The sequence below is a fragment of the Sphingomonas sp. JUb134 genome (genome assembly GCF_004341505.2).
In the GTDB taxonomy this organism is placed as follows: Bacteria; Pseudomonadota; Alphaproteobacteria; order Sphingomonadales; family Sphingomonadaceae; genus Sphingomonas.
In genome coordinates, this window is record NZ_SLYP02000001.1 from 1,206,306 (window position 1) to 1,316,707 (window position 110,402).

The following is a 110,402-nucleotide window of genomic DNA, read 5'->3' on the forward strand; positions in this document are numbered from 1 at the left end:
CGTCGTGTGGCGCGTTGCCGACACTGCGCAGGCGCTGTTCGACGTCGACGACTATAAGGCGTTCGTGATGGTGCAGATCGAGAGCGCGGTGCGCGCGATCGGATCGCGCTATCCGTATGACGACTTCACCCATGAGGAGATGACGCTGCGCGGCAACGCCGATGTGGTGAGCGAGGAACTGCGCGTCGAGCTGCAGGAGCGCGTGGCGAGTGCGGGCGTGCAGGTCGACGAATGCCGGCTGACCCACCTGGCCTATGCGCAGGAGATCGCCCAGGCGATGCTCCGCCGCCAGCAGGCGGAGGCGGTGATCGCCGCCCGGCAGAAGCTGGTCGAGGGTGCCGTCTCGATGGTCGAGACCGCGCTCGCCCAGCTGTCGGAGAAGAACGTGGTCGAGCTCGACGACGAGCGGCGCGCGGCGATGGTGTCGAACCTGATGGTGGTGCTCTGTTCGGAGCGCGACACCCAGCCGGTCGTGAACGCAGGCTCGCTGTACCAGTAACGTGGCTGCGCCCCCCAAAAAGGCGTTCCCCCTGCGCCTCGATCCCGCGCTCTATGCGGCGATCGAGCGCTCGGCTGCGGGCGAACTGCGCAGCGTCAACGCGCAGGTCGAATGCCTGCTGCGCGAGGCGCTGGCGAAGCGGGGCGTGAAGCTTGCCGATCCCCAGCCGGTCCGCCGCGGTCGGCCGCCCAAGGAGAGCGATCATGGCGAATGAGAAGCCGGGCCAGGACGACATCTGGTTCGCCCCCAAGCGCTTCGGCTACGGCGCCGGTTGGCCGATCGCATGGCAGGGGTGGGTGCTGCTGGGGGGCTATCTCGCGATGCTGCTGCTGGGCTCGCACTATGTCGCGCCGGGGCATCCGATCGGCTTCGGCATCTTCGTGAGCGTCCTGACGATCGCCGTCCTCGCCCTCTCCGCCACCCATACGCGCGGCGGGTGGCGGTGGCGCTGGGGCGGCGACGACGAATAGCCGGGCTTTGCACCACCCGCGTCCGGAAGGGCTTGCCCCTGCTGCCGCCGCATTCGACAGGGATCCGAAGGCAGCGAGGGGGAAGCGCGATGTGGATCGAGGTGGTCGGCTGGTCTGGATCCTTCCTGATCCTGCTCGCCTATGCGCTGCTGTCGACCGGCCGGCTGGATGCGCGCGGCGTGCCGTATCAGCTGATGAACGTCGCCGGCGCGCTCGGCATGGCGATCAACGGCTGGGCGCATGGCGCGCTGCCGAGCGTCTTCAACAACGCGATCTGGATGGCCATCGGCCTGCTCGCGCTCGCAGGGCTGCGCGTCCGGCGGGCGTAGCCCACGTCCTCAGGCAACGCGGGTCGGGGTCGGTAGCAGCAAAGCGTCGAAGGCTTCGACCGGCATCGGGCGGCCGTAGAGATAGCCCTGGGCGACCGTGCAGCCGCACTGGGCGAGCAGGTCGCGCTGCGCCTCGGTCTCGACACCCTCGGCGATGACCTCGATTCCGAGCATGCTGCCGAGGAACGCCATGGCGGTGACCACCGCCGCATCGGCCTCGTCATCGACAAGGTCGCGAACGAAGCTGCGGTCGATCTTGATCCTGCTGATCGGATAGTGCTTCAGCACGCTCAGCGAGGCATAGCCGGTGCCGAAGTCGTCCAGCGCGACGCCCACCCCCTGGTCGCGGAGCACGCGCAGGGGGGCGAGCATGGTCTCGTCTTCCCGCAGGATGATGTTCTCGGTCACCTCCAGTTCCAGGGCGCTGGGGGGCAGCCCATGCCGGTCGAGCTCGGCGCGGACGCGCTCGGCAAGCGTGCCGTCCCGAAACTGCGCGCTGAACAGGTTGATGCCCAGCACGAAGCCGGGGGTGCCCGCATGCCAGCGGGCGGCTTGGCGGCATGCCGTCTCCAGCACCCAATGCCCCACGTCATGCGCGAGACGCCCGGATTCCAGCGCGGGCAGGAAGGCGTCGGGCGTCAGCAGCCCGCGCTCGGGATGCTGCCAGCGCAGCAGCGCTTCCGCGCCGAGCAGGGCGCCGTCGGCCAGCCGGACCTGGGGCTGGTAGAAGAGCCGGAACTGGCCCTGGTCGAGCGCGTCGCGCAACTCGCCCTCGAACGCGCGGCGGTGCAAGGCCGCGCTGCGCAGCGCAGGCGTGTAGAAGCGCTGACAGTGCCGCCCCTCGCTCTTGGCCTGGTACATGGCGAGGTCGGCAGCGGAGAGCAGGTCCTCCGCATCCGTGCCGTCGCCCGGAAAGGTGGTGACGCCCACGCTGGCGCTGACATGCACGTCCTGCCGCTCCAGCGCGATGGGGGCGGAGACCGTCTCGGTCAGCCGATCGGCGATGGTGGTGGCATGCGCGCGCGGATCCGCGCCCGGCAGCAGGATCGCGAACTCGTCGCCCCCGAGCCGGGCGACCGTGTCGAACGGCCGGACGCAGTCGAGCAGGCGAGCCGCGATCGTCTTGAGCACCGCGTCGCCGGACGAATGGCCGAGCGTGTCGTTCACGTCCTTGAACTGGTCCAGGTCCAGCATCAGCAGCGCGAACGGCTCGTCGCGCGCGACCAGGGCCGAGGTGCGGTCGAGCAGCGCGGCGCGGTTGGGAAGCTCGGTCAGGGGATCGAAATGCGCCATGTGGAACAGCCGGTCCTCGGCCGCGCGCCGCTCCGTCAGGTCGCGCATGATCGATCCGAACGCCGCATGCGGGCCTTCCGACCACATCGACAGCGAGAGTTCGATCGGAAACTCGCGGCCGTCCTTGTGCAGCGCGACCAATTCGACCTTGCGTCCGATCAGCTTGGTGGTGCCGCCGTGTGCGGCACGCATGAGGCCACCGTCGTGCAATCCCCGCGCCTTGGGCGGCACGATGATGTCGATGTCCTGACCCTCGGCCTCGTCGGCGGTGAAGCCGAACATGGCCTCGGCCCCTGCGTTCCAGAAGCTGATGCGGCCATGATGGTCGGCGACCACGATCGCGTCGGGCGTGGTCGCGGCGATGTTGTGGAAGCGCGATTGGCCGATGCTGCGCGCGATCTCCAGGCGGCGCACCTCGAGCCGGTTCATGACGATCGCGGCAAGCGCCAAGAGGTTGGCACGATCCGCGTCGGTGAAGCGGCTGCGCGGGCGCGGGTCGATCAGGCACAGCGTGCCGATGCCATAGCCCTCCCGCGTGCGCAGCGGCGCGCCGGCATAGAAGCGGATGAAGGGCGTGTCGGTCACCAGCGGATTGTCGGCGAAGCGAGCATCGGTGCTCGCATCGAGCACGACCAGCTCCGCCTCATCGGCGAGCGCATGCGCGCAGAAGGAGATCTCGCGCGGCGTCGTGGAGATGTCGGTGCCGACGGCCGCCTGGAACACCTGCCGGTCGTCGGCGACGAAGGAGACGGCGGCGCTCGCGGTGCCGAACACGCGCGATGCCAGCCGGGTGATCTCGTCCAGCCCGAGGTCCACGTCGGGCCCAAGCGCATCATATTCGGCGAGCGCCGCGAGGCGTTCTTCCTCATTCCACAGGAGCGGGGGCAGGCGCATGCGGTCTCCGGCCGACAATGAGAGACCATTATGTGATTCGAAAGGCTAAGGTTCCGTTAGCCACGCTGCATGCCCGGCCGCGCGAGACGCAGCCGGGCGGCGCATCACGCCTCGCCGAAGACGCGGGCGAAGATCGTGTCGACGTTCTTGAAGTGGTAGTCGAGGTCGAAGCGCGCCTCGATCTCTTCCGGCGAGAGTGCGGCGGTGACTTCGGGATCGGCCTTGAGCAGGTCGAGCAGCGACAGGGCGCCGTCCGATTCCCACACCTTCATCGCGTTGCGCTGGACGAGGCGATAGGCGTCCTCGCGGGACACGCCCGCTTGCGTCAGCGCCAGCAGCACGCGCTGCGAGTGGACCAGCCCGCCCATGCGGTCGAGGTTCTTCTGCATCCGCGCCGGATAGACGAGCAGCTTGTCCATCACGCCGGTGAGGCGTGCGAGCGCGAAGTCGAGGGTGATCGTCGCGTCCGGGCCGATGTAGCGCTCGACCGAGGAGTGCGAGATGTCGCGCTCGTGCCACAGCGCCACATTCTCCATCGCCGGGATGGTGGCGCTGCGGACCATGCGGGCGAGGCCGGTCAGGTTCTCGGTCAGCACCGGGTTGCGCTTGTGCGGCATCGCCGACGAGCCCTTCTGGCCCGGCGAGAAATATTCCTCGGCCTCGAGCACTTCGGTGCGCTGGAGGTGGCGGACCTCGGTCGCGAGGCGTTCGATCGAGGAAGCGATGACGCCCAGCGTCGCGAAGAACATGGCGTGGCGATCGCGCGGGATCACCTGGGTCGAGACGGGCTCTACCGAGAGGCCGAGCTTGTCGGCGACATAGGCTTCGACGCGCGGGTCGATGTTGGCGAAGGTGCCGACCGCGCCGGAGATCGCGCAGGTGGCGACGTCCGCGCGCGCCGCCACCAGGCGGGCGCGGTTGCGGGCGAACTCGGCGTAGGCCTCTGCCATCTTGAGGCCGAAGGTCACCGGCTCGGCATGGATGCCGTGGCTGCGGCCGATCGTGGGCGTGAGCTTGTGCTCATAGGCGCGGCGCTTGAGCACCTCGAGCAGCCGGTCGAGATCGGCGAGGAGGATGTCGGACGCGCGGGCGAGCTGCACCGCCAGGCAGGTGTCGAGCACGTCGGACGAGGTCATGCCCTGGTGCAGGAAGCGGGCTTCCGGCCCGGTGCGTTCCGACACATGGGTCAGGAAGGCGATGACGTCGTGCTTGGTCTCCGCCTCGATCGCATCGATGCGGGCGATGTCGAACGGGCCGGCGGCTTCGTGCGCGGCCCAGATCTTGGCGGCAGCTTCCTTGGGCACCACGCCCAGTTCGGCGAGCGCATCGGTGGCGTGCGCCTCGATCTCGAACCAGATCGCGAAGCGGGTCTCTGGCGACCAGATCGCGGTCATCTCTGGGCGGGCGTAGCGGGGAACCATGCGGGTCTGCCTGTCTGGAGTTTCGGTTGGCCGCCGAATGCCAACGCTTTGCCCCCGAGTCGAGCGGAAAAGCCGACAAGATGTCGTCTGAATAGTGGCCGCCTAGTGGTGCAAACCAAGAATTACTGCCTATATTCTTCTCACAGCCAGAAGCGCTGCGCCGACATCGTGCCGGTGCGCGCAAACATCGGAAATGGAGGCTGAAGATGTTGAAGCAAATTCTTCTGATCGGTGCGATGACGGTTGCTGCGCCTGCACTGGCGCAGACCGGCCAGACCACGCCGGGAAGTCCGTCCGCGGGAATGGGTACGCCGGGTGCGCAGCCGCAAATCTTGCCCTCGACGGCGACTACGCCGAGCGCGACGCAGGCAGCGCCGCAATCGACGCCGGATGCGCAGTCGTCCGCGGCCGCCACCCCGTCGCAGATCGCACAGGTGGTCGAGCAGGATTTCCCCAAATATTCGGGCGGCAAGGAGACGCTGACGCAGACGCAGTTCGGTGCCTGGATGGCCTCGCTGCGCTCGGCGACCGAGCCCGGCGCCACCGCCGACAGCCCGCAGATGAAGACCTGGATCACCCAGGCCTTTGCGCAGGCGGACACCGACAAGTCGAAGTCGGTGACCAAGGCGGAGCTGACGAGCTTCCTGACCAGCGCGGCGGGCTGACCCAGCAGCAGGTGACCCAAGCACCCCATTCCGGCCTCCTTCCCCTGGGCCGGTGCCGGCCGCCGGACGTCTGTCCGGCGGCCGTTTGCGTTGTCGGGGTGGGCACTTCGCCGTGGGTGTGGAGCGTCGGTATTCGGGAGGGAGCGCCAGATTTGGCAGAAGCAGGGTGAAGGGTCCGCGCCCCTGCTGAGACATCCCCACCTGGGCCCCGGCCTTCGCCGGGGTACGGGACGGTTTGCCGACCAAACGCGCCCACCTGCGCCGACTTTTTACCCTTGGGCCTTCTTCGTACCCCGGAGAAGGCCGGGGCCCAGTTGGGGTGTCCTCGCGTGGATACGCGGTGCGTATGATTTTCCCGGTGCCGCCCCTACATCAGCCCCTTGGCGCGCAGGCTGGTATGGCCTTGCGTGCCGATCACGATGTGGTCGTGGACGGCGATGTCGAGGTGCCTGGCCGCCTGCATCACGATGCGGGTGAGGTCGATGTCGGCGCGGCTGGGGGTCACGTCGCCGCTGGGGTGGTTATGGACCAGGATGATCGCCGCCGAGCCGAGCTCGATCGCGCGGCGGATCACTTCGCGCGCATAGATGGGCGCCTGGTCGATCGAGCCCTCCGCCACGAGTTCGTCGCGGATCAGCATGTTGCGGACGTTGAGGTGCAGGACGCGCACCCGCTCGATGCTGTGATAGGCCATTTCAGCCTGCAGATAGTCGAGCACGGCCTGCCAATTGGACAGCACCGGCCGCGCCGCCATCTCGCCGCGCAGCATGCGGATCGCCGACGCATGGGCGATCTTGAGCGCGGCGACGGCGGTGTCGCCCATGCCGGGCACGCGGGCGATGGCGCGGGGATCGGCCGACAGCAGCCCGCCCAGCCCGCCGAATTCGTGCAGCAGCGCCTTGGCGAGCGGCTTGGTGTCGCGGCGCGGGATCGCCAGGGCGAGCAGATACTCGATCAGCTCATGGTCGAGCAGTGCTTCCCCGCCGTCGTCGAGCAGCCGGCCGCGCAGGCGTGCGCGGTGGCCGGTGCCGTCGGTGCTGGGCCCAGGCGGGGCGGATGCGTTCATGGCGCGTTGAGGCTAGGCGGTGCAAAGCCCGGGCGCAATCGTGGCGCTTGACCCGATGGGAGGGGGCCGTAACGATCGCTGGCGATGGGAGAGTGGCAATCCGCGTGACGCCTGGGACGATCGACACGCCGGAGGACCTGCCCGGGCGGCGGCGCTGGTCGCGTCGCAGGCGCGGCGCGCTGGCCGTGGCGCTCGTCCTGCTGCTGGCGCTGGTGGCACTGTGGTTCAACCGCCGGCCGATCGCCGACAGCTTCGTGCGCCGCGCGCTCGCCGACCGGGGCGTGCCCGCCCGCTACAAGATTTCCGACCTCAGCTTCGGCCGCCAGCGGCTGACCGACGTGGTGATCGGCGACCCCCGCAACCCGGACCTCGTCGCCGACTGGGCGGAGCTGCGCACGCGCATGACGCTGCGCGGGCCCGAGGTGACGGGCGTGCGGGTGGGCCGGGTGCGGCTGCGCGGGCGGCTGGTGGACGGCAAGGTGTCGCTGGGCGCGATCGACAAGCTGATGCCGGCCCCCTCGGGAAAGCCGTTCGCGCTGCCCGAACTCGACGCGCAGATCGGCGACGCGCGCATGCGGCTGGAGACGCCGGGCGGCTTGGTGGGGCTGAAGCTCACCGGCAGCGGCCGGCTGGACGACGGGTTCTCGGGCAACCTCGCGGCGGTGTCCGATCGGCTGGGGATCGGCGATGCGTGCACGGCCGGGCAGCTGCGCGCGGCGGTGGCGATCCGGATCGCCGACGCGCGGCCGACCATCGCAGGGCCGGTGCGGGCCGGATCGCTTGCGTGCGGCGACACCCGCCTGGCGGGGCTCGCCACTCGCATCGACCTGACGCTCGGCGAGCGGCTCGACCGCTGGCAGGGGCGCGCCGAGCTTGCCGCCGCCGAAGTGGCGGGCGCCGGCGCCCGGGTGCGCGGCGTGACGGGCCGGCTCGACTTCACCGGCAGCGCGCGCGACACCCAGGGCCAGGCGGCGCTGGAGAGCGGCGCCTTCGCCGCGGCCGGCATCGGCGGCGAGGCGCTGGCGATCGACGGCCGCTACCGGATCGGGGTGGAGCAGGGCTTCCAGGGCAATGCGCAAGTGCGCGGCGCTGCGTTGCCGGCGGCGACGCTTCGGCAGGTCGCCGGGCTGGCCGAGGCCGGCGCGGGATCGCCGGTCGGGCCGCTCATGGCGGCGATCGCCAGGGCCGGCGTCGCCGCGGGCCGGCGATTCGACGCGGGCGCCGAACTGGACGCCACCAACGGCGCCAAGGGCGGGCGCGTCGTGGTGCGGCGACTGTCGGCACAGGCCGCGAGCGGCGCGCAGGTCGTGCTCTCGGGCGCCGAGGGCGTCGCCTATGGCTGGCCGGACGGCAGCGCGTCGCTCAACGGCACGCTGACGATCGGCGGCGGCGGCCTGCCCGAGGCGGCGGTCCAGCTCGCGCAGGCGCAGCCCGGCGGCGCCGTCACCGGCACCGCGATCGTGCGGCCCTATGCCGCGGGCGGCGCGCGGCTGGCGCTCACCCCCGTCCGCTTCACCCGCGCACGCGATGGCAGCACCCGCTTCGACACCCAGGCGACGCTGAGCGGACCGCTGGCGGACGGCCGCGTCGACGGGCTGGTGGTGCCGCTGTCGGGGCGCTGGGACGGGGGTGCCGCGGTGGCGGTGAACCCGGACTGCACGACCGTCGCGTGGCAGCGGCTGGCCGTGTCCTCGCTGGTGCTGAACCCTGCGCGGCTGCGGCTCTGTCCCACCGGCAGGGCGCTGGTGGCGGTGAACCGCGCCGGGTTGGGCGGCGGCGCGCGGCTGGGTGCGACGCGACTTGACGGACGGCTGGGCGGCACGCCGTTAACACTGGCGATGCGCGGCGGGCGGCTGGACCTCGCCCGCCTCGACTTCGCGCTCGACGGCGTGGAGAGCCGGCTGGGGGCGCCGGAGCGGGTGACCCGGATCGACGCGGGTCGGCTGGAGGGGCGGATCGCAGGCGGCGGCGTCGGCGGGCGCTTTGCGGACGCGGCCGGGCAGATCGCCAACGTGCCGCTGCTGCTGTCGGGTGCTGCTGGCGAGTGGCGCTTTGCCGGCGGCGTGCTGAAGCTCGCCGGCGGGCTGAAGCTGGACGACACCCAGACCGGCGAGCAGCGCCGGTTCGAGACGATGGCGAGCGACGATGTCGCGCTGACGCTGGCGGGCAACACCATCACCGCGACCGGGACGCTCAAGCACCCGGCCAAGCAGGTGATGGTGGCGACCGTCGCGATCACCCACGAGCTCGGGACGGGCGCCGGCACCGCCGACCTCAAGGTGCCGGGCATTGCCTTTGGCGACGCCTTCCAGCCCGAGGAGCTGACGCCGCTCACCTTCGGCGTGATCGCCGAGGTGAAGGGCAGCGTTTCGGGCGACGGGCACATCGCCTGGAACGCGGACGGCGTGACCAGCACCGGCACGTTCCGCACCGAAGACGCCGAGCTTGCGGCTGCGTTCGGCCCCGCGACCGGCATTTCGGGCGAGGTCCACTTCACCGATCTGCTGGGGCTGGTGACGGCGCCGAACCAGCTGCTCACCATCGGCGAGGCCAATCCGGGCATCCCGTTCAAGGACGGCCAGCTGCGCTATCGGCTGATCCCGGAGCAGCGCATCCAGATCGAGGGCGGGCGCTGGCCGCTTGCGGGCGGCGAGATGGTGCTGGAGCCGACCGTGCTCGACTTTTCGCCCCAAAAGGACCGGCGCATGACCTTCCGCGTGACGGGGGTGGATGCGGGCCTGTTCCTCCAGGAGTTCGAGTTCAAGAATCTGAGCGCCAGCGGCACCTTCGACGGGGTGCTGCCGATGATCTTCGACCAGCGCGGCGGCCGCATCGAGGGCGGGCGGCTGGTGGCGCGCGAGGGCGGGGGCAACATCGCCTATGTGGGCGAAGTGACCAAGGAGGACGTCGGCTTCTGGGGCAATCTGGCGTTCCAGGCGCTGAAGAGCCTCGATTACCGCAACCTCACGCTGGAGATGAACGGGCCGCTGGCGGGCGAGATGATCACCGCGATCCGCTTTGCCGGTGTGAGCCAGGGCGAGGGCACCAGCTCCAACTTCCTGATCCGGCGACTCGCGCGGCTGCCGCTCGTCTTCAACGTCCGGATCAAGGCGCCTTTCCGCCAGCTGATCGACTCGGTGCAGAGCTATTATGATCCGGGCCGGCTGATCGAGCGCAACCTGCCCGCGCTGATGGAAGCGCAGGAGCAGCAGGGCGGGGCGCCCGCGCAGCAGCCTTCGGCACCGACGGGGGCGACCCCGCCCGTTCAGCCCCCGGAAAGCGACGATAGACCATGAACAACACGATGAGGCGTGCAGATGCATAGGTGGATGGCGGCGGCGCTCGGCGTCGCGACGGTGGCGGCGACGAGCGCGTGCGTGAACGTGAGCGCACCGGACAAGCCGATCGAGATCAACCTGAACATCAACATCACGCAGGAAGTGGTGTATCGTCTGGATGGCGAGGCGAAGAGCCTGATCCAGCAGAACCCGGGGATTTTCTGATGCGCAAGGGAATGAAGATCGTGTTCGCGGCCGCAGCGGCGGTGGCGGTCACCGGCATGGCGGGTGCTGCCTGGGCGCAGCGCGACCCCGCCTATGAAGCCGCGCGCGAGGCCGGCAAGGTCGGCGAGCAGCCCGACGGCTATCTTGGGATCGTCGGCAATGCCACGCCAGAACTGCGCGCGCTGGTCAACAGCATCAACATCAAGCGCAAGGCCGCCTATACCCGCGGCGCCAGCAACGGCGCGACCGTGGAGCAGTTCGCTTTTGTGTCCGGCTGCAACCTGATCGCCAAGACCCGGCCGGGCGAGAAGTACAAGGGCCCGGACGGCAGCTGGAAGACCCGCGGGGCCGGCGCGCCGGAGCGCGACCCGCGCTGCGTCTGACCGCCTGAGCCGCCGTTTCCGCTGGAACGGCGGCGGACCGGCCGCGTCCGTGCGTTCGCGCCCCATTGTCGGCCGCCCTTCCGCAGCGTAGATTTCGCGCCGTGCCGCCAAGGCACCGGCCGAAACTGCGGCCGAATGGGGGGAGGGGCGAAATGGCACCGGCGCAGCTGAGTGTGATCTTCTTTTTGCAATTGTTCGCGATCGTCGCGGTCTCCCGCGGCGTGGGCTGGCTTGCCCGGCGCTACCTGGGACAGCCGCAGGTCGTGGGGGAGATGATCGCGGGGGTCATCCTGGGCCCGTCGCTGTTCGGCCTGCTCGCGCCCGATCTCCAGGAGATGCTGTTCCCCAAGGAGGCGCGCGGCATCCTCTACGCCGGCGCGCAGCTGGGCGTCGGGCTCTACATGTTCCTGGTCGGGCTGGGCTTCCGCGCCGATCACTTCCGCAGCAATGCCGGCAGTGCGGCCGCGGTGTCGCTGTCCGGCATGGCGGCCCCGTTCCTGGTGGCGGTGGCGATCACGCCCTGGCTGGTCGGCATCCCCGGCCTGTTCACGCCCAGCGTCACGCAGATGCAGGCGACGCTGTTCATGGGCGCGTGCATTGCGATCACCGCCTTTCCGATGCTGGCGCGCATCATCCACGAGCGCGGGCTTTCGGGCACCCCGCTCGGCACCCTCTCGCTGTCTGCGGGCGCGATCGACGATGCGGGTGCCTGGACGGTGCTGGCGGTGGTGCTCGCGACCTTCGGCGACGGCCCGATGGTGGCGGTGAAGGCGATCGGTGGCGCGATCCTGTTCGCGGTGGTGGTGCTCGGCCTGGGGCCGCGCCTGCTGGCGCCGCTCGGCCGCCGGGCGGAAGCGCGCGGCGGGATCGCGCAAGGCGACCTGGCGATCGCGCTGATGCTGTTCCTGGGCGCCGCCTTCGCGATGGACGCGGTGGGCATGCACGCGGTGTTCGGCGGCTTCCTGCTGGGCGTGGTCATGCCGCGCGGCGTCTTTGCCGAGGGGCTGCGCCGCCAGCTGGAGCCGGTGACGGTGGTGCTGCTGCTGCCGATGTTCTTCGCCTTCTCCGGCCTCAACACCCAGCTGACGCTGGTCGACAACCTGGGCCTGCTGGGCGTCACGCTCGCGATCCTGGCCGCGTCGGTGCTGGCCAAGGGCGGCGCCTGCTGGGCGGCGGCGCGGCTGACCGGGCAGGATAATCCGACCGCGCTCGGCATCGGCGCGCTGATGAACGCGCGCGGGCTGATGGAGCTGATCATCATCAACATCGGGCTGCAGCGCGGCATCATCGGCCCGGCGCTGTTCTCGATCCTGGTGCTGATGGCGATCCTGACGACGCTGATGGCGTCGCCGCTGTTCGAGCTGGTCTATGGCCGCCGCGCGCGCAGCACCGGCGCGCTGGGTACACTCTCGGAGGAAGAGGGCATCAGCGCGCGCGAGGCGGTCGCCGCGCGCTGATCCCGGTCACGGCCGGGGGGCGGTGGCGTCCCCCGGCCGGGCACGGGGCGCGAACTCGACAAAGGCGGTCATCGCCGTCCACACGGCCAGGGTGGGCATCAGCTTGGGCGGCAGGGTGGTGCCCGCGGGGCCGATCAGCGCCACCACCTGCGGCAGGCAGGCGATCCCGACCGCGGTGTAGACGAAATAGACGAACCGCCGCTGGCTCGACGAGATGTAGAGGATGCTGATCACGATCGCGGAGCACAGGACCAGCACCAGCGTGAAGTCGGCGGTCTCCAGCGTCTCGGTGCCCGCGAGGACGAAGCCCAGCACCGCCCCGAAGAAGATGTTGATCCCGTTCAGATTGGCCCGATATTCCTCGTCGGTCATGCGGGCGCCCTCGAACAGGCGCCTGGCGAGTTTGCGCATGGCTGGCTCCCCCAATTCCCCTTTGCAGAACATTGCCGGAAGCCGCGGGCTTGGCAACGTGCACGCCACGCGCGCGGGCCTGTTGCAGCGATGCTGCACGCGTGCCGCAGGAGGCGGTGCAGAACTGTTACAAAGGTTGACTTGAAACGCACCCCTTCCTAAACGGGCGCCGCCTTGGCGGGGTTGCTCGCCGTACATGCGTTCCTCCCCCGAACAATGCTTTAGGAGAGGATGGCGCATGGCGGAAAACGGCCCCGGGCAGGACCCTTATGGTTCCGAGGATTCGCGCCTCACGTCGCTGGAACAGCGGCTGAAGCAGGCGAATCATGCGGAGGCCGTGCGGACGGGGCGTGCGAAGGCGGGGGTCGATCGGAATTATTCGCTCGGCAACCGCGTGCTCGCGACGCTCCTCGGGTCCCTTGTCGGCGGCGCGCTGATCGGCTGGTTGCTAGACCGCTGGTTCGGAACGTCGCCCTGGCTCCTGCTCACGCTGCTTGCCCTTGGGGTAGGCGCCGGGTTCAGGAACATCATCAAGATTGCTGGCGAGCGCCCGGAATAACCGGGCGTTCGTCGTATTGGCGGTTGGAAGAAACGTGGCGCAAGGCGGATCCAAGATCGACCCGATGCATCAGTTCCTGATCGAACCCGTGTTCGGTCAGAGCTGGAACCTGTTCGGGTATAATATTGCCTTCACCAACTCCGCGCTGTGGATGGTCGCGACGCTCGTCGTCCTGTGGCTGTTCATGCTCGGCGGCATGAAGGGGCAGACCGTCCCCGGTCGCTGGCAGATGGCGGTGGAGAGCTTCACCGGCTTCATCGGGAACATGCTGACGGCGAACATCGGGCCGGAGGGCAAGCGCTTCCTGCCGTATGTCTTCTCGCTGTTCATGTTCATCCTGATCGCGAACATCCTGGGCCTGCTGCCGTTCGGCCTGGTTCCGGGTGTGCATCCGTTCACCGTCACCAGCCACCTGACCGTCACCGGCGTGCTGGCGATCATCAGCTTCGCGCTGGTGCTGATCGTGGGCTTCTCGCGTCACGGCCTGCACTTCTTCTCGCTGTTCGTGCCGCACGGAACGCCCTGGTGGCTGCTGTGGCTGATCCCGGTGGTCGAGCTGTTCTCGTTCCTGGTGCGCCCGTTCAGCCTTGGCCTGCGACTGTTCGTCGCGATGACCGCGGGCCACATCCTGCTGAAGGTGCTGGCGGGCTTCGTGATCAACGGCCTCAATGCAGAGGCCGTGTGGGTCGCGCCGCTGGTGGCCATCCCCAGCTTCATCCTGATGATCGGCATCACCCTGCTCGAGCTGCTGGTGTGCGCCATCCAGGCTTACGTGTTCGCGCTGTTGACGTCGCTCTACCTGAACGACGCCGTCAACCTGCACTGATCTTTCCAACCAACAGATACCCAACAGGAGTTTTATCATGGACGCAGAAGCCGCAAAGCTGCTCGGTGCCGGTCTCGCAGCCATCGGTGCGGGCCTTGCCGCACTCGGCGTGGGCAACGTCTTCGCCAAGTTCCTCGAAGGCGCGCTGCGCAACCCGGGTGCCGCTGATGGCCAGCAGGGCCGCCTGTTCATCGGCTTCGCCGCCGCCGAGCTTCTGGGCCTGCTCGCGTTCGTCGTCGCGGTGCTGCTGATCTTCGTCGCGTAACTCCTTTTCGTGACCGGCCGTCGCCCATCCGGGCGGGCGGCCGGTGACGGAAGCACACGCGAACGAACGGGAACCACCATGCCGCAAATCGAACAGATCGCTGCGACCTATGCCTCGCAGATCTTCTGGCTGCTGATCGTGTTCGGCCTGATCTATTTCGGGATCGGGCGGGGCATGGTGCCGAGGATCCAGGGCACGGTCGAGAAGCGCGACGCGCAGATCGCCGACGACCTCGCCGCCGCTACGCGCGCCGGCCAGGAAGCCGACGCGACCGAAGAGGCATGGCGCACCCGCATGGCGGAGGCCCGCCAGGCTGCGCTTGCCGAGACCAACGCCGCCAAGGCGAAGGCGACCGCCGACGCCGCCGAGCGTGCCAAGGCTGCCAATGCCGCCATGCAGGCGCGCCTGGATGCGGCCGAGGTCGAGGTCAACCAGGCCCGTGCGAGCGCGCTCGCCAGCCTGGAAGACGTTGCGGCTGACGCCGCGCAGGGAATCGTCACCAAGCTGGCGGGCATCGAAGTCAGCCGCGAGGCTGCCGCCGACGCCGTCCGCAAGGTGGTGACCCATGGCTAACGCAAACGGATCGAGCATCGTGGCCGAACGACTGGACCATGCCGCGGCACTGGAGCCGCTGGAAAAGCAGCCGATCCGCGAGGAAGACGGCCTGTCGCCGGAGCCGATGCACAGCACCGGCGTTGCGGACCAGCATCACGAAGTGAGCCCTACCGCCTGGGGCATGGATTCGACCGGCTGGGTGGCGGTTGCCGCCCTGCTGACGATCCTGCTGCTGGTGTGGCGGCGTGCGCACAAGGGCATCGCCGGCGTGCTGGACACGCGGATCGCCACGATCCGCACCCAGCTCGACGAAGCCAAGCGGCTGCGTGCCGAGGCCGAGGCGCTGAAGGCCGAATATGCGCTCAAGGCGCAGCAGGCCGATGCCGAGGCAGCGGCAATGCGCGAGCATGCCCATGCCGAGGCAGCGGCGATCGTCGCCAAGGCCGAGGCGGACGCGCAGGAACTGACCAGCCGTCGCGCCAAGATGGCCGAGGACCGCATCGCCGCGGCCGAGCGCCAGGCGATCGCAGAGGTTCGTGCCAAGGCGGCCGATGCGGCTTCCAAGGCGGCGGCGTCGCTGATTGCCGAGCGGCTGGGGGCCGAGGGCGACCGCGCGCTGATCGACCGTACCATCGCCGGATTGGGCACGGGGCTCGGCCGGCCGCACTGATCGGTAAGACATGGGCGGGGCGCTGAGCCCTCCCACAGCCTGACAGGGGCGCCGCTTCTCGGGTTTCCGGCGGCGCCCTTTTCCTTTTCCAGAGCCCAGGAGTGTTTCTCATGGCCTGGATCATCCTGGGCATCGCCGTCGTCACCGAGATCTGCTGGGCGCTGAGCCTGAAGTGGGCCGGCACGCAGGCGACGATCGCCGCCTCGTCGGTGCCGATCATCCTTTCCTTCGTGAACATGGGCCTGCTGGCGCTCGCGATGCGCGGCATCCCCGCGGGCACCGCCTATGCGGTGTGGACCGGACTCGGCGCGGTGGGCGTGATCATCGGCGGCTCGGTGCTGTTCGGCGACCGCATCGGGCCGATGCAGGCGTTCTTCATGGCGCTGATCGTGATCGGCGTGGTCGGCACGAAGCTGTTCGCGCGGGTTTGAGCCTGCGGGGCTAGGAGCCGTATCCCCGCGCAGGCGGGATCCAGGGCCAAATAGAACCACTGCAGGTAGCGTGCGGTACCCTGGGCTCGCGCCTTCGCGGGAGCACGAGAGAGGCGCAACATCCCGCCCCTTGTTTGTACCCCGGCGAAGGCCGGGGCCCAGTTGGGGGACAGACGGGAGGGTGCGTGATCTCGCCGAGGCCTTCCCGACTGGGCCCCGGCCTCCGCCGGGGTACGGCTGGTCGGCGCAAGGCTGAGTTGCTCGACCTCAACGCTAGCGGGGGAGGGTGAGACTCCCTAGATCGGCACGCAATGTCCGATCCCAATTCTCCCAGCCGATTCAACGAGGAAAAGGCCGCCTACACCGTGCGCGGCGGCACCGATGCGCCCGACCTGGAGGCGGGCGTCGCGGCCATCCGCAACGTGCTCGCGACGCTGCCGGTGCGGCCGGGCGTGTACCGCATGCAGGATGCGCGCGGCGACGTGCTGTACGTGGGCAAGGCGCGCGCGCTGAAGAACCGCGTGGCGAACTACACCCAGGTGTCGCGCCTGTCGAAGCGGCTCCAGCGCATGGTGTCGCAGACGCGGTCGATGACGATCGTCACGACCAACAACGAGGCCGAGGCGCTGCTGCTCGAGGCGCAGCTGATCAAGCGCTATCGCCCGCCGTACAACGTGTTGCTGCGCGACGACAAAAGCTTCCCCTTCATCCTGCTGCGCGCCGATCACGACTTCCCGCGCATCCAGAAGCATCGCGGCGCCCGGCGCGCGAAGGGCAACTATTACGGCCCGTTCGCGAGCGCGGGCTCGGTGACGCAGACGCTCAACGCGCTCCAAAAGCTGTTCCTGCTCAGAAGCTGCACCGACAGCTTCTTCAAGACGCGCGACCGCCCGTGCCTGCTCCACCAGATCAAGCGCTGTTCGGCGCCCTGCGTGGGCCGGATCGACGAGGCGGGCTATGCCGAGCTGGTGGGCGACGCGAAGGACTTTCTGGCCGGCAAGTCGACCAAGGTGCAGGCGAAGCTCGGCGAACAGATGACGGCGGCCGCCGAGAACATGGACTTCGAGCTGGCGGCGGTGCTGCGCGACCGGCTGAAGGCGCTGACCTTCATCCAGGGCAGCCAGGCGATCAACGCCGATGGCGTGGGCGATGCCGACGTGTTCGCACTGGCCTGCAAGGAAGGCACGATCGGCATCCAGGCCTTCTTCATTCGCGGCGGGCAGAACTGGGGGCATCGCAGCTTCTTCCCGCAGCACACCAGCGACGTGCCCGAGGACGAGGTGCTCGCGAGCTTCCTGATGCAGTTCTATGAGGAGGTGCCGCCGCCCCGCAATGTGTTCGTCGACCGCGAGCTTGCCGAGGGCGATCTGCTGGGCGAGGCGCTGGCCGAGCGGGCTGGGCACAAGGTGGCGCTGTCGGTGCCGCAGCGCGGGCCGCGCCGCCGGCTGCTGGAGCAGGCGACGCGCAATGCGGTCGAGGCGCTCGACCGCCGCAATGCCGAGTCGACCACCCAGGCCAAGCTGCTGCGCGAGGTCGCCGACCTGTTCGAGCTGCCCGAGCCGCCCGACCGCATCGAAGTCTACGACAACAGCCACATCCAGGGCACCGCCGCGCTGGGCGCGATGGTGGTTGCGGGGCCGGAGGGCTTCCGCAAGGGCCAGTATCGCAAGTTCAACATCCGCAACAAGGATACGGTGCCGGGCGACGACTTCGGCATGATGCGCGAGGTGTTCGCCCGCCGCTTCGGCCGTGCGCAGGCGGAGGATCCGGATCGCGATTCGGGCGAGTGGCCGGACCTGGTGCTGATCGACGGCGGGCGCGGGCAGCTCAACGCCGCGCGCGAAGTGCTGGAGGACCTGGGGATCGAGGACGTGTGCCTGGTCGGCGTCGCCAAGGGCCCGCACCACGGCCGCGAGGGTCGCGAGGTGTTCCACCTGATGGACGGGCGCGAATTCACCCTGCCGGTCAACGCGCCGGTGCTGTTCTACCTCCAGCGGCTGCGCGACGAGGTCCACCGCTTCGCGATCGGCGCGCACCGGCAGAAGCGGGCCAAGGCAATGGGCGCGAGCCCGCTGGACGAGGTGCCGGGCATCGGCCCCGCCCGCAAGAAGGGGCTGCTGATGCACTTCGGCACGGCCAAGGCGGTACGCGGCGCGAGCCTGGCGGACTTGCAGAAGGCGCCGGGCGTGTCGGCCGCGGTGGCGCAGCAGGTGTACGACTTCTACCACGCGCGCTGAGGCGCGCGTGGATCAGTCGTTGGTGAAGCCGACGCCGCCGTTCTTCGGATGGAACGCAGCGAGCGCGCGCGTGCGGTCCTTCCGTTCGCGTGTCGCCGCCCACTCCCGTTCCGTGCGGCACAGCTTGCGCGGCACGCGCGAGCCGAGCGTCGTCTGCTCGACGCAGCGCACAGTTTCGGCGGATGCGGGCGGGGGAGGCGGTGCGGCTTGGGCTTGGCCGGCGGCCAGCAGTGCGAGGGCAGAAAGGATCATGCCAGTCTCCGCATGCGATCGGCCTGCTGATTGCGGGCCAATGCCATTCTACGCTGCTCTGCGAGCAGGGTTCCAGCCCCTCAGAAGTGCGCGGTGTAGCCGCCGTCGACGGCGAGCACCTGGCCGGTGACATAGGATGCCTCCGGTGAGGTCAGGAACAGCACCGGGCCGACGATCTCCTCCGGCCGGCCCCAGCGGCCGAGCGAGGTGCGGGTGGCGAGATGCGCGGCGATCGCCGGATCGGCGACCATCGCCGCATTGGCTTCCGTTGCGAAGAAGCCGGGGGCGACCGCGTTGACGGTGATGCCGCGCGGGCCGAGCTCGGCGGCAAGCGCGCGGGTGAGCGCCTCCAGTCCGCCCTTGGACGCGGTGTAGGCGGCGTCGCCGCTGCGGGCGAGCGGCCCGGCGATCGAGGTGATGTTGAGGATCCGGCCGCCCGCCGCCATGCCGGGCGCGAGCCGGCGGGCGAGGTCGAACGGCGCGACCAGGTTCACCTCCAGCATGCGGCGGACCGCGGCACGGTCGAGGTCGGCGAGCGGCCTGCGGTCGCGGTGGCCGGCGTTGTTGATGAGGATGTCGATCGGCGGCAGCGCGTCCACGCACGCGGCGAGCGCGGCGTCGTCTTCCAGATCGACGACCAGGGGCTCGGCGGAGCCGCCATCCGCGGCAATCGTTGCGGCGAGCGCCTCCAGCGCGGCGCGGCGGCGGCCCTGGAGGCGGACGTGCACGCCCGTCTGGGCGAGGCCGCGGGCGATCGGCTGCCCCAGGCCGCCCGAAGCCCCCGTCACCAGCGCCGTGCGGCGTCCAAGCCTGTGGTCCTGTTCCATGGCGGCGCCATAGCGCGGCCGGGGCGATTGTCGAAGCGCCGGCGCGTCTGCGGGGGACGCGCCGGCGCCGGGATCAGACCAGTTCGCCGAGGGCCGAGGCTTCGAAGCCCTTCACCTTGGTGGCGTCGCCTTCGCGGATACGGGCGACCCAGTCGGGGTTGCTGATGAGCGCGCGGCCGACCGCGATCAGGTCGAACTCGTCGCGCTCCATGCGCTCGATCAGGTTCTCGATGCCGACGGTCGAGGAGCTTTCACCGCCGAACGCCGCCAGGAACTCGCCCGAAAGCCCGACCGAGCCGACGCTGATGGTGGCCGCACCGGTCAGCTTCTTCGCCCAGCCGGCGAAGTTCAGGCCCTTTTCGCCGTCCAGCTCGGGGAACTCGGGCTCCCAGAAGCGGCGCTGCGAGCAGTGGAGCACGTCGACACCGGCATCGACCAGCGGCTGCAGCCAATCGGCCATCAGCTCGGGCGTTTCGGCCAGGCGCGCGGCATAGTCCTGCTGCTTCCACTGGCTGAGGCGCAGGATGATCGGATAGTCGGGGCCAACCGCCTCGCGCACGGCCTTCACCACCTCACCCGCGAAGCGCGAGCGCTCGCGGATGGTGGCGCCGCCCCAGCGGTCGGCGCGCTCGTTGGTACCGGCCCAGAAGAACTGGTCGATCAGATAGCCGTGCGCGCCGTGCAGCTCGACCGTGTCGAAGCCGAGCCGCTTGGCGTCGGCCGCCGCGCGGGCGAAGGCGGCGATGGTGTCGGCGATCGCCTCTTCGCTCATCGTCTCGCCGCGCGGCTCGCCGGGCGCGAGCAGGCCCGAGGGGCTTTCGACCGGTGCGTCCGGCTCCCAGTCGCCCGACCGGGTTGAGCCGGTGTGCCAGATCTGCGGGCCCATCTTGCCGCCGGCGGCGTGGACGGTGTCGATCACCTGCTGCCAGCCCGCGAGCGCCTGCTCGCCGTGGAACAGCGGAATGCCGGCCATGTTGCGCGAGGCGGGACGGTCGATCACCGTGCCTTCCGACAGGATCAGGCCCACGCCGCCTTCGGCGCGGCGGCGGTAATAGGCGGCCTGGGGCTCGCCCGGGATGCCGGCGGGCGCGAACCCCCGCGTCATCGGCGCCATGACGATGCGGTTGGCAAGTTCGAGCGACTTGATGCGGAAGGGGCGAAAGAGGACGTCGGCGGAAGCGGACATGCGGAGGGGCTCCGTTTGGAAACAGGAGCTGCTCAGGTATACACCGCAAGACGAAGGTCAATACCGTACCGAGCGGTATTGAAGGCATGTCCGGGAAACCCATCGGTGCCCGGGACGATCGGTCCGCGCTCGATCCGGCCGCGATCCGGCACTTCATGCCCGGCAGGCGCCTGAAGCACCCAAGCTTCTGAACAAATGCACCAATACTGCACGAAATGCCCATTTGCGCGGTCCTCAAACCGGCCTAGGTTGGCGGCGGGGAAGAGGGGGAATTCATGCGATATCGTTGTGCGTCGGCGCTGGCGCTCCTGCTGTCATCGGTTCCTGCCTGGGCCGGGGACAAGCCGCTGTACCAGCCGGCGCCCGACTGGGTGAAGCCGGCGCCGCCGATCGACACGGGCAAGCTGGACGGCGAGTCGCCGGTGGTGATGCTGTTCGACCAGCAGCAGCGGCTGCACGACGGGCAGAGCTGGGCCTATACCGACAGCGCGACCCGGATCGCCTCTGCCCAGACGCTCAACCAGGCGGGTACCGTGCAGCTGCCGTGGCAGCCGGACGGCGGCGACCTGATCATCCACCGCGTCGAGATCCTGCGCGGCAACGAGCGCATCGACGCGCTCGCGAAGGGCGAACGCTTCACGGTGCTGCGGCGCGAGGAGCAGCTGGAGCAGCTGCAGCTGACCGGCGTGCTGACGGCGACGATGACCGTGGAGGGCCTGCGCGTCGGCGACGTGCTGCGCGTGACCTTTTCCAACACCAACAAGGATTCGGCACTGGCCGGCAACGTCCAGACGGTGATGCCGCTGGTCAGCGAGCCGCTGCGCGTCGGCTTTGCCCGCGCCCGCCTGCTGTGGGACGGCGCCACCCCGGTGAAGTGGAACGCGCATGGCAAGGGCATGCCGCCGATGCCGATGCGCGCCGGCGCCTACCAGGACCTGGAGGTCACCGTGCCGCTCGCCAAGGCGGAGGAACTGCCGGGCGACGCACCGGCTCGCTTCCGTCGCCTGGAGATCCTGGAGGCGAGCAGCTTTGCCGACTGGCAGGCGGTCTCGCGCACGATGGAGCCGCTCTATCGCACCCCGGGGCTGATCGCGCCGGGAAGCGCGCTTGCGGGCGAAGTGGCCAAGATCAAGGCGGCCCATGCCGCGCCGCTCGACCGGACGGCGGCGGCGCTGCGGCTGGTGCAGGACGAGGTGCGCTACCTGTTCAACGGCATGGCCGGCGGCAATTACCACCCGCAGTCCCCGACCGACACGTGGCAGCGCCGCTATGGCGACTGCAAGGCGAAGACGCTGCTGCTGTTGGCGCTGCTCCATGCGCTCGACGTGGAGGCGGAGCCGGTGCTCGCCAGCATCGGCATGGGCGACCTGGTCACGGAGCGGCTGCCGAGCGCCGCGGCCTTCAATCATGTGATCGTGCGGGCGACCGTCGACGGGCGCACGCTGTGGCTGGACGGGACGGACTCGGGCATCCGGCGCGAGGACCTGGGCGACACGCCGCCGTTCCGCAATGTCCTGCCGCTGCGCCCCGCGGGCGCGGGGCTGATGCCGCTGCCGATGGTGGCGCCGACCCGGCCGCAGGGCCGCTCGATGCTGGAGATCGATCAGAGCGCGGGCTTCACCCTGCCGACGCCGTTCAAGGCAAAGATCGAGGTGCGCGGCGCGATGGGGCAGGAGCTGAACCTGGCCGCGTCGCAGGCCGATCGCGAGCAGAAGGACGAGATGGTCGGCGGCATCCTGTCGCGCCTGCTGGGCGGCGCGCTGATCGTCGATCGCTCGATCCGCTGGGATGCCGCCACCGGCATCGCCACCATCGAGGCCTCGGGCGTCGCCGACAGCGCGTGGTCGCTGGAGGAACAGAAGCTCCAGCTGGGGCTGGACCAGGCGATCGGGCAGCTGAGCTTCGACCCGGACCGGTCGCGCACCGCGTGGCAGCAGCTGCCGGTGGCGACCAACGGACCCTCGCATACCGAGGTCACGATGCGCGTCCGCCTGCCGGACGGCGGCAAGGGCGTGACGCTGGAGGGCGACCGCGAGCTGGCCGGCCGCTACGCCGGCCTGACGGTTCAGCGCCAGGTGACGCAGGAAGGCGGATGGCTGGTCGCGCGCGACGTGCTGCTCGCCGACGGGGCCGAGATCGCGCCGGGCGAGATCGCGGCGCAGCGCGCACGCGTCGCCCAGGCCAAGAACCGGCTGCTGGTGGCCGTCGCGCCCGAGCAGCGGCCGGCGCATTGGGAAGAGGTGATGGCCGCCCGCCGCGACAAGCGGCTGGGTGCGCTGGAGGCGGTTTTCGCCAAGGATCTGGCCGCGAACCCCAAGTCCGCCGAGGCATTCGAGCGCCGCGCACGCTTCCGCACCGGCCTCTACGACTGGCGCGGCGCGCTGGCGGACGTGGACCAGGCGATCGCGCTCGGTGCGACGATCGACCGGTATCTGTGGCGCGCGGAGCTGCACCAGCAGGTCAACGATGACGCCAAGGCGCTGGCCGATCTGCGCGCGGCCGAAACGCTGGAGCCGGCGAGCATCCCCGTGCAGCTCGCGATCGCGCAATTCGAGGCGGAGCATGGCCAGGCGACCGCGGCGCTCGCCCGGATCGACCGGCAGAGCCCGACCGGCGGCGAGCAGCGCAGCAACCTGCAACTGGTGCGCAGCAACGTCCTGGCCGAAGGAGGGCGCGTCGATGATGCGCTCGCCTCCCTGGATTCGGCGGTGAAGACGAGCCCCGGCCAGGCGACGCTGCTCAACGGGCGGTGCTGGCTCAAGGGGACGCGCAACGTCGCGCTCGACACGGCGCTGCGCGACTGCACCAAGGCGATCGAGCTTGCGGAAAGCCCGTCCAGCATCCTGGACAGCCGCGGCATGGTCTATTTCCGGATGAACCGCCTGGACGACGCGCTGGCGGACTTCGATGCGGCGCTGGAGATGGCGCCGGGGATGCCGGCCTCGCTGTTCATGCGGGGCGTGGTGCGCAAGGCGAAGGGCGATGCGGCCGGCAGCGCCGCCGACTTCGCCGCGGCAACGCTGCAATCGCCACGCATCGCCGAGGAATATGCCCGCTACGGGATCAAGCCCTGATCCCCTGAACCGACGTTCGTCGGGCAAAAAGAAACGGGCGGCCCGGAATGTCCGGACCGCCCGTTCGCGTACCAGAAAGGTGCGCTTACTTGCTGTCGCTCGCGGCGTCCGACACGGCATCGCCTGCCGACGAGACGTCGCGGCCCGCGCCCTCGACCGTGTTGCACGCGCTGACCATCAGCGCGCCGGCGATCGCCATCAAACCAAAAACCTTGCGCATGAAATCCTCCATGAACCGTTGAATCTGCAGGATCGGAATGCCTCGCCGCGATTTTCGTTCCGCAATCGGATCGACCACGCGAAAACCGCGCGCAGCTGTTGCAGCGCTGCCGCGGTGGGATCTCGATGCTGGAAGGAATGTGGGCCCGGAAGCGTCACCGGGGGGGGGAGGGTAGACGCTTCCGGGCCCGTGTTCTGGATAGCGAGAGCGGGGGGGCATAAGGTCGCTATCCGAAGAACAAAACGTCGCTTGGGGGCGGTGGTTCCGGGGAAAAACGCTCGAAGAGATTCTTTTTTCCGCAGCGGCGTAACGACCCGCGGAAAGCCGTGGATCAGCGCGCCGAGCGCGCGCTGATCGCGATTTCATAGGCGCCCACCAGCGGATCGTGGTGGAGGGGGGAGCGCAGCTGGCGCGACAGGCCGAGCAGCACACGGCCATAGCGCGAGGCGACCAGCTCGCTCAGTTCGGCGCTTTCCACCAGCGCCGGCGAACTCACCCGCAATACCACCTGATCGGGCTGCGACACCTTGGCCGAGATGCGCGCCTGGGTGCTCGGATTGACCATCATCGCCAGCTCGATCAGCTCGGTCAGCAGGAACGAGACGGCGACGCCGACGTCCTGCGACACCAGCAGCGGCTCGACATCGATGGTGATGCCGAGGCCGGAGGCGTGTTCGGGGGCGGTCGCACGGATGTTGGAGGCGAGTTCGCCGATCACCGCGCGCAGTTCCAGCCCGCGATTCTCCTCCAGCTCGGCGAAATGGTGGCGGTGCACCACCGCCAGCGCGTCCACCCGGCGCTGGATCGAGGCATAGGCCTCGCTCGCGTCGGCGCTGGGCGCGCTGCGCGCATGGAAGTTGATCAGGCTGGCGATCACCTGGAGGTTGTTCTTGACCCGGTGATGGACCTCGCGCGTGAGCTTGGTCTGGCGCACCAGGCCTTCGGCGAGGTTGCCCTCATGCTCCTGCACCGTGCGGGTGATCGCCTGGAAGGTCTCGCCGAGCTCGGCGATCTCGTGGGCGGGGACGGCGCCATAGTCGACGCTGCGGATCACCTCGCCCGGGGTATAGGAGGCGACGCTCGCGCGCAGGCGACGCAGCGGGCGGATCAGCAGGCGGTCCACCACGAACCAGCCGATGCCGGCGGCGGCGGCCCACATCAGCAGCGGCAGCAGCATCGCGACCAGCACGGGCGAGGTGATCGGGGCGCTGCGCACGGACATGGAGAAGGCGAGCTCGTCGAAGCCGAGCGGCACCACCAGCGTCTCGCGACGTTCGAGCGCTCCCCTGCGCGGCAGGCCCTGGAGCTGGAGCGGCATCTCGTCGCCACGCTGCAGCTCGGCCGCATAGGGGGGCACGAAGCCGCTGGGGCGGGCGACGTCGGCCAGCACCTCGGTCGGGAAGAAGGCGTCGGCACGCGTGCCGTTGGGCGCATCGGGCAGGTGGACCAACAGGCCCTGCGCCGGGAGCAGCGTCACCTGGAGGCGGCCGGGATCGGACAGGGCGGGCAGCGGCACCGGCAGTTGCGCACCGCACAGCGTGCGGCCGGTCGCATCGGCGATCTCGAAGCGGATGCCGGCGGCGGACTGCTGGGCAAAGATCCCCTGGACGCGGGCGCAGCTGGGCGCGTCCTGGACATCGCTGTCGATGGCCCGCAGCGCGACGCGCAGCGCCGTCAGGTCGCCGACGAGTTCGTTGGCAAGCGCACGCGACGCCTCCAGCCCGGCCACGCGCAGGCGGGCGCGCGTCTCTACGTCCACCGTCCGCGTCGTCTGCAGCGTCGCGAACAAGGCGATCAGCGCCAGCGGCAGCAGCGCGATGCTGAGAATCAGGAAAACACGCGCACCCGTCGTCAGGTGCTGAAACGCCGCCACAGGCACCATCGGCCTGCGGCGTTCGAGATCGTCTTCGGCCACGAAGGTGGCGCTATTTCAGCTTGCTGAGCAGGTCGAGCATCTCGTCGGGGATCTCTTCCCCAGCGGCATCCTGATAGACAGCGCGCAGCGCGTCACCGACGTTCTTCTGCTTGCCTTCCTCAGGCTTCTGCTTGCCGTCCGCGGTTGCGGCGCGTTCCTGCCGTTCCGTTTCGTTCGAACCCGTCACCAACTGCACACCCTAAGCCCCCTAAGCGCGGCACCCGTGCCGTGCACTACATGAACAAATGCGGCCACGCCAACCCGATGGATGCATGCAGCGGCTGCCCGCATCCGCATGCAGGCAAAGCACCGGCGCATGGCGTGAAACCAAATTCGTCCTCGTTGGTTCCACCCCCGACGCGAAATCGGGGGAGAGCGTCTCTTCCGCCGTCGTGAAAGTGAATTGCAAACGTTTGGACGGCTCCCCAGAATGGCCGTCCACCTCTGGAGGAGACCTACCCGATCATGTCGCTTGGACAGCAACTGGCGCCGCATCTTCCTTTCCTGCGGCGCTACGGTCGTGCGCTCACGGGCAGCCAGTCGGAAGGCGACCGCTATGTGCGCGCCGCCCTGGAGGCGATCGTGGCGGCGCCCGAGGAATTCCCGCGGGACGTCGATCCCCGGCTTGGCCTCTATCGTACCTTCCAGGCGATCTGGTCGTCGACTCACCCGGCCGAAGACGCCGCGCGCGAAGAAGCAAGCGGCGACCAGGAAGCGATCGCGCGTGCCCGGCTCGCCCGCATTGCGCCGCTTTCGCGTCAGGCGCTGCTGCTGACCGCGATGGAAGGCTTCACCAACGAGGACACGGCCTATCTGATCGACACCAGCGAAGAAGAAGTGGAATCGCTGGTGGCCGAGGCGCTGCGCGAGATCGAGGCGCAGACCCGTTCGCGCGTGATGATCATCGAGGACGAGCCGCTGATCGCGATGGACCTGGAGACCATCGTGCGCGACCTGGGCCATGACGTGACCGGCGTCGCCGTCACCCGCGACGAGGCGGTGGCGCTGGCGATGGAGGATCGCCCGGGCCTGGTGCTCGCCGACATCCAGCTTGCCGACGACAGCTCGGGCATCGACGCGGTCAAGGACATCCTCGCCGAGTTCAACGTGCCGGTGATCTTCATCACGGCGTTCCCGGAGCGGCTGCTGACGGGCGAGCGGCCGGAGCCGACGTTCCTCATCACCAAGCCGTTCCAGCGTTCCACCGTCAAGGCGGCGATCAGCCAGGCGCTGTTCTTCGACCAGTCGACGGTGCCGACGATCTGATACGGAGCCAAAACGATCCTGGGGGGTTTAGGCAGAATGGTCGACGATAAGCGAACCCATCTGAACACCGATCGTGCCCGTGCGGGCACGACCCCCGGGATGACCCGCTACATCCTGGGGGTGTCGCTGGCGCTGGTGATCGTCATTTTCGCGATCATTCTCTGGTCCTGACCCGCGACCGGGCGTCCGGCCAGCGCGCCCGCTGGCAATCGACGGACGCATCCCCTATGTTGGCAACACGGCGCCGTCGCGAGCTTGCGGCCGCCCACCGATCGGATTTTCATGACTGAACCGGAAGTTACGGGCGAAGAGACTGGTGCGACCGAGCACGTCGCGCTGTCCGACCCTGAGTTCAAGAAGCAGCTGGCGCAGGTCATCCCGCACCTGCGCGCCTTCGGACGCTCGCTTTCCGGCAGCCGCGATCTCGCCGACGACCTCGTCCAGGAAACGCTGTTGAAGGCGTGGGCTGCGCGCCAGCGCTTCCAGGCCGGCACCAACATGCGCGCCTGGACCTTCATCATCCTGCGCAACCTCTATCTCTCCCAGATGCGCCGTGCGCGCTTCAAGGGTGAGTGGGACGATCTGGTCGCCGACCGCATCCTGGCGGCCCCGGCCAGCCAGGATCGCCACGTCGAGCTTTCCGACATGCAGCGTGCCCTGCTCCACCTGCCGCAGCCGCAGCGGGAGGCGCTGATCCTGGTCGGCGCCGGCGGCTTCGCCTATGAGGAAGCGGCCGAGATCTGCAACGTGGCGGTGGGCACCATCAAGAGCCGCGTCGCCCGTGGCCGCGTGGCGCTCGAAACCCTGCTGACCGAGGGCCAGCTTCCCACCCGAGCCTCGCACCCGGGCAATGGCGAGCAGAGCGCGCTCGAGGCGATCATGGGCGAAGTCAACGAGCTCAGCCGGGACCGCTGACGGCCGGCTCTGCCGGGCTTCTGCGCAGGCAGGGCCCGGGTCCTCGCCGCGCGACGCAGGTGAGTGCGCGCCTGCCTTCGGGCCGGTCCGGCATTTCCTAGAACGAGAAGCAAAGCCGGTGCGGCTGAGCCTCCGAGCCCGCGGCCGGCCGACGCCGCGTCAGTGTCGGTGGCTGATCCCGTCCAGCAGGCGGAGGTAAGGAGCGAACTCGTCCGGCAAGTTCTCCATGCCGTCGAAGCTCTGACGAAGCGCGTTTCCGATCGCGTCGCGGGGCCGGGGGCGACGCACAACGACGCCGCGCGATCTGTTCGCGTCAGAAACGGCATCGGGGGCCCGGCGGGGTGGCGAAGTAACCATCGGCCTAACAACTCAACATCTTGATATTTGTTGCTTTCGCATCGCGCTTTTGTCGTTGCGCCCGTGTCCCGAACCATCGCACCAGAGGGCATGGACCTGAACTCGGCAATTCTGCGCGCGCGGGAGCACTCCCCGTTTCTTGCCCGGCTGCTCGAGCTGGAGGCGCCGCTGCTCGACGGCGCCTGGACGGACGATCCGCTCGCGCACGCACGGGTGGACGATCCGGATATGGCGGTTGCGCGGCGGCTGCGGATCGAGCGGCGGCGCGTCGCGCTGCTGGTGGCGCTGGGCGACCTTTCGGGCGCCTATGACCTGCGCCGGGTGACGGGGCTGCTCAGCGCCTTCGCCGATCATGCCCTCGACGTGGCGATCCGCGCCGCGATCGAGGAGCGGACCCCGGGCGCGCCGCCGCAGGGGTTCGTGGCGATCGCGCTCGGCAAGCAGGGCAGCCGCGAGCTCAATTACTCGTCCGATGTGGACCCGATTCTCCTGTTCGATCGCGCGACGCTGCCGCACCGCGAGCGGGAGACGCCCGACGAGGCGGCGATCAAGATCGCCCGGCGCGCGACCGAGCTGCTCCAGACGCGCGACGGCGACGGCTATGTGCTGCGCGTGGACCTGAGGCTGCGGCCTGCGCCCGAGGCATCGCCGATCGCGCTGCCCGTGGGCGCGGCGATCAGCTATTATGAATCGCAGGCGCTGCCGTGGGAGCGGGCCGCCTTCATCCGCGCGCGGGCGGCGGCGGGCGACCTGGCGCTGGGGCGGCGGTTCCTGGTCGCGATCCGCCCGTTCGTGTGGCGGCGCGCGCTGGACTATGGCGCGGTGGCGGAGATCCGGCAGATCTCCGGACGCATCCGCGATCATTATGCGCAAGGCCAGGCGTTCGGCCCCGGCTATGACCTGAAGCGCGGGCGTGGCGGCATCCGGGAGGCGGAGTTCTTCGCCCAGGTGCACCAGCTGATCCACGGCGGTCGTGACCGCAGCCTGCGCGCGCCGGCCACCCTTGATGCTCTCGCCGTGCTCGCCCGTGCGGGCTGGATCGACCCCGAACAGGCCGCCACGCTGGCGGAGGGCTACACACTGTTCCGCACGATCGAGCACCGGTTGCAGATGGTCGACGATCGCCAGACGCACAGCCTGCCGACCTCCCCAGAGGCGCTGGACAATGTCGCGCGGCTGCACGGGCTGGCGGACGGCGGCGCCCTGCTCGACCTGCTGCGCCCGAAGGTGGAGGGCGTGGCGGCGGTGTACGACACGCTGGGCGCGACCGATCGGCCCGCGGTGCCGGGCGATCCGCAGCTGCTGGAGACGCGGCTGAGCGAGCTAGGCTTCGACCCGGCCGACCAGGCGGCGCGCCGCATCGCCGACTGGCGCAGCGGCCGCTATCCCGCGCTTCGCAGCCCGGCCGCGCGCACCGCGCTGGAGGCGGCGCTGCCGGAGATGCTGAGCAGCCTGGCGAGCGCGAGCGATCCCTATCAGGCGCTGATCCGGCTAGACGGCATGCTCGGGCGCCTGCCGAGCGCGATCAACTTGTTCCGCCTGCTGGAGGCGCAGCCGGCGCTCGCCAAGCTGCTGAGTGCGATCCTTTGCCATGCGCCGACCCTGGCGGAGGCGCTCGCGCGGCGGGCGACGCTGCTCGACGGGCTGATCGATGCGAGCGCGCTGGAGCCGGTGGGAGAGGTGGCCGAACTCGCGACCGAGATGGTCCCGCGCGAGGCGGGCGCGTCCTATGAGGCGGTGCTCGACCACGCCCGCGCGATCGTGGGCGAGAAGCGCTTTGCGCTCGGCGCGCAGATCATCGCCGGCACCAGCGACCCGATGACGGTGGCGGCCGGCTATGCGCGGGTGGCCGAGGCGGCGATCGAGACGCTGGTCGCCGCCACCGTCGCCGAGTTCGCGGCCCAGCACGGGCGGGTGCCGGACAGCGAACTGGTGATCGTTGCGCTCGGCCGGCTGGGCGGGGGGCTGCTCACCCACGCCTCCGACCTCGACGTCGTCTACCTCTTCACCGGCGACTATCGCGCGGAGTCGGACGGGCCCAAGCCGTTGGGGGCGGTGCTCTACTACAACCGGCTGGCGCAGCGGGTGACGGCGGCGCTGTCGGTGCCGACCGCCTCCGGCCCGCTCTACGAGATCGACACGCGGCTGCGGCCGTCGGGGGCGCAGGGGCCGCTGGTGGTTTCGCTGGAGGGCTTTGCCCGCTACCAGCGCGAGAGCGCCTGGACCTGGGAGCACATGGCGCTGACGCGGGCGCGGCCGGTGTTCGGCTCCGCAGGGGCGCGCGAACAGGTGGCCGGCATCATCCGCGCGGTGCTGGAAGGCGACCGGCCGGAGCGCGACATCGTCGCCGAAGCGCGGGAGATGCGGGCGGAGATGGCGCGGCACAAGCCGGGCGGCGGGCCGCTCGACGTGAAGCTCGCGCCCGGCGGGCTGGTCGACCTGGAGTTCGCCGTGCACGTCGTCCAGCTGGTCCACCGCACCGGCTTCCATGCCGACCTGCCGGGCGCGATCGCGGCATTGGAGGCGGCCGGGCTGCTGCCCGACGGGCTGGTGGAGGCGCATGCGTTGCTGACGCGCGCGCTGGTCACCTTCCGCCTCGTCGCGCCCGATGCCCAGCTGCCGCCGCCGGCGTCGCGGGCGCTGGTCGCGCGGGCGCTCAGCCAGGCCGATTGGGACAGCACGGTTGCCTCGCTCGATGCGGCACGGCAACGGGTTGCCGCTGCCTGGGCGGCAGTGAGCAACGGGAAGGATGCGGAATGAACGAGGGCGATGCCATTCCGGCGGTGACGCTGACGGCGAGCGACGGGACCGCCATCGATCTTTCGTCGGTGCGGCCGCTCGTGGTCTATTTCTATCCCAAGGCGGACACGACCGGCTGCACGCGCGAGGCGATCGACTTCAGCGACCTCCAGCCGCAGTTCCGCGCCGCAGGGGTCGAGGTGATCGGCGTGTCCAAGGACGCCCCTGCCAAGCTCGAGCGGTTCGTCGCCAAGCACGGGCTGGCGGTGCGGCTGGCGAGCGACGAGGGTGCGGCGTGCGAGGCGTTCGGCGTCTGGGGCGAGAAGAAGCTCTATGGCCGCAGCTACATGGGGATCGAGCGCGCGACCTTCCTGTTCGATGGCGAGGGGCGGCTGGTGCAGGCGTGGCGCAAGGTGAAGGTGCCCGGCCATGCCGAGGCGGTGCTGGCCGCTGCCCGCGCGATGAAGGCGGCCGGATGACGAGCATCGCCCAGGCCTGCCGCGCGGTGCTGGAGACCGCCGATCCGCGCACCAAGGTGAAGCGGGCGCGGGCGGCGGCACGGGCGTGGCGGCGCGGCGATCTGGAATTCGCGTTCGACGTCGCCATGCCGGAGCGGCCGGGCCGGCCCGAGCGGCCGGAGCTGCTGCCGCCTAACCGCATGCCCAAGCGCGGCAAGGGCGGGTCGGAGCGCGGGCGGCTGGCGCTGCTGCACGCCCTCGCACACATCGAGTTCGTGGCGATCGACCTGGCGTTCGACGCCGCCGGGCGCTTCGGGGCGGAGTTCCCGCGGGGCTTCACCGACGACTGGATTGGCGTGGGCGCGGACGAGGCGATGCACTTCGCCGTGCTCGAACGGCGGCTCCGGCAGCTCGGCAGCCACTATGGCGCGCTGCCGGCGCACGACGGGCTGTGGGACGCCGCGATCGAGACCGCGCACGATGCGCTGGCGCGCCTGGCGGTGGTGCCGATGGTGCTGGAAGCGCGTGGCCTGGACGTCACCCCGGCCACCGTGGAGCGGGCGCGGGCGGGCGGCGACGAGGCGACGGCGCGCATCCTCCACCGCATCTACACCGATGAAATCCGGCATGTTTCGGCCGGCACCCGATGGTTCCAACATCGTTGTAAAATCGAACGGATCATTCCCGCGCCGCATTGGCAGGCGCTGGTGCGGCGGCACTTCCGCGGGGCCGTTAAGCCACCGTTCAACGATTCAGCGCGCGCGTGTGCCGGTCTGACGCGGGATTATTATGAGCCGCTTGCAGAAAGCTGACGCGTCGGGCCAATCAAGGCTCGTCAAAGCGCGGAGGGGCTGCAGCTGAGACATCGATGAAGGGCGAACGGCCTGAAACCGTTCGCGAAACTTGGATCGCCGGACTCAGTATGACCATCAGCAACGTCGTCTCAGCCAACGCCGCGATTGCTAAGCGGTTCCGTCGTTTCTTCACTTTCCGCGATTTCATTCTGCACGATGGCCGCTCCGGCCGCCGGGTCCGCATCGCTGCCCGCACCCAGGCGCTTGCCGCGACCGCCGCTGCGCTGACCATCGGCTTCTCGGGCTATGGCGTCGCCAACGCCGCGGTGGACACCGCAGCGGCAGCCGGCCTCACCCCGCAGGCCGAACAGGCCGCCACCGTCGCCCAGATGCGGCAGCGGGTCCGCGCGATGGAGGCCAATGTCGCCGAGCTGCGCCAGGTCGCCGCTGCCCATGCCGCCCGCATCGACCAGCGCCAGGCGATGATCGCCGCAGTGCTGACCGGCGAGGGCGATCCGGCAGCACTCGCCGACGCCGCGCTCGCCCCCCTGCCGCAGGGCAGCAAGGCGGTCGCGAACGTGACCGCGCCGCTCCAGCGCGCCGAGCAGCGCCAGGCAGAGCTTGCCGCCAAGGCGCAGGAAGTCACCGCCGAGCGCTATGCCGAGACCGCCAAGCAGCTCCGCAAGCTGGGCCTGCGCCCCGAGAAGCTTGCCATGGGCGGCCCCTATGAGCCGGTGAGCACGACCGAGGCCGCCGCCGTGACCGCAGCGTCGAACGAGGCCGATGCCCAGTTCCGCAACCTGTTCATGACCTGGAAGAAGCTCGACACGCTCGAGCAGGCGGCGATCGCGATCCCGTCGCTCCAGCCGGTCGACAACATCAAGCTGTCGAGCAACTTCGGCGTCCGCTCGGACCCGTTCCGCGGCACCGCCGCGATGCACGCCGGCATCGACCTTCCGGGGCCGATCGGCACGCCGGTCTATGCCACCGCCGACGGCATCGTCGGCCGCGCGCAGCGCGCCGGCGGCTACGGCAACCTGGTCGAGCTGAACCACGGCAAGGGCATCCAGACCCGCTATGGCCACCTGTCGAAGATCCTGGTCGGCCCGAACAGCCGCGTGCGCCGCGGCCAGCTGATCGGCCTGATGGGCTCGACCGGCCGCTCGACCGGCAGCCACCTTCACTACGAAGTGCGCATCAACGGCGCCGCCGTGAACCCGATCCCCTATCTGCAGGCAGGCGACCAGCTGCTGGCGGCGCAGGATCGCGCGGCGCGCAACCGCCAGCAGGCCGTCGGCGGCCCGGCGAACTGATCGACGATTTCACGAGACGGAGAGGAGAGGGGCCACGGCGACCATGGTTGCCGATGGCCCCCGTACCTCTTATCTCCGGCCCATGGCCACCATCCCTGTTTCCGAAGTCGGCCTGACGCCATCCGCCGCGGCCCGTGTCGCCGCGATCGCCGCGCGTCAGGGCAAGCCCGCCATCCTGCGCCTGTCCGTCGAGGGCGGGGGCTGTTCCGGCTTCCAGTACCGCTTCGGTCTGGCCGATGGTCCGGAGGGCGATGACAGCGTCACCGAGACCGACGGCGTCCGGCTGGTCGTCGATTCGATGAGCCTGGATTTGGTACGCGGCGCGCAGGTGGACTTCGTGGAGTCGCTGGGCGGCGCCGCGTTCAAGGTCGAGAACCCCAATGCCGCGTCGGGCTGCGGCTGCGGCACCAGCTTCTCGATCTGACGCCCAAGCGTGCGCATCGTCACCTACAACGTCAACGGCATCAAGGCGCGCCTGCCGCGCCTGCTGGAGTATCTCGCCGAGCAGACGCCCGACGTCGTCTGCCTGCAGGAGCTCAAGTCGAGCGACGAGACCTTCCCGGAGGCAGAGATCCGCGCGGCGGGCTATGGCGCCGTCTGGCATGGGCAGAAGGGGTTCAACGGCGTCGCGGTGCTCGCCAGGGGCGCCGACCCGATCGAGCGGCAGCGCGGCCTTGCCGGCGAGCCGGAGGACGAGCACAGCCGCTATCTGGAGACCGAGGTCGACGGGGTGGTGATCGCGTCGATCTACCTGCCCAACGGCAATCCGGTGCCCGGCCCCAAGTTCGACTATAAGCTGCGCTGGATCGAGCGCCTGTCCGATCGCGCGCGCGCGCTGCTGGCCGAGGAACGGCCGGTGGTGCTGGCGGGCGACTACAACGTCATCCCCAACGACGACGACGTCTATTCGGTGCGGGCGATGGCGAGCGACGCGCTGATGCAGCCGGAATCGCGCCAGGGCTATCGCGCGCTGGTGGCGCAGGGCTGGACCGACGCGCTGCGCACCCGCTTCCCCAAGGGCGGCGTGTGGACCTTCTGGGACTATCAGGCCGGCGCCTGGCAGCGCGACGCGGGCTTTCGAATCGACCACCTGCTGCTGAGCCCGATCGCGGCCGACCGGATGCAGGACGCCGGCGTCGACAAGGACTATCGCGGCCGCGAGAAGGCGAGCGACCACGCGCCGACCTGGGTGCGCCTGCGTTGAGGCGGATCGCCGGGGCCGCACTCGCGGCCGCGCTGCTGGTGCCCGTGGCTGCCCAGGCGCGGGACTATTGCCCGACGCGCCCGGGCCTGGGCGAAAACCCGTGCGTAGTCGAGAAGGGCACCCTCTCGGTCGAGACGGCGCTGGCCGACTGGGAGCATGATCGCAGCGCCGAGGAGCGCACCGACACGCTGCTCGTCGCCGACACGCTGCTACGTTTCGGCGTCAGCGACCGCGCCGAACTGCAGCTGGAATGGCAGCCCTATGGCCGCGACGTGACCCGCGACCGGGTGCTTGGCGAAACGGAGCGCAAGGACCGCGTCGGGGATGTCACGCTCGGCGCGCGCGTGAACCTCGCCAATCCGGACGGCTCCGGCTTTTCCTGGGCGGTGCAGCCGTCGGTGACGCTTCCGGTCGGTCGCCAGCCGATCGGTGGCGGCGACTGGGGCGCGAGCCTGATCGTGCCCGTCGCCTATGCGCTCGGCGACACGCTCACGCTGGAGCTGACGCCGGAGGTGGCGGCCGAGGTCGACGAGGACGGCCGCGGCCGGCACTTGGCCTATGGCAACGTCCTCGGCCTGGAACTGGAGCTCACCGACGCGCTCTCCACCACGCTGGAAGGCGAGGTGCGGCGCGACGACGATCCGGTCGAACCCGCCACCATTGTCCGCGGCGCGCTCGCGCTGGCGTGGATGGCGAACGACGACACGCAGCTCGATGTCGGCACCGCCTTCGGCCTCAACCACGACACGCCGGACCTGCGCCTCTACGCCGGGATCGCCCGCCGCTTCTGACGCCTGCCGGCGCCGTCCGCCAGCGTGACCAGGTCGACGGCTGAGCGGGGATGGAGCGGACGTCGAGCATCCGCCGCCCTTGTCCTAGTGCACTGCGGCTTTCGAGAAGACGTTCATCACGACCACGCCACAGATGATGAGGCCCATGCCGACCATTGCAGGCGCGTCGAGCTTCTGCCCCTGGAACACTGCGGCGACGGTGGCGATCAAGACGATCCCCACCCCGGACCAGATCGCATAGGCGATGCCGGTCGGGATCGTCTTGAGCGTCTGTGAAAGGCAGAAGAAGGCAACTGCGTAGGCCACGGCCGTGATCAGGCTGGGCGCGAGCTTGGTGAAGCCCTGGGACTGCTTCATGAATGTGGTGCCGATCACCTCGGAGAGGATCGCGATGGCGAGAAAGACGTAGTTCAGGGGACGCTCCGTGCGCTGGATCAGCGGGCGGGCTTGTTTGAGCGCAGCGCCGCTGACCGGGTCAGGTCGACGCCGTGGCAGGGAAGAACCCGCGATGCGGGCGCAGGGGCTACCAGCCTGCTGCTCTATTTCCGGCAAGCCGTCCCTACACCGCCTTCGCCCGAGCGTCACGTCCGCAGCGAGCCCTTTGGAGTGGAGCGCTGCTGCGGGGTCCGCTCGATCGCAGAGGGTCTCTCCGCCGCAGCGATCGATCCAGTCGGGGGAGGGCTCGGACTCCGCTCGCCGGCCAGGGGCGATCCACACAGCACCGGACGGCCTGGACGCCGAACGAAAAGCGGCTTGACCCGCGCCCCGGACCGCTGCGATGCCGCCCTCGTTACGCGAATGGGGGGCAATCGCAGTGCACGTTCATATTCCGAAGATGCCGCATTCGGTGCGCGAATTCCTGGCGGAAATCAGCACCATCACCGTCGGCATCCTGATCGCGCTGAGCCTGGAGGCGGGGGTGGAAGCCTTGCACCATCAGGAACTGGTGGAGCAGGCCCGTGCGAACCTTCGTCGGGAGCTCGAGGACAACCGCAACGGCCTGGAAAAGGCGCTGGCGACCGAACGCAGCGCCGTGGCCGGCCTGAACCGCATGTCGGCGTATCTTCAGTCTGAATCCGCTGGTGAAAAGGCGGCTGGCGAAAACATCGCCATCAACATCGATTTCACCGAGATGCGTACTGCAGCCTGGGAAAGCACGGTCGCTACGCAAGCTCTGGCCCACATGCCCTACGACGAAGCGCAGGCCTTGGCGCTGGCCTATTCCGCCAGCCGCACCTTCAACGGGCTCCAGCAAGAAGCGCGCAAGCCCTATGTCGAGATGGCGGCCACCATGGCTGACGATCCGACCTCGATGAGCAAGGAGCAGGTGGCCGAGACGCAACGCGCGATCCGCCTCAACCGGATGTACGCGACCACCACCGTTCAGACGGGGGAGGACCTGCTGAAGGTCTACGACCGTGCTCTAGAAAAGCTGGACTGATGCCCAGGCGCGGCGGCTTGCACCCGCTTGCCGCCCGCGGTGCCTTGAGTCCTGAGGCTATCTCGTGAGCGTCCGCAACGGAGCGTCCCCAAGGGTCTACGACCTAGTCGAGCATGCCGGCGATGGTGCGCACCGTGCGCAGGTTGCGGGTCGTCCAGATGCCGGCGCCCGGGCCCAGTCCCATCTTCGAGCGGCCGGCGCCGTCGCCGAAGTAGAGCCACAGCGCGTCCCCGCGAAGCTCGACCCGCTCCCGCGCCGCGGCACGGCTGCGCAGCGCGGCGGCATCGGCGAGTGTCGCCGCTTGCTTGCCGATGCAGAGCATCACCAGGTTCGGCTCCCCTTCGCCTTCGGCCGCGAAAGGATGGTCGACCAGATACGCCCGCCATTCGGTCGCCGACCGCGCGATCACGTCCACCGCAAAGCCGAAGCGCCGTTCGAGCGCCTGTTCGAGAACCGCCTCCGCCCCGCGAGCAGGCACGTCGCTTGCGAACACCAGGTTGCCGCTTGCCACATGGGTGCGGGCGTCCCGGAAGCCGATTTCCTGCGCCACCATCCGCAACTCGGCCATCGGCACCCGGCGATGGCCGCCGACGTTGATCCCCCGCAAGAGCGCGATGTGACTGGGCATGGCGACCTGCTGTTGTTGCCGCCAACGCCTATCACAGGGCCGAGGGAGCGCCACTGTCCGACCAAGTAGGGACAATGGAAACGTTCCCTTGGAAACCGCGCCACCTGTCGGTGAAATCCACCATGGTTCGGCGGCGAAAGACGCCAGGGCCGGAGGCCGGTCGAGCTAAGTCTTTGAAAACCCATGGCGCCGCTGTTTGGCACGCATGATGCACTACCCTGTTTGTCAGCCAAGTGGCTGCCTAGTCAGGGAGAAAGATCATGACCATCCGTGTTGTTGCCGCCGCCGCTGCCCTCGTCCTGGGCGTTGCCACCGTCGCAGCCCCGGCCATGGCCGAGCCCCGCACCGTGCCGGCTCCCGCCACCACCACCACCGAGAGCGTCGACACCGCGAGCACGCCGTCGGGCACCAAGGCGAAGCGCGAGACCCGCTACTGCGCCGAGACGGAAGTCACCGGTTCGCGGCTGCCGCGCCGCCAGTGCCAGACCCGCGAAGACTGGCTGCGCGACGGCGTCGATCCGCTCGACTATCTGCCGCGCTAAGAAAGACGGTGCGCCGGGGGCAGGGCCCGCCCCCGGCACCGCCGACCAGCGCTACAGCGTGCGCTGATAGACCTGATAGACGCGATTGATGCGGCTCTGGATCGCATCGGCGATCGCGATCATCCCTTGGTTGTCGTCCAGGATCCAGCCGATCTCGCCGCGCGAAGCGCCATAATGGGCAACGGCATCGCGGCGGATATATTCGATCATCATGAAGGCCAGCTGGCTCGCCATCCGCGACGACTGCAGCCGCTTCACCACCCCCATCAGCGGAACGCGCATCGTCCGTACCTTGGGCCGGCGCAGCCACAGCAGCAGCTTGGCCCAGCCGAACGGGAGGAGCGAGCCGTTCAGCGGCTTGATCGCCTCGTTCATGTCCGGAAGCGTGATCATGAACGCCACCGGCTGCCCGTCCAGCTCCGCGATGCGGATCAGGTCCTCGAACACGATCGGCTTCAGCTTCTTGCCGACGTCGTCGATCTCGGGCTGGGTGAGCGGCACGAACCCCCAGTTGTCGGACCAGGCATCGTTGAGGATGCCCAGGATCACGGCCGCTTCCTCGTCGAACCGCGACTTGTCGACCTTGCGGATGCGGATGCGGTCGTTCTTCTCGCCCGACTGGATGATGCGGTTGACGATCGGCGGAAACGACTGGGTGATGTCCAGCTCATAGGTGACGAGCTGCTTGGCGGGCTGGTAGCCGGCGGCTTCCACCCAGGCCTGATACTCGGCCCGGTGGTGGCCCATCAGCACGGTCGGGTCCTGGTCGTGGCCCTTCACCAAGAGGCCCGGTTCTTCCCAGACCGACAGGCTCACGGGGCCGACGGCGCGCGTCATGCCCTTGCCGCGCAGCCATGCCTCGGCCGCGGCGATCAGGGTAGCGGCGGTCGCGGCATCCTCCGCCTCGAACATGCCCCAGAAGCCGGTGCCGGGACCAAAACCCTGTTCGGCTGGCATGGTGAGGGCGAGCGTGTCGAGGTGGGCGGAGATGCGCCCCACCACCTTGCCGTCGCGCTCGGCCAGCATCAGCTGCACCTCGGCGTGGCTGAACCAGCCGTTCTTCTTGGGATCGATCTGCCCGGCCACTTCGCTCTTGAGCGGTGGGACCCAGTGCGGATCGTTCGCATAGAGACGGAAGGGCAGGTCGATGAATGCCTTGCGGTCCGCCTTCGACTGGACGGGACGGATCGTCGGTTGGGTGGCCACGCATGCCTCCGGAAGAATGGAATGCGCCGCGTGTAGCGTCGCGGGACCCGGAAGGCGAGGGGAGGGATCGAGCGGGCACGTCACAGTGATTGATTCAAGTCATCAAGCCGGCACAGTCCGGTGCCTACACATGCCACGCTGTCGCCACTATCTCAGCGCTATGGAACAGGTCATGGAACCCACGCTTGCCCTTTCGCGGGAAGCCGCCGGATCGGCGGACGCCCGCGTCGTTCAGCCCAGGCCGCGCATCCTCGACGACAAGACGATGCTGCGCACGGCGGCCGAGCTGACGCGCGACCTCAACACGCCGAACCGCGCCTTCTACTGGGGCGACCTGATCGGTTCGGCGGTGCTGGGCTATGGCGCGCTGGTGGTGGCGGTGCTCGCCTCCTCGACGCTGGTTACGGTGCTGGCGGCGGTGGTGTCGGTGCTCGCGCTGTACCGCGCGCTGCTGTTCATCCACGAAGTCAGCCACATGAAGCATTCGGCGCTGCCGGGCTTCCGCCTCGGCTGGAACCTGATCGCCGGCATCCCGATGCTGGTGCCGTCCTTCATGTATGAGGGCGTGCACAACCTGCACCATGCCAAGACGCGCTATGGCACCGCGGACGATCCCGAATACCTGCCGCTCGCGCTGATGAAGCCGTGGACGCTGCCGGTGTTCATCCTGGTGTCGCTGCTCGCGCCGATCGGCCTCCTGATCCGCTTCGCGATCCTGTCGCCGCTGTCGTGGCTCTCGCCCAAGCTGCGCGACCTGGTGATCGCGCGCTATTCCTCGCTGTCCATCAACCCCGCCTTCCGCCGCCGCATCCCGGCCGGCGAGCAGCGGGTGCTGTTCGACCGCCTCGATGCCGCGGCGAGCGTGTGGGCGATCGCGCTGGTGGCGCTGGTCGCGACCGGCGTGATCCCGATGCGCGGCTTCCTGATCGGCCTGGGTATCGGTTCGGCGGTGGCGCTGCTCAACCAGGTCCGCACGCTGGTCGCGCACCTGTGGGAGAATGAGGGCGAGCAGATGACGGTGACCGCCCAGTATCTGGACTCGGTGAACGTGCCGCCGCCGTCGCTGTTGCCGGGCCTGTGGGCGCCGGTGGGTCTGCGCTACCACGCGCTCCACCACCTGCTGCCGAGCCTGCCCTATCACTCGCTGGGCGAGGCACACCGCCGGCTGAGCGCTGTGCTGGAAGAGGGTTCGCCGTATCACAAGGCGAGCTACCGCAGTGCGCTGGGACTGATGCACCGGATCGGTCGGAGCACGATGGTCCGGCGCTGAGGGCGAGCGAGAATGAAGAGGGCGGTCCAAGGGGCCGCCCTTTTCGTATGGGCTAGCTCCAGCGCGGCCTTCTGTTCCTCCCCTCCCTGGAAGGGAGGGGCTGGGGGTGGGTACCGCCGAGGCACTCGGCGGTCTTCTCCAGAATGTGCCGAACGGCGCCGTCCGTATTGGCGAGCACCTCCGCATTCCACAGCCGCAGGACGCGCCAGCCCTGCGCTTCCAGGTACGCTGTCCGGCGCGCATCCGCCTCCACGGCGTCGAGATGCTGGCTGCCATCCAGCTCCACCGCCAGCCGAGCCTGACGGCAGGCGAGATCGACGATGAACGGTGCGATGATCAACTGTCGGGTGAACGCCGGGCGATAGCGGGCGATGCGGTGCCAGATCGCAAGCTCCGCCTCTGTCGGGTTGTTGCGCAGGTCGCGGGCTCGGGCGGTTAGGGTTGGATCGACGCGGCGGAGCATGGGGCCAGCGTAGAGCGGCTTCGCTTCGCTCGCCAACCCACCCCCGGCCCCTCCCTTCCAGGGAGGGGAGAAGATGAGCTTCAGCGACGCAACAACTCCCCTCCCTGGAAGGGAGGGGCAGGGGGTGGGTACCGCCGAGGCACTCGGCGGTCGTGCCCTCCGGGGGAGGATTGAGCCGCTATTCCTCCGTCCGGATCAGCACCAGTTCGCCGATCAGCAGGAACAGCAGGAAGGGCGCCCAAGCGGCGAGGAACGGCGGGTAGGCGCCGAGATTGCCCATCGCGAGCGCGAAATTGTCGGCGACGAAATAGGCGAAGCCGAGTGCCATGCCGATCACCGCGCGCACGAACAGCCGGCCCGAACGCGCCACGCCGAAGCCGGCGACCGCGCCCAGCAGTGGCATCAGCACGGACGACAAGGGGCTCGACAGCTTGTGCCACAGCGCGCCGTCGAGCGCCTTGGTCGGGCGGCCGGCGGCCTCGAGATCGGCGATCGCGTCGCGCAGCGCGCGGAAGGAGAGGCTGTCCGGGTCCACCGAGGCGAGCGTGAACTGGTCCGGCCGTACGCCCGAGGCGGCGTGCAGCGTGCCGAGCTGCTCCATCTTGCCGGTGGCGACGGTGAAGCGGGTTGCGCCGTCCACGCGCCACTCGCGCCCGTTGAACCGGCCCTGCTTGGCGGTCAGGATCGACAGCAGCCGGCCGCCCTGGCGTTCATAGACGGTGATGCCGCGCAGCACGGCGGCATTGCCGCGCCCCTGGATGCGATCGACGCGGATCAGGTTGGCGCCGTCGCGTACCCACACGTTGCCGCGCTCGCCGCTGTCGACCGGCAGGGGGCCGTAGTCGACCTTCTCCCACTGAGTGAGCGTGGCCGTCGCGCGCGAGACGATGCGGTCGTTGAACAGGAAGGAGATGGCCGCCACGCCGAGGCTCGCGACCAGCAGCGGGGCGAGCACCTGGTGCGCCGACAGCCCCGACGCCTTCATCGAGATGACTTCGCTGTTCTGGTTGAGCTGCATCAGCGTCAGGATCGTGCCGAGCAGCACCGAGAAGGGCAGGAAGCGCGCGATGATCTGCGGCATGCGCATCGAGACGTAGTGCCAGACCTGCGCATCGGTGTTGCCGGGATAGGCCAGGATCTTGGCGCTTTCGCTCAGCAGGTCGAGCGCCTGGAGCACCAGCACCAGGGCGGCGAGGATGCCGAAGGTGCGCACCAGGAACAGCCGCACCATGTAGAGCGCGATCGTCTTGGACGGGAAGGGGGAGTTGGCCTTCATGCCCTTTTCTCCCGCCGGCGGCGGCCGGGCAGGAAGCGCACCAATGCCTTCAGCCCCTTGTCGAACACGCGTTCCAGGGCGCCGATCGGCTGGCCGCCCGGCACATGGGCGATCGTATAGTACATCCAGAACACCAGCCCGGCGAAGATCAGGAACGGCCCCCACAGCGCGATCGCCGGATCGACGCGGCCGAGCGATCCGAAGGCTTCGGCATATTCGTTCACCTTGTGATAGGTGACGATCATCACGATCGACAGGAACACGCCCAGTGCCGAGGTCGAACGCTTGGGCGGGACCCCCAGCGCCAGCGCCAGCATCGGCAGCAGGAACATGGTCGCCACCTCCACCAGGCGGAAGTGGAAGTTCGCCCGCGCGCTGGCGCGCGTCTCCGGCGTCTCGCCCTGGTCGCGGCCGATGATCGCGAGCTCCGGCAGCGTGCGTTCGAGATCGCGGCCGCCGCGGGCGCGGAAATTGCCGAACTTGGGCAGGTCGATCGGCAGGTCGTGCGAGCTGAAGCTCAGGACCCGCGGCGTGCGAAAGCCCGGCTGGTCGTGCAGCAGCGTGCCGTTGGTCAGGCGGAAGATGATGGTGTTGGGGTCGTCGGTGCCGAGGAACTGGCCGCGCTCGGCGGTCGCCGCCAGCCAGCCGCCGTTCGGCCGCGCCACCCGCACGAAGATGCCGCGCAGCTCGGCGCCGCCCTCATGGCTTTCCTCTATGCGCAGAGTCATGCGGTTGCCGAGGTTGGTGAACTCGCCGATCTTGATCGACGCGCCGAGCGCGCCCGAGCGCAGTTCGAACCGCAGCCCCTCGTAATTGTAGCGCGCCCAGGGCTGGACGAAGCCCACGATGGTCAGGTTCAGCAACGCCAGCGCGATCGCGTAGAAGTACGGCGTGCGCAGCAGCCGGCCGTAGCTCATGCCGACGCCGCGCAGCACGTCGAGCTCCGACGTGGTCGCGAGTTTCCGGAAGGCGAGCAGCACGCCGAGCATCAGCCCGATCGGGATGCCAAGGCCGAGATATTCGGGCAGCAGGTTGGCGAGCATTCGCCACACGACGCTCACCGGCCCGCCTTCGGATGCCACGAAGTCGAACAGCCGCAGCATGCGGTCGAGCACCAGCAGCATCGCCGCGATGATCAGCGTCGAGAACAGCGGCACCGCGATGAGCCGCGCCATGTAGCGATCGATCGACTTCATGCGGGGGGCGATGTGCTTTCGAGGGCGGTTGCAGGAATCCCGCAGCTATAGCGGAGGGGCGGGCCTGTGCCAGCCCCTCGATCGGTGTTGGTCCTGCGCAGTCCACCACCCGTCATGCGGACGAAGATGCGCGTTCGAGTGACGCGAAGGAGAAGCTGTACCCCGGCGAAGGCCGGGGTACAGGTGCGAAGGTCTTGGCGAGGGAGCGCAACGCAACACGCGCCTTCCCAACTGGGCCCCGGCCTTCGCCGGGGTACAGGAAAGGCGGGTGGAGTGCCTTACGCGAGAACGCCGACCGCCTTGCCGGCCGCCTGGAACATGCCCAGCACCTTCTGGATCTGCTCGGGCGTGTGCTCGGCGCACAGCGAGCAGCGCAGCAGATAGGTGCCGGCCGGGGTGGCGGGCGGGCGGGCCATGTTGACGTAGAGGCCGCCCTCCAGCAGCGCCTGCCACATCGCCACTGCCTGGGTCTGGTCCTCCAGGATCACCGCGAGGATCGCGGAATCGGGCGTCTCGGTGCCGAGGCGGAAGCCCATGTCCTTGAGGCCGGCGTGCAGCGTCCGCGCGCTTTCCCACAGGCGGGCGCGCTTTTCATGGGCGTGCTGCAGCTTGCGGATCGAGACGGCGGCCGTTGCGACCACGCTCGGCGGCAGCGAGGCGGTGAAGATGTACGGGCGACAGGCAAGCCGGATCGCCTCGAACTTCGGGTGGTTCGACACGCAGAAGCCGCCGACGGTGCCGACCGACTTGGAGAAGGTGCCGACGATGAAGTCGACGTCGCCCTCGCAGCCCTGCGCCTCGTACACGCCGCGGCCGTTGGGGCCGTAGAAGCCCATCGAATGCGCTTCGTCCGACAGCACCATCGCGCCATGCTTCTTGGCGACGGCGACCATCTCTTTCAGCGGCGCGACGTCGCCGAGCATCGAGTAGACGCCCTCCAGCACCACCAGCTTGCCGGCGTCCTTGGGCAGGCGGCCGAGCCGCTTGTCGAGATCGGCGATGTCGTTGTGGCGGAAGCGGACGACCTCGGCATAGCCCTGCTTGCAGCCGTCGTAGATCGAGGCGTGGCTGTCGGCGTCGAGGATAACGTAGTCGCCCTTGCCGGCCAGCGTCGAGATCATGCCGAGATTGGCCATGTAGCCGGTCGAGAATACGATCGCGCCCGACACGCCGTAGAAGTCGCGCAGCGCCTGCTCGACTTCCATATGGTCGCGGAAGGTGCCGTTGAGCATGCGGCTGCCGTTGGTGCCCGATCCGAACTGGTCGAGCGCATCCTTGCCGGCCTGGATCACGTCCGGGTCGAACGTCATGCCCATGTAGTTGTAGGTGCCGAGCAGGATCGTGTCGCGGCCGGCGATTACTGCCTCGGTCGGCGACTTCACCTGCTCCATGACGATCGCGAACGGATCGGTCACGCCCGTGTCGATCAGCGCCTGGCGTTCGGCGATCAGCGCGTCGAACTTGCTCATCAGGTCACGCTCCGGCGCGGCGGCCGGCGGATCGACGGGGAGCTGGTGCTGGGTGGCGGCGGCTTCGGTCATCTGTGTTTTCCCGGGAACACCATCGGGCGGTTCCGGCGCGCGCCGGTTCGCCCGAACGGCGTTAGTCCTGCTTGAGCTTGGCGACGGCGTCGGTGAGCTGGCCGACGGTCTCGATCTCCGCCTGCATGTTCATGGTGATGAGGATGTCGAACTCGTCCTCGACGGCCGCCACGAAGTCCATCACGGTCAGGCTGTCCCATTCGAGGTCGCCCGCGAAGGTGGTGGTCTCGCTCAGCGGCACGCCCTTCTTGTTGAACGGCTCGATCAGGCGGGAGACGGTGTCGAAGATGGCGGCGCGATCGCTCACAGGGCGTCCTTTGCAGAAGAGGCGGTTCCTGGGCTGCGTGGCGCAGAAATCCGGCACGATTTTGGCGCTCTATAGCAGCCGGTTGGCGCGATACCATGCCGCGGTGGCGGCGAGACCGTCGGCGGTCGCGATCCGCGGGCGCCACAGCGCTTCGGGCGGCTGCGCATCGGGCGACGAAGTCCAGTCGGGATGCGACATATAGGCGGCGCGGTCCGGGGTGAGCTTCGCCTTGTCCCCGCGCGCCAGCCGGTCGAGCCGCGCGCCCAGCCGCAGCACGCCGGCGGGAAGCGACAGGGGCAGCACGCGGCGACCGACGGCTGTGCCGATCGCGCGGGCAAAGCCGGTGTGCGTCCAGGCGCCGGGCGTGCCGTCGTCCGGTTCGTAGACCTTGCGGCCGGTGTCCTGCCCGGCCAGCGCCAGCAGCAGCCGGGCGAGGTCGTCGACATGGATCAGCGACAGCCTCCCGGCCGGCGGCATCGGCAGCACGCCGAAGCGCGCGGCGCGGAACAGCTCCAGCATCTCCAGGTCGCCGGGGCCGTAGACGGCGGGCGGGCGCACCATCGTCCAGGCGAGCGGGGAGGCGCGTACCGCGTCCTCGGCCCCTGCCTTGGAGCGGCCGTATTGCGAAAGGCCCGGCTCGCGCGCGGCGAGCGAGGAGACGTGGACGAAGCGCCGCACGCCAGCAGCTTCGGCCGCGGCGAGCGCCGCCTGGGTGCCGCCGATGTTGCCGCGGGTGAAGCCCTCCGGCGTCGGTGCGTTCACCACCCCGGCGATGTGGATCACCGCATCGGCGCCGCGCACCAGATCGGCAAGCGCGTCGGGCGTATCGAGCGCGCCCTGGACCCAGGTGACACCCGCCTGCGCTGGCTGCGGTCGGCGGGTAAGGGCGCGCACGCTGTGTCCCGCCTCCAGCGCGAGCGCGAGGGTGCGGCGGCCGACGAAGCCGGTGGCGCCGGTGATCGCGAGGATGCTCATGCGACCACCATATGGTTGCGGTGGACCAGCGCGGCGCGCGGTGCGTGGCCGAGGATCGCGTCGAGTTCGTCGCTGCGGCGGCCGACGATACGGGCTGCTTCGTCCGCGTCATATTCGCTGAGGCCTCGTGCGACCGGCTGCCCAGCCTCATCCAGGATCATGACCAGGTCGCCGCGCGCGAACCGCCCTTCGACGCGGGTGGCGCCGGCCGGCAAGAGGCTGCGCCCGTCCTGGAGCGCGCGCGCCGCACCGGCGTCGATGTGGATGGTCCCGCACGCGACGAGGCGTCCTTGCAGCCATGCCTTGCGCGCGGGCTGGGCGGGGCGGGCGACGAACACGGTGCCGCGGCCGGTGTCCGCGAAGCGCGAGAGGGGGCGATCGACGCGGCCCGAGGCGATGGCGAGGTGCGCGCCGACGGCGGTCGCGATCCTGGCCGCTTGCACCTTGGACACCATGCCGCCCGATCCCATGCCGGAGGCGGAGCGGCTGTCGGCCATCGCCTCCACCGCCGCGTCGATGTGCTCGACGCGTTCGATGAAGCGCGCGTCCGGATCATGGGTGGGGTTGCGGTCGTAGAGCCCATCGATGTCGGAAAGTAGCACCACCCCGTCGGCTCCCGCCGCCTGACCGACGCGGGCGGCGAGCCGGTCGTTGTCGCCGAAGCGGATCTCTTCCGTGGCGACACTGTCGTTCTCGTTCACCACCGGCACGACGCCCAGCGTCAGCAGCCGGCCGAGCGTCGCGGCGACGTTCAGGTAGCGGCGGCGCTGCTCCAGGTCGTCCAGAGTCACCAGCAGCTGCGCGGCGGTGAGGCCCCGGTCGGCGAGCAGCTCGGCCCATGCGCCCGACAGCGCGATCTGCCCGGTGGCGGCGGCAGCCTGCGCATCCTCCAGGCTGGCGCGGCCGCCCTTGGGCAGCCCCAGCCGCCGGGCGCCGAGCGCGATCGCCCCGGAGGAGACGACGATCACCTGCTGGCCCGCGGCGTGACGCTCGGCGATGTCCGCGGCCAGGCCGCCTAACCAGTCGCGCCGGACCGCGCCGCCGGCGTCGACCAGCAGCGCGGAGCCGACCTTGACCACCAGGCGCGGGCAGGCGGCGGGGGCGAACAGCGACATGGGATCAGGCGCGCGTCAGATCGGCGACCATTCGATCGGGTCCTCGCCGTCGTCGCTGTCGTCGACCTGCGGGTTCTCCGGGTCCATCAGCTCGATCAGCTGGTCGAGCACCCAGTCGACGCCGACGCCGCTGGCACCCGACATCGGGATCACCGGCGCGCCGCTCGCCTCTTCCAGCTCAGCCGAAAGGGCGGCGATCAGTTCGTCGTCGAGCGTGTCGATCTTGTTGAGGACGACGATCACGCGCTTGTCGGTCAGGCCCGCGCCGTAATTCTCGAGCTCGTCGCGCACGATGCGATAGCTTTCGGCCACGTCGGCGTCGTTGGCGTCGACCAGGTGCAGCAGCACGCGGCAGCGCTCGATATGCCCCAGGAAGCGGTCGCCGATGCCCGCGCCTTCCGCCGCACCCTCGATCAGGCCGGGGATGTCGGCGATGACGAACTCGCGCATCTTGTGGCTGACCACGCCCAGCTGCGGGCGGGTGGTGGTGAAGGCATAGGCGCCGACCTTCGCCTGGGCATTGGTGACGGCGTTGATGAAGGTCGACTTGCCCGCATTGGGCAGGCCCACCAGGCCTACGTCGGCGAGCAGCTTCAGGCGCAGCCACACCCACGCCTCGGCACCCGGCCAGCCGGTGCCGTGCTGGCGCGGCGCGCGATTGGTCGAGGTCTTGTAGCTGGCGTTGCCGCGGCCACCGTCGCCGCCGCGCAGGAACACCTCGCGCTGGCCGGCGCGGGTGAAATCGAGCAGCACGGTCTCCTTGTCCTCGGCGAGGACCTGAGTCCCCACCGGCACTTGGATGACCAGATCGTCGCCGCCGCCGCCGGTCTTGTTCGAGCCCGATCCGCCCTTGCCGCGCGGGGCCCGGAAATGCTGGGTGTAGCGGAAGTCGATCAGCGTGTTGAGGCCGGGGACGGCTTCGAACACGATGTCGCCGCCCTTTCCGCCGTCGCCGCCGTCAGGGCCGCCGTACTCGATGTATTTTTCGCGGCGGAAGCCCACGGCACCCGGGCCGCCCGTTCCGGAGCGGACAAAAATCTTGGCTTGGTCGAGAAAATGCATGGAAGCCGCTTTACGTGCGCGCGGGGCTTTTATCCACCGCCCTCGTGCAGGACGCCATAGGAGGACAGCAGCCGTTGCCGGGCAAGCGTGCGGGCACGGTCGCGCGGCAGGCCCAGCGCCTTCGCCATGGCGCCGCCGAGCAGCGCGTCGCCGAGCGCGATCAGCACCAGGTGCAGCGTCTCGTCCGCGAGCGGCAGGTCGCTGAGGCCGGAGTCGGTTGCGAGTTCGTCCACCAGGCGATGGATCGCATCCAGCACCGGATCGAGCAGCTGGTGGTTGCCCGACAGGATCATCCAGCTGGCGAGCGCCCCAGCGCCCTGGCGGCCGAACGCATCAAAGGTCAGCTCGACCACCTCGGTCGGATCGCCCTTGCTGCGCGCCCGCAGCGCCGCCGCGCCGATCTCGGCGGTGATGGTCGCGGCCATGCGCTCGGCCAGCGCCTCCTGCAGCCCGGCGGCCGAGCCGAAATGGTGGAGCAGGTTGGCATGGGTGCGGCCGATCCGCGCGGCGACGGCCTTTAGGGTAACGCTCTGCGGGCCGCTTTCGACCAGCAGCGCGCGGGCAGCGTCGAGCGCCGCCTCCCGCGATTCCGCCGAGGAGAGGCGGCGGCGCGTTATTGACATGAATGTAAGTAGTTCATAGCTCCAGAATGACTGGAGGAATTTCATGGCGAAGGCAAAGACTCCTGCGGACCTCACGATCACCCCGCGCGACCTGCGCTTCGGGCGCGGGCAGGCGCGGCGGCGCTGGTGGCTGAACGACGATCCCATCGGAACCGCGCTGTTCAACGCGCTGTCGGTCACCTTCCCCAAGGGCGAGGCGTTCTTCATCGAAAGCGTGCGGCGGTTCCGCGACGGCGTGTCGCCGCGGCTCGCCGACGAGATCGCCGCGTTCGTCCGGCAGGAGGCGATCCACACCCGCGAGCATGTCGCCTTCAACCGCCACGTTGCCGAGCAGGGCTATGACGTGTCGCGGCTGGAGGCGCGGGTGGACGAGGAGCTGGCGATCGCCCGCGCGCGTCCACCGATCGTCTCGCTGGCCGCGACCCTGTGCCTGGAGCATTTCACCGCCATTCTGGCGCACGCGATCCTCGCCGATCCGCGCCATCTGGAGGGCGGGGATCAGGGCGCCGCGGACCTGTGGCGCTGGCACGCGATCGAGGAGATCGAGCACAAGGGCGTCGCCTATGACGTGTGGATGCACGCCACCCGCGACTGGAGCCGCTGGCGGCGCTGGGTGGTGAAGGCGCATGCGATGCTGATCGTCACCGCCCGCTTCCTGAGCGGCCGCACCCGCGGCATCCTCGACCTCTTGGAGCAGGACGGGCTCACCGGGCCCCGCGTGAAGTGGCGGCTGTTCCGCTATGCGTTCGGACGGCCCGGCGTGGCGCGCAGCCTGGTGCGGCCGTGGATCGCGTTCTTCCTGCCGGGCTTCCACCCCTGGAACCACGACGACCGCGCGCTGATCAACAAGGCCGACAGCGAGTTCGCGGCGGCACGGCTGGCGACGGCGTAGAGGGACATCCCTTCCCCAATACCCGTTCGCCTCGAGTAGCCGTCGAGCTTGTCGAGACGGCGTATCGAGAGGTCGGTTGTTGTGGCTCTCTCGATACGGGCTCTCGACAAGCTCGATCCCTACTCGAGACAAACGGGGTGGGAGCGGGAGAAGGGCCGGAGCCACTGGCACCCCGCCCGCCGATGCGGCATGGCAGGGCCATGCGCACCATCTCGCACGATGTCGCCGTCCGGCTCTATCACCTCGACGACGAGGGGGGCGTGGCCACCACCATCCTCTACGGCACGCTGGCCGAGGCGCTGGCGCGCGCGGCGGCCGAGCCGGAGGAGGTCCAGGCCGGGCTCTATCTCCAGACCAGCAACGACGTGGTGTCGTATCTGGATTACTGCGAGGGCTGAGGCGCGCCCATGCACCTGATCGCCGAGGCCATCCTGCTGTCCGTGCGCGGGCATGGCGAGCATGGCGCGGTGGTGCGGGCGCTGACCGCGCGGGCGGGGGTTCAGCCGGGCTATGTCCGCGGCGGGCGATCGCGGGCGCTGCGACCGGTGCTCCAGCCGGCGAACCTGGTGCGCGGCGAATGGCGCGCGCGCACCGAGGAGCAGCTGGCGGCGCTGACGGTCGAGCTGGTCCACAGCCGCGCGCCGTTGTTCGCCGAGCCTCTCGCGGCCGCCGCGATCGAATGGGCGTGTGCGCTCACCGCCACCGCCCTGCCGGACGGGCTACCCTATCCGCGGCTGCACGCGGCGCTTTCGGCGGTGCTCGGCGCGGTGGAGGCGGCGCCGGCGGCGCGCGGCTGGGCGGCGGCACTCGCCCGCTATGAACTGCTGATGCTGGCGGAGCTGGGCTTCGGCCTCGACCTGGAGCGCTGCGTGGCGACCGGCGTGGACGAGGACCTCGCCTTTGTGAGCCCCAAGAGCGGCGGCGCCGTCAGCCGCGCCGCGGCTTCAGGCTATGAAACCCGGCTGCTCCCGCTGCCCGCCTTCCTGCGCGAAGGCGGCGAGGCGGATTGGCCCCAGCTGTTCGACGCGTTGCGGCTGACCGGCCATTTCCTGGAGCGCGACGTGCTGGTCGGGCGCGGGGCGGAGGCGCTGGCGGCGCGGCAACGGCTGGTCGAAAGGCTGAAAAGGGCGGTTGCGTGAGCGAGGCGGGCGGGGCAATTCGCGAAACCCAGCCGAAGGGAATGGAATGTCGCTGATCGCCTTGTTGCCCGGAGACGGGATCGGACCCGAAGTTGTCACCCAGGCCCGCCGCGTGCTCGAGGCCTTGTCGCTCGACCTGGTGTTTGAGGAAGCGCCCGTCGGGGGCGCCGCCTATCTGCAGGAGGGGCATCCGCTGCCCGCAGCCACGCTGGCGCTCGCCAAGCGCGCCGATGCAGTGCTGTTCGGCGCGGTCGGCGATCCGCGCTTCGACGCGGTCGAGCGTGCGTTCCGGCCCGAGCAGGCGATCCTGGGCCTGCGCCGCGAGCTGGGGCTGTTCGCCAACCTGCGCCCGGCCAAGCTGTTCCCGGGGCTGGAGGACGCCTCCGCGCTCAAGCCCGAGGTTGCGGGCGCGATCGACATGGTGATCGTGCGTGAACTCAACGGCGACGTCTATTTCGGCGAAAAGGGCCGGCGCACGACGCTCGAAGGTCTGCGCGAAGGTTATGACCTGATGAGCTACGACGAACGCGAGGTGGAGCGGATCGCCCGCGTCGGCTTCGAGACCGCGCGCGTGCGCAAGAAGCGGTTGTGCTCGGTCGACAAGGCCAATGTGCTTGAAACCAGCCAGCTGTGGCGCGACGTCGTCAACAGCGTCGCGACCGAATATCCCGACGTGCACCTCACCCACATGTACGTCGACAACGCCGCCATGCAGCTGGTGCGCAACCCCGGCCAGTTCGACGTGATCGTCACCGGCAATTTGTTCGGCGACATCCTGTCCGACCAGGCGAGCATGTGCGCCGGCTCGATCGGCATGCTGCCCTCGGCCGCGCTCGATACGGGCAAGAAGGGGCTGTACGAGCCGATCCACGGCTCCGCGCCCGACATCGCCGGCCAGGGCAAGGCCAATCCCTGCGCGACGATCCTATCGGCGGCGATGATGCTGCGCTACTCGCTCGACGACGAAACTTCGGCCGAGCGGATCGAGCGCGCGGTCGAGGGCGCGCTGACCGCGGGCGTGCGGACGCCCGACCTGGGCGGCACCGCCACCACTGCCGAAATGGCCGACGCGATCCTGGCCCGGCTGGCGTGAACCCGGCGCTCGCGCTCGCGGTCGTCGTCCCGGTCTTCAACGAGCGCGCCAACGTGGCGCTGCTCGTGGAGAAGCTGGCGGCGGCGCTCGCAGGCCGGGCGTGGGAGGTGATCTTCGTCGACGACGACAGCCCGGACGGCACCGCGGAGGTCGCGCGCGCGCTGGGGGCGACCGACCCCCGGGTGCGGGTGATCCAGCGCATCGGGAGGCGCGGTCTGTCGACCGCGTGCATCGAGGGGATGTGCGCCACCGCCGCCCCGGTGGTGGCGGTGATCGACGGCGACCTCCAGCATGACGAGACGCTGCTGCCGCGCATGCTCGACGCGCTGGAGGGCGACGCGGACCTCGACCTGGTGATCGGGTCGCGTTTCGTGGACGGCGGCGGCACCGGGGAGTGGGACGCCGACCGCGTCGCCAAGTCCGCCTTCGCGACCAGGCTGTCGCGCCGGCTGCTGAAGGCCGACCTGTCGGACCCGATGAGCGGTTTCTTCGCGATCCGCACGCCGCTGGTGCGGACGCTGGTGCCGTCGCTGTCGGGGATCGGCTTCAAGATCCTGCTCGACATCGTGACGGCGAGCCCGCGGCCCCTGCGCTTCGTGGAGCTGCCCTATGTGTTCCGCACGCGCGTGGCCGGCGAGAGCAAGCTCGATCATGTCGTGGCGCTCGAATATCTGATCGCGCTCTACGATCGCATGTTCGGGCGGATCGTGCCCGTGCGCTTCGTGCTGTTCTCCGCGATCGGCGCGGCGGGCGCAGCGGTGCACCTGGGGCTGCTGGCGCTGCTGCTCGAACTGGCGCCGATCGGCTTCGTCGCCGCCACCATCCTGGCCACGGTCGCGGCGATGACGTTCAACTTCTTCCTCAACAACGCGCTCACCTATCGCGACCGCCGGCTGAAGGGCGCGCGGGCGCTGCTCGACGGCTGGGTATCCTTCTGCCTGGTGTGCTCGGTGGGGGCGGTGGCCAACGTCGGCGTGGCGGCCTTCCTCTACGACGTGCGCGGCGGCGCCTGGGCGGTGCCGGCGCTGGCGGGCGTGTTGGTGGGCGCGGTGTGGAACTTCGCCCTGTCGAGCCGCTTCACCTGGGGACGCTACGGCCGCAGGGCGGCGGCGTGAGCGCACTTCGCCAGGATAGCCGTTCGTCCTGAGTAGCCATTGAGCGAAGTCGAAATGGCGTATCGAAGGATGCTTCGATACGGGACTTCGACAAGCTCAGCCCCTACTCAGCACGAACGGAACGGGCTGCCGGACCCTAGCGCCAGCTGTCGAACCACATCCACCGATTGAACGCGCCCGGTCCGTCTAACGGCGCGGCGCTCAGGATCGGCCAGAAGTGGAAAAAGGCGAACAGCGCCGCGAACAGGAAGATCTCGTCCAGGTAGCGGCGCCGGCTCTGCGGAAAGGCGTGAAAGGCCGCGGCGATCGCCACGCACAGGAAGATCCCGGACAGGTGGTAGTAATAGAAGAAGCCGAGCGACTTGGGGATCGCCGCCCAGAGCGCCAGCGACGCGACCCACAGCAGCCCCGCCCCGCCGATCGCGGCCGAGCGCCGCCGCAGCCCGGCCCATAGGCAGGCCGCCACCGCGACCAGGCCACCGTACCAGATCACCGGGTTGCCGATCAGCAGCACGCCGCGCTGCACGCCCCCGTCGGGCTCGTAGAAATACCAGATCGGGCGGATCAGCAGCGGCCAGCTCCACCAGTCGGACTGGTAGGGATGCGGCGGCAGCAGCTGCGTCTGGCGCTCGTACATATAGTGCTGGAACGGGATCAGCTCGCCGAGCGTCATCGGATCGAGCCGGTAGAAGAAGGCCGGCAGGAAGGTGGCGAAATAGGTGGCGATGCTGACCAGCCCCAGCGCCAGCACCGCCGCGAATCCGTTGACGCCAGGAAAATAGCGGTCGCGGTCGCGCCACTTGGTCCAGAGGATCAGCAGGCAGGCAAAGGCGACATAGGGCGCCGCCACCCATTTCGTGCCCACCGACAGGCCGAACAGCACCGCCGATAGCAGCAGCCGCGGCCACACGCGCCCTTGCGGGCTGCGCATCGCCCACAGCAGCGCCGCGATCGCGCAGGTCACGAACGCACCGAGGAACCCCTCCAGCATCGCGATCCGCGCCTGGATATAGACGGTCTGATTGAGCAGCACGAACACGGCGCCCAGCACCGCGATGCGGGCGCGGCCGAACAGCAGCCACAGGATCGCGAACACGCCCAGCACCGTGGCCGTGCCCGCGAGCGTCGACAGCGCCCGCCACCCGATCGGATTGTCCCCGAACAGGCGGATGCCGAGGCCGATCAGCTCCTTTGCAACCAGCGGATGCTCGGTATTGGCAGGCTCCGCGAGCGCCCACAGGGTTCGCGCGGCCGGGACATAATGGACCTCGTCGAAGGTCAGCACCGACGGGGCGCCCAGCCGATAGCAGAACAGCAGCTGCGCGGCCGCGCCGATCAGCAGGGCCAGGGTCCACGGGCGATCGCGCAAGCGGGAGAGCATGGCCGTGCTGATAGGTCGGAAGCGCGAGCGGGGATAGGGGCGGGGTGCGGCGCGGCATACCCCCGGAGCGGAGCATCGGGCGTGCCCCAAGTGCTTGCACGGCCGGGCTCAAGGGAGCAAAGCGAGCGCCATGAAGCGTACCACCGGACAAGACCGCACGATCACCCGCAACTGGCGCCCGGCGACGCAGGCCGTGCGTGGCGGCACCGCCCGCAGCGAGTTCGGCGAAACCTCCGAGGCGTTGTTCCTGACCTCGGGCTATTGCTACGACAAGGCAGGCGACGCCGCGGCGCGCTTTGCCGGCGAGCAGCAGGGGATGACCTATTCCCGCCTCCAGAACCCGACCGTGGAGATGCTGGAGGAGCGGATCGCGCTGCTGGAAGGCGCCGAGGCGTGCCGGACGATGGCGTCGGGCATGGCGGCGATGACCGCGGCGCTGCTTTGCCAGCTGCAGCAGGGCGACCATGTCGTCGCCGGCCGGGCGCTGTTCGGGTCGTGCCGCTGGCTGACCGACACGCTGCTGCCCAAGTTCGGCATCGAGACCACCGTGGTCGATGCCCGCGACGCGCAGCAGTTCGCCGACGCCGCGCGTCCGAACACCAAGGTGTTCTTCTTCGAGACGCCGTCCAACCCGACCATGGACGTGGTCGACCTGAAGGCGGTGTGCGGCATCGCGCGCGAGCGTGGCATCGTCTCGGTCGTGGACAACGCGTTCGCGACCCCGGCGCTGCAGCGGCCGATGGAGTTCGGCGCCGACGTCGTCGCCTATTCCGCGACCAAGATGATGGACGGGCAGGGCCGCGTCCTCGCCGGTGCGGTGACCGGCACCAGCGCCTTCATCAACGACGTGCTGCTGCCCTTCACCCGCAACACCGGCCCGACGCTGTCGGCGTTCAACGCCTGGGTGGTGCTGAAGGGCCTGGAGACGCTCGACCTGCGCATCCGCCGCCAGAGCGAGAATGCGCTCGCGGTCGGCCGCTTTCTGGAAACGCGCGTGCCGCGGATCAACCATCCGGGCCTGCCGAGCCATCCGCAGCATGCGCTGGCGATGGCGCAGATGGATGCGGCCGGCCCGATCTTCTCGTTCGAGGTCGACGGCGGGCGCGCCCAGGCGCACGCGCTGCTCGACGCGCTGGCGCTGATCGACATCAGCAACAACATCGGCGACTCGCGCTCGCTGATGACGCACCCGGCCTCCACCACCCATGCGAGCGTCGCCGAGGACAAGCGCGTCGAGATGGGCATCGGCGAGGGGCTGCTGCGCCTCAACGTCGGGCTGGAAGACCCGCAGGACCTGATCGAGGATCTCGACCAGGCGCTCACCGCGGCGGGGCTGTGAAGGCCTTCTTCCCCTATGTGGCAGAGACGCGCGGGATCACCGTGCGCGTCTCCGTCAGTTATCTGGCGGAGCAGTCGGAGCCGGCGCAGGCGCGCTGGTTCTGGGCCTATCACATCCGCATCGAGAACAACGGCGAGCGCGCCGTCCAGCTGCTGACCCGCCACTGGGTCATCACCGACGGGCGCGGCGAACGGCACAGCGTCGAGGGCGAGGGCGTCGTCGGCGAGCAGCCGCTGATCCTGCCGGGCGCCAGCTACGACTATGTGTCGGGCTGCCCGCTCACCACTTCCACCGGATCGATGCAGGGCAGCTACCATATGCTCGACACCGAAGGCGCCGCGTTCGACGTGGTCATTCCGAAGTTTGCGCTGACCGCACCGGCGGTGGGCGCGTGAAGCGGACGCACCTGCCACTAAACGGCCTGCGCGTGCTCGACGCGGCCGCGCGCCACCTGTCCTTCACCCGCGCGGCGGACGAGCTGGCGGTGACGCCGGCGGCCGTCGGCCAGCAGGTCCGCGCGCTGGAGGACACGCTGGGCGTGGTGCTGTTCCGCCGCACCACCAAGGGGCTGGAGCTGACGCCGGAGGGCGAGGCGGGTCTCGCGGCGCTGCGCGATGGTTTTCTCCAGTTCGAGGAAGCGGTGCGCGCCATGCAGGCGGGCCAGTCGTCCAAGTCGCTCACCGTCGCCGCGCCGCGCGATCTCACGCAAAAATGGCTGATGCCCAAGCTCGCGGAGATTGCGCGCACCGACCGCGAGCTCCGCTTCGTGCTGGTCGCCGCCGACGATGCCGTCGAGTTCACCGAGGCGAACCTCGATCTAGCGATCCGCTGGGGCGAGGGGCCGGGCGTCCACGAGGGCGAGGCGCTGGAGTCCGAGGGGCTGGTGACGGTGGCCGCCCCCGGATCCGCGACGGACACGGTGATCGGCTGGCCGGGCTGCCCGGGTGGCGAGGCGCAGGCGCTGGTGCAGGTCGCCGATGCTGGCCTCGCGATCGACGCGGCGGCCGCCGGTCTGGGGCGTGCGACCGTGCCCGAGCTGCTCGCGCGCGCCGATCTCGCCGCCGGCCGGGTGGTGGCACTCGGGGAGGCGCAGGTGGGGCGGGAGGGCTATTGGCTGGTCGCCCCGCTGCCGCAATGGCGCCAGAAGAAGGTCCGGGCATTGGTCGAGGCGCTCGGCGCGTGAACCCGGTGCCGGCGGCACTGCCGGTGCTGGCGACGCCGCGGCTGCGGCTGCGCGCGCTCGAAGCCGCCGATGCGGAGGCGCTGCACCCGACGCTCTCCGATCCCGGCAGCATGACCTGGTGGTCGCATCCGCCGATGGAGAGCCTGGCGGCGACGCGCGCGCACCTGGAGCGCAACGCCGCCTCCTCCGATTGGCGCAACTGGGTGTTCGTGCCGCGCGAAGGCGGGTCGGCGATCGGCTTCGTCGCGGTGGGCGAGAAGCGCAACGGCGCGTGCGAGCTCGGCTACATGATCGCCCGCGAACATCGGGGCTCGGGACTGGCGCGCGAGGCGGTGTCGGCCGTGCTCGACCACCTCTTCGCCGCCGAGGGCCGCCGCCGGGTGTTCGCCGATACCGACCCCGACAACTTGGCCTCGCGCGCGCTGCTGGAACGCCTGGGCTTCACCCTGGAAGGCCGCCTGCGCGCCGAATGGGAAACCCACATCGGCATCCGCGACAGCCTGATCTACGGCCTGCTGCGCGACGAGTGGCTGGACGCCCGCCCGCGCTGAGGCGCCCGGCTACAGCGTGCTCAGGTCGATCTCGCCATTGCGGTCCAGCCAGTTGTCGGCCGGCGGCATCGGGTACTTCAGCCCCGTCGCGCAGTTGAACAGCACCGTGCGCTCCTCGGGATCGACCAGCCCGTCGGCGAGTGCCTGGCGGTAGGCGGCAAGCGTCGCGCCGCCCTCCGGACAGAGCAGCAGGCCGTCCTTGCGCGCAGCCTCGTCCACCGCAGCGAGGATCGCAGGGTCGCCGACCGCAAGCGCCCGGCCGCCCGACTCGCGCACCGCCCGCAGGATCAGGAAGTCGCCTACCGCGCGCGGGACGCGGATGCCGGCGGCGACGGTGGCGGCATCCTCCCAGCGCTCGGCATGTTCCTCGCCCGCCTCGAACGCGCGCACGATCGGCGCGCAGCCGGATGCCTGCACGGCGTACATGCGCGGGCGCTTCGACCCGATCCAGCCGAGCCGCTCCATCTCGTCGAACGCCTTCCACATGCCGATCAGGCCGGTGCCGCCGCCGGTGGGGTAGAAGATCGCGTCGGGGAGCTCCCAGCCGAACTGGGCGGCGAGCTCCAGCCCCATCGTCTTCTTGCCCTCGATCCGGTACGGCTCCTTGAGCGTCGAGAAGTCGAACCAGCGGCCCTCGGCGGCTCCGTGCGCGACGATCGCGCCGCACTCGTCGATCTGGCCGTTGACCCGCCAGACGCGCGCGCCTTGCGCCGCGATCTCGCGGACGTTCACTTCCGGCGTCTCCTCCGGGCAGAGCACCACCGTCTCGATGCCGCAGCGCGCGGCATAGGCCGCAAGCGCCGCGCCGGCATTGCCGTTGGTCGGCATCGCGATGCGGGTGACGCCCAGCTCGCGCGCCATCGCCACCGCCATCACCAGCCCGCGCGCCTTGAACGATCCCGTGGGGAGTCGCCCCTCGTCCTTGACGATCGCGCCCGGACCGCCGGAGCGCGGGATCGGCACCAGCGGCGTCTCGATCTCGCCCAGCGACACGATGCTCCCGGTCCGGCGCACCGGCAGCAGCTCGCGCCAGCGCCACAGGTCGGTCGGCCGCGCGGCGATCGCGTCCCGCGACACCGCCTGCCCGAGCGCCGCCAGATCGTAGCGGACGAGCAGCGGCCGGCCGACCCGGGACAGGCCATGCAGCCGGTCGGCTTCTTAGCGCTCGCCCGTCATCGAGCATTCGACGTGGCTGACGAAGGTCGGCCGGTCGCGGTGCAGATTCTCGTTCACACCGCCTGCTTAGACCGCGCGGCGTCGCGCTGTCACGCGCCCGGGGGCGGGCCGTCGCACATGACTCGCCCCTCGTCGATCAGGCTGCCAGGGGCGGTGCGTCGCGGGGATCGGGCAAGGCCGGACCGCCAGCGAGACCGCGCGAATACTGCAGGGCGGGCACCTCGCCGCCGCGCGCGCGACAATGGGCGAGGGCCTGCTCCCCGGTTGGGCGGAAGCCCAGCTTGCGCAGCACGCGCCCGGAGGCGGGATTGTCGACGAAGTGGCAAGCGGACACCTCGGGAATCCGCAGCGTGTCGGCGATCGCAAGGACGGCCTGCGCCGCCTCGGTCGCATAGCCGCGGCCCCAGGCATCGGGCGTGATCCAGTAGCCGAGCTCGTGCGCGCCCGCGTCGCTCCGGTGAAGGCCGGCGCCGCCCACCAGCCGGATGCCGTCGCCCTCGTGTGCGAACACCAGCAGCGAAGGGGTGCGTGGGGCCTGCGGCATGCGCAGGAATGCCTCGGCATCGCCCAGCGCATAGGGCCAGGGCATGCGGCTGGTGTTGCGCGCGACGGCTTCGTGGCCCGCGGCGCGGGCGAGCTGAGGGGCATCCTCGACCCAGCCGGGCCGCAGCGTCAGGCGTTCGGTACGGGCGAACATGTCCGCTCTCCTCTTGCGCGGGCGCCTACGCCGTCATGATGACAGCGGCGCGACCGTTTCGGGCAGAGGGAGCAATAAAAAAGGGAGCCGGGGCGGACCCGTCTCCCTTGTTGGCTGGTCCCGCTGGCTGCGGGACCCGGGTCGCCCTGGTGGGCAACCCGGTTGGTTGCCCTATTTATTCAGCCGCAATCGCCGGCATGTCGACCGAGCAGAATTTACGGCCAAGCTTGCCCTCGCGGAACGACACGCGGCCGTCGACGAGCGCGAACAGGGTGTGGTCCTTGCCCATGCCGACGTTGGTGCCCGGGTAGAACTTGGTCCCGCGCTGACGCACGATAATGTTGCCCGCGACCACTTCCTGGCCACCGAACTTCTTCACGCCAAGGCGACGGCCGGCCGAATCACGACCGTTGCGCGACGAACCGCCTGCTTTCTTATGTGCCATGGTTCAAACTCCTCGTGTTCGCGCTCAGGCGGCTGCGCTGTCGTCAGCGCGGCTGTCGCCGATCGCGGTGATCTTCAGGATGGTGTGCTGCTGGCGATGGCCGTTCTTGCGGCGATAGTTGTGGCGGCGACGCTTCTTGAAAACGATCACCTTCTCACCCTTCGCCTGGGCGACGATCTCGGCGGAGACCGTGAGGCCCTCGACCGACTTCAGCTCGCTGCCCTCGCCGGCGAGCAGAACGTCGCCCAGGGTCACGTTGCTGCCGGCGTCGCCGTCCAGCTTCTCAACGACGATCTTGTCTCCGGCGGCGACGCGATACTGCTTGCCGCCCGTGCGCACGACTGCGAACATGGCCCTCATCACTTCCCAAAAGCATGTGCCCGCGCAGGGAAGCCCGGCGCAGGAGAGAGGGCGAGCTAGGCGAGCCCGGCCGTCGTGTCAAGGCTGAATGCCCGCAAGGGGCCGTGCGGGAGGGACGCAGGCGAGGCGGGAGGGGGCGGTTAGCGCCGCCTGCGGGCGGAGACAAGCCCTGCGCGACTCGGGCGCGAATCACTCGGGAATGGAGTCGCTTCCCGTGGCCGCAGGCCGGGCCGGGTCGTAGCGTGCCGGGGAAGCGGAAGAAGGGGCGCGGATGGGTGCGGGCGATCTGGTGGCGGCGGTGCTGGTCCGATGGCGGCTGGTGGTGCTGGTCGCGGCGGCGGTGCTGCTGCTGGTCGCCGGCTGGACGCTCGCCCAGCCGCGACTCTACCGCGCCTCGGCATCGGTGCTGTTCAACGTCGCCCAGTCCGATCCCGAAAGCATGGCCGGCGATGCGCCGCAAAGCAGCAACGCCCTGCTCGCCACCCAGGGCGACGTGCTCCGCAGTGCCCGGGTCGCGCGCGACGTGGCGGTTCGGCTCGGCGGCGGCGCAGCGAGTGCCGGGGCGGACGGCGCCGGGCTGGAGCAGGCGGCGGCGGCGCTGCGCGCGAAGGTCAGCGTCACCAATGCCAAGGCCAGCAACGTGATGGTCGTCAATGCCGAGGATCGGGATCCCGAGCGGGCGGCGCGCATCGCCAACGCCTTTGCCGAATCCTACCTCGCGCAGGTGCCGCAGCTGCGGGCGGTCGCCGCCCAGGGCTATTCGAGCTGGCTGGAACGCCGCACCCGCGACGTGCGCGGGCGACTCGAACGCGCGCAGGAGGCGCTGGCGCGCTATCAGCGGGAGCGGGGGCTGGTCGGTGCCGGCCGGTTCGATCTGGATGCGGAATCGCTCCGCACCCTGAATGCCGAACTCGCCCAGGCGGAGGGAGCCGCCGCCGAAGCGCAGTCGCGCGCCGGTTCGCGCAGCGTGCCCGAAGTGGCGTCCGACATGGCGGTGCAGCAGCTGCGCACCAGCGTCGCCACCCAGGCGGCGCGCGTCGCCGAACTCTCCCGCACGCTGGGGCCGAGCCATCCGGACATGCAGGCCGCCACCGCACAGCTGGCGGCGCTCCAGGGGCAGCTGTCCGCCGCGATCGGCAGTGCGGCCGAATCGGTCCAGGCCGCCAGCACCGCGTCGCGCCGGCGCGAGGCGAGCATCCGCGCCCGGCTCGCGGCGCGGGAGCAGGCGATGATCGCGGGCTCCGACGACCAGAACCGGCTTACCGTCCTCCAGCGCGACGTCGATGCGGCACAGCAGATCTACGACCAGATGCGTCGTGAGATCGGGCAGCAGTTCGTGCGCAGCCAGGCGAGCCAGGCCAATGCCAGCCTGCTCGATCGCGCCGACCCGCCGCGCCTGCCCTACAAGCCTAACCTGCCGCTGATGCTGGTGCTGGGAACGGTGCTGGGCATCGCCATCGGGCTCGCCTCCGTCATGGGGCTCGAGTTCCTGGAGCCGCGAGTGCGCACGGATCATGGCGTTGAGCTGGCAACCGGCGCCCCGGTGATCGCCCTGGGCTGAGGTGGAACCCGCGACGCCGGGTGCTCGACACAAGGCGCGTTGCGCATCGATCCATGTATCCCAACCGTTCAGGACGTCGGCCGGCGAGGAACGCGCGCGAAACTACTCGCGGTCGTTATCTTCGCCCCGGCCGGGTCTTTGCAGACCGCGCGTGCCGTACTTCCGAGAAGCGATACTCTGCGAAACCCCTGACGTGCTCCTGCGAAGGCAGGAGCCCAGGGTCCCAAGCGCCGCAAGTCGTTGGTCTGCATGGCCCTGGATTCCTGCCTGCGCAGGAATCCGGTGTGACCAAAGGGCGGCGCTTCCGGCGTTCATCCTGCCCTTCGCGGCCGGGGCGCCTCTTTGCCATTGTTCATTGGATCAGGGACGGAGTCGTCTGGTAGAAGCAACGGGTGCACCGGCGCGACCCTGGAGGCGAGTCCTTCTTTTCGCGCGCACTGCACCGGGACCGCTCGTCTTGAACTGCTGCGGCGGAGTGTGATGAAATGGGAACGCGCATAAAGGTTCTTGTGGCTTGCTGGATCGTCGCAAGCACGTTGCTGCTGAGCGGGATCACGCAAGGAATACCTGGTCTTGCCGAACTTGGATTCATCCAGGAGCAGTTCGCGAAAGCGAGCAAGCTGACCTGGTCTCCTTCGATCAAGATATCCGTTGAGGTAACGCTGAACCTCGCACGATGATCTTGCGTGCTCCCTGGTTTGGCGGGTGCGTGCAGCAAGGAAACCGACAGTCGCCGGGCAGGGACTGTGCGTGACGCCGTGAAGCCCACGGTTTGTCTTGGAAGAAGCGTTCGGGGTTGAAGCCGGAGTATCTCTGCAAGGGGGGGACTCGTGGTGTTCGGACGAGGTTCGGCATCTTCGCAGCCCGCTTGGGTTCCGCGGCCGCGCTGATCTGGGGTGTGTCTGGGGCGACGCGGCTCCTGCAAAGGGGCGATGCGCATCCAGCCGCAGGAAAGAGCACGCCGCTTCTGCCGGGCTCCGTGCTGCTCATCGGCGCGCTTCTCCGCCATCGCCCACGCGAGCATGCCCATTCTAGCCGGTGTGAATCGCCAATCCCGGCGCCCCGCCGCACGGCGCAACCCGTCTTCCCGGACCGCGTCTTTCCTACCGGACATGGGGCGCGGTACACCGGCTCCGTCCTCCAAAAAGGCGGAAGTGGTGCCGGACCAAGACCCTCATCCCGTTGCCGATTCTCCCGCGGGCCGCGGCCGCCGGGCGGGCGCTTCGCCGGGAGTGCGCGAAGCCTGTTCTTGGACTAACTTTCGACTAACTTTCCGCGGTCGCATGGCCGCGGCCGGAGCCGTTCGCCCGGCCGGGCACGACCTGCCGGAATGGCGCCATCCGGAACGCTTGCCCCGGCAGCCCGTTGTTTCCGTCCTGCCACCCCCCCGGCAGATCAGGGAAGGAAACCGCGTGCGCATGACCGACACACCCCCGGTGCTGGATGCGTCCGCGTTCGATCCCCCGCCCAATTCGCAAGGCTTCTATACGGACTCGCTCCGGCTGCTGGGCGAGTCCGGCGTGCCCTATCTGCTGTCCGGCACCTATGCGCTCAGCTGCCATACCGGCATCATCCGCCCGACCAAGGACATGGACGTGTTCTGCAAGGCGGGCGACGCGCCGCGGCTGCTCGCCTGGTTCAAGCAGCACGGCTACGAGATCGAGGTCGAGGACGACCGCTGGATCGGCAAGGTCTGGCAGGGCGATCATTTCTTCGACGTGATCTACAACCTGTCCTCGGCCAGCATCCCCGTCACCGAGGACTGGTTCCGCGACACCTATGAGGTGGAGATCTACGGCAGCATCGTGCCGGTGACGCCGCCGACCGAGTTCATCCTGTCGAAGCTCTTCATCCAGGATCGCTACCGCTACGACGGTGCCGACGTGGCGCACGTCATCCTGAAGAAGCACGACGAAATCGACTGGAAGCGGCTGCTGGCGACCATGGAGCTGCAGTGGGAAGTGCTGCTGATCCACCTGCTCAACTTCCGCTTCATCTATCCGACCGAGCGCGACTGCGTGCCGCGCTGGCTGTTCGACGAGCTGATCGAGCGGGCGAAGCTCCAGGCCGATCTGCCGCCGGCGAACGTGAAGGTGTGCCGCGGCCGGCTGCTGAGCCCGCGCGACTATCTCGTCGACATTTGTGACTGGGGCTTCGCCGACGTGGTCGGCAAGGGACTTGAGGAGCAGCATGAGCGAAAAGCCTGAGCGCATCGTCCTCGCCGCGACCGGCGACCTGCACGTCAACGACGCCGACCCCAACCGCTACCGCGACCTGTTTGCGGAGATCTCCGAGAAGGCGGACGTGCTGGCGCTGACGGGCGATCTCACCAACTTCGGCAGGACGCGCGAGGCCGAGAATCTGGCCGAGGACCTGCGCCACTGCACGATCCCGGTGGTCGCCGTGCTCGGCAACCATGATTACGAATGCGGCCAGCCCGAAGAGGTGGTGCGCATCCTCCAGGGTGCGGGCGTGACGGTGCTCGACGAGCAGGCGGTGGAGATCGCCGGGGTCGGCTTCGCGGGCGTGAAGGGCTTCGTCGGCGGCTTCGATCGCGCCGAGCTGGGCGCGTTCGGCGAAAAGGCGATCAAGGACATCGTCGATGAATCCCTGGCCGAGGCGCGCAAGCTGGAGAATGCGCTGCGAACGCTGCGCACCGACCGGGCGGTGGCGCTGCTCCATTATTCCCCGGTTGCGGCGACCGTGGAAGGCGAGCCCAAGGAGATTTGGCCGTTCCTCGGCTCGTCGCGCCTGGCCGATGCGGTCGACCGCTTCGACAATGTGCGGCTGGTGCTGCACGGCCATGCGCATCGCGGCAGCTATGAGGGGCGCACCCGGCGCGGTATTCCCGTCTACAACGTCGCGCAGTTCGTGCTGACCGAGCAGTTCGGCAAGCCGTACGTGCTGTACGAAGTCTAGCGCGGGGCGCCGCTCAACCGACCCGTAGGTCGGGCCGGCCCAGCCCCATGCGGGCGAGCTCGCGCTGGCGGTCGACGAACTGGTGCTTGAGGGCGCCGGCGACGTGGAGCAGCAGCAGCGCGAGCAGGATCCAGGCGCCGATGGCGTGGAAGGTCTCGATCCGCGCATGCACGGCGCGCTGTTCCGGCACCCCCGCAGGCGTGCGGCCGAGTTCCTGAACGGGACCGATCATCGGCAGCGGGAACAGGCCCCAGACTTCGGTCGGGCCGCGCTTGCGCGGCGGCAGCCCGCCGCCCTTGCCCTCGCCGGCAGGGCCGCCGCGGGAGGTCGTGTCGGGCTTGAGCGTGGGTGCGGGGGGCGCCCCCGGCGGGTTCTCGGCCGCCCAGGCCGCGCCCGGCGAGTCGGCCGGCGGATTGGCCGAGATCATCGCCCAGCCGGAGAAGGGCATCAGCAGCATGGCGGCGTAGAGCAGGAGGTGGACAGCTTTGGCGAGCCGCTTTTCCCACTGCGCCATGGGCAGGAAAGGCGGCGGGCGGTGGGTAAGCCGCCAGCCGACCAGGACCAGCGTCAGCACCAGGATGGAGATCCCGGACGAGACGTGGAAGGCGAAAAAGCCGCGGGGCAGCACCGGGCGCAGCAGCCCGGAGACGAGGTTGTAGAGGATCAGCGCAGCGATCGCCCAATGCAGGGCGATCGCGACATTGGCGTAGCGCAGCCTTCGGCGCGCGCTCCCGTCGTAGGTGTCGACCCCCATGTGGACCCACTCCTTCAAACCTGCGTAAACCTGTCCCTCACCGGCCGCCGGGTCAAGCACGCGGAGGCTGTCAGGCGAGCAACCGCATCCCGGTGATCACCAGCACCAGCGCCAGGGTCGGGCGAAGGACGCGGTCGGAGGCGCGAGAGGCGAATAGCGAGCCGGCGATGATGCCCGGGATCGAGCCCAGCAGCAGGCCGCCGAGCAGCGGCGCGTCGACATTGCCCAGCGACAGGTGGCCGAGCCCCGCGACCAGCGTCAGCGGCACGGCATGGACGATGTCGGTGGCCACCAGCTTCCGGGTAGTGAGGCGCAGCGGATAGAGGGCGAAGAGGATGACGGCGCCGAGCGCGCCTGCGCCTACCGAGGTGAGCGTCACCATCACCCCCAGCAACGCTCCCGCGAGCACCGTCAGCGGCGGCTGGAGGTGGTGGAAGCGGGCGGCGGATCGGGCGCGGAAGCGGATCGCCGCGCGTTGCAGCCGCGGGCGCAGCAGCGTGGCCCCCGCCGTCAGCAGCAGCACCACGCCCAGCGCATGCAGGATCAGCCCACCCTTGATCGCATGGGTGTCGGTATGCGCGAGCACCCACAGCGTGAGCCCGGCGGCGGGAAGGCTGCCGACGCACAGCCGGCGCACGACCTGGAAGTCCGGGCCGCCGTCGGTGCCGCGGTGGCGATGATGGATGAAGCCGCCCACCGACTTGGTGATCGCGGCGAACCACAGGTCGGTGCCGACCGCGGTGATCGGCGTCACCCCCAGCAGCAGGATCAGGATGGGTGCCATCAGCGATCCGCCGCCCACGCCGGTCACGCCGACGAGCAGCCCGACACCCAGGCCGGCGATCACATTGTACAGGTCCATCGCCCCCCGCTGCGGCGGCTAGGCCGACCGCTCGGCGACCAGCGCGAGCAGGCGGGGCGCGGCTTCCGGCCGGCAGATCAGCAGGTCCGGGAGGTAGGGGTTGGCGCAATTGTAGACGAGCGGCTGGCCGTCGATGCGGCTGACGTGCAGCCCGGCCGCAGCGGCGACCGCGACGGGCGCGCAATTGTCCCATTCATACTGGCCGCCGGTGTGGAGGTAGATGTCCGCCTCACCGCGAACCACTGCCATCGCCTTCGCCCCGGCCGATCCCATCGCGATGAGTTCGGCGCCGATCGCCTGCGCGACCGCGACCGCCTGTTCGGCCGGACGGCTGCGGCTCACCAGCATGCGCGGTGCGCCGCCGTGTGGCGGCGGGAGGACCGGCGGCGTATCCGACGCCAGCGTCACGCCGAGCGCTGGCAGCGCAACGGCGCCTGCCGCAGCCCGTCCGCCGATCGACAGCGCCACATGCACCGCCCAGTCGCTGCGCCCCTCGCTATATTCGCGGGTGCCGTCGAGCGGATCGACGATCCACACGCGCTCCGCCGACAGCCGCGCAGCGTCGTCCTGCTCCTCTTCGGAAAGGACCGCGTCGTCCGGACGCGCCTGCGCCAGCACCTCCAGGATGAAGCGGTTTGCGACGCAATCGCCCGCCTTGCCCAGCGCCTTGCCCGCGAACAGGCCGGAGCCGCGGATTTCCATCAAGAGCCGGCCGGCACTTTCGGCGATGCGGCGGGCGAGCGCGGCGTCCTCCGCCAGCGTCGTCACGCCGTGGTGCCGAGCAGCTGGGCCACGATCCGTTCGGCAGCCGCCTCCGGCGTCTCCCGCGTGGTGTCGACGTGGATATCCGGCGCCTCGGGCGGCTCATAGGGGCTGTCGATGCCGGTGAAGTTCTTGAGCTCGCCGGCGCGTGCCTTACGGTAGAGGCCCTTCACGTCGCGGGCCTCGGCCACTTCCAGCGGGGTGTCGATGAACACCTCGACGAACTCGCCGTCGGGCAACATGCTGCGCACCAGCTCGCGCTCTGCCCGGAACGGCGAGATAAAGGCGGTGAGCACGATCAGCCCGGCATCGGCCATCAGCTTCGCCACCTCGCCGACGCGGCGGACGTTCTCCACGCGATCGGCATCGGTGAAGCCCAGGTCCTTGTTGAGCCCGTGGCGGATGTTGTCGCCGTCGAGCAGGAAGCTGTGCTTGCCAAGGGCATGCAGCCGCTTTTCGACCAGATTGGCGATGGTCGACTTGCCCGATCCGGAGAGACCCGTGAACCACAGCACCTTGGATGCCTGGTGCTTCTGCGCGGCGTGGGCCTCGCGGGTGATCTCGACCGCCTGCCAATGCACGTTCTGGCTGCGGCGGAGCGCGAACTGCAGCATGCCGGCAGCGACGGTCGCGTTGGTGAGCTTGTCGATCAGGATGAAGCCGCCCAGGTCGCGGCTGTCGGCGTACGGCTCGAACGCGATGCCGCGGTCGGTATAGACCTCCGCCACGCCGATGTCGTTCAGGCCCAGCGTCTTCACCGAAAGCTCGGCCATCGTGTTCACGTCGACGGCATGCTTGGGCGATTGCACGGTCGCGCTGACGGTGCGGGTGCCGATCTTCATCCAATAGCCGCGGCCGGGGAGCAGATCCTCCGCATCCATCCACACGATCGTCGCCTGGAACTGATCGGCGACCTGCGGCGGCGCGTCGGCGGCGACCAGCACGTCGCCGCGCGAGCAGTCGATCTCGTCGGCGAGCGTGAGGGTGACGGACTGGCCGGCGCCGGCCTCCTCCAGGTCGCCGTCCAGGGTGACGATGCGGGCGATGGTGGAGGTGCGGCCCGATGGCAGCACGCGCACCGCATCGCCCGGCTTCACGGTACCGCTGGCGATCAGGCCGGCGAAGCCGCGAAAGTCGAGGTTGGGGCGATTGACCCACTGCACCGGCATGCGGAACGGGCGGCGCCGGTCGGCGGCAAGGTCGACCTCGAGCGTCTCCAGATGCTCGATCAGCGTCGGACCCTGGTACCAGGGTGTCTGGTCCGAGCGGCTGGCGATGTTGTCGCCGCCCAGGCCCGAGATCGGGATGGCGGTGAAGTCCTCGATGCCGATCGAGCGCGCAAACGCGCGATAGTCGGCGACGATCTCCGCGAACCGATCCGCATCATAGCCGACCAGGTCCATCTTGTTCACCGCCAGCACGATGTGGCGGATGCCGATCAGGTGAGCGAGATAGCTGTGGCGGCGGGTCTGGGTGAGCACGCCCTTGCGCCCGTCGATCAGGATTACGGCAAGATCGGCGGTGGACGCGCCGGTGACCATGTTGCGCGTGTACTGCTCATGGCCGGGTGTGTCGGCGACGATGAACTTGCGCTTTTCGGTCGCGAAGAAGCGGTAGGCGACGTCGATCGTGATGCCCTGCTCGCGCTCCGCGGCGAGGCCGTCGACCAGCAGCGCGAAGTCAATGTTCTGGCCCTGGGTGCCGATGCGCCGGCTGTCGTTCTCCAGCGCCGCGAGCTGATCCTCGAAGATCATCTTCGAATCATAGAGGAGGCGGCCGATCAGCGTCGACTTGCCATCGTCCACCGACCCGCAGGTGATGAAGCGCAGCAGCGTCTTGTTCTGGTGCGCCTCCAGATAGGCGTCGATATCCTCGGCGATGAGGGCGTCGGTCTTGTAGATCGGATCGTCGAGCACGGACATCAGCAGGCCTCGTCATGCTGAACGTGTTTCAGCATCCACCGCGCCGCAGGCAGCATCGGTGCGCGGGGAGGAATGGACCCGGAAACAGGTCCAGGGTGGCGGGAGAGAAGGAACGCGACCCGCATCAGAAATAGCCCTCCTGCTTCTTCTTCTCCATGCCGGCGCCGCCTTCGTCCTTGTCGATGGCGCGGCCCTGGCGCTCGGAGGTGGTGGTGAGCAGCATCTCCTGGATCACTTCCGACAGGGTCGCCGCCTCGCTCTCCACCGCGCCGGTCAGCGGGTAGCAGCCGAGCGTGCGGAAACGGATCGAGCGTTCGACGGGAGTCTCGCCGGGCCGCAGCGGAAAGCGCTCGTCGTCCACCATCAGCAGCATCCCGTCGCGCTCCACGGTGGGCCGGGGTGCGGCGAAGTAGAGCGGCACGATCTCGATCCCTTCCGCCAGGATGTATTGCCAGATATCGAGTTCGGTCCAGTTGGAGAGCGGAAAGACGCGGATCGACTCCCCCTTGGCCTTGCGCGCGTTGTAGAGGCGCCAAAGTTCGGGGCGCTGCGCCTTGGGATCCCAGCGGTGGCTCGCCGAGCGGAAGCTGAACACGCGCTCCTTGGCGCGGCTCTTCTCCTCGTCCCGGCGGGCGCCGCCGAACGCTGCGTCGAAGCCGTATTTGTCGAGCGCCTGCTTCAGCCCCTCGGTCTTCCAGAGATCGGTGTGCAGGCTGCCGTGGTCGAACGGATTGATCCCGCGCGCCATCGCGTCCGGATTGTGGTGGACCAGCAACTCCATGCCGGCATCCGCTGCGGCCTTGTCACGCAGGTCGTACATCGCCCGGAATTTCCAGGTGGTGTCGACATGGAGCAGCGGGAACGGCGGCGGCGCTGGGAAGAACGCCTTCTTGGCGAGGTGCAACATGACGGCCGAATCCTTGCCGACCGAATAGAGCATCACCGGCCGCTCTGCCTCCGCCACCACTTCGCGCAGGATGTGGATGCTCTCTGCCTCGAGCCGCTGGAGGTGCGTGAGGCTGGACCCGGACGGCCGGCGGATGGGCGAAGAGGCGTTCATAGCCCGTGGAGTTGGCAGAACGTTCCAGGCCGTACAATGGCGAATTGGCCCATTTACTCGGTCCGTCCCGGAGAGATCTTGGGCGGGTAAAAGCGGAACTTTAGGAGGGCCGAGGAAGCGGCGAAAACCGCAAATGATAACTTCGCGGGATGATAGAGATGCTTGGATCGGCGGGTTTGTTGCGACGTGCGGCTGGAGTGCCACGGGTGCGAGTCTCGATCGGCGACATGGTCATTCTGGTGTGGCGCAGCGATGAAGGGGCCACGGCGTTGAGATTGGCGAGGCCAGTGTTGGCCTTCCCATCGGGTGCAGTACGCAAGAGGATCGTCTGCGCTCGATCGCATGGCTAAGGGCGCGCAGCTTCTTCTCCGGGGTCGGCAAGACTGCGTCGTCGGGCGACGGAAGGAGGGCGCGCTGCCCGCTTGGGCTCGACGATCCGGAGAGGCGACATGGACTCCCTCGGCGCCGCGGCGCGTTCTACCGCGCCAAGTGGCGGCGTAGGACCCGCATCTGCGGCCGCTCGCCGCCCGTGCGGCTCGGCTGCACGCTGAAGGCGTAGCTGGCCGGCCACCAGGGGCCCGCCGCCCAATAGGTCCAGCCGGACCAGACATCCCCGTTCCGGTCCATATAGGCGAGCATGCGGTCGAGGGTTGCCAGGCATGCGGCGTCGCCGCCGGCGCCGAACTCGGCGAGGAAGCCGCGCGCCCGCACCGAGCGCAGCCAGGCGGTGGCAGCACGAAGTCGGTCGACTCCGGTATCCGGGCCGCCGCAGCCGGGGTGGGTGCCCGAGGAGTCGCTGTCGAGATACTGGTGCATTTCGAACGCGAAGTTGCCGCCGGGGTCGCGAAACCCGGCAAACGCATCGGCATTGGAGCCGCCACCGCCGGTGCGCATCCAGCTGTGGGCGCCGGTCCACTTCGTACCCGGCACGAGGACAAGATTGCGGGCGCCCGTGGCGCGGATCGCGCGCATCACCCGGTCGACGATCCTGCGCCAGTCGGTCGCGGCAATGCCATGCGGCTCGTTCATCAGCCCGAAGGCGACGCGCTGGCCCCTGTAATGCGCGGCGAGGCGCCTCCAAAGATCGACCAGCCCGTCGGCGACCACCGGCTCCGTGACGCTGCGGCCGGCATATCTGCCGTAGTTGTGCACATCGAGGATCACCGTCAGCCCGTGGGCGGACGCCCTGGCGACGACCGCATCGAGCCGCCCGACTTCCTCCGGAGAGAGCGCCTGCGAAAGCCCCGGCTGCACGCGCTCCCAGCGGAGCGGCACGCGCACGACGTTCATGCCCGCTTTGGCGAATGTCGCCAGATCGGCGTCCCGCGGGTAGAGGTAGTCCTTGCCATAGACGCCTGGGCGCCTCCCAGGCTTGAACTCGCCGCCTGCGAGGTTGACGCCGGTCAACTGCGGCCTGCCCTGCGCGACGGAGGCGGCGGGCGAGGAGAGCAGCGCGACGAGGAGCGGGAGCACGACGGTGCGAACGCCGCCGGTCACGGCACGATCACCGTCGCCAGCAGCGGCACCCCGCTTTCCTCCAGCAGCATGGTCAGCCGCTGGAGCGGGCGGAGCGCGCTGGCGTTGCGGCTCGCCAGTACCAGCGCGCCGTCGAAGCCGCTCAGGATCGTGTCGACCGCGCCGAAACGGGTCGACTCCCCGCGCGCGGAAAGGCTGAGGAGGAGCAGCCGGTAGCGGCCGATGCGGCCTTCCAGCGCGTCTGCCAGCGGTTTGCGCTCGATCAGCTCGGCACCATCACCCGCTGAGGGGCCCGCCGGCAGCAGCGATAGCCGCTCGATCGCGGTCGGCTGGACGGCAGCGCGTCCCTCCGCCTCTTTGAGCAGTGTCGACAGACCCGCTTGATTTGCTGTGCGAAAGAGCCGGTCCTGCGCCGGGGCCTGGATATCGCCGTCGATCAGCAGCGTCGGCCAGCCGAGCTGCGCGCAGACGACCGCGAGGTTCGCCGACACGGATGCCACCTCCACGCTCGCGTCGAGGCCGATCAGCGCGACGGCTCGGCAGTCATCGTGGGTGTCGCTGTGCCAGCGGCTCGACAAGGCGCTGCGCAGGTCGCGGATGCGAGCCACCGCGTCGCCGACGGCGTCGAACGCGGCAAAGACGGACGGGTCGACGCGAGGGTCGCCCGGATGCAGCAGAGAACCGTGCCGGACCGCTCCCATGGCGGCACTGCGGGAGGCGGATGCGCCGTCGTGCACCGCGCCTCCGACTTCCTGCGGATGCGAGGCCATCGGATCGCCGAAGGCGTCGATGGAGGGCATTCCGGGGGGCGGCAGCGGGCCTCGACCCGAGTCGCCGGAGGTATCGTTCGGCCACAGCCGCGCGCCCTCCAGGCTGCGTGCATCGAGCGCGGTGGAGCGCAGTCTCATGGCAGGACTCTCCCGATTTTCATTCTGCGGCCGCCATCGCCGGCCGGTGCTCGGAGGCTGCGAGCTGGAGCCGCGCGAGCAGGAACTGCGGTGCGAGCGAGTCCGCGAAGACGGCGGTGCCGGCATCGTTGAACAGCAGGGCGGGGGCGAGCGCCTGCGGTACCCGGTCGGCGGCAACCGTCTGATGCGCGGCGGCATCGCAGGCGAGCGCCCGCAGCCGCTCGCGAAGATCGGCAAGCCGGCAGAGGCGTTCGAACAGCGCGGCGGCGGACGCGTTGACGCTGGCCCATTCCTCGAAGCTCGCGGCCAGTCCGGTGCGCACCGCCGCCACATCGACCGTGCCGGCGCCGGCCTCCGCCGCCGCCAGGCCGGCTGCCTGGCAGAACAGGCGGACATGATAGGGAGAGCCCGCCGCGGCGGCGCCGATCAGCACGCGCGCCTCGGCAGGGAAGAGCAGGCCGCTGCGCCGTGAGCCCTCGTCGATCACCGCCTCCACGGCGCGCGATCCGAACGGGCGGATCGGCACGGCGGTGAGGTGACGGCGCAGCGACGGGTGGGCCTCGAGCAGTTCGTCCACATCGGCGGCGATTCCGACGAGCAGGAACTGGAGCGGGGCGCGCGTGTCGGACAGCAGCTTCAGCAGGCTCGCCATTTGCGCCTTCGTCTGCGCGTTTTCGATGCGGTCGAATTCGTCCACGATCAGGAAGACCCGCCGCGCGAGCCCGGGCGCGGCCGCGCTTACGAAGTCGCGCGCCGTGAAATCGCGCTCCGCGAGCGCGGATAGTGCAGCCCGGCCGGCGGGACGCGCCTCCGCCTGCAAGAAGGGAAGATAGGGACGCAGCAGGTCCACGAACTCGGTGTCGCCGGTCGCCGCGTGATAGAGGGCAACGCATTCCGCCTCATCGGCGAGATCGCCGAAGATCCGCGCGAGCGACGTCTTGCCCGAGCCGCGGACGCCGAAGATCACTGCATGCTGGCGCCGCTCGACCACGCCATCGACGAGGCGGTTGAGCTCGGCCATGCGCCCGAGCAGTTCGTAGCGGTCGTCCACCGGCTGCGCGGCATTGAAGGCGGCGATGACGCGGGCGCGCTGCGACCGGGGCCCCATCGCTGCCGCAAAGCGCTGCGCCGGGGCCTGGGTGCATTCCGCCGCGGGATGGACCGGCATTGCATCCATGTTGGAAACAATCGCCGTTCCCTCGCCTGCCGGCGCTCCCACCGGGAGTGCCGGTGCGCTGCGGTGGTGCAGGGCTGAGGGGGCAGGCGACGGCCGCTCGTTCACCGCCCAACGCACGATGCGATGGACGGCGCGTCGAACCTGGTGCCACCACCCGCGTGTCTTGCCATCGTCTGCCATGGCCAAGTCGTACGGCGCATGCGGCAAGTAGAAAAGTAGACGGGTCCAACAAGTGCGGCAGTATTGAACCAATCCAGCATTGTACGCACCTGGCAGGCGCGCGATCATGACTGGCAGCTGCGTTGCAGCCGGTGGATCGAGGGGCGGGATGGCGGCCGATTTTTTGTTCGACAGCGGAAAAGACGGCAGCGTGGAGCCACCTGCCGCATTCCTCTTCACCCAACAGACGATCGGCTTGCAGGCGCGCAAGACCAGCATGGTGTTCCTGGCCGAGGCGCTGGTGCGGCGGGGCTACCGGGTTCACGTCGTCACCGTGCAGCTGAGTTGGCTCAGCGGGCTGCGGCGAGGGAGCAAGCTCGGCGCCCTGCGCGGCGTGCCCCGCAATCGCTGGTACGCGGCCGACGGCATGCGGGGCTTCCTGTGGGTCCCGCCGGTGCATCCGGTGGGTGCACGTCGCCGGCTGTGGCAGTGGGTGGCGGCACCGCTGATCGCCGCCTACGCCGCCCTGTTGCCGCGCACCGTGGTGAAACCGCTGCAGACTGCGGAGCTGGTGGTGATCGAAAGCTGCGCGGCGGTCGCGCTGTTCCGGCGCATCCGCCGGATCGCCCGGCAGGCGCGGATCCTCTACAGCATGAGCGACCGACTGACGGTGGTCGGCATGCACCCGGGATTGGAGCGAAGGCTGCGGGCGGACGCGGCGGGCTATGATCTGGTGCGTGTCCCCGCGGCCGCGCTGCTGGATGACCTGCCGGGCGCGCGCGCGGCGCTTGTCCGCCATGGCATCGATCGGCGCGCCTTCGACCGCGTCTCGGCCTCCCCGTACAGCAGCGGCCCGAACGCGGTGCTGATCGGCGACATGATGCTGGACCAGCCACTGCTGGAGCGGCTTGCCGGTGCGTTCCCCGACGTGCGGTTCCACTATTTCGGGCGCACGCCGCTCGCGTTCCCGCTGCGCGCGAACCTCACGGCATGGGGGGAGCAGCCGTTCGAGCGACTCGTGCCGTTCGTCCAGCATGCGGACGTTGGGCTGGCGCTCTATCGGCGCGTGCCGGGGCTCGCCTACCTGGCCGAATCCAGCCTGAAGAACCTCCAATATCGCTACTGCGGGCTGCCGGTGGTGGGGCCGGCGTTTGCGATGCGCGGCGTGCCGGGCGCGCTGTCCTATGACCCGGATTGCCAGGAGAGCGCGGCGGATGCGCTGCGCAGGGCGCTGGAGAAGGGGCGAGGCCCCCCGGAGGCCGTGGCCGATTGGGACGAGGTTGCCGGCGAATTGCTGGGTCTCGTGGGCGCGGTGGGAGCAACTTCCCCTCCATCCATTTCGGACCTCCAAAATGGACGAATTGCCCAGCCCAATCGGAGCAATCTCCGGAGATGAGGCTGCGCTTGCAATTGTCAAGTGATGAACTTCAGAAGTAAATTGCGCTGCGGTGCGTAGTACCGATTTTACAAACTAATCAGATCAGGCAAGTCGCTTGATAGCCGATACTGCGCCCTTTGTCGGGAGGTAAGCATGGCATACTATAACGGTACTTCGGGTGACAGCGTGATCGTCGCGGATGGGAACGGGGAGGACGTCCTCAAGGGCGACGCCGGCAATGATCGTCTGAACGGCACCCATGGCACGGACCGGATCAAGGGCGGGTCGGGCAACGACAATCTCGCCGGGCAGCAAGGCAACGACTATCTGCAGGGGGACGCCGGCGACGACATCCTCTTCGGCGGATCGGGAAGCGACTTCCTGTTCGGCGGATATGGCGCCGACAAGTTCGTCTTCGACGACTTCAATCACAGCGACGGCACGAACGACATCATCAAGGACTTCAAGTTGACGCAGGGCGACACGCTCCTGCTCAAGAACGGGGTGACGATCACCGCCGCGGTGATCACCGATCTTCCCGACAGCCTCTATGCCGACAATGAGCGGCCGGACATCCGAATCACCCTGACGTCGGACAACGGCTCGACCCAGCAGCTGTGGCTGGCGGACGTTATGACCGAGAAGGACAATGCGGCGCAGGACCGCCAGATCGCCGCGCTCGAGGATTATCTCGAGAGCCTGGGCTACACCGGCGGCCTCGCGTTCGCGGCGTGAGCGAGGCACCGGCACTCCGGCTGGTCTCGCAGGATATCGGCTCCGCCTCGCGCGGGGCCGGTATCCCGGCCGACCCCGAGCCGATGACGGCGCTCGAGACGCAGGTCGTGGTGCCGTGTCCGTTTTGCGACCGCCGGGAGGCGTGGGGCTGGGGATGCGAGAACGGCTATTCGGCGGTGAAGTGCGTCGGGTGCGGGCTCGTCTATGTCTCGCCACGCCCGGCCGACGAGACGATCAGCGAGGCGACGCGCACCGGCCAACACCGGCATGAGGTGGGCGCGATGTCGGTGGTCTACTCGCCCAGCCGCCGCAAGCTCGCCCGCTATCGCAACCGGATGCAGCGGGTGCTCGCGGGCGAGCTGGGGAACGATCCGGTGACCTGGCTCGACATCGGTTCCGGCTTCGGCGAACTGCTCGAGGCGTTGCGGGACGTGCTTCCTGCCGGCTCGCGGATCCGCGGAATCGAGCCCATGGCGGTCAAGGCGGCGCACGCGCGGGCCCGTGGGCTGCCGGTCACCTCCGAACCGCTTGCGCAGGTGACCGAGCGGTTCGACTTCGTGTCGCTGATCAACGTGTTCTCGCATTTGCCGGACCCCGGCAGTTTCCTCTCCGACCTGCGTCGGCTGGTGCGCCCCGGGGGCACGCTGGTGCTGATGACCGGCAATGGGGCCGAGCTCGACAGCGCGGACAGCTATCCCGACCGGCTCGCCCTGCCCGACCATCTGGTGTTCGCCGGGCGTCCGCAGCTCGACGCCTTCCTCGGCGAGGCGGGGTTCGAACCCTATCGTCGCGACCTGGTGCGGCTGGACACGGCCAGTTGGGCAGCCAAGGCTCTGATCAAGAAGACGCTCGGACAGCCGGTGCCGCTGGTGATCCCGTACCGCTCCCGGTTCCGGGACATGCTGTACCTCGCAAGGCGGGTGCGATGAGCGTTGCGCTGCGTGAGCGGCCGGAGGTCGACGCCGGTGCGGCCAGCGTGCCGATCGACTTCCTGGTGCTGGGCGCCCAGAAATGCGGCACCACCTGGATCCACCATGTGTTGAGCCAGCACCCCGGCGTCTTTATCCCGCCGGCCAAGGAACTGCACTTCTTCAACAAATCGTCGGCGCTTTCGCGAGGATGCGGCTGGTATGCGGACCAGTTCGCCGCTGCCGGGGCGGGACAGCTGCGTGGGGAGTGCACGCCGAATTACCTGTGGAATCACCTCGATCCCCGGGATCGGACGGTGCCGGGCGAGCACCATGATCTTGCGCCCAAGCTGGCCGAGCTGCGCCCGCAGCTGCGGCTGGTGGCGACGCTGCGCAACCCGGTCGATCGGGCAATCTCCGCCTTTCATCATCACATCAACCAGGGGCGGATCGCGCCGGACGCGCGGATCCTCGACCATCTCTGGACGCTGGGCATCGCCTCGATGGGCATGTACGCGCGCCACCTGCGGCACTGGATCGACGCGTTCGGGCGGGAGCCGCTGATGGTGCTGATCTATGAACAGGACGTCGCGCCCGACACGGTCAAGCCCGCGACGGCGCAGCGGCTGTTCGCGCACCTCGGCCTGGCACCGTTCGAGGTGCCGTCCCTCTACGAGCAGCTGAATGCCCGCCGAAGCTATCTGGCAATGCGGCTCGCGCGCCATTTGCCGCCTTCCGGACTGGCCGGGCGTGTGGTGCGTCGCGGAATCGATACGATAACGCCCGCGCGCGTGGATCGCCTGTTCCGATTCGCTGTGTCGAAGGAGGAGCGCGTGGAGCTTTCGAGACTGTTCGCCCCGCACCAGGCGGAGCTGGAGGCGTTGCTCGGGCGACCGATGCCGTGGGGGTGATGGCATCCAGCAGCCGGTCGGTCCCACCCGCCAGCGCTTCGCCATTGCACGAAGCGGTGTGGCAGGTTGGGTGGTTCCTATGCTCGGGCAGTCGCGCCATGGCGCGCCCGATCGCGGCATCCGGAACTGGCGTTCGGCACACTTGGCTCATCGATGCGGGACATGGCTCGCCGCTTGTGCGGCAACGGCGCCGCGATGGCGTGCGACTTGGAAGTCGCCAATGGCCGATCGGCTCATGCTGACAGCAGAGGGAGCGAAGGCGGTTCGCCCGGCAGTCAGAAGGATGGCACCGGAACGTCGATCAGCCGATGCGGCTCTCGGACGGCTCTCGAAGTACGGGCTGCGCGGTTTCCAGAAGGCTCCGGCGGATTGTTTAACGGGATAACCGGCGTGTCCGTCGCTTTGCGACACCTCGTAGGAGGCTGTCCCCGTGGCAGGACACGACGGTGACGGCGTCTAGCGCCAACTCCTTACGCGCACTCACGAGGACCGATCGGCGGCCGGCGCGGTACCGTTCGCCGCTGCGCCGAAGATCTGCCGCCGGCGACGGCATACGGTTTGTCGGGAACGGCGGCATAGCCCCAGGAGAACGGTTGAAAGAACGGCCACGGCGCACCAGCGTGGTAGCGCTCGCCGAGAGGATGCACCCGCGAATCGGTCCCGCCTCGTAAACACCGCGTCAGGGCACGTGAAGGCGTTTGCGGCCGCCATGTACGCCTAGGCGCTTCGACGTCTGTTGACGCAACATCAGCCGGTCTGCGGCGCTTCGGCTCGGCTCGGCTCGGCTCGGCTCGGCTCGGCTCGGCGCGCTAAGCTTGGCCGAGGCCTCCACATCATCGTTGAAACCACTCCGTTGCCCACGCCGTCAGGCCAAGCAGTCGGGCGACCGGCCGCGACGGTGCGCGGGTGGCCTCAAGGCTTCGTCGGCGCAGGGGTGAGGCGGCGGACGTGCAGCCCCTTGGCGGCGAGGGCGTCCTGGAGCGATCCGGGGCCGACGAGGTGGCCGGTGCCCACTGCCATGAAGACACGGCCCGGTCGGTCCATGCGCCGCGTGACCCAGTTCGCCCAGGCGGCGTTCCGGTCGGCGAGCACGCGCTGCTGCACGGCGTCCGAGGTCTGGCGCAGGTCGTGGGCGATGATCGCGGCGAGGGTGTCGGTATCGCCGCGGCTCCACGCCTCGGCCGTGCGGCGCATGAGATCGGCGGCGGCATCCTGCCCGTCGAGGACGCGCGTCAGCATCGCGATCTGCTCGGCCTCCGGCAGTTGGTCGAACATCGCGATCTGGTCGCGCTGGGTCTCCAGGCCCTCGATCGGCTTGCCCGCACGCCGTGCGGACGCGGTGAGCACGGCCTCCACGCCCGCTTCCCGGCTGTAGCCGGTCCGGCGGAGCGGCAGGATCGAGAGCGAAGTCGCCGCTAGCCACGGGTCCATGCGGTCGAACGCCCCTTCCGGATAGCCGGCTGCGCGCGTCGCGGCGGCCAGCTTCTCCGCATAGCCGGGGGGCAGGCGTTCCGGAAGCGGAGGCGCATCGGCCGGGGGCGCCACGCGGCGGAGTGCCGCCTGCACCTCCCCCTCGGGCGGGGCGACCAGTTCGAGCACCAGCGTGTCGCTCTCCTCGAATGCGCGGCGTACCGGCCCCTGGAACCAGGCGAGATCCGGGTGCAGCTCGTGCACCGATCCGAACAGATAGACGATGGTGTCGGCATCCCGCACCGCCCACAGCGCCGGCTGCGGCGGCGGTCCTGCCGGGCGCGCGGCAGGGCCGGCGAAGAACAGGACGAAGGCGGCCAGGAGCAGGCGGACGAGCGGCATGCCGGTGTTCTTAGAGGCTGGCGCGCGCGAGCAGAAGCGGGCGGATGTGCCGACGGCAGCATTGTCGCCGACGCGGTGCGAATTTCGCGCGATATGTGCTTTGTCAACCGAAGGTTCGGGGTCGTCGGCCTCGGGCTGCGCCAATCCAGCTTTTCCGGAAGGGGAAGCTCATGCACGGATGGTGAATTGGGCGGGAAGCGAACCGAGAGCTTTTTGGGCGGCAACGACGCGTAGCGGACATCCATCCGTTGCGGAACATAGAAGGCTCGGCCAAGAGCCGGCTGCTACTAATCGGAAGCGCTAACATGACGGTTCGCCAAGCCACCATCGCCGATCTGGACACTCTCGTTCCGTTGTTTGATGCGTACCGCCAGTTTTACGGACAGCCTTCAAATCCCGCTGCTGCACGAACATTCTTGAAGGACCGATTGGAGCACCAGCAGTCCGTCATCCTGCTTGCACGCAAGGACGGGCGCGACGTCGGCTTTGCGCAGCTTTATCCGAGCTTCTCGTCTGTCAGACTATCTCGAACCTTCATCCTCAATGACCTGTTTGTCACACCCGACGCGCGTGCGTCTGGCTTTGGCAGGATCCTGCTCGATGCTGCCTGCACCTATGGCCGGCAGATTGGCGCGGCACGGTTGTCGCTCTCAACCGCGGCCGACAACGCGAAGGCTCAATCCTTATATGAGCGCGCTGGCTGGACGCGGGATACCGAGTTCTATGCTTACGACTTCGCGCTGACCTGACGGCGGTTCAGGTCTATGCGCCAAGGCCGGAATCGGGTTCAGCGTCGATGCTCAATCCGCACTTCGGACAGGGATCTATCACCCACGGCTAGAAGACCGCGCCGCGCTGGTTGATGAGTCGTGTTGGACATGGTCGGCGTCTGATGGAGCCACCCCGGGAGGCGGCCAGCGGGAAACCTCTAAAACGGGTGTTTGCGCCTCGCCGCCCTTGGCCCGCGCTTCCCGGCACGGCAGCCGCACGGCGGTATCGCCACCTGCCGACGCTCCCGGAGAGGCTCGATGCTTGACCCCTTTCGGGTCATGGGTCAAAGCGCGGCCGTGTCCGAGCCACTCAGCTTCCAGCGCATGATCCTCACGCTCCATGACTATTGGAGCGATCGGGGCTGTCTCATCCTCCAGCCGTACGACATGGAGATGGGCGCCGGCACCTTCCACACCGCCACGACGCTGCGCGCGCTGGGGCCGGAGCCGTGGAACGCCGCGTTCGTCCAGCCGTGCCGCCGTCCGACCGACGGGCGCTATGGCGAGAACCCGAACCGGCTGCAGCATTACTACCAGTATCAGGTGATCCTGAAGCCGAGCCCGGCGGACCTGCAGGAGCTGTACCTCGGCTCGCTGGCGGCGATCGGCATCGACTTCACCCGCCACGACATCCGCTTCGTGGAGGACGACTGGGAGTCGCCGACGCTGGGCGCCTGGGGCCTGGGTTGGGAAGTCTGGTGCGACGGGATGGAAGTCACCCAGTTCACCTATTTCCAGCAGATGGGCGGGTTCGACTGCAAGCCGGTGGCGGGCGAGCTGACCTACGGGCTCGAGCGGCTGGCCATGTACATCCAGAACAAGGATTCGGTGTACGACCTGGCGTTCAACGACGCGGGCGTCACCTATGGCGAGGTGTTCCACGAGAACGAGGTCCAGATGTCGACCTGGAACTTCGAGGTCGCCGACACCGACACGCTGTTCGACCAGTTCCGCAAGGCCGCGGCCGAGTGCGAGCGCTGCCTCGCCGCGGGCCTGCCGATCCCGGCGTACGAGCAGGCGATCAAGGCCAGCCACACCTTCAACCTGCTGCAGGCGCGCGGCGTGATCTCGGTCGCGGAGCGCCAGGCTTATATCGGCCGGGTGCGGGACCTGGCGAAGGGTGCGTGCGCCAAGTGGATCGAGAAGAAGACGCCCGAATGGCAGGCGCGCTTTCCGGGGTGGACGGCATGATACGTGACGCGAAGATCCTCTCTTGGAAGGAGAGGGGGACCAGCGCAGCTGGTGGAGAGGTACTTCCCACCCGCGATGCGCTCGCCTGCGGCCGATACCCCTCCACCATGCTTTGCATGGTCCCCCTCCCCTTGCAGGGGAGGAACTGAGATGTCTGATTTTCTTCTCGAACTCCGCTCGGAGGAAATCCCGGCGCGCATGCAGGAGCGGGCGCGCGAGGACCTGGCCAAGCTGTTCGCCGCCGAACTCGGCAAGGCCGGGCTGAAGGCGGCGGAAATCGTCACCTATGCGAGCCCGCGCCGGCTGGCGCTGATCGCGCGCGGGCTGCCGCTCGCGACCGAGGCGGTCCGCGAGGAAGTGAAGGGGCCGCGTGCCTCCGCGCCGCCGCAGGCGCTGGAGGGCTTCCTGCGCAAGACGGGCCTCACGCGCGAGGACCTGGTGGAGCGGGACGGCGTGCTGTTCGCCGTCACCGACAAGCCGGGCCGTGCGACGGCCGAAGTGCTGGCCGAGGCCGTTCCGGCGGTCGTTCGGGCCTTTCCCTGGCCCACGGCGATGCGCTGGGGCGCGCCCTCGGTATCGACCGAGAGCCCGCGCTGGGTGCGTCCGCTGCAGGGCATCGTCGCGCTGCTCGACGACACGGTGGTGCCGTTCGAAGTGTTCGGCGTCACCTCCGGTGCAGCGACGCTCGGCCATCGCTTCCATCATCCCGGTGCCATCACCATCGGATCGGCGCACGACTATGTCGAGAAGCTGCGCGCCTGCCACGTCATCGTCGACGGGGCGGAGCGCCGCGCGAGCATTGCGGTGGGCGCCAAGCTCGCGGCGCAGGGCGCGGGGCTGACGCTGGTCGAGGACGAGGGGCTGCTGTTCGAGAACGCCGGCCTCACCGAATTCCCGATGCCGCTGCTCGGCCGGTTCGACGCAAGCTACCTGTCGGTGCCGCCCGAGGTGATCCAGCTCACCGCGCGCGTGAACCAGAAGTATTTCGTCTGCCGCGACGCCGAGGGCAAGCTCGCCGACGCGTTCGTCTGCACCGCCAACATCGATGCCGAGGACGGCGGCGACAAGATCGTCGAGGGCAATCGCAAGGTGCTGGCGGCACGGCTGTCGGACGCCAAGTTCTTCTACGAGACCGACCTCAAGACGCGGCTGGAGGACCTCACCCCCAAGCTGGAAAAGATCGTCTTCCACGAGAAGCTCGGCACCGTCGCCGACAAGGTCGACCGGGTGGCGAAGCTCGCGCGCTGGCTGGTGGAGCAGGGCATCGTCGGGGCGCGCGAGGCGCCGGCGCATGTCGAGCTGCCGCTCGATCCGTCGTCCTCGCCGATCGACGCACGCGACATCGCTGCGGGCACGGTGAGCGCCGATCGCGCGCGGCTGGCCGACATGGCCGAACGCGCGGCGCGGCTTGCCAAGGCGGACCTCGTCACCGGCATGGTCGGCGAGTTCCCGGAGCTGCAGGGCCTGATGGGCGGCTATTATGCCGCCGCGCAGGGCGAACCGGCGGAAGTCGCCGAGGCGATCCGCGACCATTACAAGCCGGTCGGGCAGGGCGATGACGTGCCGACCGCGCCGGTGGCGGTGGCGGTCGCGCTGGCGGACAAGCTCGACAGCATTACGCAATTCTTCGGCGTGGACCTCAAGCCGAGCGGCTCCAAGGATCCGTTCGCGCTGCGGCGCTCGGCGCTTGGCGTCATCGCCCTGCTGCTCGACAACAAGCTGCGGCTGCCTCTGTCGCAGGTCGCAGGCGAGGACGTGCTCGACTTCTTCGCCGATCGCCTGAAGGTGCAGCAGCGCGAGGCGGGGGTTCGCCACGACCTGATCGACGCGGTGTTTGCGCTGGGCGGTGAGGACGATCTCGTCCGGCTGCTGGCGCGGGTGCATGCGTTGCAGGGGTTCGTGACCACCGAGGACGGCACCAACCTGCTCGCCGGCTACAAGCGTGCGGCCAACATCCTGAAGAAGGAGGGCTACACCACCCCCGATCACCCGCGTACCCCGGCGGAGGCCGGGGCCCAGGCCCGCACTCTCCCGGATCACGCCGCGCGTGAGTCCCTGGACCCCGGCCTTCGCCGGGGTACGGAAGAAGAAGGGACGGCGGAAGCCCCTGCGGCCGCGCTGGGCCAGCGCCGCAGCGTTGCCGCCAATGCGCCGGACGCGACCGACGCCTCGGTTCCGACCGGCAGCACCGGCACCCCCGGCAACCTGCGCCACCAGGACGAGGAGGCCAACCAGGCGGTCGACCGCCAGGGCACGACCGAGCACGATGGCACGGCGCACCCCTTTGCCGGCGGCCAGCCTGACGGCATTCCCCAGACCGGCGAGGAGGACCCGCTGGTCGAGGTGGAGCAGGGCGAATTCACCGGCTCCGTCGCCGCCTTCGCCCGCAGCGAGCGTGCGCAGTCGCTCTCCTACGAGCCGGAGCCGGCCGAGGACGCGCTGATGGCGGCCCTCGACGTTGCCGAGCCGCGCGCGGCCAAGGCGATCGCCGACGAGGATTTCGAGGGCGCGATGGCGGCACTCGCGTCGCTGCGTGCGCCGATCGATGCCTTCTTCGACAAGGTGACCGTCAACGACGCCGATCCCGCCAAGCGCACGGCACGGCTCGCGTTGCTGGCGCGGGTGCGGGCGGCGGTGCATCGCGTGGCCGATTTCTCCCGGATCGAAGGATAGCGGACAGCCCGATGCGCTGATGCTATCCTTCGCCCGAAGGTCTGGTTTGTGATCCTCCTCCCCAGGGAACGCACTCCAACCCACGCAAGGAACCACGATGACGCAGTATGTGTACCGTTTTGGCGGCGGAGTTTCGGACGGGGGCTCCGGCGACAAGACGCTGCTCGGCGGCAAGGGCGCCAACCTCGCGGAAATGGCGTCGATCGGCCTGCCGGTGCCGCCGGGGTTCACCATCTCCACCCAGATGTGCACGCGCTATTATGAGGAGGGGCAGAGCTTCCCCGATTCCCTGCGCGACGAGGTTGCCCAGGGGATCGCGCACATCGAGGGCGTGACCGGCAAGACGTTCGGCGACGCGGCCGATCCGCTGCTGGTGTCGGTCCGTTCCGGCGCGCGCGTGTCGATGCCGGGCATGATGGACACGGTGCTGAACCTGGGCCTCAACGATCAGACGGTCGAGGGGCTGGCGACCGCGTCGGGCGACGCGCGCTTCGCCTGGGACAGCTATCGCCGCTTCATCCAGATGTATTCCGACGTCGTCCTAGAGCTCGATCACGGCCGCTTCGAGGAAGCGCTGGAGATCGCCAAGGAGGACAACGGCTACAACCTCGACACCGAACTGACCGCCGAGGACTGGCAGAAGCTGGTCGCCGAATACAAGGCGCTGGTCGAGGAACTGTGGGGCAAGCCGTTCCCGCAGGACGTGCACGATCAGCTGTGGGGCGCGATCGGCGCGGTGTTCGGATCGTGGCAGGCGGAGCGCGCCAAGGTCTATCGCCGGCTGAACAACATCCCGGGTGACTGGGGCACCGCCGTCAACGTGCAGGCGATGGTGTTCGGCAACATGGGCGACACCTCGGCCACCGGAGTCGCCTTCACGCGCAACCCGGCGACCGGCGAGAACGCCTATTATGGCGAGTTCCTGATCAACGCGCAGGGCGAGGACGTGGTCGCAGGCATCCGCACGCCGCAGTACCTTACCAAGGCAGCGCGCGAAGGCGCGGGCGCCAAGCCGCTGTCGATGGAAGAGGCGATGCCGGACGCCTATGGCGAGCTGGCGGCGGTGTTCGACCGGCTGGAGCGGCATTACCGCGACATGCAGGACATCGAGTTCACGGTGCAGCAGGGCAAGCTCTGGATGCTCCAGACCCGCTCGGGCAAGCGCACCGCCAAGGCCGCCCTCAAGATCGGCATCGACATGGCCGAAGAGGGGCTGATCACGCGCGAGGAAGCCGTCGCGCGCGTCGATCCGGCGGCACTCGACCAGCTGCTCCACCCGACGCTCGATCCGGATGCGCCGCGCGACGTGCTGACCAAGGGGCTGCCGGCCTCGCCGGGTGCCGCTTCGGGCGTGGCCGTGTTCGACAGCGAGACCGCCGAACGCCGTTCCGCCACCGGCGAGCCGGTGATCCTGGTGCGCGTCGAGACCAGCCCCGAGGACATTCACGGCATGCACGCGGCCAAGGGCATCCTGACGGCGCGCGGCGGCATGACCAGCCACGCGGCGGTGGTCGCCCGCGGCATGGGGCGGCCGTGCGTGTCGGGTGCAGGCTCGCTCGCGATCGACAGCCGTGCGCGCGTGATGCGCGTCGGCACGCGGGAGATCCGCGAGGGCGACACGCTCACCATCGACGGCTCGACCGGCGAGGTGATGGCGGGTTCGGTGCCGACCGTGCAGCCAGAGCTTGCCGGTGACTTCGGCACGCTGATGGAATGGGCCGACGGCGTCCGCCGCCTGAAGGTGCGCGCCAATGCCGAGACGCCGCTCGACTGCCGGACGGCACGCGACTTCGGTGCCGAGGGCATCGGCCTTTGCCGCACCGAGCACATGTTCTTCGAGGGCAGCCGCATTACGGCCGTGCGCCAGATGATCCTGGCGGAGGACGAGAAGGGTCGCCGCGCGGCACTTGACAAGCTGCTGCCGGAGCAGCGCCGCGACTTCATCGAGATCTTCGAGGTGATGGCGGGGCTGCCCTGCACGATCCGCCTGCTCGATCCGCCGCTGCACGAGTTCCTGCCGCACCAGGAGGCGGAGTTCGCCGAGGTCGCATCGGCCGCCGGCGTGGGCGTCGAGCAGCTCAAGCGCCGGGCTGCAGAACTCCACGAGTTCAACCCGATGCTCGGCCATCGCGGCTGCCGGCTGGGCGTGACCTACCCTGAAATCTACGAGATGCAGGCGCGCGCCATCTTCGAGGCGGCGTGCGAGGTCGCGGAGAAATCGGGCGAGGCGCCGATCCCGGAGGTGATGATCCCCCTGGTCGGCACGCGCAAGGAACTGGAGCTGATGAAGGCGGTCGTCGACAAGGCGGCTGAGGCCGTGTTTGCCGAGAAGGGCCGCACGATCGAGTATCTGGTCGGTACCATGATCGAGCTGCCGCGCGCGGCGCTCAAGGCGGGCGAGATCGCCGAGGTGGGCGAGTTCTTCTCCTTCGGTACCAACGACCTGACGCAGACGACGCTGGGCGTCAGTCGCGACGATGCCGCGCGCTTCCTGGGCGTCTATGTCGACAAGGGCATCTATGCGCGCGATCCGTTCGTGAGCCTGGACGTCGACGGCGTGGGCGAGTTGATCGAGATCGCGGCGGAGCGCGGGCGCAAGACGCGGCCGAACATCAAGCTCGGCATCTGCGGCGAGCATGGCGGCGATCCGGCCTCCATCGCTTTCTGCGAGAAGGCTGGTCTCGACTATGTCTCGGCGTCGCCGTACCGCGTGCCGATCGCGCGGCTGGCGGCGGCACAAGCCGCGCTGAACGCCCAGGCATGAGCATGCGCCGCCCGGGCGAGGGGCAGAAGCTGACGCGGGAGGGGTTCGACCGGATCGGGCCCTTCCACCCCTATGTCGTCTGGGCGGCGATCCTGCTGTTCGACCTGCTGGTGGTGCTCGGGATCCTGGCGGCACTCACCATGGCGGGTGATCGGATCGAGGACCGGCTCTGGCCCGGTGGCACGGAGTGGGTGACGATCTAGGACGGCACCCGGTCGCCTTCTTCAACGGTACCCCGGCGTAGGCGGGGGCCCAGCTTCGATGGGATCGGGTTGGATTGCCAACGCCTGCTTTCCCAACTGGGCCCCGGCCTTCGCCGGGGTACGGTTGTGTGTAAGGGCGAGATTGTCACCCCAACCGCTGCCAAGGGATTGTCGGGAGGACGTTCTTACCCCCAGCGGCGGACGTGCTCGTCGTCGCGGCCTTCGCGGATCATCGCGGCCTGCTCGCGCCAGCCTTCGCGGGCGATGGTGCCGGGGGCGAGGCGGAGCTGGACTTCGAGGGTCTGCTCGTCCTCGGCGGTCATCGTCTCGATGCCCTTGAAGGTCTTGATGCCGCGATCGTTGAGCTCGCGTTCACGGACTTCGTCGATGCCGCGGATGCGCGACAGATTGTCGCGGCCCCAGCCAAACCAGCCGCCCAGACCCTCGTGGTGGCGATGCGAGTCATGCGTGTGCGACGTCGCCGCAGCGGCTGCAGTGGTGGCCGCGACCGGAACCGCGGTGCCGGCAACGGTGCCGGTGGTGCCCACGGGTGCGGCACGCAGCGCACGATCACGCTCGGCCTCCAGCTCGCGGATGCGGGTGTCGCGCGCCTTCAGCTCGGCCACCGTCTCATCCCGGTAGCGGCGGTGCTCGATCTCCTCGGCATGGTGCCGCTCGCGCCACTTGCGGCCTCCCGAACTGGAGGCGAGGCCGAACAGCCAGCCTGCGACCAGGCAGAGCACGAGGACGAGATATTGAGTCGGCGTGTGGAACAGCATGGCGGCCTCCGGATCGATTCGGAGCGTCAACGACGCGGGCGAGCCCTGCGTTCCTTGGGAATGCCTACTGCGGGCTCAGCGCGTCGGAGATCGAGCAGGCGGCGGGACCCAGGATCACCACGAACAGCGTCGGCAGGATGAACAGGATCAGCGGCACCGTCATGATCGCCGGCAGCCGCGCGGCCTTTTCCTCGGCACGCATCATGCGCTCGTTGCGGAACTCTGCCGACAAGACGCGCAGGGCCGAGGCGAGGGGGGTGCCGTATTTCTCCGTCTGGATCATGGTGGTGGCGACGCTGCGGATCGCATCCAGGTCGATGCGCTGGGTCAGGTTCTCGAACGCCTGGCGCCGCTCGGTCAGGAAGCCGAGCTCGATCGCGGTGAGGGAGAATTCCTCGCCGAGTTCGGGATAGGCGCGTCCGAGCTCACGCGCGACCCGGCCAAAGGCGGCATCGACGGTCAGGCCCGCCTCGGCGCAGATCACCAGCAGGTCGAGCGCGTCGGGAAGGCCCTTGCGGATGGCGTCCGACCGCTTGGTGATGCGGTTCTTGAGGTAGATGTCGGGCGCCTTGTAGCTCGCGACCAGCGCAACCGCGACGACCAGATAGGACTTGAGCGGCCCCCAGGTGGCGAAGGTGTCGGTGCCATACACGACGAACGCCACGGGGCCGCCAATGAGGATCGGCAGGACCAGACGACCGAAGATCACCGCCACCGCCCATTCGCGCGAACGGATGCCGGCCTGGAGCAGCTTGGTCTGGGCGGCCTTGAGCTGTTCGTCCTGCAGCACCTTCAGGGACGACAGGGTGGCGCGCATCCAGTCGGTGGTCTCGTTCTTCTTGACGAGTTGTGCCCGGCGTCGGGACACCGGCGCGACGATGCCGGCCTTGAGCTGTTCGCGCCGCTCGTGGAGCGCCTTGACGCGCTTGGACATGGGGTCGCGTACGGACAAGGCGGCATAGATCGCGATCAGCACGGCGAACGCGGCGACGCCGGCGAGCAGCGTCGCCACCATCAACACGTCCACGCCCATGATGGTCGGGCCCTCGGGGTTGCTCAGCATCGCGTCAGATCTCGAAACTGACCATCTTGGCCATGATGAAGCCGCCGATCGCCATCCAGATGAAGCCGCCGATCCCGATGACCATCAGCCGCTGATCCACGAAGAACTTGGCGAGATAGTCGCTGTTGACGAACCAGATGAGCCCGAACACCACGAAGGGCAGCGAGCCGACGATATAGGCGGATGCCTTGGATTCGGACGACATCGCCTTGATCTTGAGCTTCATCTGCGATCGCTTGCGCAGCACGTCGGCAAGGTTGCTCAGCGTTTCCGACAGGTTGCCGCCGGTCTCGCGCTGGATGGCGATGGTGATCAGGAAGAACTGGAACTCCGGGGTGCCGATGCGATCGGCCGTTTCCTGAAGCGCGGCGTCCAAGGTGCGGCCGATGCGCATGCGGTCCGATACGGCGCGGAACTCCTCGCCGACCGGGCCGGGCACTTCCTGGCCGACGACGCCCATCGTCTCGGTGATCGGCAGGCCCGAGCGCAGACCGCGGACCAGCAGCTCGATCGCGTCCGGGAACTTGGCGGTGAACTTGTTGATCCGGCGATTGATCGCCATGCCGACCACCTTGTGTGGAATGCCTGCCCCCAGGAACAGGCCCACGAACAGGCTGAGCAGCAACGGCATGCCCCGGCTCCACAGCAGGATCGTCGCCGCGATGGCGATGCCGAGCGTCGCCATGCCGTACTGGCCGACGGTCCAGCTCTTGCCCGTCATCGACAGCCGCTTCTGGAGCTGGGCGGGGTTGGGCAGCAGGCGCCCTGCGGCCACGTCCATGCGCGTGGCGCGCGCGGTGGTGATCCGGCGGATCTGCGCTTCCATGCTCGTGCCGGCCGCCGCGGCCTGATGCCGCTCGCGTACCGCGGCGAGCCGGCGCGCGCGGGCCTTTTCCGCGGACGGGCCCATGAAGGCGAACGCCAGCAGCAGCAGGACCAGCGCCGATCCCAGGATCATCAGCAGGAACGGCATCGGGTTCATGCCCGCCGTCCCCTGATCTGCCTCGTGCCCCGCATCCGGCCGCGCCTATCGCTTCGCCGGCTTTGCAGCGAAGCGTGAACGGAACTGCCCAAGGCGGCCGAGCAGCGACGGTGCCCCCGCGCCCGGTGCGGCCGGGCGACCCGCGCCGCCCTCGCCGAGTGCGTCCGCGACCGCCACGACCTGCGCTGCCAAGTCGACCAGCGGCGCGATCGTCTTGGACCCCTTGCCCACGTCTGCCATCGGCTTGCCGAGCTTCGCGGCCTGGGCTGCGAGCTTCTGGTCGAACGGCAGCTGATAATCGACCGGCCGCTCGATCGAATTCTCGAAGTCCTTGCGGCTGATCTCCAGCTGCTGCGCCGGGTGCACCCGGTTCGCGACCACGAAGACCGTTGCCTCCGGCGCGTTGCTCTTGAGCCAGGAGAGGATGCGGATCGCGTCGCGCGCGGCGGCGAGCGTATATTCGGTCACCACCACGACCACCGGCATCTCCTGCGCCAGTTGCGGATGGTTGACCAGAATCGAGCGCGGCAGATCGACCACCGTGCATTCATAGGCGCTGCGCATCTCCTCACGCAGGCGGCGGAAGACGCTGCCGTCGGTCAGCACCGGGCTGCTGATCGGTGCTTCGGCAGAGAGGACGGCCAGCCGGTCCGAGGCGCGCACCATCGCGCGCTCGATGAACAGCCCGTCGATGCGGCTGGGATTGTCGATCGCATCGGTGAGGCCGCGCCCGGGCTCCAGATCGAGCGCGAGCGCATCGGTGCCGAAGTGCACGTCGAGGTCGAGAAGGGCGGTGCTGCGCCCGGCACGCTCGCTCACCAGCCAGGCGATCGAGGTCGCGATCGTCGAGGCGCCGGCCCCGCCGCGCGTGCCGATCACCGCAACGGCACAATGCGGTCGCTGCACCGCGGCTGCGGCCGCCTCGCTCGCCTTGGGGGCGGCCAGCGTCGCCTGCGCCTGGGTAAAGGCGTCGCGCACCGCGTCCGGATTGAGCGGCTTCAGCAGATAGTCCTGGATGCCGCTGGCGATCAGGTCGCGGTAGAGCCGGACGTCGTTGACCTGGCCGGTCGCGATCACCGCCGTACCCGGCTCGCACACCTCCGCCAGCGCGTTGATGTCGTTGATCGGATCACTGGATTCTGAAAGGTCGACGAACAGCACGGTCGGGCTGGAGGCGACGGAGAGCGCCTGCACGGCACTGCGCAGATTGCCGCGCTGCACCCTGTCGGCGGACCAGCCGAAGGCGTGGACGATCGGGCGCAGCGTGTCGGCAGAGGCTTCGTCGGTGACGAAGCCGGCAAAGGGATCGCGATTGGCGGGGCGGCTGGCCATCAGTTGCCCGCCGATCCGGTGGTGCCGGCGCCAATGCTGCCGCCAAGACCTCCGCCAGCGCCGCCGGTCGTGCTGCCGCCGCCGGTGCCCTGGTTGCTCGAGCCGCCTGCGCCGCTGGGGGCGGCACCGCGATAGGCCTGGATCGCACGCGTGGCGTTGACCGGATCCGTGATGCCGGTCCCCGATTGGCCGTGGATCAGATCCTCGGGCTGCGCGACCATGGCAGCGAGATTGGAGTTCACGGCGCACCCGTGATTGGGACTGGTGTGCGAATCGAGGGTGAAGCCGGTTGCGGGATCGGCCCGCGGGCAGGTCGGCACGCTGGCGGACGCGCGGGTCAGGACGACGCGCACCGTGCCTGCCGGAACCCCGCCCGGCGCCGGCGGAGCGGTGTCGGCAAGCAGCAGGCCGTAGCGTGCGGCCTCGGCCGCCACCTGCGCGCGGGCACCGGTGGCGCCGGCGGGATCCTCGACGGCGATCCGATCGCCATAGCCGGGCTTCAGCGCGGCCATCCAGCCGGCCAGCCGCCCAGCCTCTCCCTCGCTCAGGCCATAAGGAGTGGTCGCCAGTTCGACCGCATAGTCGCTGCGCGTGACGACCGGCTGGTTGACGGATTCCAGGCCGCGGTGGGCGTTGGGATCGCAGGCGGCGAGGAGGAGGGCGGGGGCGCAGAGCGCCAGGGCCGCAAGACGCGAGTACATGTTCTTCTCCATCGGCGGCGTCATTGGTTGCTGAAGCCCGGCGCGGCGGGCCGCTTCTTGCGCTTGCCCGAGCGCTCCTCGGCGAGCACCGGCAGGTCGGGACCGGCGGGTAGCGGCGCGCCGACAACCGGCGCGCCGACCACGGGCGGGGGCGCCATGGTGGGCACCGGCCGCGGCCCGCCGGAGGTCGGGCTGGTGGCGTTGCCGAGCAGCACGCGATCGGCGTCGTCGGGCGCGCGATAGGCATCGGTGGGTAGCACGATGCGGTTCGCGTCGATCGGCTTCACCAGATAGGGCGTGATCACGATCACCAGCTCCGTCTCGTTGCGCTGGAACGCGTTGGATCGGAACAGCGACCCGATGATCGGCAGGTTGGCGAGGAACGGCGCCTGGTTCACCGAATTGTCGTGGGTGTTCGACAGCAGTCCGGCGATCATGAAGCTCTGGCCGGAGCCGAGTTCCACGGTCGTCTCCGCACGGCGCGTGGTGAGCGCGGGGATCGTGATGTCGTTGAGCTCCACCGAACCGGTGCTGGTGATCTGCGACACCTCCGGGCGGACGCGCAGGGAGATGCGGCCGTCCGTGAGGACCGTCGGCGTATAGGCGAGGCTGACGCCATATTGCTTGTACTCGACCGAGATGCTCCCGAGCCCACCCTGGCTGATCGGGATGGGGATCTCGCCGCCTGCCAGGAACGTGCCCGTCTCGCCCGAGACCGCGGTCAGGTTCGGGTTGGCGAGCGTCGTCACCTGGCCGTTGCGTTCCCCCAGGTCGAGCGAGGCGAGCAGATCGAGCCCCAGCAGCCGACCGGCAGCGCCGATCGTGGTCCCGATCTCGGGAACGCCGGGAGCGGTGAAGCCGGTCCCTCCGGAGGGCAGGGTCTCGATGGTGCCCTGGCGACCCTGGCCGATGTTGAACAGGAACCCGCCCGTGCTGTCGCGCGAGGTCAGGTTGACGCCGATGTTCTTGACGTAGCTGCGGCTGACCTCGGCAATGCGGACCTGCAAGTTCACCTGCAACGGCGTGGCCGTCTTCAACCGGCTGAGCACGCGCGTGTTCTCGCCCACGAATGCCTGCGCCAGGGACTGCGCCTCTGCCACGTCCTCGGGAGAGCGGACGGTGCCGGTCAGCAGCACCATGTTGTTCATGGGCGTGGCGACGATCTGCGCCTCGGGCATGGCGAGCGCGAGCATCTCGCCGAGGGTCGTGATGTTGTTCCCGACGCGGACGGTCGCCGCATAGACGGTCGCCCCGCTGCGGGAGACGGCGTGGACGGTGGTCTCGCCCGGGGACTTGCCGAACACATAGAGCTGCCGGGCCGAGCGGACCTGCACGTCGGCGATGCGATCGTCAGCGACGAACACGTCCGTCATGCCCGCAGGCAGGTTGATGAGCTGGCCCCGGCCGGAGTTCATCTGAACCACCGGCGGCGAGGGTGCGGCCGTCTGTGCGGCGACCGGGGCGGGCGCGCCCATTCCGGTCGCCAGGACGGCGATCAGTGCGAGCGGCGTGCCCAGCAGCCTTGCCTGGATACGCATGTCAGTTCCTCCCCCCGACCGGGACAACGGAAACCGCGCTGCCGCGCGCGATGCGGACGCTCGGCCCGGTGACGGCCATGGCGCTGCCGGCGGCACCCGGCATGGTCGGGAAGACCGCCGGTGGCGCCCGGTCCGTGTTCTGGGGCTTGCCTGGCACCGAGCTGCGCTGGAAGCGCGAGACGTCCGCGCCGGTCGACACGGTGCTGCCACCCTCGACCGGACGCGCGGCGAGGCGCGCGAGGGCGGCCCGTTCCGCGTTGGGATCGTCGCTGTCGGGAAGACCGGCGTCTTCGCCGCTTGCGATCGCTTCCTCGAGTTCGGTGCCGCTGTCGGCCAGCGAGCGGAGCGAAAGGGAGATCTGGCCCACGGCCTGAGCCACGGAGATCTTTTCAGCGATGCGCGGGGTCGCCTCAAGCGTCACGGTCGAGAAGGTGTTGACGACCGTGTTCCCCTTTTCATCGACCTGCTTGTCGGTCCGTTGGTCGGTGGCGAGCACGCGCAGGTTGCGCAGCATCGTCTCCGACGCCTTCAACGGCGGGCCGTCGCCGCCACCCTCGATGTTCTGGGTCAGGATCAGGTCGACGCGGTCGCCCGGGAAGACGAAGCCTCCGACCGCTCCCTGCGCGGAGACCGGCACCGTCACCGCTCGCATGCCCGGGCCAAGCGCCGCCGCCAGGAAGCCGCGGTCGCCCGGCTTCACCAGCGCGCCCTGCGTGATCGGCTGGCCGGCGGGAATCGGATAGCGGACCACGGTTCCGACTAGCTTCGTCGCGTCGGGCGACCCTTCGGTGTAATAGGCATCGGTGACGAGGTCCTGCGGCCACGGCTGAAAGGCGAGCGCGCCGGCATCGATGATCGTGCCCACCGGGAGCGCGCGCTTGGCGACCAGCACCTTGGGGCCTCCGACCACCGTCGGTTCGCCGGCTGCGGTGGCGGTAGGGGTCGATGCGCCCTGCATCAGGCTGCGCGCCATGAAGGCCGTGATGGCCGCCACGAACAATGCGCCTACCAGCAGCAGGACTTTACGAGAATCCATGACGTCGAGACCTTTCCGTCCCTGGGCAGCGATGTTGCGGCATTAGGCAGTCACCGGAACTGGTTAAGAATGGGTTCGCGGATCACGAGGAGCGCCGCCAGCGCGATCGCAACCCCATAGGGTATCTCAGGAAGTTGTTTCTTTTTTCTCAACAGCTTGTCGGCGACCATCAGCAGAGTAAGGGCGCCGCCCAGCAGCGACATCAGCACCAGCATCCACAGCAGCGGCTGCGGCGGCAGCCACAGCGCCAGCGCGCCGATCAGCTTCACGTCGCCGCCCCCCATCTGCCCGAGCCAGAAAGCCCCGACGAACAGGCCGAAGACCGCCACCGCCACCGCCAGCTGGATCGCGACGCCCGGCCACAGGCTGAGCCCGCTCGCCATCCACCAGCCGGGGGCGAGCAGCGCGATCAGCGCGTTCTTCCAGTTCGCGATCTCCCGCGTGCGGACGTCCTCGATGCCTGCGGACAGCAGAAGGACCACCAGCGCGAGCAGCAGAAACGAGGCAAGGGACAGCGGCATCGTCCAAGGGCCTAGACGCAGCCGCTTACGAAACCGTAACCGGGGGCATGGCTGCCCACGCCCTGTATCGCCGCGCGATTCCCGCCGCGGCGCGGATTACCCGATGGCATGCACCCGACGGGTGGGTGCATCGCCGGTTCGACTGGCCAGCGGCAGAGGGTGCCCGCCAGCGCGGCGCCATGCTGTTCCAGGTCGGGCGCGGCGACATATTCGAGAAATATCTGGAGAGCTTCGCCCACTGGCGTGCGTGCGGCTGGTCGATCACGAGCTTCGACTGGCGCGGGCAGGCAGGGTCGGGCCGGCTGACGGACGACCTCCATTGCGGCCACATCGATTCGTTCGACACCTATGTCGACGACCTCGCGGCCTTTGCCGCCGCCTGGCGGGAAGAGCGGGCAGGACCGCACGTGATGGTCGGCCATTCGATGGGCGGGCACCTGGTGCTGCGCGCGCTGGCAGAGGGCCGGGTGACGGCGGATGCCGCAGTGCTGGTCGCGCCGATGCTGGGATTGAAGGCGCCGTTCGGCCCGCGTTTCGGCGAGCGCGCGGCGCGGCTGCTGGCCGGGCTCGGCCGCAGCAGCCGCCGGGCGTGGCGCGCCAACGAGCGACCCTTCACCCGCGCCGCGCGCCAGACGCTGCTCACCTCCGACCGGGCGCGCTATGAGGACGAGCTCTGGTGGATGGAGGCGAACCCGGCCCATCGCACGGGCCCGCCGAGCTGGGCGTGGGTGCTGGAGGCGTTCCGGTCCACCCGCACGTTGAACGCGAGCCCTGCGCTCGCCACGCTGGACGTACCGGTCCAGCTGCTGGTGGCGGAGGGGGATGCGCTCGTCGATCCCAAGGCGGCGCTGGCGGTGGCGGCGCGGCTCAAGCGGGGAACCCTGGTCCGGTTCGGACCGGAGGCCCGCCACGAGCTGCTGCGCGAGACGGATGCGATCCGCGATCGCGCGATCGGTGAGATCGACCGCTTCCTGGCCGAAGTGCTGGTACCGGCGTGACCCGCCGGATCGCCATCGTCGGCGCAGGCATGGCCGGCGCGAGCCTTGCCGCGAGGGTCGCCGGCAGCGACTCGGTGGTGCTGCTGGAGGCGGAGGCGCACCCGGGCTTCCACGCCACGGGCCGCTCGGCGGCCTTCTGGTCGGAGACCTATGGGGGGCCGGGGGTGCAGCCGCTCACCAGCGCGTCGGGGCCGTTCCTCCACCAGCCCCCGCCGGAGTTCGGCGGCGAGCCGTTCCTGGCCGAGCGGGGCGAATTGATGATCGCGCCGGCCGCGGATCCGGCGGCACTGGACGCGTTCGAGGCGCGGTTCGCCGGATCGGGAATCGCGATGATGCGCGAGAACGCGGCGGGGCGGGTGCCGGGCCTGAGAGGCGAATGGCAGGGCCTGTGGATGCCGAGCTGCGCGGACATCGACGTAGCGCGATTGCACGGGGCGTTTCTGGCCCGCGCGCGCCGGCTTGGCGCCATCCTGCGCTGCGACGCGATGCTGGTGGAGGCACGGCGGGTGGCCGGAAGCTGGCGGCTTCGGCTGGGCGATGGCGGGGTGGTGGAGGCCGACGTGCTCGTCAACGCGGCCGGCGCCTGGGCGGACCGGGTGGCGGCGCTCGCGGGTGCGCGGCCGGTCGGCATCCAGCCCTATCGCCGCACCATGGTGCAGCTGCGCGTCGATCCGCCCGCGCCGCCGTCCCTGCCGGTGGTGATGGACGCGGCGGGTGGTTTCTACTTCAAGCCCGAGCCCGGCGGGCGGGTGTGGCTGACGCCGCATGACGAGACGCCGGCCGAGCCGGGCGACGTCGCCGCGGAGGAGATCGACGTGGCGCTGGCGATCGATCGCATGCAGCGCGTCGTCGACTGGCGGGTCGAGGCGGTCGAGCGGCGCTGGGCGGGCTTGCGCAGCTTCGCGCCCGACCGGCTGCCGGTCTATGGCTGGGACCCGCGGGTGGAGGGGCTGTTCTGGTGCGCCGGGCAGGGGGGCTTCGGCATCCAGACCGCGCCCGCGGGCGCCTCCCTGTGCGCGGCGCTGATGGGGCGGGGGACCGTGCCGGCGGACGTGGACGCCGCTCTCTACCGTCCGGAACGGTTCGGCTGACGCCTCAGGCGGCGGCGCTCCGGCTGCCCACCGCCATCGCGGCGTCGCTCGCGAGCTTGTCGGCGCGCTCGTTCTCCGGATGGCCGGCGTGGCCCTTCACCCAGACCCACTTGATCTGGTGCGGCTTGGCGGCGGCGAGCAGGGCTTGCCAGAGTTCGGCGTTCTTCACCGGCTTGCGATCGGCGGTCTTCCAGCCGTTCTTCTGCCAGCCGTGAATCCACTTGGTGAGCCCGTCCATCACGTAGCGGCTGTCGGTCGACAGCGTCACCTGGCACGGCCGCTTGAGGGCGTTCAGCCCCTCGATCGCGGCCATCAGTTCCATGCGGTTGTTGGTGGTATGCGCCTCTCCGCCCGACATCTCGCGCTCGTGCTCGCCCGAGCGGATCACCACGCCCCAGCCGCCGCGGCCCGGATTGCCCTTGCACGCGCCGTCGGTGAAGATTTCGACGGGGGTCAGTTCGGTCATGCAAACGCGTTCCTGTTGTTCTCGTACCAATCGAGCCGCCGCAGATAGGCGAGCGGGTCCTTGCGCGTCACCAGCGCATCGGCGGGGGTGTTGATCCAGTCCCAGGCGCGCGTCAGCAGGAAGCGGATGCACGCCCCCTCCGCCAGCACGGGCAGCGCCGCACGTTCGTCGGGCGAGAGGCCGAAGCCGGATTCATAGCCTTCCAGCAAGGCGCGCCCGACCGCGGGGTCGAGCGGCGTACCGGTGCCGTCGAAGCTCCACGCAGAGTGCATCACCGCCAGGTCGTAGGCGCGCACGTCGGTGCAGGCGAAGTAGAAGTCGATGAGGCCGGTGACTTCGTCGCCCAGCATCAGCACATTGTCGGGGAACAGGTCGGCGTGGATGGCGCCGACCGGCAGCTGGTGCGGCCAGGCGGCGAGCACCCTGTCGAGCGCGCTTCCCACCCGATCCCGCAGGCCCGGCTGGATGCTGTCGAGCCCGGACGCGCATTGCTCGAACAGCTGCGGCCAGGTCTCCACCCCCATGGAGTTGGGGCGGGTCGGGGCAAAGTCGGTGAGCGCCGCATGCATGCGCGCCATCGCAGCACCCCCGGCGCGGGCCTGTGCCGGCGTTGGCTGGCTGAGCGATACGCCGGACAGGAACTCGATTAGGCAGGCGGGGCGGCCCTCCAGCGTCTGGATCACCGTGCCGGTGCGGTCGGGCAGCGCGCGCGGCACCGGATTGCCGGCGTCGGCGAGTCGATCGATCATCGCGAAGAAGAAGGGCAGGTCGCCCGCATCCACGCGCTTCTCGTAGAGCGTCAGGATGAAGCGGCCGCGGGTGGTGTCGACCAGATAGTTGGAGTTCTCGACCCCTTCGGCGATCCCCTTGGCCGAGACCAGCGCGCCCACGTCATAGCGGGCGAGGAAGGCGCCGAGCGCCTCCGCCGAAACCTGCGTATAGACGGCCACCGGTCAGGCGGCGGCGGCTTCGAGGCCGCGCGGCAGCTTGAAGGTGAGGGTCTCGCGGGTCATTTCGACCTCGCGCTCATGGATCTCGAAGCGTTCGGCGAGGCGGTCGACCACTTCGCGCACCAGCATCTCCGGAGCGGACGCACCGGCGGTGAGGCCAAGCGAGCCGACACCCTCCAGCCAGGCGAAGTCGATCTCGCTGCCGCGCTGGATCAGATGGGCGGGCGTGCCCTCACGCTCGGCGACTTCCACCAGCCGCAGCGAGTTGGAGGAGTTGGGGGCCCCGATCACCAGCACCAGGTCGACGGACGACGCGATCGCCTTGACGGCGGCCTGCCGGTTGGAGGTCGCGTAGCAGATGTCGTCCGCCTTGGGCGCGACGATCGCCGGGAAGCGGCGCTGCAGCGTCGCCATGATGTCGGCGGTGTCGTCGACCGACAGCGTGGTCTGGGTCAGGAAGGCGAGATGGTTCGGGTTGGCCGGCATCACCGCCTCGGCATCGGCCACCGTCTCGATCAGCGTCATCTGGCCCTGCGGCACCTGGCCGAAGGTGCCGATCACTTCCGGGTGGCCGGCGTGGCCCACGAACAGGATGTGGTGACCGGTGGTCACCAGCCGCTCGGCCTGGCGGTGCACCTTGGAGACCAGCGGGCAGGTGGCATCGAGATATTCGAGGCCACGATCTTCCGCCTCGGCCGGTACCGACTTGGGCACGCCATGGGCGGAGAACACCACCGGCACGCCGGCGGGAACCTCGTCCAGTTCCTCGACGAACACCGCGCCCTTGGCGCGCAGGCTGTCGACCACGAACTTGTTGTGGACGATCTCGTGCCGGACGTAGACGGGCGCGCCGTGCTTCTCGATCGCGAGCTCGACGATGCGGATCGCGCGGTCGACCCCGGCGCAGAAACCGCGGGGCGCCGCGATCAGCAGCTCGAGGACGGGCTTGGCAGCGGGCGGCGTGGCGGGATCGGTCATCACCCCCGCGCATCTACGCGATTGCTTGCGCGCTTGAAAGGCGCTTCCTATGCTGGCGGCGGTCCGGGTCGGCGCTGCATGCGACGGCCCGTTCGTCGTGAAAGGTGTACTTCCTGTGATCGTCCGAACGCTCGCTGTTTCCGCTGTCGCGCTCCTCGCCCTCGCGGGGTGCAGCCGTAAAGGCGAGATCGACGTGACCCGTGGCGTCGGCATCACCACGGTCCGCTCCGCCTGTCCGGCAGCCGGCGTGCCCGCCGGCACCGGCGACATCACCCTGTTCGATCCGGCCGGCACCCAGCTGGCGAGCGCGATCGACGTGACCGCGACGATCACCAACGTGCGCGCCACCTGCAACGAGACGGGCGAGGACATCGTCTCCACCGTCACCTTCGACATCCAGGCGCGCCGCACCCGCACCGACGGCGCTCGCCAGGTCGACCTGCCGTACTTCCTGACGGTGGTGCGCGGCGGATCGCAGGTGGTGGCCAAGCGCATCAACCACGCCGTGCTCGATTTCGCCCCCGGCGAGGCGCGCGCCCAGGCGACCGGCAGCGCGACCGCGGTCGTGCAGCGCTCGGCGGCGACGCTGCCGGACGAAATCCGCCAGCAGATCACCCGCCCGCGCAAGGCCGGCGCAGAGGATGCCGCGGTCGACCCGCTGTCGACGCCGGAAGTGCGTCAGGCTGTGCTCAACGCCTCGTTCGAGGCGCTGGTAGGCTTCCAGCTGACTCAGGACCAGCTGCGCTACAACGCCACGCGCTGATCTTCCGCGGTCGTTGGCTGCAACCAACCCCGTTTGTCTCGAGCAGGGATCGAGCTTGTCGAGAGCCCGTGTCGAGAGAGCCACCGCCACCGGTTCTCGATACGCCGTCTCGACAGGCTCGACGGCTACTCGAACTGAACGGGAGGGGCTGAGTGCCAATGGGGCTTTTAAACGAAGCGTCCGTCGCGAGGCCGATTGACTCGGCTCCGCGGGCGAGCCAGAGCGGGCGCGTCGATGGCCGGGAACGGCCATGGGCACGCGCGGGAGAGCGCCGCCGGCCTTGCAGGCCGCATGCGGCCGCCGAAGGAGCAACCGCCCCGGAATCTCTCAGGCTAAAGGGACCGCGCGCGCCAACGACACTCTGGAAAGCGCGCCGTGATTTCGGCGCCACCGAAGGGGTAAGCGCACAACAGCTGCGCGAAAGCTCTCAGGTTCCGTGACAGAGGGGGCGGCGGGGATGCGGGGAGGCCTGTGTCTGCGTCGTGCCAGACCTGCCGGAGACTGCGCGAATGAGCGACCCGATTTCCTCTTCCGATGCGGACGGCTTCGAGCCGATCGCGCCCTCGTTGCTGCCGCTCGACGGCTGGCATCGCGCCCGTGGTGGGCGGATGGTGCCCTTCGCCGGCTATGAGATGCCGGTGCAGTATGAAGGCATCATGGCCGAGCACCTGTGGACCCGCCAGCACGCCGGCCTGTTCGACGTCAGCCACATGGGCCAGCTGCTGTTCACGGGCGAGGGCGTGGCCCAGGCGCTCGAAGCGCTGCTGCCGGGCGACCTCCAGGTGCTGGCACCCAATCGCATGCGCTATTCGCTGCTGCTCGCCGACAATGGCGGCATCCTCGACGACCTGATGGTGACGCGCCTGCCGGAAGCGCATCCGTTCGGCGAGGCGGGTGAGCCGGCGCCTGCTGGCGAGGCCTTCTACATGGTCGTGAACGGCGCCACCAAGTACGACGACCTCGGCCATCTGCGTGAGGCGCTGGCCGACTCGATCACCATCAACCACCTGGAAGACCGCGCACTGCTGGCGCTGCAGGGGCCTGAGGCGGTCGCCACGCTCGCGCGGCTGATCCCCGGCGTCGATGCGCTGCGCTTCATGACGGCGGGTGCGTTCGAGTGGGCCGGCCATGCGCTGTGGATCAGCCGGTCGGGCTACACCGGCGAGGACGGCTGCGAGATCTCGCTGCCGGCCGAAGCGGCCGAGGCATTCGCCGACGCGCTCACCGGCGAGCCGGAGGTGCAGCCGATCGGTCTCGGCGCACGCGACTCGCTGCGCCTGGAGGCCGGGCTGCCGCTTTACGGCCATGACCTGGACGAAGAGACCACGCCGGTCGCCGCCGACCTGGGCTTTGCGCTGTCGAAGCGCCGCCGCGAGGAAGGGGGCTTCCCCGGTGCCGAGCGCATCCTGGCCGAGCGTGCCGAGGGTCCGGCGACCAAGCGCGTCTGCCTGCGCGTCGACGGCCGCCAGCCGGTGCGCGAGGGCGCGACCGTCGTCGACCAGACCGGCAAGACCATCGGCCGCGTGACCTCGGGCGGCTTTGCCCCCAGCGTCGGCGCGCCGATCGCCATGGCCTATGTGCCCGCCGCGCTCGCGGTGCCCGGCACCGAGATCACCCTGTCCCAGCGCGGCAAGGCCCATACCGCCGAGGTCGTGCCGATGCCGTTCATTTCCCACCGTTACGTCCGCTAAGGAGCGCCGTCGATGAGCCGTTATTTCACCGAAGAACATGAGTGGGTCGAAGTCGACGGCGACGTCGCGACCGTCGGCATCACCGAATATGCCCAGAGCCAGCTGGGCGACATCGTGTTCGTCGAAGTTCCCGAGGAAGGCCGCGAGCTGACCAAGGGCGACGAGGCCGCGGTGGTCGAATCGGTCAAGGCCGCTTCCGACGTCTACACGCCGGCATCGGGCACCGTGGTCGAGGGCAATGCCGAGCTCGAGGCGAGCCCGGCCCTCGTCAACGAGGATCCGGAAGGCGACGGCTGGTTCTTCCGCCTGACCCTGTCCGACCCGTCCGAGCTCGAAGGGCTGATGGACGCGGACAAGTACGCGGCGTTCGTCGCCAAGCTCTGAACCCCAAGTCCGCCAGCTTTAGGCTGGCATCTCGGGCGGCGGGCGTGGCTCTTGTGGAGTGAGCCCGCCGCATGAGAAACCGGCGGTCGCCGGACCTTTGCAAGAGGCGCAACAGGCGTCCAGACACTCCCGTATCCCTGCGCAGGCAGGGATCCAGGGCCAAGCAGAGCAACGGCTCGCGGCGCTTGAAACCCTGGGCTCCTGCTTTCGCAGGAGCACGAGACAGCGCTTTGCAAAGGTCTTGGCCAGCCGGGCTCCCGTCCCGAAGGATTGCCATGCGCTACCTGCCCCTGACCCAGCCTGACCGCGAGGCGATGCTCGCCGCGGTGGGCGCGTCCTCTGTCGACGCGCTGTTTGCCGATGTGCCGGAGGCCGCGCGCCTCGACGGCCCCGTGCCCGGCCTGCCCAACCACGCGAGCGAGCTCGCCGTCGAGCGCCACCTGTCGGCGCTTGCCGCCAAGAACCTCGCCGCCGGCACGGCGCCGTTCTTTCTCGGCTGCGGCGCCTATCGCCACCATGTGCCGGCGAGCGTCGACCATCTGATCCAGCGCGGCGAGTATCTCACCGCCTACACGCCCTATCAGCCGGAAATCGCGCAGGGCACGTTGCAGATGCTGTTCGAGTTCCAGACGCAGGTCGCACAGCTGTTCGGCTGCGACGTGGCCAACGCGTCGATGTACGACGGCTCGACCGCCTGCTGGGAAGCGATCACCATGGCGCGCCGGGTCACCCGCCGCGGCAAGGCGATCCTCTCGTCGGGGCTCCACCCGCATTACGTCTCGGTCGCCAATACCATGGCGAAGTTCACCGGCGACGTGCTGGAGACCTCCGCGCCGACGCTCACCGCCGACACCGATGCCGAGGCGCTGATCGCCGCGATCGACGGGGATACCTCGTGCGTGGTCGTCCAGTATCCGGACATCCTCGGCCGCATCCCGGACCTGCGCCCGATCGCCGAGGCGGCGCACGCCAACAAGGCGCTGCTGATCGCGGTGGTGACCGAGCCGGTGGCGCTCGGCGCGATCGCCTCGCCGGGCGAGCTGGGCGCCGACATCGTCGTCGGCGAAGGCCAGTCGCTGGGCGTCGGCCTGCAGTTCGGCGGGCCGTACGTCGGCCTGTTCGCCTGCTCCGACAAGCTGGTCCGCCAGATGCCGGGGCGTCTCTGCGGCGAGACCGTGGATGCCGAGGGCAAGCGCGGCTTCGTGCTGACGCTGTCGACCCGCGAGCAGCACATCCGTCGCGAAAAGGCGACGTCGAACATCTGCACCAACTCGGGGCTGTGTGCGCTCGCCTTCTCGATCCACATGACCCTCTTGGGCGAGAAGGGCCTGCGCCAGCTCGCCGCGAGCAACCATGCGCGCGCCGTGGCGGCGGCCGACCGGCTGGCGAAGGTGCCGGGGATCGAGCTGGTCAACACCAGCTTCTTCAACGAGTTCACGCTCAAGCTGTCGAAGGAAGCGCGTCCGGTCGTCCGCACGCTGGCGGAGCGCGGCGTGCTGGCGGGCGTCTCGCTTGGCCGGCTCTATCCGGGCGAGGCGGAGCTTGCCAATGGCCTGGTGGTGGCGGTGACCGAGACGGTGACCGCGGAAGATATCGAGACGCTCGCAACCGAGCTCGAAGAGGTGCTGGCATGACGATCAACCAGAGCGGCTGGCGCCCCGAGATGGGCGGCGGCGACGAGGCCACCCAGGCGACCTTCACCGGCAACCGCGCGCTGATGCTCGAAGAGCCGCTGCTGTTCGAGATCGGCTCGGCCGACGTGACTGGCGTCGACTTCGACGAATCGCCGCAGGCGCCGTCGCGGCTCGGCGGGATGGAACGCAAGGACCCGATCGGCCTGCCCGGCCTGTCGGAGCCGGAGGCGGTGCGGCACTACACGCGCCTCAGCCGTCAGAACTATGCCATCGACCTGGGCCTGTTCCCGCTCGGCTCGTGCACCATGAAGCACAACCCGCGCCTGAACGAGCGCATGGCGCGGTTGCCGGGCTTTGCCGATGTCCACCCGCTGCAGCCGGTCGACACGGTGCAGGGCGCGCTGGAGGTGATCCACCAGCTCGCGCACTGGCTGGTGACGCTGACGGGCATGGACTCGGTCGCGATGAGCCCCAAGGCGGGCGCGCATGGCGAGCTGTGCGGCATTCTCGCGATTCGCGCGGCGCTGGAAGCCAAGGGCGAGGGCCATCGCAAGGTGATCCTGGTGCCCGAGAGCGCGCACGGCACCAACCCCGCGACCGCGGCCTTTGCCGGCTTCAAGGTCGAGGACATTCCCGCCACTGCCGAGGGGCGCGTCGACCTGGAGGCGCTGAAGGCGCGGCTGGGGCCGGACGTGGCGGGCGTGATGATCACCAACCCCAATACCTGCGGCCTGTTCGAGCGCGACATGCGCGCGATCAGCGATGCGGTGCATGACGCGGGCGGCTATGTCTATTGCGACGGCGCCAACTTCAACGCGATCGTCGGGCGGGTACGTCCGGGCGACCTCGGCGTCGATGCGATGCACATCAACCTGCACAAGACCTTCTCGACGCCGCACGGCGGCGGCGGGCCGGGTTCGGGGCCGGTGGTGTTCTCGGCGGCGCTGACGCCGTTCGCCCCGCTTCCCTTCGTCGAGAAGCAGGGCGACCGCTTCGCGCTGATCGAGGAAGAGACGGCGGGCGAGCATCACGCCGGCAGCTTCGGCCGCATGGTCGCCTTCCACGGGCAGATGGGCATGTTCACCCGCGCGCTCAGCTACATCCTCAGCCACGGTGCCGATGGCCTCTACCAGGTGTCGGGCGATGCGGTGCTCAACGCCAACTATGTGCTGCGCCAGCTGGAAGACGTGCTCGACGCGCCGTTCGGCGGCAGCGGCCCGTGCATGCACGAGGCGCTGTTCTCGGACGCAGGCCTGGCCGAGGGCTTCACGACGCTGGACGTGGCCAAGGGGCTCATCGACGAGGGTTATCACCCGATGACGATGTACTTCCCGCTGGTCGTCCACGGCGCGATGCTGATCGAGCCGACCGAAACCGAGTCGAAGGCCGCGCTCGACCAGTTCATCGGCGCGCTGCGCTCGGTGGCGGAACGCGCCAAGGCCGGCGACCAGGCGTTGAAGGGCGCGCCCCACTTCGCGCCGCGTCGTCGCCTCGACGAGACGCAGGCCGCCCGCAAGCCGGTGCTGCGCTGGAAGGCGCCGCAGCCGGCGGCGCAGGCAGCCGAGTAATCGCACAGCCTCCTCCCGGGCCGGTGTCCGGGAGGAGAGGCTGCCGATACTTGCGCGTGGGCGTCGCTCGTGGAGACGGCGCCGGAACCGTCCAAGTATCGCCCACGTTGTTCCGAATAGTTCACGCTCCGTTCAACCGCGTTCTGCGACCGATGCGGACATTCCTATTCGGGAGAATTCCCATGTTTCTGAAGCGCATCCGTACTCTCGCGCTGATCGCGGCAGCGGGCCTGGGCGTCAGCGCCTGCACCTATGGCGACGGCGGCTATGGCTATAGCGGCGTGTCCGTCGGCTATGGTTCCGGCGGTTACTATGATCCCTATTATGACGGTTATGGCGCCGGCTACTACGGCAGCGGCTTCGGCTCGCCCTATTGGGGTTGGCAGGGCAACTATTATTATCCGGGCACCGGCTACTACGTCTACGACCGCTATCGCCGCCCGCACCGCTGGACCGACAGCCAGCGCCGCTATTGGGAGCAGCGCCGGCACAACTGGCGCGGCGATGGCCGCCCGGGCAACAACTGGAACGACTTCCGCCCCGGCGACGGTCGTCCGGGCGTGCGTCCCGGCCGTCCGGGTGACGGACGCCCCGGTGTGCGTCCCGGCCGTCCGGGTGACGGACGCCCCGGTGTGCGTCCCGGCCGTCCGGGCGACGGCCGTCCAGGCGATGGGCGCCCGGGTGTCCGTCCGGGGCAAGGCGGCGAGTATCGTCCCGGCGTCCGTCCTGGCCGGCCTGGTTCCTGGGTCCCCAGTTCGCGTCCGGGGCGGGGCGACGCGGGTGCGCAGCGCCCGGATCGTCCCGGCGGCAGCGACGCGCGGCCGGGCGGCCGTCCGAGCCCGAGCTGGGGAGATCGCGGCGGTCGGTCGAGCCCGCGTTGGGGTGGCCAGAGCGGCCGCTCCAGCCCGCGCTGGGGCGGGCAGGGTGGCCGTTCGGGCGGCCCGCGCTCCAGCGGCCGGGGCGGATCGCGTCCGAACTGACCCCAGGGCGGCGGGCTCCGGGCTGAACCCGGGGCCCGCGCCGCCCGAGCGCGTTACTGCGCCTTCAGAACGCCGCGGAACGGCGCGTCGGTGCCGTCGATCCCTTGGGCGGGCGGCAGGCCGATCAGGTCGCGCAGCAGCGGGTAGACGTCGACGTTGTCGAAATCCGGCAGCGTGCGCCCGCTCGCAAAGGCGGGGCCGTTGGCGATGAACAGCGCCGCCATGTCCGGCGCCATGTTGTCGAAGCCGTGGCTGCCGCCGGCCTGCGGCTGTGTCGGCGTGGTCGGCAGCACCTGCCAGCCGTCCTCCGCCAGGCACAGGATCGCTGGCACGCGCGGGTTGCGCCCATAGTGGAAGCGGGCCGGGATCTCCCCCTTGCGCCAGCACTCCATGTGCGCGTGCGGCTTCAACAGCGCCTTTTCGACCGCCGCTTCCTTGCCGGGCGTCGGCGTCAGCGCGGCATAGGGCCCGGCCTCCACGACGTGGTAGAGCGACGGATCGGCTAGCTTGTCGAGGGCCACCACGCGCTCACTGGTGGTGGCGGCCATGCCGTGATCGGCGACGATCACCAGGTTTGCAGGCTGGCCCATCGCGGCGAGACCGGCGACGAGCGCACCGACGGCTGCGTCGACATCGGCAGCGGCCTCGTTCACTTCGCCTGAGTCCGGACCAAAGCGGTGGCCGGCGGTGTCCACCGCTTCGAAATAGAGGGTGAGCAGGCGCGGGCGGATGTCGGCCGGGCGGCGCAGCCAGTCGAGCACGCCGTTGACGCGCTGCGTGGGGCTGATCGCCTCGTTATACTGCTGCCAGTCGGACGGGCGGGTGCCGCCCTGCGTCTTGTGCGGCCATTCGGCGGCGCGGGTGGCGCCGATCGGAACGTTCGAGCCGGGCCAGAACTGGGTGGCCGTACGGATGCCCGCCTTCTCGGCCGCTACCCAGATCGGCTCGGCGCCGTTCCACCAGCTCGGGTCGTCCGTCGCCATGGTGAAGACGTTCTTTGGATCCGCGGGATCCTCCATGCGATTGGCGACGATGCCGTGCCGGTCCGGGCGCAGGCCGGTCACCAGCGTCCAGTGATTGGGGAAGGTCTTGGAGGGGAAGGAGGGGTGCATCGGCCCGGTCACGCCGGTTGCGGCAAGGCGGGAGAGCACCGGCGTCACGCCGCGCTGCAGATAATCGGGGCGGAAGCCGTCGATCGAGACGAGGATGGTGACGGGCGCGCGGGCCTCCGCAGGGGCGGTCGCGGCAGGTGCCGGGGCGGCGGCGACCGGCGGCGGGGTTTGCGCGCAGGCGGCGAGCGAAGCGGCCGCCAACAGCGCGGCGACGAAGGGGAGCTTGAGCATGGCGCCTCCCTTCGCCCCGGTCGGCGGCAGGATTATGACAGCGGGTGACTTCGAAGCGGACGTCGTAGAATGCGACGCTTTCTCTCCCGTGCCCCCGCGGAGGCGGGGGCCCAGGGTCAGGCAGGGGCGAGGGTTGCGTTCGCGGCCCTGGGCTCCCGCCTCCGCGGGAGCACTGTGGCTTGGTGGGTGCCGAGGAGGCACCCCCAGACCGTCAAACGTTGAAGCGGAAGAGCATCACGTCGCCGTCGTGGACGACATATTCCTTGCCCTCCTGGCGCAGCTTGCCCGCTTCGCGCGCGCCGGCTTCGCCGTTGCAGGCGACATAGTCGTCATAGGCGATGGTCTCGGCGCGGATGAAGCCGCGCTCGAAGTCGGTGTGGATCTCGCCTGCGGCCTGTGGCGCCTTGGCACCGGCTTCGACCGTCCAGGCGCGCGCCTCCTTGGGACCGACCGTGAAGAAGGTCAGCAGGTTGAGCAGCTTGTAGCCGGCGCGGATCACGCGGGCGAGGCCGGTCTCGGTGAGACCCAGGTCGCTCAGGAACTCCTGGCGGTCGGCAGGCTCCATGGTCGCGATCTCGGCCTCGATCGCGGCGGAGACGACGACGGCCTGTGCGCCCTCGGCCGCAGCCTTCTCGAACACCTTGGCGGAGAGCGCATTGCCCTCGGCCGCGTCTTCCTCGTTCACGTTGCAGACGTAGAGCACCGGCTTGGCGGTGAGCAGCTGCGCCTGGGCGAACACGCGCGCTTCCTCGTCGTCCTTGGGCTGGGTCAGCCGCGCCGGCTTGCCCTCTCGAAGCAGCTCCAGCGCCTGGCCGAGCACGGAGGCGCCGATCTTGGCTTCCTTGTCGCCTTGCTGGCCCTTCTTGACGAGGTTGGGGACGCGCTTTTCCAGGCTCTCCAGGTCGGACAGCATCAGCTCGGTCTCGACCGTCTCGGCGTCGGCGATCGGGTCGACCTTGTTGTCGACGTGCTGAATATCGTCGTTCTCGAAGCAGCGCAGGACGTGGACGATCGCGTCCACCTCACGGATGTTGCCCAGGAACTGGTTGCCCAGGCCCTCGCCCTTGGATGCGCCGCGCACGAGCCCTGCGATGTCCACGAAGCCGAGCTGGGTCTCGATGATCTTCTGCGAGCCGGCGATGGCCGCCAGCTTCTCCAGCCGCTCGTCGGGGACGGCGACGTTCCCGACGTTGGGCTCGATGGTGCAGAACGGATAGTTCGCCGCCTGCGCCGCTGCCGTCTGGGTCAGCGCGTTGAAAAGAGTGGACTTGCCGACGTTCGGAAGCCCGACGATGCCGCAGCGGAAACCCATGTCCGGTTCTTCGATCCCGATGGTGAAGGTGAAGCCCGCCGCATAGGCGTTTCGGGCTCCCTTTACCAGACGGGTGCTGCGGCACCGCCTCGAAGGCTATGCTTTCTTGGTCGTCTTCTTGCGCTTGGCCTTGGCCTTGGCCTTCGGCGCCTCGCTGTCGCGGGAAAGCAGCAGCACGGCACCGATCGCGAGCGCGCCGAGGCCGACGCCGGCAAGCGTCGCCAGCGTTACGCTGCGCGTCCGCTCGCGATCCGCCTCATCCTGCGCGCGGCGGGCGGCAGCGCGCGCCGCCGTCTCTGCAATTGCGGGCGACGGCGGGGGCGGTGCCTGGCGGGGGTAGGGGGCCTGGTTCGCGTCAGGAACGGGCGGGGTGTGGCTCATGGGCGATCTTCCGGTCTGCTGGGGATAGGCGAGGGCGGCTTATTGGTAGCCGCCTTCTTCCTCACGCTCCTCGGCGGCCTCGGCCTGCGCTTCTTCCAGTTCGTCTTCGTTCTGGTTCTCGGTGGACTGGTCGTTGGGGTTCGGATCCTGGATCATCGGGACGGTCCTTTCTGGCTGAGTCTCCCCTTCAACCGTCCAGCCCGCCCCGGCGTTCCCCCTTACCAGCGGTAGTTGAAGCTGACGCTGATCCGGTCGCCCTTGCCGGCGTGCGGCATGACCTCGTGCCGAAGCCAGCTTTCCCACAAGAGGATGGTGCCCGGCTCCGGGTTCACCTCCACGAAGGTGGCGAGGCTTTCGGGCGCGTCCGGCCGGCGGGGCGGGGCCGCCATGAACCGTGCGAGGCGCGGGTCCTCCAGCTTGAGCCCGCCGGCACCCTCGGGCACGGCGACATAGACGGTGCCGGAGACGACGCTGTGCGGATGGATGTGGCCGGAGTGGCCGCCGCCGGGCTTCAGCAGGTTGACCCACAGGCTGTCGAGCTTCAGCCGGCGGCCGCCCAGGTCCATCGCGCAGGCTTCCGCAAAGCGGGCGACGTGCCGGTCGAGCAGGCGCTTCAGGTCGGCGAACGCGGGGTCGCGGATCGGCAGGTCGTCGAGCGAGGCATAGCTGGTGTAGCCGCGGTAGCGGTGCTCGCGCGACCAGCGCTTGCCGGCGATATCGTCCTCGGCGAGCGCGCGGACGCTTT

The 110,402-nt window shown here is 69.4% G+C and carries 109 protein-coding genes, 1 pseudogene and 1 riboswitch (2 of these 111 cut by a window edge); of the genes and pseudogenes, 59 read left to right on the forward strand and 51 right to left on the reverse strand.

What is annotated here, in order from left to right; genetic code table 11:
• From EDF69_RS05615 to EDF69_RS05630, 4 genes are all read left to right on the forward strand, one after another.
• Positions 1-499, forward strand: partial view of an SPFH domain-containing protein gene (locus tag EDF69_RS05615; protein WP_132882604.1) — the 3' portion only. The gene continues 389 nt to the left of window position 1, outside the view; the window shows 499 of its 888 coding nt (coding positions 390-888); its start codon lies beyond the left edge, outside the window; it ends in the stop codon at positions 497-499.
• A 1-nt stretch (position 500) separates the two neighbouring features.
• Complete coding sequence (locus EDF69_RS05620; RefSeq protein WP_132882603.1) at positions 501-713, forward strand: toxin-antitoxin system HicB family antitoxin; 213 nt, start codon at positions 501-503, stop codon at positions 711-713.
• Positions 703-969: a hypothetical protein gene (locus EDF69_RS05625; RefSeq protein WP_132882602.1), complete on the forward strand. Its 267-nt coding sequence runs from the start codon at positions 703-705 to the stop codon at positions 967-969. Before EDF69_RS05620 ends, EDF69_RS05625 begins: the two co-directional genes overlap by 11 nt.
• 89 nt (positions 970-1,058) lie before the next feature.
• Positions 1,059-1,298 carry a CBU_0592 family membrane protein gene (locus EDF69_RS05630; protein ID WP_132882601.1) on the forward strand — a complete coding sequence of 80 codons (240 nt, stop codon included), beginning with the start codon at positions 1,059-1,061 and terminating at the stop codon, positions 1,296-1,298.
• Between the two features lie 9 nt (positions 1,299-1,307).
• On the opposite strand, the gene EDF69_RS05635 is transcribed toward EDF69_RS05630, so the two are convergent.
• Both EDF69_RS05635 and purB read right to left on the reverse strand, forming a co-directional pair.
• Positions 1,308-3,485, reverse strand: a complete 2,178-nt coding sequence (locus EDF69_RS05635) for a putative bifunctional diguanylate cyclase/phosphodiesterase (RefSeq protein ID WP_132882600.1) — start codon at positions 3,483-3,485, stop codon at positions 1,308-1,310.
• A 104-nt stretch (positions 3,486-3,589) separates the two neighbouring features.
• Positions 3,590-4,906, reverse strand: a complete 1,317-nt coding sequence (purB, locus tag EDF69_RS05640) for an adenylosuccinate lyase (protein ID WP_132882599.1) — start codon at positions 4,904-4,906, stop codon at positions 3,590-3,592.
• Between the two features lie 206 nt (positions 4,907-5,112).
• Here purB and EDF69_RS05645 point away from each other — a divergent pair, with 206 nt between their 5' ends.
• Complete coding sequence (locus EDF69_RS05645) at positions 5,113-5,571, forward strand: hypothetical protein (protein WP_132882598.1); 459 nt, start codon at positions 5,113-5,115, stop codon at positions 5,569-5,571.
• Positions 5,572-5,938: 367 nt separating this feature from the next.
• Here EDF69_RS05645 and radC read toward each other — a convergent pair whose 3' ends face one another.
• Positions 5,939-6,637 (reverse strand): RadC family protein, encoded by a 699-nt coding sequence (gene radC / locus EDF69_RS05650; protein ID WP_132882597.1) that lies wholly within the window; start codon positions 6,635-6,637, stop codon positions 5,939-5,941.
• A gap of 92 nt (positions 6,638-6,729) precedes the next feature.
• On the opposite strand from radC, the gene EDF69_RS05655 reads away from it, so the two are divergent.
• The 4 genes from EDF69_RS05655 to EDF69_RS05670 all read left to right on the forward strand — a co-directional run bounded on the left by EDF69_RS05655 (position 6,730) and on the right by EDF69_RS05670 (position 11,980).
• Positions 6,730-9,933: a YdbH domain-containing protein gene (locus EDF69_RS05655; RefSeq protein WP_339538009.1), complete on the forward strand. Its 3,204-nt coding sequence runs from the start codon at positions 6,730-6,732 to the stop codon at positions 9,931-9,933.
• Between the two features lie 33 nt (positions 9,934-9,966).
• Entirely contained in the window at positions 9,967-10,140 is a 174-nt protein-coding gene (locus EDF69_RS05660; protein WP_132882665.1) for a YnbE family lipoprotein, read from the forward strand.
• Complete coding sequence (locus EDF69_RS05665; protein ID WP_239555323.1) at positions 10,140-10,523, forward strand: YdbL family protein; 384 nt, start codon at positions 10,140-10,142, stop codon at positions 10,521-10,523. The genes EDF69_RS05660 and EDF69_RS05665 overlap by 1 nt, the downstream gene beginning before the upstream one ends.
• Positions 10,524-10,675: 152 nt before the next feature.
• On the forward strand, positions 10,676-11,980 hold the full coding sequence (locus EDF69_RS05670; protein WP_132882595.1) for a cation:proton antiporter: 1,305 nt from the start codon (positions 10,676-10,678) through the stop codon (positions 11,978-11,980).
• A 6-nt stretch (positions 11,981-11,986) separates the two neighbouring features.
• Here the strand turns inward: EDF69_RS05670 and EDF69_RS05675 are convergent, their stop codons facing one another.
• Complete coding sequence (locus EDF69_RS05675; protein WP_132882594.1) at positions 11,987-12,391, reverse strand: hypothetical protein; 405 nt, start codon at positions 12,389-12,391, stop codon at positions 11,987-11,989.
• Positions 12,392-12,629: 238 nt separating this feature from the next.
• Between EDF69_RS05675 and EDF69_RS05680 the strand changes: the two genes are divergently transcribed.
• From EDF69_RS05680 to uvrC, 7 genes are all read left to right on the forward strand, one after another.
• The gene (locus EDF69_RS05680) at positions 12,630-12,950 is read left to right on the forward strand and encodes an AtpZ/AtpI family protein (RefSeq protein ID WP_125959025.1); all 321 of its coding nucleotides are present in this window, start codon (positions 12,630-12,632) and stop codon (positions 12,948-12,950) included.
• 34 nt (positions 12,951-12,984) lie between these two features.
• Complete coding sequence (locus EDF69_RS05685; RefSeq protein WP_132882663.1) at positions 12,985-13,776, forward strand: F0F1 ATP synthase subunit A; 792 nt, start codon at positions 12,985-12,987, stop codon at positions 13,774-13,776.
• Positions 13,777-13,813: 37 nt separating this feature from the next.
• Positions 13,814-14,041 (forward strand): F0F1 ATP synthase subunit C, encoded by a 228-nt coding sequence (locus EDF69_RS05690; protein WP_055927075.1) that lies wholly within the window; start codon positions 13,814-13,816, stop codon positions 14,039-14,041.
• A 78-nt stretch (positions 14,042-14,119) separates the two neighbouring features.
• Positions 14,120-14,614: a F0F1 ATP synthase subunit B family protein gene (locus EDF69_RS05695; RefSeq protein WP_132882593.1), complete on the forward strand. Its 495-nt coding sequence runs from the start codon at positions 14,120-14,122 to the stop codon at positions 14,612-14,614.
• A complete protein-coding gene (locus EDF69_RS05700) occupies positions 14,607-15,266 on the forward strand; it encodes a F0F1 ATP synthase subunit B family protein (RefSeq protein ID WP_132882592.1) in 660 nt (219 codons plus the stop codon). The genes EDF69_RS05695 and EDF69_RS05700 overlap by 8 nt, the downstream gene beginning before the upstream one ends.
• 110 nt (positions 15,267-15,376) lie before the next feature.
• Positions 15,377-15,697: a DMT family transporter gene (locus EDF69_RS05705; RefSeq protein WP_125959021.1), complete on the forward strand. Its 321-nt coding sequence runs from the start codon at positions 15,377-15,379 to the stop codon at positions 15,695-15,697.
• A 311-nt stretch (positions 15,698-16,008) separates the two neighbouring features.
• Positions 16,009-17,934, forward strand: coding sequence for an excinuclease ABC subunit UvrC (gene uvrC, locus EDF69_RS05710; RefSeq protein ID WP_132882591.1), 1,926 nt, complete (start codon positions 16,009-16,011; stop codon positions 17,932-17,934).
• A gap of 12 nt (positions 17,935-17,946) precedes the next feature.
• Here uvrC and EDF69_RS05715 read toward each other — a convergent pair whose 3' ends face one another.
• From EDF69_RS05715 to EDF69_RS05725, 3 genes are all read right to left on the reverse strand, one after another.
• Entirely contained in the window at positions 17,947-18,186 is a 240-nt protein-coding gene (locus EDF69_RS05715; RefSeq protein WP_132882590.1) for a hypothetical protein, read from the reverse strand.
• An 80-nt stretch (positions 18,187-18,266) separates the two neighbouring features.
• Positions 18,267-19,013, reverse strand: a complete 747-nt coding sequence (locus EDF69_RS05720) for an SDR family oxidoreductase (protein WP_132882589.1) — start codon at positions 19,011-19,013, stop codon at positions 18,267-18,269.
• Between the two features lie 73 nt (positions 19,014-19,086).
• Positions 19,087-20,199: an NADH:flavin oxidoreductase gene (locus EDF69_RS05725; protein WP_132882588.1), complete on the reverse strand. Its 1,113-nt coding sequence runs from the start codon at positions 20,197-20,199 to the stop codon at positions 19,087-19,089.
• 275 nt (positions 20,200-20,474) lie between these two features.
• Between EDF69_RS05725 and EDF69_RS05730 the strand changes: the two genes are divergently transcribed.
• Positions 20,475-23,273 carry a DUF3857 domain-containing protein gene (locus EDF69_RS05730; protein ID WP_132882587.1) on the forward strand — a complete coding sequence of 933 codons (2,799 nt, stop codon included), beginning with the start codon at positions 20,475-20,477 and terminating at the stop codon, positions 23,271-23,273.
• Positions 23,274-23,358: 85 nt separating this feature from the next.
• On the opposite strand, the gene EDF69_RS05735 is transcribed toward EDF69_RS05730, so the two are convergent.
• From EDF69_RS05735 to EDF69_RS05745, 3 genes are all read right to left on the reverse strand, one after another.
• Positions 23,359-23,493: an entericidin A/B family lipoprotein gene (locus tag EDF69_RS05735; RefSeq protein ID WP_125959015.1), complete on the reverse strand. Its 135-nt coding sequence runs from the start codon at positions 23,491-23,493 to the stop codon at positions 23,359-23,361.
• A 331-nt stretch (positions 23,494-23,824) separates the two neighbouring features.
• Entirely contained in the window at positions 23,825-25,408 is a 1,584-nt protein-coding gene (locus tag EDF69_RS05740) for a sensor histidine kinase (RefSeq protein ID WP_339538010.1), read from the reverse strand.
• A 10-nt stretch (positions 25,409-25,418) separates the two neighbouring features.
• Entirely contained in the window at positions 25,419-25,595 is a 177-nt protein-coding gene (locus EDF69_RS05745) for a NepR family anti-sigma factor (protein ID WP_164521170.1), read from the reverse strand.
• 278 nt (positions 25,596-25,873) lie between these two features.
• Here EDF69_RS05745 and EDF69_RS05750 point away from each other — a divergent pair, with 278 nt between their 5' ends.
• From EDF69_RS05750 to EDF69_RS05790, 10 genes are all read left to right on the forward strand, one after another.
• Positions 25,874-26,674 carry a response regulator gene (locus EDF69_RS05750; protein WP_125959014.1) on the forward strand — a complete coding sequence of 267 codons (801 nt, stop codon included), beginning with the start codon at positions 25,874-25,876 and terminating at the stop codon, positions 26,672-26,674.
• Positions 26,675-26,710: 36 nt separating this feature from the next.
• On the forward strand, positions 26,711-26,845 hold the full coding sequence (locus EDF69_RS19780; protein WP_260153890.1) for a hypothetical protein: 135 nt from the start codon (positions 26,711-26,713) through the stop codon (positions 26,843-26,845).
• Positions 26,846-26,956: 111 nt separating this feature from the next.
• A complete protein-coding gene (locus EDF69_RS05755; protein ID WP_125959013.1) occupies positions 26,957-27,589 on the forward strand; it encodes a sigma-70 family RNA polymerase sigma factor in 633 nt (210 codons plus the stop codon).
• Between the two features lie 447 nt (positions 27,590-28,036).
• The gene (locus EDF69_RS05760; RefSeq protein ID WP_132882586.1) at positions 28,037-30,706 is read left to right on the forward strand and encodes a bifunctional [glutamine synthetase] adenylyltransferase/[glutamine synthetase]-adenylyl-L-tyrosine phosphorylase; all 2,670 of its coding nucleotides are present in this window, start codon (positions 28,037-28,039) and stop codon (positions 30,704-30,706) included.
• The gene (locus EDF69_RS05765; RefSeq protein ID WP_132882585.1) at positions 30,703-31,164 is read left to right on the forward strand and encodes a peroxiredoxin; all 462 of its coding nucleotides are present in this window, start codon (positions 30,703-30,705) and stop codon (positions 31,162-31,164) included. Before EDF69_RS05760 ends, EDF69_RS05765 begins: the two co-directional genes overlap by 4 nt.
• Positions 31,161-31,955 (forward strand): ferritin-like domain-containing protein, encoded by a 795-nt coding sequence (locus EDF69_RS05770; RefSeq protein ID WP_132882584.1) that lies wholly within the window; start codon positions 31,161-31,163, stop codon positions 31,953-31,955. Before EDF69_RS05765 ends, EDF69_RS05770 begins: the two co-directional genes overlap by 4 nt.
• Positions 31,956-32,065: 110 nt before the next feature.
• Entirely contained in the window at positions 32,066-33,250 is a 1,185-nt protein-coding gene (locus EDF69_RS05775) for a peptidoglycan DD-metalloendopeptidase family protein (RefSeq protein ID WP_132882583.1), read from the forward strand.
• Between the two features lie 82 nt (positions 33,251-33,332).
• On the forward strand, positions 33,333-33,674 hold the full coding sequence (erpA, locus tag EDF69_RS05780) for an iron-sulfur cluster insertion protein ErpA (RefSeq protein WP_129341889.1): 342 nt from the start codon (positions 33,333-33,335) through the stop codon (positions 33,672-33,674).
• A 9-nt stretch (positions 33,675-33,683) separates the two neighbouring features.
• Complete coding sequence (gene xth, locus EDF69_RS05785) at positions 33,684-34,454, forward strand: exodeoxyribonuclease III (RefSeq protein ID WP_132882582.1); 771 nt, start codon at positions 33,684-33,686, stop codon at positions 34,452-34,454.
• On the forward strand, positions 34,451-35,245 hold the full coding sequence (locus EDF69_RS05790) for a transporter (RefSeq protein ID WP_132882581.1): 795 nt from the start codon (positions 34,451-34,453) through the stop codon (positions 35,243-35,245). The genes xth and EDF69_RS05790 overlap by 4 nt, the downstream gene beginning before the upstream one ends.
• Before the next feature lie 84 nt (positions 35,246-35,329).
• Here EDF69_RS05790 and EDF69_RS05795 read toward each other — a convergent pair whose 3' ends face one another.
• A complete protein-coding gene (locus EDF69_RS05795; protein WP_132882661.1) occupies positions 35,330-35,659 on the reverse strand; it encodes an SMR family transporter in 330 nt (109 codons plus the stop codon).
• A 400-nt stretch (positions 35,660-36,059) separates the two neighbouring features.
• Here EDF69_RS05795 and EDF69_RS05800 point away from each other — a divergent pair, with 400 nt between their 5' ends.
• On the forward strand, positions 36,060-36,686 hold the full coding sequence (locus tag EDF69_RS05800; RefSeq protein WP_132882580.1) for a hypothetical protein: 627 nt from the start codon (positions 36,060-36,062) through the stop codon (positions 36,684-36,686).
• Positions 36,687-36,789: 103 nt separating this feature from the next.
• On the opposite strand, the gene EDF69_RS05805 is transcribed toward EDF69_RS05800, so the two are convergent.
• On the reverse strand, positions 36,790-37,314 hold the full coding sequence (locus tag EDF69_RS05805) for a DUF1697 domain-containing protein (RefSeq protein ID WP_132882579.1): 525 nt from the start codon (positions 37,312-37,314) through the stop codon (positions 36,790-36,792).
• 260 nt (positions 37,315-37,574) lie between these two features.
• On the opposite strand from EDF69_RS05805, the gene EDF69_RS05810 reads away from it, so the two are divergent.
• Positions 37,575-37,856, forward strand: a complete 282-nt coding sequence (locus tag EDF69_RS05810; protein ID WP_132882578.1) for a hypothetical protein — start codon at positions 37,575-37,577, stop codon at positions 37,854-37,856.
• Between the two features lie 51 nt (positions 37,857-37,907).
• On the opposite strand, the gene EDF69_RS05815 is transcribed toward EDF69_RS05810, so the two are convergent.
• Positions 37,908-39,062, reverse strand: a complete 1,155-nt coding sequence (locus EDF69_RS05815) for an N-acetyltransferase (RefSeq protein ID WP_132882577.1) — start codon at positions 39,060-39,062, stop codon at positions 37,908-37,910.
• 172 nt (positions 39,063-39,234) lie between these two features.
• On the opposite strand from EDF69_RS05815, the gene EDF69_RS05820 reads away from it, so the two are divergent.
• Positions 39,235-40,332 (forward strand): fatty acid desaturase family protein, encoded by a 1,098-nt coding sequence (locus tag EDF69_RS05820; protein ID WP_132882576.1) that lies wholly within the window; start codon positions 39,235-39,237, stop codon positions 40,330-40,332.
• Between the two features lie 52 nt (positions 40,333-40,384).
• On the opposite strand, the gene EDF69_RS05825 is transcribed toward EDF69_RS05820, so the two are convergent.
• The 9 genes from EDF69_RS05825 to EDF69_RS05865 form a co-directional block, all read right to left on the reverse strand.
• A complete protein-coding gene (locus tag EDF69_RS05825) occupies positions 40,385-40,795 on the reverse strand; it encodes an endonuclease domain-containing protein (protein WP_132882575.1) in 411 nt (136 codons plus the stop codon).
• Between the two features lie 178 nt (positions 40,796-40,973).
• Positions 40,974-42,071, reverse strand: a complete 1,098-nt coding sequence (lptG, locus tag EDF69_RS05830) for an LPS export ABC transporter permease LptG (RefSeq protein WP_164521168.1) — start codon at positions 42,069-42,071, stop codon at positions 40,974-40,976.
• Positions 42,068-43,267, reverse strand: a complete 1,200-nt coding sequence (lptF, locus tag EDF69_RS05835) for an LPS export ABC transporter permease LptF (RefSeq protein ID WP_204991321.1) — start codon at positions 43,265-43,267, stop codon at positions 42,068-42,070. The genes lptG and lptF overlap by 4 nt, the downstream gene beginning before the upstream one ends.
• A 278-nt stretch (positions 43,268-43,545) precedes the next feature.
• Positions 43,546-44,808, reverse strand: coding sequence for a serine palmitoyltransferase (gene spt, locus EDF69_RS05840; RefSeq protein WP_132882574.1), 1,263 nt, complete (start codon positions 44,806-44,808; stop codon positions 43,546-43,548).
• 61 nt (positions 44,809-44,869) lie between these two features.
• Positions 44,870-45,115: a phosphopantetheine-binding protein gene (locus EDF69_RS05845; RefSeq protein ID WP_132882573.1), complete on the reverse strand. Its 246-nt coding sequence runs from the start codon at positions 45,113-45,115 to the stop codon at positions 44,870-44,872.
• 69 nt (positions 45,116-45,184) lie between these two features.
• On the reverse strand, positions 45,185-46,090 hold the full coding sequence (locus EDF69_RS05850) for an SDR family oxidoreductase (RefSeq protein WP_132882572.1): 906 nt from the start codon (positions 46,088-46,090) through the stop codon (positions 45,185-45,187).
• A complete protein-coding gene (proB, locus tag EDF69_RS05855) occupies positions 46,087-47,205 on the reverse strand; it encodes a glutamate 5-kinase (RefSeq protein ID WP_132882571.1) in 1,119 nt (372 codons plus the stop codon). Before proB ends, EDF69_RS05850 begins: the two co-directional genes overlap by 4 nt.
• A gap of 15 nt (positions 47,206-47,220) precedes the next feature.
• Positions 47,221-48,267, reverse strand: a complete 1,047-nt coding sequence (gene obgE, locus EDF69_RS05860) for a GTPase ObgE (RefSeq protein ID WP_132882570.1) — start codon at positions 48,265-48,267, stop codon at positions 47,221-47,223.
• 29 nt (positions 48,268-48,296) lie between these two features.
• Complete coding sequence (locus EDF69_RS05865) at positions 48,297-48,890, reverse strand: TetR/AcrR family transcriptional regulator (RefSeq protein ID WP_132882569.1); 594 nt, start codon at positions 48,888-48,890, stop codon at positions 48,297-48,299.
• A gap of 43 nt (positions 48,891-48,933) precedes the next feature.
• Here EDF69_RS05865 and EDF69_RS05870 point away from each other — a divergent pair, with 43 nt between their 5' ends.
• The 5 genes from EDF69_RS05870 (at position 48,934) to EDF69_RS05890 (ending at position 53,129) form a co-directional block, all read left to right on the forward strand.
• Positions 48,934-49,782, forward strand: coding sequence for a metal-dependent hydrolase (locus EDF69_RS05870; RefSeq protein WP_132882568.1), 849 nt, complete (start codon positions 48,934-48,936; stop codon positions 49,780-49,782).
• 182 nt (positions 49,783-49,964) lie between these two features.
• Positions 49,965-50,180, forward strand: a complete 216-nt coding sequence (locus tag EDF69_RS05875; RefSeq protein ID WP_239555325.1) for a hypothetical protein — start codon at positions 49,965-49,967, stop codon at positions 50,178-50,180.
• Positions 50,181-50,189: 9 nt separating this feature from the next.
• Positions 50,190-50,921, forward strand: coding sequence for a DNA repair protein RecO (gene recO / locus EDF69_RS05880; RefSeq protein WP_132882567.1), 732 nt, complete (start codon positions 50,190-50,192; stop codon positions 50,919-50,921).
• A 46-nt stretch (positions 50,922-50,967) separates the two neighbouring features.
• Positions 50,968-52,014 (forward strand): 3-isopropylmalate dehydrogenase, encoded by a 1,047-nt coding sequence (gene leuB / locus EDF69_RS05885; RefSeq protein ID WP_132882566.1) that lies wholly within the window; start codon positions 50,968-50,970, stop codon positions 52,012-52,014.
• Complete coding sequence (locus EDF69_RS05890) at positions 52,011-53,129, forward strand: glycosyltransferase (protein ID WP_132882565.1); 1,119 nt, start codon at positions 52,011-52,013, stop codon at positions 53,127-53,129. Before leuB ends, EDF69_RS05890 begins: the two co-directional genes overlap by 4 nt.
• Positions 53,130-53,265: 136 nt before the next feature.
• On the opposite strand, the gene EDF69_RS05895 is transcribed toward EDF69_RS05890, so the two are convergent.
• On the reverse strand, positions 53,266-54,510 hold the full coding sequence (locus EDF69_RS05895; RefSeq protein ID WP_132882564.1) for a phospholipid carrier-dependent glycosyltransferase: 1,245 nt from the start codon (positions 54,508-54,510) through the stop codon (positions 53,266-53,268).
• Between the two features lie 130 nt (positions 54,511-54,640).
• Between EDF69_RS05895 and EDF69_RS05900 the strand changes: the two genes are divergently transcribed.
• From EDF69_RS05900 to EDF69_RS05915, 4 genes are read left to right on the forward strand one after another with little or no spacing between them, the layout of a single operon-like run.
• On the forward strand, positions 54,641-55,849 hold the full coding sequence (locus EDF69_RS05900) for a trans-sulfuration enzyme family protein (protein ID WP_132882563.1): 1,209 nt from the start codon (positions 54,641-54,643) through the stop codon (positions 55,847-55,849).
• Complete coding sequence (apaG, locus tag EDF69_RS05905; RefSeq protein ID WP_125958987.1) at positions 55,846-56,244, forward strand: Co2+/Mg2+ efflux protein ApaG; 399 nt, start codon at positions 55,846-55,848, stop codon at positions 56,242-56,244. Before EDF69_RS05900 ends, apaG begins: the two co-directional genes overlap by 4 nt.
• Positions 56,241-57,032: a LysR family transcriptional regulator gene (locus tag EDF69_RS05910; protein ID WP_132882562.1), complete on the forward strand. Its 792-nt coding sequence runs from the start codon at positions 56,241-56,243 to the stop codon at positions 57,030-57,032. The genes apaG and EDF69_RS05910 overlap by 4 nt, the downstream gene beginning before the upstream one ends.
• Entirely contained in the window at positions 57,029-57,583 is a 555-nt protein-coding gene (locus EDF69_RS05915; protein ID WP_339538011.1) for a GNAT family N-acetyltransferase, read from the forward strand. Before EDF69_RS05910 ends, EDF69_RS05915 begins: the two co-directional genes overlap by 4 nt.
• A 9-nt stretch (positions 57,584-57,592) precedes the next feature.
• On the opposite strand, the pseudogene EDF69_RS05920 reads toward EDF69_RS05915, so the two are convergent.
• The 4 genes and pseudogenes from EDF69_RS05920 to rplU form a co-directional block, all read right to left on the reverse strand.
• A pseudogene (locus tag EDF69_RS05920) lies at positions 57,593-58,759 on the reverse strand (threonine synthase).
• Between the two features lie 136 nt (positions 58,760-58,895).
• A complete protein-coding gene (locus tag EDF69_RS05925) occupies positions 58,896-59,456 on the reverse strand; it encodes a GNAT family N-acetyltransferase (protein ID WP_132882560.1) in 561 nt (186 codons plus the stop codon).
• A gap of 175 nt (positions 59,457-59,631) precedes the next feature.
• On the reverse strand, positions 59,632-59,901 hold the full coding sequence (gene rpmA / locus EDF69_RS05930; RefSeq protein WP_125958983.1) for a 50S ribosomal protein L27: 270 nt from the start codon (positions 59,899-59,901) through the stop codon (positions 59,632-59,634).
• 24 nt (positions 59,902-59,925) lie between these two features.
• The gene (gene rplU / locus EDF69_RS05935) at positions 59,926-60,252 is read right to left on the reverse strand and encodes a 50S ribosomal protein L21 (protein WP_125958982.1); all 327 of its coding nucleotides are present in this window, start codon (positions 60,250-60,252) and stop codon (positions 59,926-59,928) included.
• 280 nt (positions 60,253-60,532) lie between these two features.
• On the opposite strand from rplU, the gene EDF69_RS05940 reads away from it, so the two are divergent.
• The 3 genes from EDF69_RS05940 (at position 60,533) to EDF69_RS05950 (ending at position 64,741) form a co-directional block, all read left to right on the forward strand.
• Complete coding sequence (locus tag EDF69_RS05940) at positions 60,533-61,822, forward strand: GumC family protein (protein WP_132882559.1); 1,290 nt, start codon at positions 60,533-60,535, stop codon at positions 61,820-61,822.
• A gap of 1,418 nt (positions 61,823-63,240) precedes the next feature.
• The gene (locus EDF69_RS05945; RefSeq protein ID WP_132882558.1) at positions 63,241-64,029 is read left to right on the forward strand and encodes a nucleotidyltransferase family protein; all 789 of its coding nucleotides are present in this window, start codon (positions 63,241-63,243) and stop codon (positions 64,027-64,029) included.
• Positions 64,013-64,741: a metallophosphoesterase family protein gene (locus tag EDF69_RS05950; protein WP_132882557.1), complete on the forward strand. Its 729-nt coding sequence runs from the start codon at positions 64,013-64,015 to the stop codon at positions 64,739-64,741. Before EDF69_RS05945 ends, EDF69_RS05950 begins: the two co-directional genes overlap by 17 nt.
• 13 nt (positions 64,742-64,754) lie before the next feature.
• On the opposite strand, the gene EDF69_RS05955 is transcribed toward EDF69_RS05950, so the two are convergent.
• The 8 genes from EDF69_RS05955 to EDF69_RS05990 all read right to left on the reverse strand — a co-directional run bounded on the left by EDF69_RS05955 (position 64,755) and on the right by EDF69_RS05990 (position 73,842).
• Complete coding sequence (locus tag EDF69_RS05955; protein WP_132882556.1) at positions 64,755-65,495, reverse strand: cytochrome b; 741 nt, start codon at positions 65,493-65,495, stop codon at positions 64,755-64,757.
• Between the two features lie 70 nt (positions 65,496-65,565).
• Complete coding sequence (locus EDF69_RS05960) at positions 65,566-66,357, reverse strand: sulfite exporter TauE/SafE family protein (RefSeq protein ID WP_132882555.1); 792 nt, start codon at positions 66,355-66,357, stop codon at positions 65,566-65,568.
• Between the two features lie 18 nt (positions 66,358-66,375).
• Positions 66,376-67,125 (reverse strand): 3'(2'),5'-bisphosphate nucleotidase CysQ, encoded by a 750-nt coding sequence (locus EDF69_RS05965; RefSeq protein ID WP_425336593.1) that lies wholly within the window; start codon positions 67,123-67,125, stop codon positions 66,376-66,378.
• Positions 67,122-69,041 carry a sulfate adenylyltransferase subunit CysN gene (cysN, locus tag EDF69_RS05970; RefSeq protein ID WP_132882554.1) on the reverse strand — a complete coding sequence of 640 codons (1,920 nt, stop codon included), beginning with the start codon at positions 69,039-69,041 and terminating at the stop codon, positions 67,122-67,124. The genes EDF69_RS05965 and cysN overlap by 4 nt, the downstream gene beginning before the upstream one ends.
• Positions 69,042-69,165: 124 nt before the next feature.
• Positions 69,166-70,101 carry a sulfate adenylyltransferase subunit CysD gene (gene cysD, locus EDF69_RS05975; protein ID WP_132882553.1) on the reverse strand — a complete coding sequence of 312 codons (936 nt, stop codon included), beginning with the start codon at positions 70,099-70,101 and terminating at the stop codon, positions 69,166-69,168.
• Positions 70,102-70,578: 477 nt separating this feature from the next.
• On the reverse strand, positions 70,579-71,598 hold the full coding sequence (locus tag EDF69_RS05980; protein WP_339538012.1) for a glycoside hydrolase family 5 protein: 1,020 nt from the start codon (positions 71,596-71,598) through the stop codon (positions 70,579-70,581).
• Positions 71,595-72,485, reverse strand: coding sequence for a hypothetical protein (locus EDF69_RS05985; RefSeq protein ID WP_132882552.1), 891 nt, complete (start codon positions 72,483-72,485; stop codon positions 71,595-71,597). The genes EDF69_RS05980 and EDF69_RS05985 overlap by 4 nt, the downstream gene beginning before the upstream one ends.
• 19 nt (positions 72,486-72,504) lie before the next feature.
• A complete protein-coding gene (locus EDF69_RS05990) occupies positions 72,505-73,842 on the reverse strand; it encodes an ATP-binding protein (protein ID WP_165889985.1) in 1,338 nt (445 codons plus the stop codon).
• A 148-nt stretch (positions 73,843-73,990) separates the two neighbouring features.
• Here EDF69_RS05990 and EDF69_RS05995 point away from each other — a divergent pair, with 148 nt between their 5' ends.
• The 4 genes from EDF69_RS05995 to EDF69_RS06010 all read left to right on the forward strand — a co-directional run bounded on the left by EDF69_RS05995 (position 73,991) and on the right by EDF69_RS06010 (position 77,753).
• Positions 73,991-75,217 (forward strand): glycosyltransferase family 4 protein, encoded by a 1,227-nt coding sequence (locus EDF69_RS05995; protein ID WP_165889984.1) that lies wholly within the window; start codon positions 73,991-73,993, stop codon positions 75,215-75,217.
• A gap of 135 nt (positions 75,218-75,352) precedes the next feature.
• Positions 75,353-75,934 (forward strand): calcium-binding protein, encoded by a 582-nt coding sequence (locus EDF69_RS19785; RefSeq protein ID WP_125958971.1) that lies wholly within the window; start codon positions 75,353-75,355, stop codon positions 75,932-75,934.
• Positions 75,931-76,863 carry a methyltransferase domain-containing protein gene (locus EDF69_RS19865; RefSeq protein ID WP_132882549.1) on the forward strand — a complete coding sequence of 311 codons (933 nt, stop codon included), beginning with the start codon at positions 75,931-75,933 and terminating at the stop codon, positions 76,861-76,863. Before EDF69_RS19785 ends, EDF69_RS19865 begins: the two co-directional genes overlap by 4 nt.
• Entirely contained in the window at positions 76,860-77,753 is an 894-nt protein-coding gene (locus EDF69_RS06010; RefSeq protein WP_132882548.1) for a sulfotransferase domain-containing protein, read from the forward strand. The genes EDF69_RS19865 and EDF69_RS06010 overlap by 4 nt, the downstream gene beginning before the upstream one ends.
• Positions 77,754-78,665: 912 nt before the next feature.
• Here the strand turns inward: EDF69_RS06010 and EDF69_RS06015 are convergent.
• Positions 78,666-79,565: a TraB/GumN family protein gene (locus EDF69_RS06015; protein ID WP_132882547.1), complete on the reverse strand. Its 900-nt coding sequence runs from the start codon at positions 79,563-79,565 to the stop codon at positions 78,666-78,668.
• A gap of 305 nt (positions 79,566-79,870) precedes the next feature.
• Here EDF69_RS06015 and EDF69_RS06020 point away from each other — a divergent pair, with 305 nt between their 5' ends.
• The 5 genes from EDF69_RS06020 to EDF69_RS06045 all read left to right on the forward strand — a co-directional run bounded on the left by EDF69_RS06020 (position 79,871) and on the right by EDF69_RS06045 (position 87,166).
• The gene (locus EDF69_RS06020) at positions 79,871-80,314 is read left to right on the forward strand and encodes a GNAT family N-acetyltransferase (protein ID WP_132882546.1); all 444 of its coding nucleotides are present in this window, start codon (positions 79,871-79,873) and stop codon (positions 80,312-80,314) included.
• A 345-nt stretch (positions 80,315-80,659) separates the two neighbouring features.
• Entirely contained in the window at positions 80,660-81,526 is an 867-nt protein-coding gene (locus tag EDF69_RS06025) for a glycine--tRNA ligase subunit alpha (RefSeq protein WP_132882657.1), read from the forward strand.
• Between the two features lie 150 nt (positions 81,527-81,676).
• The gene (gene glyS / locus EDF69_RS06030) at positions 81,677-84,199 is read left to right on the forward strand and encodes a glycine--tRNA ligase subunit beta (protein WP_239555327.1); all 2,523 of its coding nucleotides are present in this window, start codon (positions 81,677-81,679) and stop codon (positions 84,197-84,199) included.
• A 97-nt stretch (positions 84,200-84,296) separates the two neighbouring features.
• Positions 84,297-86,963 (forward strand): pyruvate, phosphate dikinase, encoded by a 2,667-nt coding sequence (ppdK, locus tag EDF69_RS06040; protein ID WP_132882545.1) that lies wholly within the window; start codon positions 84,297-84,299, stop codon positions 86,961-86,963.
• Positions 86,960-87,166, forward strand: coding sequence for a hypothetical protein (locus tag EDF69_RS06045; RefSeq protein ID WP_132882544.1), 207 nt, complete (start codon positions 86,960-86,962; stop codon positions 87,164-87,166). Before ppdK ends, EDF69_RS06045 begins: the two co-directional genes overlap by 4 nt.
• A gap of 185 nt (positions 87,167-87,351) precedes the next feature.
• Here the strand turns inward: EDF69_RS06045 and EDF69_RS06050 are convergent, their stop codons facing one another.
• Genes EDF69_RS06050 through EDF69_RS06085 form a run of 8 tightly spaced genes read right to left on the reverse strand, consistent with a single transcriptional unit; the run spans position 87,352 to position 95,118 of the window.
• Positions 87,352-87,975, reverse strand: coding sequence for a hypothetical protein (locus EDF69_RS06050; protein ID WP_132882543.1), 624 nt, complete (start codon positions 87,973-87,975; stop codon positions 87,352-87,354).
• A 34-nt stretch (positions 87,976-88,009) separates the two neighbouring features.
• Positions 88,010-89,008 (reverse strand): type II secretion system F family protein, encoded by a 999-nt coding sequence (locus tag EDF69_RS06055; RefSeq protein ID WP_165889983.1) that lies wholly within the window; start codon positions 89,006-89,008, stop codon positions 88,010-88,012.
• 4 nt (positions 89,009-89,012) lie between these two features.
• Complete coding sequence (locus EDF69_RS06060) at positions 89,013-89,990, reverse strand: type II secretion system F family protein (protein ID WP_132882542.1); 978 nt, start codon at positions 89,988-89,990, stop codon at positions 89,013-89,015.
• A 45-nt stretch (positions 89,991-90,035) separates the two neighbouring features.
• A complete protein-coding gene (locus EDF69_RS06065; RefSeq protein WP_125958962.1) occupies positions 90,036-91,322 on the reverse strand; it encodes a nucleotide-binding protein in 1,287 nt (428 codons plus the stop codon).
• The gene (locus EDF69_RS06070) at positions 91,322-92,047 is read right to left on the reverse strand and encodes a CpaD family pilus assembly lipoprotein (protein WP_239555329.1); all 726 of its coding nucleotides are present in this window, start codon (positions 92,045-92,047) and stop codon (positions 91,322-91,324) included. The genes EDF69_RS06065 and EDF69_RS06070 overlap by 1 nt, the downstream gene beginning before the upstream one ends.
• Entirely contained in the window at positions 92,044-93,561 is a 1,518-nt protein-coding gene (locus tag EDF69_RS06075) for a type II and III secretion system protein family protein (protein WP_132882541.1), read from the reverse strand. Before EDF69_RS06075 ends, EDF69_RS06070 begins: the two co-directional genes overlap by 4 nt.
• A 1-nt stretch (position 93,562) precedes the next feature.
• The gene (gene cpaB, locus EDF69_RS06080) at positions 93,563-94,597 is read right to left on the reverse strand and encodes a Flp pilus assembly protein CpaB (RefSeq protein WP_132882540.1); all 1,035 of its coding nucleotides are present in this window, start codon (positions 94,595-94,597) and stop codon (positions 93,563-93,565) included.
• A gap of 50 nt (positions 94,598-94,647) precedes the next feature.
• The gene (locus EDF69_RS06085) at positions 94,648-95,118 is read right to left on the reverse strand and encodes an A24 family peptidase (protein WP_125958958.1); all 471 of its coding nucleotides are present in this window, start codon (positions 95,116-95,118) and stop codon (positions 94,648-94,650) included.
• A gap of 47 nt (positions 95,119-95,165) precedes the next feature.
• Between EDF69_RS06085 and EDF69_RS06090 the strand changes: the two genes are divergently transcribed.
• Positions 95,166-96,116 carry an alpha/beta fold hydrolase gene (locus EDF69_RS06090; RefSeq protein ID WP_132882539.1) on the forward strand — a complete coding sequence of 317 codons (951 nt, stop codon included), beginning with the start codon at positions 95,166-95,168 and terminating at the stop codon, positions 96,114-96,116.
• Entirely contained in the window at positions 96,113-97,207 is a 1,095-nt protein-coding gene (locus EDF69_RS06095; protein WP_132882538.1) for an FAD-dependent oxidoreductase, read from the forward strand. The genes EDF69_RS06090 and EDF69_RS06095 overlap by 4 nt, the downstream gene beginning before the upstream one ends.
• A gap of 4 nt (positions 97,208-97,211) precedes the next feature.
• On the opposite strand, the gene rnhA is transcribed toward EDF69_RS06095, so the two are convergent.
• The 3 genes from rnhA to ispH are packed head-to-tail and all read right to left on the reverse strand — an operon-like array spanning position 97,212 to position 99,601.
• Complete coding sequence (gene rnhA, locus EDF69_RS06100) at positions 97,212-97,673, reverse strand: ribonuclease HI (RefSeq protein WP_132882537.1); 462 nt, start codon at positions 97,671-97,673, stop codon at positions 97,212-97,214.
• Entirely contained in the window at positions 97,670-98,623 is a 954-nt protein-coding gene (gene thrB / locus EDF69_RS06105; protein WP_132882536.1) for a homoserine kinase, read from the reverse strand. Before thrB ends, rnhA begins: the two co-directional genes overlap by 4 nt.
• A 3-nt stretch (positions 98,624-98,626) precedes the next feature.
• Complete coding sequence (gene ispH, locus EDF69_RS06110; protein ID WP_132882535.1) at positions 98,627-99,601, reverse strand: 4-hydroxy-3-methylbut-2-enyl diphosphate reductase; 975 nt, start codon at positions 99,599-99,601, stop codon at positions 98,627-98,629.
• Between the two features lie 115 nt (positions 99,602-99,716).
• On the opposite strand from ispH, the gene EDF69_RS06115 reads away from it, so the two are divergent.
• From EDF69_RS06115 to EDF69_RS06140, 6 genes are all read left to right on the forward strand, one after another.
• A complete protein-coding gene (locus tag EDF69_RS06115; protein ID WP_132882534.1) occupies positions 99,717-100,364 on the forward strand; it encodes a hypothetical protein in 648 nt (215 codons plus the stop codon).
• A gap of 251 nt (positions 100,365-100,615) precedes the next feature.
• Positions 100,616-100,718: riboswitch (glycine riboswitch) on the forward strand.
• Between the two features lie 155 nt (positions 100,719-100,873).
• The gene (gene gcvT / locus EDF69_RS06120; protein WP_132882533.1) at positions 100,874-102,055 is read left to right on the forward strand and encodes a glycine cleavage system aminomethyltransferase GcvT; all 1,182 of its coding nucleotides are present in this window, start codon (positions 100,874-100,876) and stop codon (positions 102,053-102,055) included.
• A 12-nt stretch (positions 102,056-102,067) separates the two neighbouring features.
• Positions 102,068-102,439, forward strand: coding sequence for a glycine cleavage system protein GcvH (gene gcvH, locus EDF69_RS06125; RefSeq protein ID WP_125958950.1), 372 nt, complete (start codon positions 102,068-102,070; stop codon positions 102,437-102,439).
• Between the two features lie 275 nt (positions 102,440-102,714).
• Entirely contained in the window at positions 102,715-104,073 is a 1,359-nt protein-coding gene (gcvPA, locus tag EDF69_RS06130; protein WP_132882532.1) for an aminomethyl-transferring glycine dehydrogenase subunit GcvPA, read from the forward strand.
• Complete coding sequence (gene gcvPB / locus EDF69_RS06135) at positions 104,070-105,641, forward strand: aminomethyl-transferring glycine dehydrogenase subunit GcvPB (protein ID WP_132882531.1); 1,572 nt, start codon at positions 104,070-104,072, stop codon at positions 105,639-105,641. The genes gcvPA and gcvPB overlap by 4 nt, the downstream gene beginning before the upstream one ends.
• Before the next feature lie 182 nt (positions 105,642-105,823).
• Entirely contained in the window at positions 105,824-106,621 is a 798-nt protein-coding gene (locus EDF69_RS06140; protein WP_132882530.1) for a peptidase, read from the forward strand.
• Between the two features lie 53 nt (positions 106,622-106,674).
• Here EDF69_RS06140 and EDF69_RS06145 read toward each other — a convergent pair whose 3' ends face one another.
• The 4 genes from EDF69_RS06145 to EDF69_RS06160 all read right to left on the reverse strand — a co-directional run.
• The gene (locus EDF69_RS06145; protein WP_132882529.1) at positions 106,675-107,964 is read right to left on the reverse strand and encodes an alkaline phosphatase family protein; all 1,290 of its coding nucleotides are present in this window, start codon (positions 107,962-107,964) and stop codon (positions 106,675-106,677) included.
• 211 nt (positions 107,965-108,175) lie between these two features.
• Entirely contained in the window at positions 108,176-109,276 is a 1,101-nt protein-coding gene (gene ychF / locus EDF69_RS06150; protein ID WP_132882528.1) for a redox-regulated ATPase YchF, read from the reverse strand.
• A 96-nt stretch (positions 109,277-109,372) separates the two neighbouring features.
• Positions 109,373-109,657 (reverse strand): hypothetical protein, encoded by a 285-nt coding sequence (locus tag EDF69_RS06155; protein ID WP_132882527.1) that lies wholly within the window; start codon positions 109,655-109,657, stop codon positions 109,373-109,375.
• A 218-nt stretch (positions 109,658-109,875) separates the two neighbouring features.
• Positions 109,876-110,402, reverse strand: the 3' portion of a protein-coding gene (locus EDF69_RS06160; protein WP_132882526.1) for a TIGR02466 family protein. The gene runs 79 nt beyond the window's last position; 527 of the gene's 606 nt are visible here — the last part of the coding sequence; its start codon lies off the right edge, out of view; its stop codon occupies positions 109,876-109,878.

Excerpts from the sequence above, each read along its gene's own strand:
- EDF69_RS05625 (WP_132882602.1), top strand. The coding sequence starts at position 703 with ATGGCGAATGAGAAGCCGGGCCAGGACGACATCTGGTTCGCCCCCAAG.
- EDF69_RS05630 (WP_132882601.1), top strand. The coding sequence starts at position 1,059 with ATGTGGATCGAGGTGGTCGGCTGGTCTGGATCCTTCCTGATCCTGCTC.
- EDF69_RS05635 (WP_132882600.1), bottom strand. The coding sequence starts at position 3,485 with ATGCGCCTGCCCCCGCTCCTGTGGAATGAGGAAGAACGCCTCGCGGCG.
- purB (WP_132882599.1), bottom strand. The coding sequence starts at position 4,906 with ATGGTTCCCCGCTACGCCCGCCCAGAGATGACCGCGATCTGGTCGCCA.
- EDF69_RS05645 (WP_132882598.1), top strand. The coding sequence starts at position 5,113 with ATGTTGAAGCAAATTCTTCTGATCGGTGCGATGACGGTTGCTGCGCCT.
- radC (WP_132882597.1), bottom strand. The coding sequence starts at position 6,637 with ATGAACGCATCCGCCCCGCCTGGGCCCAGCACCGACGGCACCGGCCAC.
- EDF69_RS05660 (WP_132882665.1), top strand. The coding sequence starts at position 9,967 with ATGGCGGCGGCGCTCGGCGTCGCGACGGTGGCGGCGACGAGCGCGTGC.
- EDF69_RS05665 (WP_239555323.1), top strand. The coding sequence starts at position 10,140 with ATGCGCAAGGGAATGAAGATCGTGTTCGCGGCCGCAGCGGCGGTGGCG.
- EDF69_RS05670 (WP_132882595.1), top strand. The coding sequence starts at position 10,676 with ATGGCACCGGCGCAGCTGAGTGTGATCTTCTTTTTGCAATTGTTCGCG.
- EDF69_RS05675 (WP_132882594.1), bottom strand. The coding sequence starts at position 12,391 with ATGCGCAAACTCGCCAGGCGCCTGTTCGAGGGCGCCCGCATGACCGAC.
- EDF69_RS05680 (WP_125959025.1), top strand. The coding sequence starts at position 12,630 with ATGGCGGAAAACGGCCCCGGGCAGGACCCTTATGGTTCCGAGGATTCG.
- EDF69_RS05690 (WP_055927075.1), top strand. The coding sequence starts at position 13,814 with ATGGACGCAGAAGCCGCAAAGCTGCTCGGTGCCGGTCTCGCAGCCATC.
- EDF69_RS05695 (WP_132882593.1), top strand. The coding sequence starts at position 14,120 with ATGCCGCAAATCGAACAGATCGCTGCGACCTATGCCTCGCAGATCTTC.
- EDF69_RS05700 (WP_132882592.1), top strand. The coding sequence starts at position 14,607 with ATGGCTAACGCAAACGGATCGAGCATCGTGGCCGAACGACTGGACCAT.
- EDF69_RS05705 (WP_125959021.1), top strand. The coding sequence starts at position 15,377 with ATGGCCTGGATCATCCTGGGCATCGCCGTCGTCACCGAGATCTGCTGG.
- uvrC (WP_132882591.1), top strand. The coding sequence starts at position 16,009 with ATGTCCGATCCCAATTCTCCCAGCCGATTCAACGAGGAAAAGGCCGCC.
- EDF69_RS05715 (WP_132882590.1), bottom strand. The coding sequence starts at position 18,186 with ATGATCCTTTCTGCCCTCGCACTGCTGGCCGCCGGCCAAGCCCAAGCC.
- EDF69_RS05720 (WP_132882589.1), bottom strand. The coding sequence starts at position 19,013 with ATGGAACAGGACCACAGGCTTGGACGCCGCACGGCGCTGGTGACGGGG.
- EDF69_RS05725 (WP_132882588.1), bottom strand. The coding sequence starts at position 20,199 with ATGTCCGCTTCCGCCGACGTCCTCTTTCGCCCCTTCCGCATCAAGTCG.
- EDF69_RS05730 (WP_132882587.1), top strand. The coding sequence starts at position 20,475 with ATGCGATATCGTTGTGCGTCGGCGCTGGCGCTCCTGCTGTCATCGGTT.
- EDF69_RS05735 (WP_125959015.1), bottom strand. The coding sequence starts at position 23,493 with ATGCGCAAGGTTTTTGGTTTGATGGCGATCGCCGGCGCGCTGATGGTC.
- EDF69_RS05750 (WP_125959014.1), top strand. The coding sequence starts at position 25,874 with ATGTCGCTTGGACAGCAACTGGCGCCGCATCTTCCTTTCCTGCGGCGC.
- EDF69_RS19780 (WP_260153890.1), top strand. The coding sequence starts at position 26,711 with ATGGTCGACGATAAGCGAACCCATCTGAACACCGATCGTGCCCGTGCG.
- EDF69_RS05755 (WP_125959013.1), top strand. The coding sequence starts at position 26,957 with ATGACTGAACCGGAAGTTACGGGCGAAGAGACTGGTGCGACCGAGCAC.
- EDF69_RS05760 (WP_132882586.1), top strand. The coding sequence starts at position 28,037 with ATGGACCTGAACTCGGCAATTCTGCGCGCGCGGGAGCACTCCCCGTTT.
- EDF69_RS05765 (WP_132882585.1), top strand. The coding sequence starts at position 30,703 with ATGAACGAGGGCGATGCCATTCCGGCGGTGACGCTGACGGCGAGCGAC.
- EDF69_RS05770 (WP_132882584.1), top strand. The coding sequence starts at position 31,161 with ATGACGAGCATCGCCCAGGCCTGCCGCGCGGTGCTGGAGACCGCCGAT.
- EDF69_RS05775 (WP_132882583.1), top strand. The coding sequence starts at position 32,066 with ATGACCATCAGCAACGTCGTCTCAGCCAACGCCGCGATTGCTAAGCGG.
- erpA (WP_129341889.1), top strand. The coding sequence starts at position 33,333 with ATGGCCACCATCCCTGTTTCCGAAGTCGGCCTGACGCCATCCGCCGCG.
- EDF69_RS05805 (WP_132882579.1), bottom strand. The coding sequence starts at position 37,314 with ATGCCCAGTCACATCGCGCTCTTGCGGGGGATCAACGTCGGCGGCCAT.
- EDF69_RS05810 (WP_132882578.1), top strand. The coding sequence starts at position 37,575 with ATGACCATCCGTGTTGTTGCCGCCGCCGCTGCCCTCGTCCTGGGCGTT.
- EDF69_RS05820 (WP_132882576.1), top strand. The coding sequence starts at position 39,235 with ATGGAACCCACGCTTGCCCTTTCGCGGGAAGCCGCCGGATCGGCGGAC.
- EDF69_RS05825 (WP_132882575.1), bottom strand. The coding sequence starts at position 40,795 with ATGCTCCGCCGCGTCGATCCAACCCTAACCGCCCGAGCCCGCGACCTG.
- lptG (WP_164521168.1), bottom strand. The coding sequence starts at position 42,071 with ATGAAGGCCAACTCCCCCTTCCCGTCCAAGACGATCGCGCTCTACATG.
- lptF (WP_204991321.1), bottom strand. The coding sequence starts at position 43,267 with ATGAAGTCGATCGATCGCTACATGGCGCGGCTCATCGCGGTGCCGCTG.
- spt (WP_132882574.1), bottom strand. The coding sequence starts at position 44,808 with ATGACCGAAGCCGCCGCCACCCAGCACCAGCTCCCCGTCGATCCGCCG.
- EDF69_RS05850 (WP_132882572.1), bottom strand. The coding sequence starts at position 46,090 with ATGAGCATCCTCGCGATCACCGGCGCCACCGGCTTCGTCGGCCGCCGC.
- proB (WP_132882571.1), bottom strand. The coding sequence starts at position 47,205 with ATGTCGCTGTTCGCCCCCGCCGCCTGCCCGCGCCTGGTGGTCAAGGTC.
- obgE (WP_132882570.1), bottom strand. The coding sequence starts at position 48,267 with ATGCATTTTCTCGACCAAGCCAAGATTTTTGTCCGCTCCGGAACGGGC.
- EDF69_RS05865 (WP_132882569.1), bottom strand. The coding sequence starts at position 48,890 with ATGTCAATAACGCGCCGCCGCCTCTCCTCGGCGGAATCGCGGGAGGCG.
- EDF69_RS05870 (WP_132882568.1), top strand. The coding sequence starts at position 48,934 with ATGGCGAAGGCAAAGACTCCTGCGGACCTCACGATCACCCCGCGCGAC.
- EDF69_RS05875 (WP_239555325.1), top strand. The coding sequence starts at position 49,965 with ATGCGGCATGGCAGGGCCATGCGCACCATCTCGCACGATGTCGCCGTC.
- recO (WP_132882567.1), top strand. The coding sequence starts at position 50,190 with ATGCACCTGATCGCCGAGGCCATCCTGCTGTCCGTGCGCGGGCATGGC.
- leuB (WP_132882566.1), top strand. The coding sequence starts at position 50,968 with ATGTCGCTGATCGCCTTGTTGCCCGGAGACGGGATCGGACCCGAAGTT.
- EDF69_RS05895 (WP_132882564.1), bottom strand. The coding sequence starts at position 54,510 with ATGCTCTCCCGCTTGCGCGATCGCCCGTGGACCCTGGCCCTGCTGATC.
- EDF69_RS05900 (WP_132882563.1), top strand. The coding sequence starts at position 54,641 with ATGAAGCGTACCACCGGACAAGACCGCACGATCACCCGCAACTGGCGC.
- EDF69_RS05925 (WP_132882560.1), bottom strand. The coding sequence starts at position 59,456 with ATGTTCGCCCGTACCGAACGCCTGACGCTGCGGCCCGGCTGGGTCGAG.
- rpmA (WP_125958983.1), bottom strand. The coding sequence starts at position 59,901 with ATGGCACATAAGAAAGCAGGCGGTTCGTCGCGCAACGGTCGTGATTCG.
- rplU (WP_125958982.1), bottom strand. The coding sequence starts at position 60,252 with ATGTTCGCAGTCGTGCGCACGGGCGGCAAGCAGTATCGCGTCGCCGCC.
- EDF69_RS05940 (WP_132882559.1), top strand. The coding sequence starts at position 60,533 with ATGGGTGCGGGCGATCTGGTGGCGGCGGTGCTGGTCCGATGGCGGCTG.
- EDF69_RS05945 (WP_132882558.1), top strand. The coding sequence starts at position 63,241 with ATGACCGACACACCCCCGGTGCTGGATGCGTCCGCGTTCGATCCCCCG.
- EDF69_RS05950 (WP_132882557.1), top strand. The coding sequence starts at position 64,013 with ATGAGCGAAAAGCCTGAGCGCATCGTCCTCGCCGCGACCGGCGACCTG.
- EDF69_RS05955 (WP_132882556.1), bottom strand. The coding sequence starts at position 65,495 with ATGGGGGTCGACACCTACGACGGGAGCGCGCGCCGAAGGCTGCGCTAC.
- EDF69_RS05960 (WP_132882555.1), bottom strand. The coding sequence starts at position 66,357 with ATGGACCTGTACAATGTGATCGCCGGCCTGGGTGTCGGGCTGCTCGTC.
- cysN (WP_132882554.1), bottom strand. The coding sequence starts at position 69,041 with ATGTCCGTGCTCGACGATCCGATCTACAAGACCGACGCCCTCATCGCC.
- cysD (WP_132882553.1), bottom strand. The coding sequence starts at position 70,101 with ATGAACGCCTCTTCGCCCATCCGCCGGCCGTCCGGGTCCAGCCTCACG.
- EDF69_RS05985 (WP_132882552.1), bottom strand. The coding sequence starts at position 72,485 with ATGAGACTGCGCTCCACCGCGCTCGATGCACGCAGCCTGGAGGGCGCG.
- EDF69_RS05990 (WP_165889985.1), bottom strand. The coding sequence starts at position 73,842 with ATGGCAGACGATGGCAAGACACGCGGGTGGTGGCACCAGGTTCGACGC.
- EDF69_RS05995 (WP_165889984.1), top strand. The coding sequence starts at position 73,991 with ATGGCGGCCGATTTTTTGTTCGACAGCGGAAAAGACGGCAGCGTGGAG.
- EDF69_RS19785 (WP_125958971.1), top strand. The coding sequence starts at position 75,353 with ATGGCATACTATAACGGTACTTCGGGTGACAGCGTGATCGTCGCGGAT.
- EDF69_RS06010 (WP_132882548.1), top strand. The coding sequence starts at position 76,860 with ATGAGCGTTGCGCTGCGTGAGCGGCCGGAGGTCGACGCCGGTGCGGCC.
- EDF69_RS06015 (WP_132882547.1), bottom strand. The coding sequence starts at position 79,565 with ATGCCGCTCGTCCGCCTGCTCCTGGCCGCCTTCGTCCTGTTCTTCGCC.
- EDF69_RS06020 (WP_132882546.1), top strand. The coding sequence starts at position 79,871 with ATGACGGTTCGCCAAGCCACCATCGCCGATCTGGACACTCTCGTTCCG.
- EDF69_RS06025 (WP_132882657.1), top strand. The coding sequence starts at position 80,660 with ATGATCCTCACGCTCCATGACTATTGGAGCGATCGGGGCTGTCTCATC.
- glyS (WP_239555327.1), top strand. The coding sequence starts at position 81,677 with ATGTCTGATTTTCTTCTCGAACTCCGCTCGGAGGAAATCCCGGCGCGC.
- ppdK (WP_132882545.1), top strand. The coding sequence starts at position 84,297 with ATGACGCAGTATGTGTACCGTTTTGGCGGCGGAGTTTCGGACGGGGGC.
- EDF69_RS06045 (WP_132882544.1), top strand. The coding sequence starts at position 86,960 with ATGAGCATGCGCCGCCCGGGCGAGGGGCAGAAGCTGACGCGGGAGGGG.
- EDF69_RS06055 (WP_165889983.1), bottom strand. The coding sequence starts at position 89,008 with ATGCTGAGCAACCCCGAGGGCCCGACCATCATGGGCGTGGACGTGTTG.
- EDF69_RS06060 (WP_132882542.1), bottom strand. The coding sequence starts at position 89,990 with ATGAACCCGATGCCGTTCCTGCTGATGATCCTGGGATCGGCGCTGGTC.
- EDF69_RS06065 (WP_125958962.1), bottom strand. The coding sequence starts at position 91,322 with ATGGCCAGCCGCCCCGCCAATCGCGATCCCTTTGCCGGCTTCGTCACC.
- EDF69_RS06070 (WP_239555329.1), bottom strand. The coding sequence starts at position 92,047 with ATGACGCCGCCGATGGAGAAGAACATGTACTCGCGTCTTGCGGCCCTG.
- EDF69_RS06075 (WP_132882541.1), bottom strand. The coding sequence starts at position 93,561 with ATGCGTATCCAGGCAAGGCTGCTGGGCACGCCGCTCGCACTGATCGCC.
- cpaB (WP_132882540.1), bottom strand. The coding sequence starts at position 94,597 with ATGGATTCTCGTAAAGTCCTGCTGCTGGTAGGCGCATTGTTCGTGGCG.
- EDF69_RS06085 (WP_125958958.1), bottom strand. The coding sequence starts at position 95,118 with ATGCCGCTGTCCCTTGCCTCGTTTCTGCTGCTCGCGCTGGTGGTCCTT.
- EDF69_RS06090 (WP_132882539.1), top strand. The coding sequence starts at position 95,166 with ATGGCTGCCCACGCCCTGTATCGCCGCGCGATTCCCGCCGCGGCGCGG.
- rnhA (WP_132882537.1), bottom strand. The coding sequence starts at position 97,673 with ATGACCGAACTGACCCCCGTCGAAATCTTCACCGACGGCGCGTGCAAG.
- ispH (WP_132882535.1), bottom strand. The coding sequence starts at position 99,601 with ATGACCGATCCCGCCACGCCGCCCGCTGCCAAGCCCGTCCTCGAGCTG.
- gcvT (WP_132882533.1), top strand. The coding sequence starts at position 100,874 with ATGAGCGACCCGATTTCCTCTTCCGATGCGGACGGCTTCGAGCCGATC.
- gcvH (WP_125958950.1), top strand. The coding sequence starts at position 102,068 with ATGAGCCGTTATTTCACCGAAGAACATGAGTGGGTCGAAGTCGACGGC.
- gcvPA (WP_132882532.1), top strand. The coding sequence starts at position 102,715 with ATGCGCTACCTGCCCCTGACCCAGCCTGACCGCGAGGCGATGCTCGCC.
- gcvPB (WP_132882531.1), top strand. The coding sequence starts at position 104,070 with ATGACGATCAACCAGAGCGGCTGGCGCCCCGAGATGGGCGGCGGCGAC.
- EDF69_RS06140 (WP_132882530.1), top strand. The coding sequence starts at position 105,824 with ATGTTTCTGAAGCGCATCCGTACTCTCGCGCTGATCGCGGCAGCGGGC.
- EDF69_RS06145 (WP_132882529.1), bottom strand. The coding sequence starts at position 107,964 with ATGCTCAAGCTCCCCTTCGTCGCCGCGCTGTTGGCGGCCGCTTCGCTC.
- ychF (WP_132882528.1), bottom strand. The coding sequence starts at position 109,276 with ATGGGTTTCCGCTGCGGCATCGTCGGGCTTCCGAACGTCGGCAAGTCC.
- EDF69_RS06155 (WP_132882527.1), bottom strand. The coding sequence starts at position 109,657 with ATGAGCCACACCCCGCCCGTTCCTGACGCGAACCAGGCCCCCTACCCC.